Raw genomic sequence first — 115,343 nt, forward strand, 5'->3', positions numbered from 1 at the left:
GCAGGCCGGTTGCGACATCGTCGGCGTCTGCCGGGCTGATCCCGGCGAGACGCCCGCGCGCGTCGAGGCCGCCGGGCGCCGCTTCGTCGAGGTGCGTGCCGACCTCTCCTCGGTCGCGGCGGTGGACGACATCTTGGGCGCGGCCGTCGAGGCATGCGGGCGGCTCGACATCCTCGTGAACAACGCGGGCATCATCCGTCGCGACGACGCCCTCACGTTCGGCGAGGACGACTGGGACGCCGTCATGGACGTGAACCTCAAAAGCGTGTTCTTTCTCGCCCAGGCCGCCGCGCGCCGTTTCGTGGCGCAGGGCGGCGGCGGCAAGATCATCAACATCGCGTCGATGCTGTCGTTTCAGGGCGGGATTCGCGTGGCCTCGTACACGGCCTCGAAAAGCGGTGTGCTCGGCCTCACGCGCTTGCTCGCGAACGAATGGGCCGCACACGGCGTGAACGTCAACGCGATCGCGCCCGGTTACATGGCGACGGCGAACACGGCCGCATTGCGCGACGACGCACAGCGCAACGGCGAGATCCTCAGCCGCATTCCCGCGGGCCGCTGGGGCGCACCCGACGATCTCGCCGGTCCCGTAGTGTTTCTCGCGTCGGCGGCCTCGGACTACGTGCACGGCCACACGCTCGCCGTGGACGGCGGCTGGCTTGCGCGCTAGCGCACGCGGCGCGCGCCGGACGCGGTATGCTCCCGTTAGATATCGATACGGACCGGAAACAATGGCGGCAACGTTGGAAAAAGCGGCAGTGAAGGCAGGTAAAGCAGCAGGTAAAGCAGCAAATAAGGCGGCAGATAAAGCGACAGGCAAAGCGCGGCGTGCCGCGCAGGAGCACGCAATGAACGAAACGGACTGCGGCACGGAAAAAGGCGAATCGGCCTCGTCAATCGGCCGTGTGTTCGCGATCCTCGGCGCGCTCGGCGAAAAGGGGCCGGTCGGCATCAGCGAGCTGTCGCAGCGCCTCGCGCTCTCCAAGACCACCGTGCACCGCGTGCTGCAAACGCTCAAGGCGCTGGGCTATGTCGCGCAGGAAGTCGAGACCGACCGCTATCGTCTGACGATCCGGCTGTTCGAGCTTGGCGCAAAGGCGCTGGAGAACGTCGACCTCGTGCGCGAGGCCGACCTCGAAATGCGCCATATCGCGCAGGCCACGCGCGAAGCGGTCCACCTCGGCGCGTTCGACGAGGACGCGATCATCTACATCCACAAGATCGACTGCGACTACGGCTTGCGCATGCAGTCGCGTATCGGCCGGCGCAATCCGCTGCACAGCACCGCGATCGGCAAGGTGCTGCTCGCCTTCATGCCGCCCGCCGACGCCCAGGAAACGCTGTCCCATGTGGAATTCCGCAAATCGACGCAAAAAACGCTGTCCTCCGCGGATGCGGTGCTGAGCATTCTCCCGCACGTGCGCGAGCAGGGTTTCGGCGAGGATAACGAGGAGCAGGAAGAAGGTTTGCAGTGCCTGGCAGTGCCGGTGTTCGACCGCTTCGGACATGTGATCGCCGGGCTGTCGATTTCGTTTCCGACCATGCGCTGCGGCGCCGACACGAAGGCGCACTACGTCGCGCTGCTCAAGCGCGCGGGCGCGGCCATCTCGGCGCGGCTGGGTTATCGCGAGCCGGCCGCGCACGAACATGCGCCCGCGGAGCCAGGTTAGCCTGCCTGGCCTGGCGTGGCGGGCGTGGCAGTCTGCCAGCCCAGGCCCAGGCTTTTCTGCAACGACACGAAGTCCTTGAGCAAATCGGCCTGGCCCGACACCACGTTCTGCCGCGCGAGAAACTCCGTACGCTGCGTGTCGAGCAGATCGACGAGGCTCGACGCCCCCGCGCGATAGCGCTGGCGCATGAGCGTGGCCGAACGCTCGGCGGACGTCTGCACTTTCTGCAACGTGACCAGATGCTCGCGCTGGTAGCCATAGCGCGAGAGCGACGCGTTCGCGTCCTGTAGCGCGGCGAGCACGGCTTTTTCATAGCGTGCCTCGGCTTCGTCGCGCGAGGCTTGCGCCCCGTGCACCGCGCCCAGCGTGCGGCCAAAGTCGAACAGATTCCACTGAAGGTACGGGACGCCCACCCAGCTGAAATTGCTCTTGCGGAACAGGTGCCCCGGCTGCGCGGCGGAAAAGCCGAGATCGCCGAACAGCGTGAGCTTGGGCAGGAAATCCGCGACATGCTCGCCGATCTGCGCGTTGCTCGAAGCAAGACGCCGTTCCGCCGCGCGGATGTCGGGGCGTTGCGCGAGCATCGTGGTGGGGTCGGTCACGCTCACGCTCGCGGGCAGCGCGGGCAGCGGCTGCGCCGTGGCAAGCTGCGCGTCGAGCGCGCCCGGCGCCTGGCCGGTGAGCACCGCGAGCTGATCCAGCGAAATCTCCACTTGCGCCGCGAGCGGCGTGATCGTGGAGCGCGTGTTTTCCACCTGCGTGGTGAGACGCTCCACATCCACCTCGGCCGCGGTACCGCCCGCGCGGCGCTGCTCGGTGAGCGTGAGCATCTCCTGTTGCAGGTCGGCCGTGCGCTGCGCGATCGCGAGGCGCTGCTGTTCGTCGCGCAGGTCGATGTAGGCCTGCGCCACCTCGGCGGCGAGCGATACCTGGGTGTCCGCAAGATCGGCGTCGACGGCGTCGGCTTCGTCGCTGGCCGCCTCCACCGCGCGGCGCGTGCCGCCGAACAAATCGATCTCCCACGAAGCGTCGAAGCCCGCCGTGTAGAACGTAATCGGCCCGCGCCCCGACGACGTGCTCTGGCTCCCGCCGCTGCTCTGGTCCTGCCCCGAGCTGCCGCTCGACGACGAGAAGCTGCTCAGGTTGGGCTGGCGCATGCGGATCGCGGCGGCGCTCGCGCCGATCTTCGGCAATTCGGCTGCGCGCTGCTGTTGCAGTTGTGCGCGCGATGCGCGCAGCCGCGCCTGTGCGGCACGCAAGTCAGGATTGTGCGCGAGCGCCGCGTCGATCAGCGCATTGAGTTGCGGGTCGTCCAAGGCGAGCCACCACTGGCTCGGCGCATGCGTGGGCGTCACGCCCTGCGCGGGCGTGCGCACGAACGAGGCGGCGCTCGCCGCTTCGGGCGCAACAGCCGGGGCGCCGCGATAGTCGGGGCCCACGGTGCAGGCGGCCAGCGCGCAGGCGGCCGCCAGCACGCTCAGCGTGGCGGAAGGAAATAGGAGGTAACGGGTTGCCGTCATGTGTCAGGAATAATCTTTAGTGGCCGGCCGACGGCGCCTGCGCGCCGGGTTCCGGCTTCTTGAGCAGGAGCGCGAGCGGCACGCACGCTGCAAGAGCGATGCCGAGCACCCAGAATGTTTCGGAGAACGTGATAACCATCGCCTGTTGCTGGATCTGCGCGGCGATCTGGCCTAGCGAGCGCATCTGCGAGTACGCCATGTCGCCCGTTTGCGCAAACCAGTTCGCCGCCCCCGCCGCCACGCGCTCCTGGCCAATGAGCGAATTGCCGCTGATCGATTCGCGGAGCACCGCCGTATGGAAAGACTCGCGCCGGTCGATGAGCGTGCCGATGATCGCCAGCCCGACCGACCCGCCCAGATTGCGCGCCATGTTGTAGAGCCCGGCCGCGTCGCCGGAATCCTCGCGCGAGACGGCGGCCATGGAAGCCTGGTTGAGCGGCATCATCGCCAGCATTTGCGCCACGCCGCGCACGAGCTGCGACCAGACGAAATCGTGGCCTACGCTCTGCGCCGTGAGCGAGATGTCGAGCATGCAACTGAACGTGAAGAGCAACAAGCCGGACACCACCAGCACGCGAAAATCCACCTTGCCGAGCAGGCGCGGCAAGATCGGCATCATGAGAAACGCGGGCAGCCCGGAGAGCAGCATGATCGCGCCCGCCTGCTCGGCGTTGTAGCCGGCAATGAGGCTCAGGAACTGGGGCAGCAGGTAAGAGATGCCGTAAAGCCCCGCCCCCACCGCGAACACAATGACGATCACGCTCGCATAGCGCGGGTTGCGCATGAGCGAAAGACGCAGGATGGGCTTCTTCGCGGTGAACTGCGAAAGCGCAATGAGCGCCATGCCCGCGAGCGAGACCCATGTGAGCATGACGATGTAGTGCGACTCGAACCAGCGTTCGCGCTGCCCTTCTTCCAGCACGACGGTCAGCGAGCTCAGACCCACCGCCAGCCCGGTAATGCCGAGCCAGTCGGCCTTGAAGAAGGCCTCCCAGTGCGGGCGGTCGGGTTCGAGCCCGACGATCAGCAGCGTGATGAGCGCGAGACAAACGGGCAGGTTGATGAAGAAGCACCAGCTCCAGCTGATGTTTTCCGCGAGCCAGCCGCCGACCACGGGCCCGAGCAGCGGGCCGAGCAGCACGATCAGGCCGAACACGGTCATGCCCACGGGCAACTGCGAGAGCGGCAGGCGCGTGCGGATGATGGTCTGCCCCGTGGGGATCATCGCGCCGCCCGTGAAGCCCTGGCCGATACGTCCGGCGATCATCATGCCAAGCGAGCTGGACCAGCCGCACATCATCGAAAAGCCGATGAAAAGCGCCGAATTCACGAGCAGGAAATTTCGCAGTCCGAACACCCGGGTGAGCCAGGCGGCAAGCGGAATCATCACGATCTCGGACATCAGGTAGCCCGTGGAGATCCACGTGCCCTCGGTGCCCGTCGCGCCAATTTCGCCCTGGATCTGCGGCAGCGCCGAGTTCGTGATCGAGATGTCGAGCGTCGCCATCAGCGCGCCGAGCGCGCCCGCCGCGACGGCCACCCAGTCGGCCACGCTCGCGCGCTCACCATGAGGATGCGGCACGGCCGCCTCAGCCATGGTGGTTCTCTTGTTCGATGCGGCGGTCGTCCTCTCGCGCCGAACGCGTGTCGACATCGACCGTCACCGACATGCCCGGCAACAGCACGCTGCGCGTCTCGGGCCCGGTGTCGAGGCGAATGCGCACCGGCACGCGCTGCACGATCTTCGTGAAGTTGCCGGTGGCGTTCTCGGGCGGCAGCAGCGCGAACTGCGCGCCGGTGCCAGGCGAGAAGCTGTCCACCACGCCGTGCAGCGTATGGCCGGGCAGCGCGTCGACATGAAGTTCAACGGGCTGGCCCGCGCGCATGCGGCCGATCTGCGTTTCCTTGAAGTTCGCCGTGAGATAGGTGCTCTGCACCGGCACGACGGTCAGCATGCGCGTGCCCGGCTGCACGTACTGGCCCACGCGCACGGTGCGGTCGCCCACGCGGCCCGCGAGCGCGCTCTTCACCACGGTGTTGTCGAGGTCGAGCTGGGACTGCGCGGCGTTCGCCCGCGCGGCTTCGAGCTGCGCGCGCGCCTGGGAAAGCTGCGCATCGAGCGCGGCGATCTGCGAGCGCGAGGAAATCACGGCGGCCGCGTCGGCGGCGAGCGTGGCCTGGGCCTTGTCGCGATTGCTCTTGAGTTCGGCGAGACGCTCGGTCGTTTCCGCGCCGCTGGCCGCGAGCGGCGTATAGCGCGCCACCTCGTCGTTCGCGTGGCGCAGGCTCACTTGCGCCACTTGCTGCTGCGCCTCGGCCTGCGCGACGTTCGCGTGCTGCTGCTCGATTTGCGCCTGCGCGTGCTCGATGTCCGCCGTGCGCGCGTCCACCGTTGCGCGCGCCTGGTCGAGCGCCACCTGGTACTGGCGCGCGTCGAGCTTCACGAGCGGATCGCCCGCCTTCACGGCCTGGTTGTCGGCCACGTAGACGTCCGTCACATAGCCGCTCACCTTGGGCGCGATCGTCACGCTGTCGGCTTGCAGATAGGCGTCGTCGGTCGATTCGATGAAGCGGCCGACGAGCCACCAGCGCCCGAGCCAGAGCGAAGCGGCGACAAGCGCCACGAGGCCCAGCAGGATCAGGAGGGTTCGTTTCGCCCCGCGCCGCTCGGGCGCGGCGGCGGCGTCCGGCACTTCGCGCCCAGGCGCGCCAGCAGTCGTAGACATGTCGTCGTTATCTCAATTTATTCCAGTCGGCAAAATTATTCCATTTGGAAAAATTGTGTCAAGTGTTATATTTCGCGACAGCGAAGAAAGGAAACACATGAGCGAAGGAAAGAGACTGCGGCGGCCGTCCGAAGGCGGCTATGCACGCGGGGACGAGACACGCCGCAAGATCATCGAGGCGGCCATTGCCCTGTTCGGACAGCACGGCTTCGACGGCGCGTCCACGCGCGACATCGCCGCGCGCGCGGGCGTCAACGCGCCGGCGTTGCAGTACTACTTCGAGAACAAGGAAGGGCTTTATCGCGCGTGCGCCGAGTGGATCGCCGACGAGTCGTGGCAGGCGTTCGAGCCGGCGGTGCAACGCGCGCGCGCGGCACTCTCGGACAACAGGGACACCGAAGCGCTGATCGACGCGTTCATCGACATCCAGTCGGCCGTGGCCGATCGCAGCTTCGTCAAGCGCCACGAGCCGGACCAGCGGCTCTTTTTCGCGCGCGAACAGGGCGGCGGCGAGCCCGAAATCGGCTCGGAGGTTCTGCGCGAGCGCGTACGCACGCCGCTCAACGAGATCAACGTCCAGTTGCTCGAACGCATCACCGGCATGCCCGCGCACGACCAGCTCACCGTCGTGCGCATGTTCAGCCTGTACGGGCAGTTTCTGCTGTTCTTCATTGCGCGCGGCTCGACGCTTGCGATGCTCCAATGGGACGACATCGATGCGGAAAAGGCCGAGTTTCTGAAAGCCAGTGTCGCGGACCAGACGCGCGTGCTGCTGCGCCACTGGAACCGCGAGCGCGACGCGCACAATCAATCAAGATAACTAAGCATTGTTCGGGCGGCCGGCATGATCCGCGCGCCCGTCTTGCAGGTGCTGCGCTACCCGCCGCAGCGTGCTAATGTTCTGGGTTCCCGTCACTGCCGGAGCCCCCGTCATGTCGCCCCTCGCCGCTGTCGCCAGCATTCTCCTCGCCGTTCTGCTCGGGGCCATGAGCCCCGGCCCGAGTTTCGTGCTGGTCGCGCGCAACTCGATTGGCCTCTCGCGCCAGGACGGCGTGGCCACCGCGCTCGGCATGGGCACCGGCGCGATCTGCTTTGCCGGCATCGCGCTCGCCGGGCTCTATACCGTGCTCGCCACCGTGGCATGGCTGTACGCGGCGCTGAAGATCGCCGGCGGCGCCTATCTGCTCTATATCGCTGCGCGCATCTGGCGCGGCGCGGGCTCGCCCGTCACGGTGAGCCACACGGCAACGGCGGGCGAGCGCCCCGGCCGGTCGTACTGGAGCGGCCTCACCACCCAGTTGAGCAACCCGAAAACGGCCATCGCCTACGGCGGTATTTTCGTGGCGCTGCTGCCGCAGCACCCGCCCCTCTGGTGCTACTTCGCCCTGCCGCCGCTCGTGTTCGTGATCGAAACGGGCTGGTACACGGTGGTGGCGCTGTGCTTTTCGAGCCAGCGCCCGCGCGACCTCTACCTGCGCGCCAAGAGCGGGATCGACCGCATCGCGGCGGGCGCCATCGCGGCGCTCGGCTTGCGGCTCATCATCGGCGCGGGTCACCGCGGGATCTGAACCCAACCCGGTCAGACTGAGCTGACCGGCTCGCGGCGCGGCCCTGCCGCCGCGCCGCCCCGAAGTTTTTCGCATTTTTGTGGGCAGGCGCTTGACAATCTATCTTCCAGTAGATAAATTGGAGTCCATGGAAACGAAGTCGACAGTGCGGGAGCAGATTCTCGACCACGCCATCACACTCATGATGCTGCGCGGGTACAACGGTTTCAGCTATCGCGATCTGTCCGAGCTGGTGGGCGTGAAAACGTCGAGCATTCACTACTACTTCCCGTCGAAAGACGACCTCGTGCTGGAAGCGGTGAACCAGTACAGCAGCGAGGTCATGGCGGGATTGCAGTCGATCGACGCAGCGCTGCCCGCAGGCGAAAAGCTGGCGACGTACACGCGGCTGTTCGGCAAGACGCTGGGCGACGGCGATCAGATCTGTCTGTGCGGCATGCTGGCCGCCGACATCGAGTCGCTGCCCGAAAGCGTGCGAGAAGCGGTGCAGGCGTTCTTCCGCGCCAACGAAAGCTGGCTGGCCGCCGTGCTGGCCCAGGGCGCGAAGGAAGGCACGCTGGTGGTGAAGGGCAAGCCCGAGAGCGCGGGCCGCACGTTGTTCGCGGCGTTGCAGGGCAGCGTGCTCGCCAGCCGGTTGTTTCATACGAAGTCGCGCCTTGAAGACGTCGAAGCCATGTGGCGCGTGGCTCACTGAAGGATCGAAGCGATTCGAAGCCCGCAAGCCGGGGCGGCCCGCCGCCCCATTCATTGCGCAGTTTTATCTATCTTCTGATAGATAGTTGAAGAAAGGAGCATGATGAACGTGCTTCTCCGACCGGAAATCTATCTGACGCCAGGCAGGCTGCAAAAGTTGACGATCGTAAATTCGTAAGCCCTGATTTTTTGCTGGACCCTGGTGCACATGGTTGTCGCCATGCACCGCTAAATTGAAAGCCGTATTGAGCCGTACCTTCAACCCAACGTCTTTGCTCAACAAGGAACCCATCATGTCGATCGAAAAAGTCCTCTACCGCGCAGAAGCCAACGTCACCGGCGGCCGCGACGGCCGCGCCGTGATCCCCGCCAGCAACCTGGACCTCAAGCTGACCACGCCGCGCGAACTGGGCGGTGCAGGGGGCGACGGCACGAACCCCGAGCAGCTGTTCGCCGCGGGTTACAGCGCATGTTTTATCGGCGCGATGAAGTTCGTCTCGGCGCGCGACAAGATCGCCCTGCCCGCCGATCTCTCGATCACCGGCAACGTGGGCATCGGCCAGATTCCGAATGGCTTCGGCATTGAAGTCGAGCTGAAGATCTCGCTGCCCGGCATGGACCGCGCGGCCGCCCAGGCGCTCGTCGACAAGGCCCACATCGTGTGCCCGTACTCGAACGCCACGCGCGGCAACATCGACGTGACGCTCACGATCGTTTAAGGCGCAGGCTCCACGAGAGCGCGCTGCCGTAAAAACGAGGGGCCGCCATGAGCGGCCCTTCGCGCATTGCCGATGCGCGTTGCACATCGCGCGTCGCGCTCGCTCACGCGGCCCGTGCGTCGCGCGCGAGTCCAGCCATGAGCCCGCTTGCGCGCTGCACCTTCGAGAGCACCGCACGATCGAGCACGGAGCGCCCCTCGGGCAACGCCAGCGTGAGAAACGACCGCGCGCGCGTGATGCCCGTGTAGACGAGTTCGCGCGTGAGGATCGGGCTGTACGTGTCGGGCAGCACGAGCGCGGCGTGCGTGAATTCGGAGCCCTGAGATTTGTGCACGGTGAGCGCGAACACGGTCTCGACGCCCTGCAAGCGGCCAGGCGACACCCACTTCACGCCGCCCGAGCCGTCGCCGGCCGGGAACGCCACACGCAACACGGGCGGTGCGCCCGCAGCCACGGGCAACTCGAGCGCGATGCCGATATCGCCGTTCATGAGCCCGAGTTCGTAGTCGTTGTGGGTGACGAGCACGGGCCGCCCCGCATACCAGTCGCCGCGCGGCTCGATGAGCCCTTCCTCGTGCAGCAGGCGCGCGACGCGCCGGTTCAGCCCTTCGACGCCCCACGGCCCGCGCCGCAGCGCGCACAGCAGTTGAAACGCACCATGCGCCTTCAACACGCCTGCCGCCCAGACCTCCAGCGCTTCGGGCGTCGCGTCGCTCCCGGGGCGCGTGGCTCGCATCGTCTCCAGGTAGTGGCGGTAGCCCAGGCGCTGCGCGCGCGTCGCGTCGACAGCGGCCATCTCGCCCACGCGGCCATCGACGATGAGCGCCCGCAACGGGCCGTCGTCGTCCGCGGGACAGATCAGGCGCGCAAGGTCGTCGTAGCCGCGCGCCCAGATCTTCGCGACGCCCACCGCGTCGCCCGCATTGACGAGTTCCGCCAGCGCGCCGATGCCGCTTTCCGATGCGAAACGATGGCTCTCGCGCAACATCGCGACAGCCTGGTCGAGCGGCAGGCCGTGTGCGTCGAGCATCGCCGGGTCGATGTGCTCGCCGGTGGCCGCTTCGAGCCAGGCGCGCGAGGCCTCCGTGTAATGCCCCTCGCGCGCGCGGTCGCACAGTTCGCCCAGCACCGCGCCCGCCTCGACCGAGGCAAGCTGGTCCTTGTCGCCGAGCAGGATCAGGCGCGCGGTGGGCGGCAGCGCATCGAGCACGGCGGCCATCATTTCGAGGTCGACCATCGAGGCCTCGTCGATCACGAGCACGTCCACGGGCAGCGGATTCGCGGCGTCGTGGCGAAAGCGCCGGCTGCCTGGCCGCGTGCCCAGCACGCGATGCAACGTGGTCACGACAGTGGGAATCGCCGCGCGCAGCGCCGCGCCGTCCACCTGGCTTTGTAGCGCGTCGAACGGCAGCCGCTCAACGGCGCCCGCAATCGATTCGTTCAGGCGTGCCGCCGCCTTGCCGGTGGGCGCGGCCAGCCGGATGCGCAAGGGCCGCGCGGCAGGCGCTGCGCGCCCCGCGCGGCCTAGCGCCAAAGTTTGCAGGAGTGCCAACAATCTCACGACGGTGGTCGTCTTGCCCGTGCCCGGCCCGCCCGTGACGATGCTGAACGCGCTGCGCGCGGCGAGCGCGCAGGCAAGCTTTTGCCAGTCGGCGGAGCGTGCCCCTGGCTTCGCACGCGCGGCTTCGCTGCGCGGCGCGAACAATGCGTCGAGCGCGGCGCGCGCCACGTCCAGCGGCAGCCCGGCTTCGAGCTGCCCGGCGCGCGTGAGCCGCCGCTCGATGCCCTCGCGCACGTCCTGCTCGTACTGCCAGTAGCGCCGCAAATAAAGTCGCGTGCCCGCGAGCACGAGCGGCGTATTATCCTGCGCCCCCGTCGCCTCCTCGCTCACCAGATCCGGCTCGGCGAGCGCCGCGCGCCATTGCGCGAGCGTGACGCCCGCCAGCACCTCGGCGGGCGGCTGGGCCGGCGCGGCGGCCGGCAGTTGCGGGCCGTCCGGCGGCAAGGAAAGCGCAAACGCCGGATCGTCGAGCGTCGCCTTGAGGTCGAGACATACGTGGCCGCGCCCGAGTTGATGGCTCGCCAGCGCAGCCGCCAGCAGCAGGAGCGGCGGGCAATGCGGCGCTTCGGTCCACAGGAAGCGCGCGAACGCGGCGTCGAGCGTGCGCAGCCAGCCGCGCTCCACCCAGTTGTCGAGCACGTCCAGCATTGGCGCGGCCGAATCGCGCGCACCGTGCTGCTTGACAGGCAAAGGCGAAGGCGAAAGTAAAGGCAAAGTCGAAGGCGACGACGAAGCCGCCGCCTCGCCTTGCGACGGCATCTCCAGGTTTTCGAACAGATCGCCGGTGACGCCCATCGGATCTTTCGTGCGGCGTCTCGTCATGCCACATCCTCCAGCACATCGCGACGCGCGAAGAGCGCGTCGAGTCGTTCGATCAGCTCACGCGGCGGTCGTTCGCAATGCAACCCCTGCCCCGGCGCACGGCCGCCGCGCAGGAACAGGTACACGGCGCCGCCCACGTGGCGGTCGTAGTCGTAATCGGGAAGACGCGCCTTGAGCAGCCGGTGCAGCGCGAACAGATACAGCACGTATTGCAGTTCATAGCGCGAATGCAGGATCTGCGCCCGCATCTTTGCCGCCGTGTACGAGGCGTCGTCGGGGCCCAGCCAGTTCGATTTATAGTCGGCCACGTAATAGCGGCCCTCGTGTTCGAACACGAGGTCGATAAAGCCCTTGAGCATACCGTTGAGCGTGGTGGCGTCGAGCGCGGGGCGCGCCTCGCCGTCCAGCGTGAATGCCGTGACGAGCGCGTCGAGCGCGAGCGTATCGACGGAGTGCGCCGTGACCCAGAACTCCAGCTCCGCCATATACGACCCGAGCGCCGCGAACGCGACCGGCGCGACGGGCTCGCCGTCGATGTCCGGCAGGCGCAGCGGCGTGCGCACGAGTTCGAGCATCCACGCCGTGAGCAGGTCGATCCAGTGCGACCAGCCGCGCACGCTGCAACGGCGCGCGACCATGTCGCGCACGCGCGCCTCGTCTTCGGCAATCGCGGCAAAGCCTTCGTCGGCGGCCCATTCCATCAGCTCGTGCAGGAAGCTGCCCGCGTCCGCGCCGCGTTCGAAGCCGTGCATCGGCGCGAGCGCCGGGGCGAGCGGTTCGGCGCCGCGGTCGAAGGCTTCGTCTTCGTCGGGCGGCATGGTCGATTCGAGCAGTTCGAGGAAGACGTCCTCGCCGCGCGTGTCGGGCGCGCTGCGCGCCTCGTCGGCCTCGACGGGCACGCCGGAGCCAATCGAAGCCTCGACCGTCTTCAGGCTCGAATAGCTCGCGACCCACCAGCGCTCGCGTTCGCGCCTCGCGAGGGTGCGCGCCTGGCCGCGCACGGCGCCGGTATCGCGCAGCGCCAGCACTTCGCGAGCCGCTTGCGGCGCGGGCGCGACGGCAATGTCCGCGCACGGTCCACGCAATGCGCCGAGGAATGCTTCGGTTTCCTCAGCAGGCACGGCGCCGCCGCCATTGAGCAGATAACCAAAGGCGCTCGCTTCCACGCCTTGCACCGGCCCATAGCCGATCCACGTGGCGTAGCGCGCACGCGTCAACGCAACGTAAAGCTTGCGCAGATCTTCGCCCAGGCGTTCGCGATCGGCCTGGCGCAGCACGCTCGCGTCGGCTTCCAGCGTCACGCGCAGCACGCCTTCTTCGTCGTGCCATTTGAACGGCACGTCGTCCGGCTTGACGGCGCGATGCGCGCAGGCAAACGGCAAGAACACCAGCGGATATTCAAGGCCCTTGGACTTGTGGATCGTCACGACCTGCACGAGTCCCGCATCGCTTTCCAGGCGCAACTGGCGCGCGTCGCCCCCGCCGCCCGCGCTTTCGTCCTCGCGCTGTTCATCCAGGTAGCGGATCAGCGCGTGCTCGCCGTCGAGTTGCGTGCTCGCCTGTTGCAGCAGTTCGGCGAGATGCAGCAGGTTCGTGAGCGCGCGCTCGCCGTTCAGCCCCGCGCTCGCCGCTTCGCCAAGCAGGCGCTGCGGCACGTGGAAATCGTTGAAGAGGCGCCGCAACATGGGCAGCACGCCCTTCTTGCGCCAGCAGTCGCGATACTCGCGGAACTGAAGCACGCGCTTTTCCCACGCGAACTCGTCGCGGCCGAGCAGATCGAGTTCGGCCCAGTCGAGACCGAGCGTCGACGTGGCGAGCGCGGTGCGCACGAGGCGGCCGTCGTCGGGCTCGGCGCAGGCCGCGAGCCAGTAGCGCAGTTCCTCGGCCTGCGGCGTTTGATACACCGAGTCGCGATCCGAGAGATAGACGCTGCGCACGCCGCGCGCGGCGAGCGCTTCGCGTATCGCCTGCGCCTCGCTGCGGTTGTTGACGAGCACCGCCATATGAGCGGGCTGCAACGGCCGCATGCCGCCCTCGCCCTCCAGGGGCATGAAGCCCGCCGCGCCCTCCTGCCCGAGATTGAGCAGGCGCACCATCTCGCTCGCGCAGCTCGCGGCCATGCCCGCGAGGTACGCGCCTTTGCTCAACGGCTTGCCGTCGGCGACGGGCGGCATCCACCAGACGTTCAGCGCCGGCAGCGCCGCACCGGCCGCCACCAGCTTTTCCGGCCGGCCATGCGCGTCGGCGGCGACGAACGGCAGCGCGTTCTCGCGACCGTCAGGGCTGCGAAACAAAAACGCACCGCTGCCCTCCGGGCGCAACTCGGCGGCTTCGAAGCAGCGGTTCACCGCATCGACCATCGCGCGCGTGGAGCGGAAATTCTTCTTGAGCGTGTAGAGCCGCCCCTCGCATGCGCGCCGCGCTTCCAGGTACGTGTAGATATCCGCGCCGCGAAACGCATAGATGGCCTGCTTCGGATCGCCGATCAAGACGATGGCCGTCTCGGTGTCGTGCGCGGCGATACGGTAGACCGCATCGAAGATCGCGTACTGGACCGGGTCGGTGTCCTGGAACTCGTCGATCAGCGCGACCGGGTACTGCTTGCGGATAATCTCCGCGAGGCGCGCGCCGTTCTCACGCTGCAACGCCGCCCGCAGGCGGGTGAGCAGATCGTCGAAGCCCATTTGCGAGCGGCGCGCCTCTTCTTCCTCGAAACGCCGCGCGATCCAGCGCGCCGCGTGGCACAGCAGGTCCTGCTTCGCCTCGGGCGGCGCAGCAAGCGACTCGCGCAAGGTTTCCATCGCCACGAACGCGGCGTGCGCGGGCGGCTCGCCCTTCGTCCAGATCTCCGCGAGACCTGCTGGCGTGAGGCGCGTCCAGACCGCGGCCTTGTCGTCGAAGCCGGGATGCGCCGATTCGGGGTCGTTGGCCCAGTCGCGCAGCTTGCCGATCCATGTTTCGCAGTGCTTCGAATTGAGCTTCCTCGCGTCGAACTGCTTCGCCGCGCGCGCGTCGCCCAGGAGCGCCTCGACCTGGTCGATCCACACGCGCCACGGCGCTTTCAGCGTTTCGAGCTCGTCCTGCGCGCGCTTGCGCGCGTCGAGCAGCGCCGTCTCGGGCTCGGGCGTTTCCGGCAGCAAGTCGGCATGGGCAAGCAGCCCGCGAATCGCCTGGTGCAAGGCGTCGGGACTCGCGAACCACGCCCGCACCTCGGCCGCGCAACGCGCGTCGAGCGGCGCCATGAAGGTGCGCCAGTAGTCACGCACCACCTCGGCGCGCAGCTCTGTCTGATCGGTTTCCAGCGTCTGCGAAAAGAGGCTGTCGCTGTCGAATGCATGTTCGCTCAGCATGCGGTTGCACCAGCCGTGGATCGTCGAGACCGCGGCCTCGTCCATCCACTCGGCCGCGAGTTGCAGGCGGCGCGCGCAGCCGGGCCACTGCTCCGGCGCGTAGTCCTCGCGCAAATCGTGCAGCAGGTCTTCGCCAGGCGCGCGGTCGGGCACGTCTTCGGGCTCGACGCGAAAGCATTCGGCGGCTTCGATCAGACGCGCGCGTATGCGCTCGCGCAGCTCCTTCGTCGCGGCGTCCGTGAAGGTCACGACCAGGATTTCGGGCGGCGTGAGCGCGCGCCCGGCCGTGCGCGCCTCATCGCCAACATCGGCTTCGTCGCTCGCCGGGTTCAGCGCGCCGTGGCCGAGCACGAGGCGCACGTACAGCATCGCGATCGTAAAGGTCTTGCCGGTGCCCGCGCTCGCTTCGATCAGGCGGCTGCCATACAGCGGAAAGCGCAGCGGGTCCAGCACTTCGGCGTCGAGGTCCTCGCGCAGGTTCATGCAGTGTCTCCAGCCTCGCCCGAGGCGCGTTTGGCACGCGACGAGGCGAGCGGCGCGCGCGCGACCGGCAGCAGCAGTGTCGTGGCGAGCGTAATGAAGTCGTCGTGCGCGGCAAGCGCTTCGAAGTCGGGAAACGCGCGGCGCAAATAGGCGTTCGTGTCGCGCTCGCCGGGCGTGCGGCCGTTGCCCTCGTAGGCCACAAGACCCGCTTCCCACGCTTCGGCGGGCACCGTGGCGCGCGCGCCGTCAAAGGCGTCAGGCAGCTTGCGCAGCCACGCGAACGCGGTCTTGACCGCGAGCGGCAGCGGCCGGCGCGCGCCGTCGTCCCACGCGGCGAGCAATGCGAGCAGGTAAGCGCGCGCGAGCTGTGCGTCGAGCGGCGCGAACTCCGCCACGCCCACCTTGCTCACGATCACCGTGGTGACGGGGCCGGCGGCAAGTTGCGCGGCCACATGCGCGACCCAATACGGCACGAGACGGTCGCCCCGATAGCGGCTGTCCTTCACGAGCGTGCCCGGCTCCAGAATCACGCGGCCAAGCGCGCCGTCCGGGCCCGAGCGCAAGTCGTCGAGCCAGTCGTCGAGCGAAACCAGGCGGCCGTCGCGCGTCGCATCGAGACGAATTTCGTATTGATGTTCGAGCGGCTCGGGCCAGCGCGCGAGCGCCTTGCGATATTCGGCGAACAGCTCGGGCATGGGCGCAAGCAGTTCCTCGCCGATCACTTCGCCAAAGCCGCCCGTCGCGAGGTCGCCGCTGCGATGCATGCGTTCGAGGCGCGCGAGCGCCACCGGTTCGAGGTCGTCCTCGCCGCGCTCCATCGCCAGCACCTGCGCGCGAATCAGTTCGCCCTGCAACTGCCAGGCCTGCAACGCATCCACTTCGAACGGCTCGTGATTTTCGCTGGCCGCGTCCGCGCTTTCGAACGCCACACGCAGGCGCTGCCGGAAAAAGCCGCGCACGGGTTCGCGCAGGAACTCGCCCAGCTCGCGGATCGTCAGCGGCTCGTCGCGCTCGGCGGGCGCCAATGCCGCGGCGCGCGCGCCGTCCGTTGGCGGCGGCGCGGGCCGCCCCCACTCGTGCGCATAGGTGTACAGCAGCGCGTCATCGGGGCGCGCCGGGAAATAGTCCGGACTGAACGGCTGCAAGCGATGCTCGATGGTCAATGCATGAAGCAGCGCTTCGCCACCGCCTTCTTCCTCGCCTTCGAGCCGCCAGCCGGCCTTGAGGTGGTCGCGCAACTGCCCCACCAGCACCGAGGGCGGGCGCGGCGTGTTGTCGGTCACGCTGCGCCCGACCCACGAAACGTGCAAATGGTCGCGCGCCGAGAGCAGCGCTTCGAGAAACAGATAGCGGTCGTCTTCGCGGCGCGAGCGGTCGCCGGGGCGATAGTCGCGGCGCATGAGGTCGAAGTCGAGCGGCGTGCGGCTGCGCGGATAATCGCCGTCGTTCATGCCGAGCAGGCACACGCGCCGGAAGGGAATCGCGCGCATCGGCATGAGCGTGGCGAAGGTCACCGCGCCCGCGAAAAAGCGCTGCGAAAGACCGCCGCCTTCGAGCACCGCGAGCCAGTTCTCCGCGACGATGGCGAGCGGCAAGGACTGCGTGAGCGCGGCCTCGTCGCAGGCCTCGCGCCAGGTTTCGAGCGCGCCGTCGAGGCAGTCGAGCGTGTAGGCGTCCTCGCCGTCGTCGGCCGCAAAGAAAGTGGCCTTCAGCGCGCGCAGGCGCTCGCACCACACCTCGACCGTGGCCGGTTCGCGCAGCGTGCGCCAGGCGTGGTCGAGCGCATCCACGAGCCGCGTGAGCGGACCGAGCAGCGCCGCGTCGAGCCCGCCAATCTCGCTGTACGGCTCGATGCCGCGCCATGCGCCCGCGCGCTCGCCCGCCGCGTAGCCGAGCAACATGCGCCGCAAACCGAACGCCCAGCTATTGGGCGCGCTCAGTTCGTCGGCCTGGGGCAGGCCCAGGCTCGCGCGCTGGCCCGCGTGCAGGCCCCAGCGAATGTTCGCACCGTCGATCCAGTTGCGCAGCGTGGGCACGTCCTCCTCGTCGATGCCAAAGCGCGTGCGCACGGCGGGGACTTCGAGCAGGTCGAGCACGTCGCTCACGGTCACGCGCGAATACGGCAGCGCGAGCAGCATCTCCAGCGCGCCGATGAGCGGATCGAACGCGCGCTGCGCGCGGTCCGCGACGCTGAACGGAATGCTGCGCGGGTCGTCGCCGTCGAGCAGGCCGAACACGGCCTGGATATGCGGCGCGTAGACCTCGATGTCGGGCACCATCACGATCACGTCGCGCGGGCGCAAGGTGGGGTCCGCGGCGAACGCGGCAAGCAGACGGTCGTGCAGGATCTCCACTTCGCGCTGCGCGCTGTGCGCGATATGAAAGCGGATCGACTCGTCCTCGCGCGGGTCCACGGGCTCCCAGTGCTCGCGCGTCTCGCCAAGCGGGCGCAGGTCGCGAATATCGTCCTGCAACTGCTGGAGCAGCGTGAACGCCTCGTCGCCCTCGAACAGGTCGATGCGCTGGCCAATGCGCGTGAAATGCGGCGTATAGCTCTCGCGCGCCTCGTCGCTATCGTATTCGTCGAGCAGGCCGATGAAGTCGCGCCCCTGCTTGCCCCACGCCGCGAGCAACGGCTGCGCATGCAGATGCAACTGCGCCTCGTCGAGTTGCGCGGGCGATCCCGCGCGGCGGCGCTGGCGCGCATGGCGCGCGCGCAGCAGGTCCTGGTCGGCGACGATGTCGGCCCAGTAGTGCATGCAGGGGTTGTGCACGCACATGAGCACCTGGCTCCAGCGCGCGAGCGCGGCGAGCACTTCGACCGACTGGCGCGGCAGGCTCGAAATGCCGAATACCACGAGGCGGCGCGGCAACCCTTTGGGGCGAGGATCGCCCTCCTGCCACGCCTGGGCGCGCTGCATGAACGCCTCGTGCACGGCGGCGCGGCCCGTGTCGCGCAGGTCGATGCCGTCGCTCGCCTGCGCGCCCACGTCCGCGAGCAGCGCGCGCCAGAGCGCAGCCTGCCAGCGCGCCTCGTCGGGCAGCGGCACGCGGGCGTTGCGCGCATCGATCAGCACATCCTCATGCTCGGCCCAGGCGGCGAGCCAGTCGGCGCGATAGACCTGGTACTGGTCGAGCAGGTCGGCCACGCGCTGCGCGAGCTGGAAGCACTTGCGCTGGTCCTCGTCGTTGGCCATGAAGCGCCTGAGCGGCTCGTATTCGCTGCCCGGCTCGTCGAGCAGCGCGGGCAGCATGCGCATGAGACGCCAGACGAGGCGCGACTTGTCGAACGGCGACACCGCGGGCACCGCCTCGTTGCCGAGCACCGCGCGATACGCCTGCCACAGGAAGCGCGACGGCAGCGACATTTCGAACGCCGCTGCGATGCCGCAGCCGCCCTCCTCGGGATCGGCCGCGAACGCCAGCTTGAGCCATTGCGCGATGCCGTTGCTCTGCACGAGGAACATTTCCTTTTCGAGCGGCGCGATCGGATTCTGGCCGATCCACTGCACGATCAGGTCGCGCATGCGTTCGGGCTGATTGCCGTGAACGAGCATCAGCCCCGGGGGCAGTTCGCGCGCGCTCAAGCGAGGCTCCGGCGCGCGGCGCGCGGGCGGTGGGCGGATTGGGCGAGGAAGCGGAAGAGAAGGATTGCGGCCATGTCGCCAGTTCGAGTGTCGTGCCGATACGAAAGGTGCGGGCGGCATTGCGCCCGCACGAGGCGACAGTTTACGACAATCGGGGCGGCGGCGAGCGACGGATTCACGCGCGCACCGAGGCTCCGTCGCGCGCTCAAGGACGAGCGGTTTGCCTCAACCCAGGCGCGCCCCCGTTGCCGGGTCGAAGAAATGCAGTCGCGCGGGCGGCAACTGCACGGCAAGCCGTTCGCCGGGTGCGGGCCGCGTTTCGTGCGGCAGGCGCACCACCACGTCGGCGCTGCCCCAGCGGCCGTGCGCGAGGTTGTCGGCGCCCAGCAGTTCGCAGGTTTCGACTTCCAGCGTCGCCGCCGCGGCGTCGCCCGCCTGCGCCGCGCCGCGCGCGTACATGTGCTCGGGCCGCACGCCCAGCACACACTCCGCGCCCTTCGGCAGCCACGCCGGCGGCTCGGCCAGCGGCAGATGCGGGCCGTTGCCCGCCGTTTCGAAGCGCCGGCCGTCCTCGCTCACGCGCCCGCGCAGCAGGTTCATGGCGGGCGAGCCGATAAAACTCGCCACGAACATCGTGGCCGGCCGATCGTAGACTTCGCCGGGCGTGCCGATCTGCTCGGCGCGCCCGCCGTTGAGCACCATCACGCGCTGGGCAAGCGTCATCGCCTCGATCTGGTCGTGCGTGACGTACAGGCTCGTTGTGCGCAGGCGTGCATGCAGACGCTGGATTTCCAGGCGCATCTGCACGCGCAGCTTCGCGTCGAGATTCGAAAGCGGTTCGTCGAACAGGAACACCGAGGGCTCGCGCACGATCGCGCGCCCCATCGCCACGCGCTGCCGCTGGCCGCCCGACAGTTCGCGCGGCTTGCGCTCCAGCAGCTTGCCCAGTTCCAGAATATCGGCGGCGGCGCTCACGCGCGCGTCGATCGTCTTGCTGTCGAGACCTTGCAGCTTGAGGCTGTAGCCCATGTTGCGCGCCACCGTCATGTGCGGATACAGCGCGTAGTTCTGGAACACCATCGCGATGTCGCGATCCTTGGGCTCCACGCGGTTGACCACCTTGCCGCCGATGGCGATCTCGCCCGACGTGATGGTTTCGAGTCCCGCCACCATGCGCAGCAGCGTGGACTTCCCGCAGCCCGACGGGCCCACGAGCACCATGAACTCGCCGTCCTGCACCTGCACGTCGATGCCGTGCAACACCGGATGCGCGCCGTCGTACGACTTCGTCACACCGCTTATGCTCAATGCCGCCATGCCGTCTCCCGAAGCGCGCATCCGGCCTGGTTCGCCGCACGCGCCGCCTGTTTATCCGTATCGATCATCGTTGCGCGCGCATCCATCTTCACTTTTCCACGTCCACGAGCCCGCGCACGAACCAGCGCTGCATGGCCAGCACCACCACGAGCGGCGGCAGCATGGCGATCATCGTCGCGCACATCACGAGATGCCATTGCGTGGCGGCGTCGCCGCTCGAAATCATGCTCTTGATGCCGACCACGGCCGTGGTCATCGAGGCCGTGCTCGACATGAGAATCGGCCACAAATACTGGTTCCAGCCGTAGATGAACGTGATGACGAACAGCGAAGCGATGTTGGTCTTCGAAAGCGGCAGCACGACGTCCCAGAAGAACCGCAGCGGCCCCGCGCCGTCGATGCGCGCCGCCTCGATCAGCTCGTTGGGCAGCGTGAGGAAGAACTGGCGGAACAGGAACGTGGCCGTGGCCGAGGCGATGAGCGGCAGCGTGAGGCCCGCATACGTGTTGGTGAGGTGCAGCGTGGCCGCGACCTGCACGGTCGGGAAGATGCGCACTTCCACGGGCAGCATGAGCGTCACGAAGATCAGCCAGAACGCGAAGCGCCGGAACGGAAAGCGGAAGAACACGATCGCATAGGCCGAGATGATGGAGATGGCGATCTTGCCCACCGAAATCACCAGCGCCGTGATCACGCTGTTCATCAGCATCGTGCTGAACGGGCTCGCGGCGCTGCCCGTGCCCGCGTGCCACACGGTGGCCATGTTGGCGAAGAGGTGCGTGCCCGGCACGAGCGAGAGCGGCACCGTGAAGACCTCCTTCTCGTTCATCGTGGCCGCGCAAAACGCCACGTACACGGGAAAGGCCACCACCGCCACGCCGAGCAGCAGCATGACGTGGCAGAACAGGTTGAAGTATTTGCGGTTCTCGACCATCAGTACTGCACCCGTCGCTCGATGAAGCGGAACTGGAAGATCGTGAGCGCAGTGACGATCAGCATCAGCACGACCGACTGCGCGCCCGAGCTGCCGATGTCGAGGCCGCGAAAGCCTTCGTCGAAGATCTTGTAGACGAGCGTGCGCGTGGCCTGGCCGGGGCCGCCGCCGGTCGCGGCGTCGATCACCGGGAAGGTGTCGAACAGCGCATAGACCACGTTCACCACGAGCAGAAAGAAGCTCGTGGGCGACAGCAGCGGAAACGCGATGCCGAAAAAGCGCCGCACGGGCCCCGCGCCGTCAATGGCGGCGGCTTCGAACAGCGACTGCGGAATCGACTGAAGCCCGGCGTAAAAGAACAGAAAGTTGTAGCTGATCTGCTGCCATACCGAGGCGACCACGACGAGCGTCATGGCCTGGCCGGGATTGAGCGCGTGATTCCAGACCACGCCGAAGCGCGCGAGCGCGTAAGTCACGAGGCCTATGCTCGGGTTGAACAGAAAGCCCCACAGCACGGCAGCAATGACGGGCGCGACCGCATACGGCCAGATGAGAAACGTTTGATAGAAGCGCTTGCCGCGCGTCACGTGGTGCGCCATGGCCGCGAGCAGCAGCGAGATGGCGAGGCCGCCGAACGTCACGAGCGCGGTGAAGACGAGCGTGGTCTTGACCGAGTCCAGATAGAGCGGGTCGCGGGCGAGCCGCGTGAAGTTGGCGAGGCCGACGAACACGGACGACGTGCCGAAGGCATCTTCGGCCTGGGTGGACTGCAACAGCGCCACCCCGGCGGGCCATAGGAAGAAGATCACGGTCACCGCGAGCTGCGGGCCGACGAGCAGATAAGGCAGCAGGCTCGCCCCAAAGCGGGAGCGTTGTTCCATTGCGTCACTCTCCTCGAGTCACGGCGCTCGTCTTGATGCGAACGCCGGGTGGCGCGGCTGGCTCTATCGAATTGAGCCGTCTCGTGGACGGCGCCGCGTTCGCATTCTAGCCGAGACTGATGACGCTGCGGTTCGAAGCCGGGTTCGAGACCGGGTTCGAGAGGTTACTCGTCCCGATTCCCTGCGGCGTGCGCTTCGCCGCGGGCTTCAATGACGCTGGCCGTGCGCGGCGATGAGCCGGTCCACCACGCGGGTCACATGCTCGGCCGTGATCGCCTTCGTGCACTGGTAGCGGAAGGCGTCGCCCGCGTGGCGCGGGCACCAGCCGAAGTCGCTGTCGTCGAACTCGTGGCGCGTGTCGTTGTAGCAGCTATTGCAGGCGTGAAAATTGATCACGCGCCACGGCGTCTGGAACTCGGCCTTCGGATGCGAAAAACCGCTGATCAGCACGACCGGCACGCCCACGGCCCATGCGAGCCACGACAGGCCGCTGCCCAGCCCCACGAAAAAGTCGGCGTGGGCGAGCAGGCTCGCGCGCTCCTGCAACGGGCGCGCGCCCGTGAAGTCCTCGGCGCCCTCGGGCATGACGTTCGTCGCGCCGGGTGCGCCGTATTCGCGGTCGCGGTCGATGCACAGCACGCGGTAGCCGCGCGCCTTCAGATGCGCCACCAGGGCCGGCCAGCCTTGCGGGTTGTTCCAGTATTTGCACTGCGCCGAGGCTTGCGTTGCGATGCACACGTAGGGCTGCGCGATCGTGCGCGTCCGATCGGCCACCACGATGCGCGGGCGGCGCTCCAGCGCCGGCACGCCCAGCATGTACGAGGCGAAGTCCTGAAGGCTGCTCACGCGCAGGTCGGTGGGCTGATGGTCGCGATCGGAGAGCGGGCGGTACGCGCCCACGCGGTAGGTCGCGTAAAGCGGCTGCGGCACGTCAGCGTCAACGTCAGCGGCGGCTTCGGCGGGCGGCGCGAATGCGATGCGGGGATAACCCGCCTCGAAAAGCGCGTGCAGCGCGGCCGGCATCTGCACGGTCAAATCACAGCCGTGCTGCTCGCGAAAGGCTTCGAAGGCCGGCATCCAGGCCATCGCGTCGCCAATCGCGCCCGACCCCACCACCACGCGCACGCGACGCCCGGCCGCATCGAAAGAATGCGAAAAAACGCGGCGCGGTCCGTCGAATACTTCCAGCCGGAAGCGGACGTAGTATTTGCGGCGGCTCGTGGCGATCTCGCCCGCGCCCAGCACCTCGTCGAACAGCACGTTGGCCGTGTCGAGGTCGTGCATGCGCACGCGCCAGCCGTCTTGCGGCACCTGCACGCGGCAGCCGTAGTTGAAGTCGTAGCGGATGCCCTCCGGCCCCGCCAGCGCGGGCGCGCCGGGTTGCGCGAAAGCGCTGGCCTGGAGGCCGCGCTGCCTGCCCGGCGAGGCGGACGAAGCCGGCGAGCCGGGCAAGGAGGGCGTGACAGAGGGTTTCATCGGGCGATCGGGATGCGGGGATGGTTCATCCGGCGCAAACGTCGTGCGCCAGTCCGGCGCGCAGATTATCCCGATCGCAAAAATAGCGGGGGCGTCAGCGCCCCGCCTTCCCCGCTCAAGCGAGCGCCGCGGCGGCGAATTTGCCCATGTCGGTGGCCGGATCGCGCAGCGCGTCGAGGTCGAGCGGCACGCCCTTGCCCACGAGCTTCTTGCCGCACAGGAAATCGGGCATCGAATTGACCGCGTCCACCGCGAGCAGCACGCGGTCCTTGAGGTAATACACGGCGAAGCGGCGCGCGGCCGGGTCGCCGCGCACGATCGCCTCGTCGTAGCCTTCGAGCAGGCCCACGGTCTGAAGCTTGAGATCGTACTGATCGGACCAGAACCAGGGCGCATCGCACACGGGGCGCGGCTTGCCGACGATCGCGGCGGCCGCCAGCTTCGCCTGCTCCACTGCGTTGTGCACGCTCTCCAGCCGCCCCGAGCGGCCATAGTGCGACAGCGGCCGGTGCGCGCAGTCGCCAATGGCGAAGACATCCGGGTCGCTCGTGCGCGCGTCGTCGTCCACTTGAACGCCGTTGACGCACGTGATGCCCGCCGCCTTCGCGAGCGCCTCGTTCGGCAGGATGCCGATGCCGACCAGCGCGAGCGTGGCGGGCACGATCTCGCCGCCCGCGAGCTGCACGCCGGTGAGCTTGCCGCCCTCGCCCACGAGCGCCTCGATCTTCGCGTTCAGGCGCAGATCGACGCCCTGCGCGCGATGCTCGTTCGTATAGAACGTGGAAACCGTCTCGCCCGTCACGCGGCCGAGCACGCGCGGCGCGGCTTCCAGCACCGTGACGTCGTGGCCGAGCTGGCGCGCCGCCGCGGCCGCTTCGAGGCCGATATAGCCGGCGCCGATCACCACGAGCTTTTCGCCCGGCTGCACGCGCTCGCGCAAGACGTCCGCGTCGGCGAGCGAGCGCAGCGCGATCACGCCCGCGAGATCGTGACCCGGCACCGTCAACGCGCGCGGCGTGGAGCCCGTGGCGAGAATCAGCTTGTCGTATTGAAGCTGGCTGCCGTCGGCAAACGTGAGCGTGCGGCTTGCGCGGTCGAGCGACTGCGCGCTCGCGCCGAGCTTCAGTTCGATGCGTTGCTCGTCGTAGAACGCGCGCGGCTTCAACCACAGGCGCTCGACATCGGCCTCGCCCTTCAAATAGGCCTTGCTGAGCGGCGGCCGGTGATACGGGGGCACCGGCTCCTCGCCGACCAGCACGACGCGGCCACCGAACCCATACTGCCGCAACAGCGCCGCGGCGTTGCCGCCCGCGTGCCCTGCCCCGACGATCACCACCGTGCTGCCATCTTCTTGCATGTCCGCTCCCGCTTGTCTTGCGCTTTTACACGTCAATGGATTCATGGCGCGCACAGGCGGTCGCCGCCCATACGCGCGATTTCGACCGCCGCGCCCATGAGCCCGCCGCGCCGCCCGGCGCCTCAGGAACGAGATGATCTCACGGTTCGGGCACGCGGGCCACGCTCAGTCGAAGGCGCGGTCGTTCGGCGCGGCATAGAGCGCGCGCAGTGCTTCGCTCATCGGAAACTGGAAATTCACGCCCTTGGGCGGCACCGGCTTTTCGAACCACTTCGTGTAGAGCGCGCCGATTTCGCCGCTTTTCATGATGCCCGCCATCGTGTTGTTCACGAGTTGGCGGAATTCCGGGTCGTTATTGCGCATCATGAATCCATACGCCTCGGACGACTGCGGCGTGCCCACGATGGTCCATTCGGAAGGATTCGCCGTGAGCGAACGCGTGCCCGCGAGCAGCACGTCGTCCATCATGTAGGCCACCGCGCGACCCGATTCGAGTGTCGCGCGCCCTTCTCCATAGTCCCTTGCGCTGATGATGCGCATGTTCATCTGCTTGTCGATATTCATGCGCCGCAGGATGCGCTCGGAGGTCGTGCCCTGGTTGGTGAGCACGGTCTTGCCGGCCAGATCGGGGAAATCGTGAATGCCCGAGTCCTTGCGCGTGAGCAGGCGCGTGGTCGCGATGAAGAACGTATTGGAGAACGTCACCTGGGCCTGGCGCGCCTTCAGGTTGGTCGTCACGCCGCACTCCAGGTCCACCGTGCCGTTTTGCACGAGCGGAATGCGGTTTTGCGAAGTGACCGGAATGAAGCGCACTTGCAGGTTGGGACGATTCGTTTTCGCCTTCACGGCCTCGATCACCTTGTCGCAGATGTCCTGCGAAAAGCCGATCACCTTGTTGTCGCCCACCACGTACGAGAACGGCACCGAGGTCTCGCGATAGCCGATGGCGATAATATTCGCAGAGCGAATCTTTTCGAGCGTGGGCTGCGCGACCTGGGCCGCCGCGGGCTGCATCAGCGCAAGGCAGGGCGTGACGGCCAGGCAGGCCAGCGCCAGCAACTTCAGTCGGTTCATGGCTCGGTTCTCTTCGTCATCTCGTGGGTTTGGCGCGCCTGAAACGTCCGCTTGATGCGTTCGCATGAAACATCCATTTGCGGCCAGAATCGAACATCGCGCAACATGCGGGAAATACCAGGCGTTTGGCCGATATGTTAAGCCGACAATGAAAAAAGCAGCGGACGTGGCCGCTGCTTTTTGTTATTGCTGAAGCGCCGTCACATCAAGCGCGATCAGCCATTGACAAGCTTTTTCGGCTGCATCAGCGCAAGCACCGCGCCCAGCACCATCGCGGCCGACACGCAGTACATGCCCGCGTTCGTGCTTTGCGTCATGTCCTTCATCCAGCCGATGATCGAAGGGCTCACGAAGCCCGCGAGGTTGCCGACCGAGTTGATCATGCCGATGGCCGCGGCGGCCGAGCCGCCCGCAAGAATCGCGCTCGGCCAGGTCCAGAACACGGGCATCGTGGCGAGCATGCCCGCCGCGCCCACCGAAAGCGCGAGCATGGCGAGCGGCACGTTGTGAGCGAACACGGTGCTGAAATACAGGCCCACGGCCGAAGCGAGCGAGGCGATCGCGAAGTGCCAGCGGCGCTCGCCCGTGCGGTCGGCGCTCTTCGCCACGAACAACATGCTGAACACGGCGCACGCGTACGGAATGGCCGTGAGCAGGCCCACGTCGAGCGCGTTCTTCACGCCGCTCGCCTTGATGAGCGTGGGCAGATAGAAGCTGATGCCGTACAGGCCCATCATGCAGCAGAAGTAGATCACGGCCATGAGCCACACGCGGCCGTTGGTGAACACCGAGCCAATCGACGCATGGCCCTTGCCCGCCTGGTCCTGCGCGATGTTGTGTTCGAGCACAGCCTTCTCTTCGGCCGAGAGCCACTTCGCCGTGCGAATGCCGTTGGGCAGATAGAACAGCGTGACCACGCCCAGCACGAACGAAGGCACGGCTTCGATCAGAAAGAGCCACTGCCAGCCCGCCAGGCCGTGCGTGCCGTTGAAGGCCGCGAGAATCCAGCCCGAAAGCGGCCCGCCCAGCACGCCCGCGATCGGAATGCCGATCATGAAGAGCGCGTTCATGCGGCTGCGGCGCGCGGCCGGAAACCAGTACGTGAGGTAAAGCACGATGCCGGGGAAGAAGCCCGCCTCGGCCACGCCCAGCAGGAAACGCACGATGTAGAACTGCGTGGGCGTTTTCACGAACAGCGTGGCGGCGGAGAGCACGGCCCACGTGAGCATGATGCGCGCGATCCACCGGCGCGCGCCGACCCGGTGCATGAGAATATTGCTTGGGACTTCGAAGAAAAAGTACCCGATGAAGAAAATACCTGCGCCGAGACCATAGATGGTTTCGCTGAATTGCAGGTCGCTCAGCATTTGCAGCTTGGCGAAGCCGACGTTCACGCGGTCGAGGTACGCGGCGACGTAGCAGATAAAAAGAAACGGCAACAGACGCAACGTGGCCTTCGAATAGGCGCGCGTCTCGAGAGTATGCAATGCGGCCTTCGACTGGCCACCGGCGATCGTATTCATGGTCTCCAACATGGTGCAAAGCCGATGCCGCGCAGGCAAAGGCGGGAGAAAACAGACGCACGTAGCCGGGCTGCGCATAGGGTCCCGCCCCATTAGCTCCCACCACCCATTACGTTGCGCCCGCAACAAATTGCCCGCCCTGAGCTGCGCACAGCGCCGCACGAGGCATGCAAAGTGCGTGATCGTAGCCAGATACAACAATTGTTGTCAACTATTTGTAAGCCCGTTCGATCAACCTCTCTGGAAACCGGTCCGCGTGCACCCGGACGATGCACGAAAGCGCGCCGGCCTGAGGCGGGGCGCTAGAATCGTCGAACCGACCGGAAAACGACCCCGCATGGAGAACCGCGCGCCATGAATTCCACCCTGCTGCCCCGCCGTCCACGCGTGTATCTCGCCGGCTTCGACGTGTTCCGGCGCGACGCGCACGAATACGGTGCACGCCTTGTCGCCGCGTGCGCGGAATACGGCTTCGAGGGCGTGTACCCGCTCGACGCCGAAGTGCCCGCCAACCTCGACGGCCCGCGCGCGGCTGCATGGATCTATCGCGCCAATGTCGACGCGATCCGCGCCGCCGACATCGTGATGGCGAATGTGAACGACTTTCGCGGCCCCGGCGAACCCGACTCGGGCACCGCCTTCGAAATCGGCTACGCGGCCGCGCTCGGCAAGGAGATCTGGGCGTATACGTCCGACGCGGGCACGCTCATCGAGCGCGTGCCGTCCGTACCCGATCCGCAGGGGCCGCCGGGGCGCGTTTGCGAACGTGGCTATCTGGTGGAGGATTTCGGTCTCGGCAAGAACCTGATGATCGCGTGCGCGGCGCGGCTCGTGCAGGGCGACGCGCGCGCCTGCCTCGAAGCCATGGCGCAGGGGCGCACGCAGTAGCGCGTGCGCCGCCGTAGCCAGGAGAGCTCAGCGGGAGATCAATGATGCATGGTGCTCATCGTGCTCATGCGCTGTAGCGCGCGAATGCGCGCCACCGCGGGCCGGTCGGCCACCACGCCCTGGTAGAGCTTCGTGAGATCGGCCTTGAGCGCCGTGCGCGAACCCGCGTCGAGATACACCATGTGCCCCGAGGGATAGAAGCGTGCGCTCAGATTGTTGCGCACCTTCTGATTGTCGAGTGGCATTTTCTGCAAGTCGATCACGGTCTGATAGAACGGCGTGACGAAGTCGTAAAAGCCGTTCGCGGAAAGCACGCGCAAATCGGGATTGAGCGCCATCACCGCCGCGAGGTCGCCCGCCGTGTAGAGCACGATATTGCCGTGCGCGTCGACGCCCTTCTGCGCGCCGGTCGGATCGATATGGCTGAAGTTCCAGTTCTTGAACGCCTGGTCGTTGAGGTCCGTGAACGACGAATTCGTGCGGAACTTGAGCTGCTCGTTCAGATAGCTGTTCCACATGGCCGTATATACGCCGCTCACCGCCGTCATGGTGGGATCGTTGCCGCCCGAGTTCGGGTCGATGTTGCCGGCGATGCCCGTGTCGATGGCGGTCACGCGGCCGTCGTACGAACCGAGCGCCATGCCCTTGTCCTTCAGGAGCGTCGTGAGAAAAAGCGAATTGCCGCGGCTGTCGTACGCGGCGATGTCGAGGTTCCACGACTCCAGCGTTTGCGTGTCGATGCCCGTGTATTGCGAAAGCGTCTTGAGCGCGGCCGCAATCGCCTTGTCCTTCGGATTGGGGAATTTCGAGAGCGCCTGCAAATAGCCGGTGCGCGCGAACTGCGCGACCTGCGCGGCGAACGTCTGCAAGTCCTTCGGCGCGGGCTTCACGCCCAGGCGCTTGTGATACCACGCGTCGGCGGCGGCCGTGGGCAGCGCGCCCACCGGGTTGCCGCTTTGCGTGTAATCGAGTATCGACGACTGTAGCGTGACGCCGTTCAGGTCCACGCCGTCCTCGTGCAGACGGTACGCGAGCACGCAACTGCGCGCGGTGCCATACGACTCGCCGTAAAGAAACTTCGGCGAATTCCAGCGATCGTTCGCGGTGAGGTAGCGCTTGATGAACTGCTTGAGCGAATCGGCGTCCTGATCCACACCCCAGAAGTCGCGGTTGTGATGCGGCGCGATGGCCGCCGAATAGCCGGTGCCCACCGGATTGATGAACACGAGGTCGCTCTTGTCGAGCAGGCTGTCCGGGTTGTCTTCGAGCGCATACGGCGCGGGCGGCGTGAAGCCCGGCATCGACGTCTTGATGCGCTTGGGCGCGAACGAGCCGAGCAGCACGAACACCGAAGAAGAACCGGGGCCGCCGTTGTAGAAGAACGTGACGGGACGGTCCTGCGCCTGCACGCCGTCCTTGGTGAACGCGACGTAGAAAATCTTCGCGTCGGGCTGCGAACTGCTCGGATCGACGGTCACGAGATGGCCCGCCGTCGCGGTATAGGCGATCGCTTCCTTGCCGATCTGGATGGCGTGATGCGTGATGGCGGCGTTCTCCGTCATGTCGGTGACGAAGTCGTCGGGACCGTTGCCGTAAGCGGTGGGATCGAAGCACGGCTGGTCGGCCGGTGTGCGGTGTTTGCCGTTGCCGCTCGCGGGACCGGCCCCGTGAGCCTTGCCGTTGCCTTTGCCTTTGGACTGCGCCTCGTCGTTCATTTCGTCTCCTCCGTGGAGAGGCGGTTCGCGATGTAGACCGTGAGTGCGACTTCGCATGCAACCCGCATGGCGCCCGGCAATGCCAGGGCGCCGGCTCATCCTACGCCGAGCCGAGCACCGCCGCCACCTTGCTGCCTACCGGCGTGCCGAGGCCCGTGCACGCGTCCCAGCCGGGCCCGGCCGAGAAGTCGCCGTTGCTGCCGCTCGTCACGTCGTTGAAGGCACCGGGCTGCGCGTAGAGCTTCGCGTTCGCGAATCCCACGGGCTTGCCGCGCGCGGCGTTGATGCGCGCGATCAGCGCGGCCCACAACGGCGCGACGGCGCTGGTGCCGCCCACCACCGTGTCCGCGCCGCCCACGCGCACCACGTAGCCCGTGGCCGGATCGGCGTCGGCGGACACATCGGGCACGCCGCGCCGCACCAGCGCGCCTGCGCCGCCGCTGCCGCGCACGACGCGCAGCCCCTTTTGCCAGGCCGGCAACGCGAACGTCGCGCTCACGCCGCCGCCCGTCGCGCCGTCTTCGCCGTTGCCCCAAACCGTCTCGTGCGTGATGTGCCCATTCGACGCTGTGATATGCGTGCCGCCGCAGCCAAGCGCGTACGGACTCGACGCCGGAAAGTCGACATGATCGGCGCCGTCGCCCACGCCGTCCGACGAGCCGCTGTCGCCCGAAGCCGCGCACACCGTCACGCCGAGCGCAACGGCCGTTTGCATCGCGTCGTTAAGCGCGCCGAGCGTTTGCTGTGACCACGCGGATTCGGGCGCGCCCCAACTGATCGAAATGACCGACGGCTTGCGCTGGCTGTCGTGCAGCGCGGCGCTCACGGCGTCCACGAAGCCCGCTTCGCTGTTCGGCGCGAAATACACCGCAATCAGCGCGGCCGGCGCGAGCGCGCCCGCGATCTCCACGTCGAGTGTGACTTCGCCGTCCGGGCCGTTCGGGTCGCCGCTCGGCGCGTTCGTCGCCTGATCGACGGACACCGCCTCCACGCGCGGCGCGCCCACTCCCAGTTCGTTGAAATAGGCCGTGAGGTCCGCCGTGTCGTAGCCGCCGCCCATCTCCACGAGCGCGATGCACTGGCCGCTGCCGTCGCCCGCCGGAAAGTCGTAAAGCTGCGCAAGCTGCAAAGGCGTGAACGAATGACTCACGGCGCGCGCCGCGCGAATGGGCGGGTGGATCGGCGCGCCGCCCGCCGCCGGCGATGTTTCCGGCGTCAGGGCCGTGGTAGTGGGGTTGATGCGAAAGTGCGGCCGCGCCTTCGCGCGATTGTCGAGCCCCACCACGGCGGTGACGACCTCGTGCATGTCATCCGGCAGATGCACGGGCCCGCTGGGCTGGCGAAAGTGAAACGTGGATTTGCCGACCTGATGCTCGAAGCGTTGCAGGGCGACGCCGAATGCGGCGTTGTATTGCTGCACCGTGCCCGAGAGCACCACGCGGCGTGCGGCGGCATCGGCGTGAACCACCGTGAGCCCGTGCGCGTTCGCGAACTGCGCGACGCGCTTGATGTCCTCGGCGGAGGCGCCGAAGCGGCGCTCGTATTCCTCGCGCGAAAGCGGCTGCGCCGCAGGATCGTTCGCGGCGAGCTTGTCCACCAGGTCGTGAAATTCGGTCAATGCCTGGCGGCGCAGAATCAGCACGATGTCGAAATGCTCCGCCGGGTCGCACGCGCCGACGCATTGCGCGCCCGCGGGCGTCGGATGGTCACTGCCTGCCACGGGTTGTTGCCTGGTCATGGCCGGTTCTCCTCGATGTACCGCGTGCCAGCGTCTGGATTCTGGCATTCGGACACACGGCGAATTACCGGAGTTCCGCGTGCCAACCGGCACGGCATGCCATTCAGATCACTTCTGATTCACGACGCATCGTTATCCGGCAGGCTTGCCGTGCGGCGTGTACGCAAACGAGGCAGTGTGAGCATGCCGCGTGCCTGCCGCTTCCAGATCTCCAGATCGATGGCAATCGCGAAACCATAGCTTCGCATGGTTCCCTGCCTTTCGCCTTACATCGAAGATTGGCTATCCACCTCGCAATGTCTGCAAATATTTCCGCGCCTATTTGCTCGACGCAAACCATTTTCTATAGATCTGTTCGTAAGTGCCGTCGTCATACATGGCCAGCAGCGCCTCGTTAATCGACTTTCGCACCTGACTACCGCCCGGCAGGGCAATGCCGTACTTCTCCGGCCGGAAAATCGGCCCCACTACGCTCACGTTATCTTGACCGAGCCGTGGCGCCCAGTACTGAAGCGTTGGCGCGTCGTAGACGATCGCTTGCACGTTGCCCTGCATGAGCAGCCGGAATCCCTCGTTGGCATTGTTCAGGCTCACGAACGGCAGGCCGCGCCCGGCGAGGTAGTCGGCGGCCGTCGTTCCCGGCACGGTGCCGATCGTTTTACCCGGCAGGTCGTCCGGCCCGCGTATGTTCGACTGGAGCCGCGCCACGGTTTGCGAGGACGTCACCGTGGCCGTCAACTGCGCGATCAGCACGACGCCGATCAGCCACATCGTCGGCACGAGCACACGTTTCCATACACCCGGCGCGTCGCGTTCGCCGTGCTCGCCGGTTGCGATGATGAGCATGGTCACCCATAGGCCCTCCCCGATGGCTCGCCAATAGGGCTTCTGGAAACTGCGATCGCTCTTGCGTTCCATTAACCAGACCAGATTGGCGAGCAGAAAAACAATGGCGGCCGCCACGCCCACGAACTCCGCGATGGCGAGCCACGGAACGGCCCCGATGCTGCCCACGAACGAATTGTCGTTCTGCGTGTGCACCATGATCTGCAAGCCGGAATCGAAATAGGGAATCGAGAAGTCCACCACGCGCTCCCGCTCGGGCGTCATGGTGATCGCCGCTATCGCGACATCGGCATTGCCGTGTTGCACGGCGGGCAGCAATTCGGCCTGCGTCGCCACGGGATACCACGCGAAGTCGCGATGCATACGGCGCGCGATCTCGTTCCAGATATCGATGCTGAAACCCTCGGGCACGGTGGTTTGCGGCAGCACGAAAGGCGCGACGGAGGCAATCGCGACATGCAAGGGGGGATGCGGGGCGGACTGCGGGGCAAGCTGCGTCGAACCGCTTGTTGCAGACGACGAAACGGCCGGCTCGTCGGCGCGGGCGCTCACGCCTGTGATGACCAATGCAAAGACAACGACGGCGGACAACAGCCGCCACGGAACTGACTTGCTCATCGCATCACTCCCAGGAGCCGGGCTCGTCGGTTTTCAGCTATCTGATTCGTACCGGAAACGGATATCCGCGAAGGCCAGCCGTCAGCCGCCTCGCTGCATCGCCTCGTTGACCGCGCCGAGCAATGTCGCGCCCAGAAACGGCTTCGTCAGCAGCGCGTGTTGCCCGGTCATCGCGACGGCCTGCCGCGTGGCGGGCTCGTCATGAGCGGTGATGAACACGGCGGGGGGCCGTGGTTGCCGCAGCGCCTCATAAAACGCCGGGCCCGATGCACCTGGAAGCTGAACGTCGACGATCAGGCAACGCGCCGACGAGGCGCAACCGGAAATCGCCATTTCCTCAGCACTTCGAAATGATCGCGTAGCGAATCCCGACAGGCGGAACAGGCGCTCGATGGCGCTGCGCAAGCCACTGTCGTCCTCGATAATCACGATCAGGTGTGGTTCTCCCTCCATGCCCCGCCCAGGTAGTCATTGATTCAGCGTCGAGTGGCGTCACCGCCTCGGCAGGCGCGCGACACGCCGTTTGTCCATCGTTGTCCAGAACGCGCGGCGCAACTATAGGGACTTGGGGCAACGCCCTTTCCCTTTCGGGCAATTCGCGGAAATTGCGGGCGGAAGACTCTTCCGATGGCCAATCGCGCCCGCGCGCGGCAAGCTCAGGTAGCGGCGCTTTGAGTCGCACCGGCGTTCGCCGGCGCATTTTCCTCACTCCCCGCACGCGTGCAGGGCAGCCACACGGTGAACTCCGTTCCGCCACCGTCGCACGCCGCTACGTCGATGCGCCCGTGATGCGCTTCGACGATCGAGCGGACAATGGACAGACCCAGTCCCATGCCATGCGGCTTGGTTGTATAGAACGGCTCGAACAGGCGCCGCACGCCGACGCCACCCAAGCCGCAGCCACGGTCGGCCACGACGAACGCCACGCCGTGCGAGACGCGTTTCGTGGCGATCGTGAGCACGCGGCTCGCGGGGTCGGTTTCGTGCATGGCGTCCATCGCATTGATCGCGAGATTGAGCACGACCTGCTGAAGCTGGACCGCGTCGCCCATGATCTGCGCGTCACCGGCCTCGAATTGCGTCTCCACGCCGATGTTGCGCCGTTTCGCTTCCGGGGCGATCAGCTTGAGCGCGCATTGCAGCGCGCCGTCCAGCGGCTGCGGCTGAAATGCGATGCCCTGTTTTTGCAGCAGGCTGCGCAGGCGTTGCACCACGTCATTGGCCCGCAATGCGTCGCGCTTCACGTCCGAGAGAATTTCCTCCAGTTCCGTGCCATCGACATGCGAGGCCTTGATGAGCAATTCCGCGGCGTCCGCATTGCTCAGGATCGCGCCAAGCGGCTGGCCCACTTCATGCGCGATCGACGCGCTCAATTCACCCACCGTCGCAAAGCGCGCGGCGCGTGCGAGCTCGCCGCGCCGCTCGGTGGCGTCGGCTTCGGCGAGCCGCCGGTTGCGGCGCTGCGCCAGCAAGGCGACGATCGTGACGGTCTGGGCGAGCAGCACCGCCAGCGCGGCCAGCACCACGCCGCGATACTCGCGGAAAATCGACCGTGGAAAATCGATCAACCGGCAATCGGCCGGCAACGCCGACATCGAAAGGCCATAGCGCTCCAGTTGCGTCACGTTTGCCGTGCAGCGCGCGGGTAGCGCCGCGAACGTCAGCCCGTCCATGCGGCCGCGATTGCGCAGGATCGACAGCGCCGCCTCCCCGGTCAGGCGCCCATTCTCCTCGAAGTCATACATGGCGCCCGCGGTCACGCCGCCATCCAGATACGTCGAATACCACGCGTAAATCGGCGCGCGCGAAGCAGCCACCATGCCCGGCACGAGTTGATAGGGAAAAAACCGATGGCCCTCGCGGTCGCGATACATCGTCGTGTAGACCACGGCCGAGCGGTTGTCGAGCTGCGAGAGCCGCTGCTCGATCTCGTGGATGGACAGGCCGCGCCAGATATCGACCGACGACCACCGGCGGCCGCGCGTAGCCGCGGCCTCGACCACGCGGTCGATGAACGAATAGTCCGTGTCGCTCGTGCCCCCTACCACCACGAGCCGATTGGCGTCCGGTTGCAGCGCCTCGGCAATGGCCAGCGTCTTTGCAACGTCGATGGGAAACGGCACGCGCGCAAAGCCGGCGGGCAGCGGGTTCTGCTCGAACCATTTTTCCGGCACGCTGGTGAGCAGTACGGGCGCGCCGGGCCAGAGTTGCGCATGGTATTTCAACGCGAAATCGGCGGCGTGGTTGCCTATGCCCACCACCAGATCGACGCGCTGATCCGCATACTTCTTCTTCATCAACGCAAGGAATTCGGGCGTGAGATCCTCTGCGCCGAAACGAAAGCCGTCGAGCGCGTCGAGAAAGACCTCCGCGCCGTGCGGCATGGACGTTTCCAGCAGGCTTCTGATCGCTCTGATCTGCACCAGCGCAGCGGGCTGAATGGGGTCGGTGCCGGTGAGGATCACCACGCGCACCGGCTCCGCCGCTAGCGCGGCCGTCGAGGCAACGAGCAGGAACGCCGCCATGACGACGGCCATCCCGTAGCGGAGCACGGCGAGCACGCCATGCATCGGATCGCCGCAGACAGCAGTCGATCGGTCTCCAGGCTCGGCGCGCAGCAAAGCATGTATCTCCTCTTCAGACCAAACGCGGAATGCACGACTGAATCGCTCCAACGCTTTGTCTCTAATATTGGTTATTTGCGAAACACCGGCTGCGTGGATTTCACGCTTCGCCAATTCAATCCGGCTGCGGGAATCAGGTTAGCAGAAAGGTACGTGCGCCGGGTTGCCTTGCGCGCTTTAAACACCAGACATGAATGAGCGGAATATCGTGATTCTTTCGATGAATGCTGCGAACGCAAATCGGCGTATCGGATTCAAATGAATGCAAATCACCTGACATCGCCGTCACCAGGCAAAACCGGGCGGCGCATGGATTCGATTGCGAACAAGTCATAGCGGCCGCGCACGCGCGCTACGCCGCCAGTAACAGCCCTTGAGCGCAGCACAACAGTTCCGCGAGCGAATCCGCGCCGAACTTGCGCATGAGATCCGCGCGGCAGCTTTTGATCGTGCGCTCGGACAGCCCCAGTTCCGCAGCGATCTGCTTGTTGCGCAAGCCCGCCACGATGCCCCTCAACACGGTGCGCTCGCGATCGCCGAGCTTGACCCCGCGCGTGGGCGCGGGTTGCGCTTGCGGTTCTTCCACACCCTGATGGAGCGCGGCTTCCAGCGCATCCAGCAGGGTTTGCCGCTCGAACGGCTTGACGAGGAAATCCACGGCGCCGGCCTTCATGGCCTGCACGGTCCTGGGGACGTCGCTATACGCGCTCATGAACACGACCGGCAGCGTGCGCGGCTGGCGCCGCAGCGCCTGCTGAAGGTCCAGACCGCTCGGGCCGCCCAGTTCCAGATCGACCAGCAGGCAGCCGTCCCATTCTTCGGGTTCGCTCACGAGAAACTCCCCGGCCGAAGCGTAGTCCCGGACCGAATAACCCGCGCATTTAAGGAGCCGTTTTAGCGCCAACCGCATCGATTCATCGTCTTCGACAACATGAATCATTTTCGTCGAATCGCTATTCACAATTTCGCTCCAATTCCGGTAGTCAACCCGCATGCAATGGGTTATAGCAATTTCCCGGGCAGCCTGTTTTCTGACTGCGCCGAAACAAGGGAAAAAGCGGTTTTTCCTACGCAGCGCGCATAGCGCATAGCGAATAGCGCGGCAAATGAAATGGAGAATGCGCGAACGCGATTGCAAACATTGCGCGGCAGCGGCGCGGATTGCCCTTAAGGGCAACATCGTTGCCCCGTCTACCGATGGCGAATCCGGATCGCCGCTCCGATACTGAATGCCGGCAAGCGGCTGACGGGCGCGCCATGCCTGTGCGCCGCTCTCGCTCGACGTTTGCGCCCACACAGACCCACGCCCCGACTGATCATGGTCCATTCCGCACCGGCAGCGAGCAACGACGCGCGTGACACCGCTTTGCCCGCCATGCACCGCATTCCCGGCGGCCCCTTCCTCGTGGTCTCCAATCATCACGATCCGGAGGAAGCCCCTGCGCACACGGTGCGTTCGGGAATCGCCGCTCGCGGCGGCCTGGAGGGCGCGAAGTTCGTCCGGAGCGACTAACTTGCGCCGCACGGCACGCAGATGGCCAATACGCGGCCAGGCGAGTTTCCGTGGCAAAACCTGCGGGAATGGACAAGCGACCGGCACCAGAACCACGGACCGTATCCGCGGCCACGCAGGTCATTAGCAGTCCGAATAGAGAGGGGATCCTGCCGAAATGGCATCTCGCTGACTGGGTTGGGATTGCCGTGGCCGCGCTCGGCGCATTTGCGCTCGGGTCGCTCGTGCTAGACTGAGCGATTCCTTCGGGCGCCACATTGCATTGCGCCTCGAATCATCCGGACACGCCGCGTGACTGACATTTCGCTTGCAATCGTCTCGGCCACCCTGGCGGCCTTTGCGGCGACGAACATGGATTCCGCCGCGCTCATGCTGGCGTTCTCCGCAGACGCGCGTCCATTCAAGCTGTTTGTGGCTTTCGTCGCAACGGGCGCCGCCGTGGTGGCGGCAAGCCTGCTTATCGGCCTCGCGGCCAGTTCGGTGGCGATCCCTTCGAGATACTTCGGGGTCGTGCCGTTGTCGATCGGACTCGTTCAACTCGCACAGGGCACGAAGCGGCGCACCGCGCAAACACAGCCGCAGGCACAGCCACAAGCGCAGCCCGTCGTTCTCCCCACGCTCTCGATGGGTGTGATGATTTCGGCATTTCTTTCGGTCAGCACCGACAACCTGTTGATCTTCTCCGCGATGCTCGCGAGACATGGCGCGGGCGTCGCGCCCTGGACAAGCGCGCTGCTGGTCGTGCTCTATGTGCTGATGGGACTGCTGGGCGCCTGGGCCGGAAGCAAGCTTGTCAGCCTGAACGCGAGATTTCGCTCATTGGCGCCCGCCGTCACCGCCTGCGTTGGATTGACCACGCTTCTCGCGTAGCGTCACGCTCACACCGCAACCGTCGCCTCCGCCCTGTCCGTTCTGATAGGTGCGCATCGCAACGGTGCGCGTTACAGTGGGACTTGAGGGTGGTCTCCGGGCCCTCTGTGCATGTCTCCTCAGCTCTGAAACCCGCCTTGTGCGGGTTCTTTTTTTGTCCGCCCACACCGCCGGCCGGCGATGCATGGCGGCGATCATCCCCGGGATGGACTTTCGCAAGCCGCCTCGTTTGCCGAGTGATAACGCGGGGCGAGTTCCAGATGCTCCAGCAGTCGCCCAAATTCGCCGAGCCGACGCTTCACGTAGGCGGGCACCTCGACGTCCGCGTAATCGTAGAAGCCCTGGCCGTCGCGAAGGCCGTCGCGCCCTTCCTCCATATGGCGGGCGACGATGGCGGCCGGTTCGAAGCGCGCATCGATTTCCTTCGCAAGGTAGCGCGACGCGTAATAGAGAATGTCGCAACCGCCCCAGTCGATAAACTCAAGCAAGCCGAGAACCGAAAAGCGCAGGCCAAAGCCCGTGCGCACGGCTGTGTCGATGTCCTGCGCGCTCGCCACGCCCTCCTCCACCATGCGCGCCGCCTCGTTCATGACGAGCGCCTGGAGGCGCGGCACGATGTAGCCCGCCGACGGCGCGCACTCCACGGGCACCTTGCCGACGCGCCGCAGCAGGTCCTTGAGCCGCGCGACAACCGCTTCGTCGGTGGCGTCGCTGCGGCTGATCTCCACGAGCGGCATCAAATGCGCGGGGTTGAGCCAGTGCGCATTGACGAGGCGCGGCGCATGCGTGACCATCCTTTGCAGATCGGTGACAAGGAACGTCGATGTCGTGGACGCGATCGTCGCCCCGCTGCCCACGTGCGCGCATAGCCACGCAAACGCCGCCTCCTTGGCCGCCATCACTTCGGGCACGGCCTCAAACACGACCTCGCAGGCGGCCAGTGCCGCCGCCCCGCCCGCGCGATCGAGCACGTCGACGCGTGCAAGCGCTTCACCGGCCTGGCGCGCATCGATGCGCCCGAAGTCGACCTGGGTCTGCAAGTGCCGCCCGATTTCGCCCAGCGCCGCCGCCGCGAATTCCGCGCGCGCAAGTGCGTCGCGCTCCTTGAAGTCGATGAGCGTCACGCGCAGTCCCGCGAACGCGAACGCCAGGGCGATGCCTTGCCCCATGCGCCCCGCGCCGAGCACGTGGATATGCTTGATTGCGCCGGCGTCTTGCGTCATGCGAGCCCCCGCGTGAGCAGTTCGCGCATGGCCTCGCGCGAGAGCGAAGCCAGCCCGAGGTTTTCCAGCGTGCGCCCCTCGCCGTACAAGTCTCGCTCCGACACCGCGCTCGCAATGCTCAGGAGTCCTTGCGCCACCGGCGTCGGCACACCGGCCCAGCGCCCGGCCGATACGATGAAGGAAAGACCGAGGCGCGTGTCTTCGAGCATATAGCGATGCGTCTTCAAGTCGATCTTCTCGCGCCAGTCGCCGCTGTCCGTGAGCTTGCCGTGCGCGCCGCGTCCATACATCCACTCGTCGCCTTCGCTCGCGTAGTGATCGGCCAGCGGAAAATGCGGCGCGCCGTAGCCAAGCGCCTCGCGCACCGCCACGCGCTCCGCGTCCAGCGCATTGGTCACGCGCCGAATCGACGACTGCGTGCCTTCGTTGTGAATGTCCCACGCCTCGAAATGCTCCAGCGGCCCCGCGTTCATCATGATGAGCGGCGGATGGATCACCGGACCGGCATTCATGAGCGCGCCGCTCAGCGCGTCCTCCAGAGGCTCGACGCTCGGGTAGCCCTCCTTGAGCACGGAAAACGCCCACTCGGCCGATTCTGCCGGGAATACGCCCGTGGGCAGGCGCGTGGCATACGCGCTGATCACCACGTCGTTCTCGCCGTGGCGACGCACGAGATACGGCAGCGTGCCCGTTTCCGCGAACGCCACGCGCGCGTGGTTGCCGGCGTCGGCCATCGCCTTCGCAAACACGTAGCTGCCGAACGTGCCCGGCGGCAGATAGACCACCTGCCCGTTCGCGAGATGCGGCGCGAGTTGGGCCGCAAGCGATTCGTGCGTGGTAGAGGGCAGCGGAATCACGATCAGTTGCGCCTCTCGCACCGCGCCGGCGAGATCGTCGACCAGCCGGATCGCGCCGCGCGCGTCGCCCACCGGCACGCGGCGCTTGCCGCGCCAGTCCTTCACGTTCAGCTCGCCCAGTGCGCGCAAGCGCGCGCTTTGCGCCGCGTCGCGCCGCCACCATGTCACGTCGTGGCCCTTTTCGAGCATGTCGATCGCCGCCGCAAAGCATCCGTGCCCGCCACCCAGTACGCTGACCTTCATTGTTCGCCTCCATGTGCAATACCGTCGAGCGTAAAGGCGCGGGCCGTCCCTCGCGCTTCAACACGCGCAAGCGCTGTTCAACTCCGGCAACACAATTGCGGCAAGCATGCGGGCGGCGCGTCGCGTACGAGGGTGGTATGAGGGTGAATCCGTTCTTGCGCAGACTTATTGACCATCGGATCATAGGCGCCGAGGCTCTCTGCCGTCACTTCGAGGCCATTGAACGATGGACATTGCGATTCCCCGCAAACACAGCAACCGGCTCGGCGCAACGCGTGCGCGCGAGGACGTCGAACGCGAAGTGGCCAAGCTGCTTTGCGAGCACCGCATGGAAGTGTCAGGCCGCGAGCCGCTGAACGCCGAACTGTATGGCGTCGCGATGCATCGTGCGAGCCTGCTGGAACTCTGCTATGGGCGAGAAACACATATCGACGCGGGCGAACTCGACGGCCATTACCTCTTTCGCGCGACGCTCGCGGGGCGCTCCGAACTGCAATCGGGCAACGAGCGCGTGTCGCTCTCGGCAGGCAGCCTGAGCGTGTCGTCGCCATCGCGCAAGAGCCGCATCAGCACCGATACCGCGTGCCGCAGCCTGCTGCTGCGCGTGGATCGCGCCGCGCTCGAAATCAAGCTCGCCGACATGCTGCAAAGCTCGCTGCGCCGCCCGCTCGTGTTCGACCTCGAAATCGGCCGCACCCATAGCGGGGCCGCCGCATTCCATTCCACGCTGCGCTATTTGTGCAGCCTGTGCGAGCAGATCGAGGCGAGCGCGCGCGACAGCCTGCTCGGCCCCGAACTCACGCAGTGGCTCGCCACGCTGCTGCTCACGCAGTTGCCGCATTCGTACAGCGAAACGCTCGCGCGCGGCGCGAAGCCGCCGCTGCCCGCGCATGTGAAGCGCGCGCGCGAGTATATCGACGCGCATCTGGGCGAACCGCTCGCCGTCGCCACGCTCGCGCAAGCGGCGGGCGTTTCGCCGCGCACGCTGCAAAACGGCTTCAGCCAGTTTCTCGACCAGTCGCCCGCCGACTATATTCGCGAGCGGCGCATCGAAGCCGTGCATCGCGCGCTGAAAGCGGACCCCGAGCGCAGCGTGACCGACGTGCTGCTGGAACATGGCGTGCACAGCTTCGGCCACTTCGCGAAAGCGTATGCGCGCCGCTACGGCTATCCGCCTTCGGCCACCGCACGATGCGGCGCGCGACGAGCGCTTTCATGAGCCATTCCGGCGATTACGCAGCGCCGCCAGGCGACGAACCCGCCGACGCGCTGCGCGTGCAGGATCTCGACCTGAACCTGCTCAAGACGTTCAACGCGGTGTATGCCGAAAAGCACGTTGGCCGCGCGGCGCTGCGCCTTGGCATCACGCAGCCTTCGGTGAGCCATGCGCTGGGCCGCCTGCGCCTCCTGTTTCACGACGCCCTCTTCGTGCGCACGGGCGGCGGTGTCGAACCCACGCCGCGCGCGCAACGCCTCGCGGCCTCGATCGATCGCGCGCTCGCCATTCTGCAAGCCGTGCTCGACGAAGGCGCGCAGTTCTCGCCCGCCACGTCGCGCCGCACCTTCCGGCTGCACATGAGCGATTTCGCGGAAAGCGCGTTCCTGCCCACCTTGATGCGCGAACTCGACGAACGCGCGCCAGGCGTCGTGATCGAAACGCTGCATATCGAAGAGAACCAGTTCAACGTGGCCGTGGAATCGGGCCGCGTGGACTTCGCCATGGGCCATTTTCCCCACGCGTTCACGCATTTCCATCGCAGCGAGTTGCTCCAGGAGCGCTACGTCCTGATGATGGCGCGCCGCGTGGCCGAGCAGCACGGGCTGGACGATCACTTCGTGCTGGACGGCGCGGCGCCGGCGGCGTTGCAGTTCATCGCCGTGAGTTCTCACCCGCAAGCGGCGGCCCTGCTGGAGCAGCACGGCCTCGCTGCGCGCGTGCGCGTTGCCGTGCCGAACTTCATGGTCGTGCCCGCCATTCTGTATCGCTGCGACTATGCGCTGATCCTGCCGAGAACCGTTGCGCGCGCATTCGCTCCGCTCGGGGAGATGGCGGCCTTCGAAATCGCCGACGCGGCCACCTGGCCCGTCAACGCCTACTGGCATCGGCGCTTCGACGCCGACCCCGGCCACCGCTGGCTGCGCGCGCTCCTGATGGAGCTTTTCCGCATCGGCACACGCGAGCCTTATGAGAGCTGGCTCGCGATCCCGCCCAATCTGAAGCCGCCCGCGTTGATCGCTTGAATCAGCGCTTGAACCCACACTTGAACCCGCGCGTGAATTAGCGCTTGAATCAGCGGGCAAAAGCGATCTCACCGTTTTAGAACGACGTGAGCACGCCCGCCACGATCGAGCTTGCGGTGGCGCCCGGCTTGCCGACCGGCACGGCGCCGCCGCCCGCGCCATTGATCGAAAACGCGGCGTGCTCGCCGTTGTGAACCATGGCCGCGCCCGTGTAGAGCACCGTGCGCTTCGAGAGCGGATAGTCGAGGCGCAGCCCGTACGAGTCGGCGTTGCCCGCGCTGTCCGCGATCTTGTGATAGTGGCCGTAGCTCACGAGCAGCGACGCCTTGCCGATGGGCACGGTCGCGTTGAATTCGAAGAAGTCGTTGTGCGGGTTCGAATAGGCGCTCGCGACCGCGGTGCTCACGTCAGGCCCGCCGCGATGCCGCAAATAAATGAACGCGGGCTTGACGAAGCCAAAATCATAGGAGATCGCGCCGAGCGCGTAATTGCCGGTGCCGGTGGGGCTCGTCGCCGAGAGCGCGGCGGCCGTTGCCGTGCTGAACTTCTGCTGCATGTAATCGACGTCGATCGAGAGCGGCCCGTTCGCGTAGTTGATGCCCGCGCCGTAGGTGTCGCCGAGCGTGGAAGGCACATTGCCCGCGCCATTGGCCCCGCGCGAGGCGGTGGCGCGCAGCAAGAAGCCCGCGACACGCGGCGACGTGTAGCGCAGCGTGTTGCTCGTGCGCAGGAACCACGGCTGCACGAAATTGTTCGACGCATTGCCCCACGCGAGACCCGCGCCGTAGCCCGGCAAGCTGTAGGTCACGAACGAGGTGTGCAGGATCGTGTAGGTTTCACCGGCCTGCAACCCGCCGAACGGCCCCGTCAATCCGACCCAGGCCTCGCGGCCAAAAAGCGAGCCGTTGCCGCTGATCGCCCCCGTGGCGGAGTTGAAACCATTCTCGAGCTTGAAGATCGCGGCATAGCCGCCGCCGAGGTCCTCGACGCCTTTCAAGCCCCATTGCGTTGCGAACAGATTGCCCGTACCCATGCGCACCACGTGGTTAGGCCCGAAATTCGCGTATTCGATCGACGTGTCGATACGGCCGTAGAGCGTGAGGCTCGATTGCGCGAAAGCGGGCGCCGCCGCCATGCCCATGAGTGAAATACACCACTTCCAGTTGGTCATTCTTTTCGTCCCCGCGATAAAGATGAAGAATCGGGGCGAGTCTAGAAAGGCCAATATGGAACGTCGATCAAAGCGGCCATATATCACTTATAGATGCAATTCATGAGCACCGCGCCATGCGGCGCATGCGGGCCCAAGCCCCTGTAAATACACGATTTTCCAGGCGCCTCCTGGTAATTTCTTTAGCCCGGTCGGTAATTGCGAGCAGACGCATGGGAAATGTGCGCCTATGTCTGTGAAATTTGTTTGCGTACGCTGGTCCACCTGTGTCCATTCGCGAGAGACGGAATGGCGCACGCGGCCACGCGCTCACAACACGATCGACATATCGGAGAACCGGAATGAACCCCACCCCAGGCAGGACGGCTCGCGCCACGCCAGCGAGCGAGAAAAGCACCAGGCGTTACACGTATGAGTGGTACGTTGTGCTGATCTGCATGCTTGCCTATGTCTTTTCATTCGTCGATCGCCAGGTGCTGGCGCTCATGATCGAGCCGATCAAGCGCGACCTGCACCTCACCGACACGCAGTTCAGCCTCGTGCACGGCTTCGCGTTCTCGCTGTTCTACGCGGTGATGGGCATCCCGCTCGCGTATCTCGCCGACCGCTACGCGCGCCCGCGCATCATCGCCACGGGCATCGCACTCTGGAGCGTCGCCACGGCCGCCTGTGGCGTGAGCCAGAATTTCCTGCACATGTTCCTCGCCCGCATGAGCGTGGGCGTGGGCGAAGCCTCGCTCTCGCCGGGCACCTATTCGATGCTCGCCGACTTCTTTCCCAAGGAGAAGCTCGGCCGCGCCGCGGGCGTGTATTCGCTCGGCTCGTTCATTGGCGGCGGCATTGCGTTCCTGATCGGCGGCTATGTGATCGCGCTGCTCAAGCAGGCTTCGATGGTCACGCTGCCCATTGTCGGCTCGGTGCATGCCTGGCAGGTGACGTTCTTTATCGTCGGCCTGCCAGGCTTGCTCGTGGGTCTCCTCTTTATCCTCACGGTGCGCGATCCGCAGCGCAAAGGCCTCGTGCAGGACGCAAACGGCCAGGCGCGGCGCGTCTCGCTCGCCGACTCGGCGCGCTTCATTCGTTCGCATGGCAAAACGTTTTTCTGCCACTACGTGGGCTTCTCGTTCTACGCGATGACGCTGTTCTGCCTCATGAGCTGGACCCCGGCGTTCTATATCCGGCGCTTCGGCATGTCGCCGGTGGAAGCGGGCTACACGCTCGGCACGATCCTGCTCGTCGCGAACACGACCGGCGTTTTCTGCGGCGGCTGGCTCAACGACTGGCTGCTGCGCCGCGGCCGCACCGACGGCCCCATGCTCGCGGGCTGCATCGGCGCGGCGGCCATGCTGCTGCCCGCCGCGGCGTTCACCCAGGTGGACAGCCTCGCCGGCTCGCTCACGCTGCTCGTGATCGCGATGTTCTTCGCCTCGTTCCCGATGCCGACCTCCACCGCCGCGATGCAAACCCTCGCACCCAACCAGATGCGCGCGCAAATCTCCGCCGTGTTCCTGCTCATCTCGAACCTGATCGGCCTTGGCATCGGCACCACGCTCGTCGCGCTGCTGACCGACAAGGTGTTCGGCTCGCCACTCGCCGTCGGCCACTCCATGTCGATCGTGAGCCTCGTCGCGGCGCTGCTCGCGGCCGTGCTGCTCGGGTTCGGCTGCCGCCCGTTCCGCCTGAGCATCGAGCGCGAGCAGTCGCAGGGCGAAAGCGCCGCCGTGGACGCCCAAAGCGCCGTGGCAGCGCCGCTGAGCGCCACGCGCGCCTGATCGAGCCCGGGCCTCCCGTCGCCCGCATTATCAATGGCATTTATCCGGGAGGCCATTTTTTATCGATTTGCCGGATCGACCGGGCCGCCGTATGCTCGGTCCAACCGCTCGCGCCTCGCGCGCGATCGTTCCAGTTCCATCCAGTTCCTTATAGTGCGGCATCCCGCCGTTTCAGCGATCGGGCCTCATCATGCAAGCCAACACATTCAAGGTCCGCGTAGACGCCATGCGCGACGAAGCCAGCGGCATTCGCTCATTCAGCATTTCGCGGCTCGACGGCAAGCCGTTCGACGCCTACGAGCCGGGCGCGCATATCGACGTCACGGCGCCTTCCGGTGTCACGCGCCAGTATTCGCTGTGCGGCGACCCCGACGAGCGCGCCGCACAGATCTTCGCCGTGAAGCGTGAAAACGCGTCGCGCGGCGGCTCCCGTTCGCTGCACGACGACGTGTCGATCGGCACCGAGCTTTCGGTGGGTGCGCCGCGCAACCTGTTCCAGCTGGCGCCGATGGCGCAGCGCCATGTGCTCATTGGCGCGGGCATCGGCATTACCCCGCTGCTTTCGATGGCGTACCGCCTCATCAAGCTCGACGCTCCGTTCGAACTGCACTACTTCGCACGCGGCGAGGAACACGCGGCATTCCTGCCGCTGCTCGCGCGCGCGCCGTTTGCGGATTACGTGAAGCTGCATTTCGGCGTGGAGCCCGATGCGCTGGACGGCGCACTCGTGTCGTGCCTCGCCAGCGCCGAGCCGGGCACGCACGTTTATACCTGCGGGCCTTCGGCGTTCATGGAGCGCGTGGTCGGCACGGCCGCCACGCGTCTGCCTGAAGACGCGATCCACCTCGAACGTTTCGCGGCCGAACCCGCCGCGCCCGAAAGCGGCGCGGCGCTCGAAGCATTCGACGTGCAGGTGGCAAGCACGGGCCAGACGGTGCGCGTAGAAAAGAACACGTCGATAGTCGATGCGCTGGCAACGATCGGCATCGAAGTCGATACGTCGTGCGGCGAAGGCGTATGCGGCACCTGCATGGTCGACGTGGTGACGGGCGAGCCCGAGCATCGCGACCATTGTTTGAGCAAGGCCGAGCGCGCGAGCAACAAGGTGATCTGCTGCTGCATCTCGCGCTCGCGCTCGCCGGTGCTCGTGCTGGATATCTAGAAGGGCGCGCGCACGCCGCTACGATCAGGGGCGCGCCGCGTCGAAGCGCGCCATGATGCCTTGAATGAGTTCGCGCATCCACGCAATGCCTTCGTCCTCGTGGAAATGCTCGTGCCAGTGCATCGTCACGGCCGCCACGGGCACCTTCACCGGCAATGCGTAAATCTGGAAGCGTCCGTCCGGATTGAAGAGGTGCGCGAGTCTGCGCGGTAACGTCGCGTACAGATCCGTTACCGCCAGCACGCCCGGCAGCGCCACGAAGTGCGGCAATTCGAGCGCGATATTGCGGCCCACGCCCTGCGAGCGCAGCGCGTCGTCCAGCGCGTGGTGACTGTGCTCGACCGACCTCACCTGCACATGCGAAGCCTCGACGAACTGCGCGAGGCTGAGCGCATCGCCGCGCGGCAAACCACGCCGGCGCCGCGTCATGCACACATACGTTTCCTCGAAGAGCAACTGATGACGCGTACGCGAAGTCAGCTCAGGCAGGTTGCCGATCGCGAAGTCGAGCCGACTCGCGCGCAGCGCGTCCTCGATCTCCTCCACGGGCAGCGGCTCCACACATACCTTGATTTGCGGCGCTTCACGATGCAGCGCCTCGCAAATCGGCGGCAGATACGCCATTTCCCCCGCGTCCGAAAGCGAAAGTCTGAACGTGCGCGTGCTCACCGCCGGATCGAAGCGCTCGGCATAGCGCAGCGCTTCGCGCACGGTGTCGAGCGCGCGCCCGACGATCGTGGCCAGCTCCAGCGCGACCGGCGTGGGCTGCATGCCCGCGCGCGTACGGATGAATAGCGGGTCGTCGAACAGCGCGCGCAGGCGCGACAGCGAATAGCTGATGGCGGGCTGCGAAAGCGCGAGGCGCTCGCCCGCCTTCGTGAGGCTGCGCTCCTCGACGATCGCGTGAAAAACCCGCAGCAGATTGAGATCGACCTGATCGAGTGAAGGCATGGTTTTATCAGCCGTATTTATGTGAGGTTCAATTTTAGATCGATTTGACGTATGGAGCACCGCAGACGAGACTTCAATCAACGCGCGGGCGGCAAACGAGCCGCGCTTCAATAACCTCGCGAGACATCGCGACCACCCCGATACTCCGACACCATGAGCGATACCTGGCAGACCATCGACACGAGTACGCTGCGCGGCCGCGTAGAGACGGACCGCATCGCGCCTTCGCTGTACTACGATCCGGCGCTGTTCGAAGCGGAACTCGAACGCATTTTCTACAAGACGTGGATCTGGGTCGCGCACGAAAGCGAACTGCCCAACGCGGGCGACTTCCGCACCACCACCATCGGCCGCCAGCCCGTGATCGTCGTGCGCGACAAGACGGGCACGGTGAACGTGCTGCAAAACCGCTGCCGCCATCGCGGCGCGACCGTGTGCGAGGAGCACAAGGGCAACGCCAAGGGTTTCACGTGCCCCTACCATAGCTGGTCGTACGCGCTCGACGGCACGCTGCGCGCGCTGCCCTATGGCGACGGCTACGAAGGCGTGTGCGAAAAGGGCGACCTGCCGCTCGAAAAGCTGCGCGTGGGCATTTATCAAGGCCTGATTTTCGCGAGCTTCAACCCGGAAATCGAACCGCTCGAAGACTTCCTCGGCGGCGCGAAGCCGTGGATCGACCTCTTTATGAAGCAGGGCGCGGGCTACCCCGTGAAGGCCAACGGCGAGCACAAGTTCAAGTTCAAGGGCAACTGGAAAATCCAGCTCGAAAACACCACCGACCTCTATCACTTCCCCGTCGTGCACAAGTCGTGGATGAAGTCGATCGACGACGAAACGGCCGCCGCCATCACGAGCTTCATGACGAGCGATCAGGCCTTCTGCCGCTCGCTTGGCAACGGCCACAGTCTCGCCGTGCTCGTGCCCGAACTCGTGGACCTCGACGAGGACGACGGCGCGCCGCTGCCCGAGCGCTTCCAGGAACTGGCCTCACAACTCGCCGAACGCCATACGCCCGAAGAAGTGCGCCGCATCGTGCGCTCCCTCATGGGCGTGGGCTTCAACCTGAACCTGTTCCCGAACCTCGCGCTTTCGATGGCGTTCTTCCGCGTGCTGCGCCCGATTTCCGCCGAGGAAACCGAAATCCGCCACGTGGCGCTCGCCATGGACGGCGGCCCCGAGGAAGCCAACCGCGTGCGCCTGCGTATTCACGAGCATTTCCAGGGCCCGTTCGGCTTTGGCAGCCCTGACGACGCCGAAGCCTGGGAGCGCGTGCAACGCGGCTCGCACGCCGGACCCAACATTCCAATTCTCGTGAATCGCGGTCTGAACCGCGAAACGACGGCCGCGAACGGAGAAAAGACCGCGCACGCCACCGACGAAACCGGCATGCGCGAAGCGTATGCGCAGTGGCGCGCCATGATGGAGGCATGATGGACGATCGAAACGTACTCAACTCGCAAGAGACCTTTACGCGCGCCGTGCAGTTCATCTGGCGCGAAGCCGAGATGCTGGACCGCCGTGAATACAGCGCATGGCTCGACCTGTGGGACCCGCAGGGTTACTACGTCGTGCCAATCGATCCGCACACGACCGACTTCGCCGCCACGCTGAACTACGCGTACGACGACCAGCACATGCGCGAAATGCGCGTGCAGCGCATGACCTCGGGCTATTCGGCATCGGCAAGCGACGCGGCGCGCACGGTGCGCACGGTCTCGCGCTTCACGCTGTCGAGCGACGCGGCCGACACCGTGGAAGTGAAGTCGGCGCAGGTCATCGTCGCGTACAAGCGCGGCGCGAACACGATTTTCGCGGCCGACCTCACGCACCGCATCAGCTTCGCGAGCGGCGAGCCCAGGCTGCTGCAAAAGGTGATCCGCCTGATCGATTCGACCGAAGCGCTGAGCGCCATCGGCTTCCTGCTCTAACAAGACAGGGGCGCGCGGCCGGTCTTGCGCGCCCCGCTTCCATTCGAATTCATGCCTACACTCGAAGTCTATTTGCCCGCGGGCCACGAAGAAGCCCGCAAGGCCGCGCTGATCGGGCGGCTCACGGAGGCCACCGTCGAAGCGATCGGCGCGCCCGCCGAAGCCGTGCGCATTCTGCTGAGCGAGCTGGCCGACACGCATTACGGCATTGGCGGCAAGCGCGCCGCGGACGGCGCGCCGCCCGCGTTGCCGGTCATCGTCGCGATCTTGATCGCGGGACGCACGCTCGAACAGAAAGCCGCACTGATCGATGCGCTTGCAACCACCAGCGCCGACGTGCTCGACTCGCCGCTCGACGCCACGCGCGTCATCATCAAGGACATACCGAATACCGACTTCGGCCTTGGCGGCAAAACGGCGCGCTCGCTCGGGCGCTAACGTTACGAATTGAGACGTTAAAGCCGGGCCATCAGTTGAGCGGCAACGCAAACCGGCATTCGAGCCCGCCGCCGGGGCCGGGTTGCGCCCAGATCGTGCCGCCGTGCCGCGTGACGATGTTCTTGCACAGCGACAGGCCAATGCCGTTGCCGCCCGCCTTCGACGACGAAAAGCCGTCGAACAGCCGCCCGTGCGCGTCGGCGGGCACGCCGGGACCGTTGTCGATCACGCTCACGATTGCCTTGCCGTCTTGTTGCTCGCACGCAAGCGTCAGATCGCGCCGGTCCGCGTCCACGTCCGCCAATGCGTCGATCGCGTTGAACGCGAGATTCAGCACCACCTGGCCGATCAAAACACGTTCGCACAACACGGGCAGCACCGCCTTGGGTTGCACGATATGCACTCGTACCCCCGCATCGCGCGCGCGCAGTTCGATGAAGTACGCCACGTCCGCGAGAATGTCGCGCAAGTCCGAACGGACCTCGGTCGGCTCGCGCTTCACGATATATTCGCGCACGCTCTTGATGATGAGCGCCGCATGCTCCGCCTGGCGGTCGGCGCTGCGCAGGCCCCAGATCGCGTCCTCAACCGGCCCCGCCTGTTCGAGCCGCCGGATCGCACCTTCGATGAAGTTGCGCACGGCAGCGAGCGGCTGGCTCAACTCGTGCGCAATGGCCGTCGCCATCTCGCCCATGGCGTTGTAACGCCCCGCGTATTCGAGCATGCGCGCTTCGGTGCGGCGCGCTTCCTCGATGCTGACTTCGTCGGAGATGTCGCGAAAGTGAATCAGCAGACCATCGAAATCGTCCTCGATCACGAGCCGCCGGCACGTGAGGCGCAGCCAGCAGCCGCTGCCGTCGCGCCGGATCATGCGGTAGCGTTGCGGCTCGGAGGGGTGCTGGAGCGGGGCGTCGTCGAGTTGTTCGGCAAGGCGTTCGCGGTCATGCTCGCCGCAGTAGTCGAACACCGCGCCCGGCGCCTGGCCCTCGGCAAGCCCGAGCAAACGCCGCCCCGAATCGCTGATGAATTCCACCTCGCCGTGATGCGTGAGCACCGCAACGCCTTCGCTCAGGTCCTGCATGAATTCGCGCAATCGCGTTTCATAGCGCCGCAATTCCTGGCGCACGGCCTCTTCCGCACTGATGTCGCGAAACTGCACCATCACGACAGCGCGCTCCTTGAGCGGCACATAGGTCGCGATGGCCTCGGAGAGCATGTCCTGCCCCGTGCGCGATCGATAACACCATTCGTAGCCCTGCGGCCCTTCGGTGATCGAACGGTCCATCGCCGCCACGGCGATTTCGCGCGCGTACTTCGGCTCGGGGCGCGTCATGTGGCGCGCCTTCAGCGGCAGCAATTCCTCCACGGAAAAGCCGAGCGCGATGCATGCGGCGCGATTGGCCCAGACAATCGCTTTCGTGCTCGCGTCGTGCAGCAGCACGCACATCGTCAAGGCGTCGAGCAGGCGTCGGAAGTCGTCGTCGGTGGGGTACGTCATGATCGTGAGGTGAACGGCATGCCGCCTGGTGGTCCCCAGACGATACCATCCGGGCCGCGCGCGGGGAATCTGAAGATTTCTTTAGGCGCGCGGGGAACGCTACTTAAAAATGCGTGCGGCGTCCCAATTGATGACCCCTTTTTGCCTTTCTAGACTGAGTTCCAGGCTACACGCGCACCGAAACACGTACCGAACACCGGCCCCACAACCTGGCGGCCCAGGAACTCAGGAGGAACATCATGGCATCCGTTGCGACCGCCCTCGCATCCCACAGCGACAACCGTGCGCATGACCGCTTCGCGCAACCGGCCGACACCCTCTCGCTCGACGAAGTCATCGACGTGGTCGCCGCCCGCCGCGACGAATTCGACCGGCTTTCGCACGTACCGCGCGACGTCATCGACCTCTTCAAGCGCGCGGGCATCTATCGCGCGGGCACGCCGAAGCGCTTTGGCGGCGACGCGCGCGCGCCCGGCGAATTCCTCGAAATGATCGAGCGCATTGCCGTGGCCGACGGTTCCGCCGCGTGGGTCGCGAGCTTCGGCTCGGCCAACGTGTACCTGGCCGCGTTGCCGCTCGAAACGCAGGCGCACATCTACGCAAACGGCCCCGATCAAGTGTTCGCGGGCGGACTGTTCCCGGTGCAATCGGTGCAGGCCGTCGCCGGCGGCTGGCGTGTGAACGGCACGTGGAAGTTCGCGAGCGGCTGCAAGGGCGCCAACTGGCTCGGCGTGGGCATCAGCACCGGTAACGGCGGCAGCGGCGCAAACAAGCCGCGCACGGCCGTGTTCCGCCCCGAGCAGGTGGAGATCGTCGAGAACTGGAACGTGGTCGGCATGCAGGGCACGGGCAGTCACGACCTGCGCGTGACCGACCAGATCGTCACCGACGACTGGACCTTCGTGCGCGGCGGCGAACCCTGCGTGGACGAACCGCTCTATCGCTACCCGACCGTCGCCTACGCGGCCCAGGTGCTCGCCGTCGTGAACCTCGGCCTCGCACGCGCCGCGCTCGACGTCGCCAACCACATGTCGGGCGGCCGCCGCACGACGACCGGCGCGCCCCAACTCGCCGACCGCGCGTACTATCGCATCGAGCTAGCGAAGGCGGAAGCGCAGCTTCGTTCGGCGCGCGCCTTCTTCTACGAAACGACGGACAGCGTCTGGCAGTCGATCCTCGCGGGCCATCCCGTCACGCCCGACCAGGTCAGCCTGCTTCGGCTTGCCGCGACGCAGATCGCGCGCGAAGGCGCCGACGTCGTGAATCGCGCTTATCGCCTTGGCGGCACCATGGCGATCTACAAGACGCACCCCTTGCAGCGTTTGCTGCGCGACTCGATGGTGGTCACGCAGCACGCATTCCTCGGCGAAGGCAACTTCGACGGCGCGGGCGCCGTATTCGTCGGCGTACCGCCGATTCCGGGCTATCTGTAACCGCAAACCTCACATATCGAAAGGAATCATTCAAATGTCCGAAACAACCGCTCCCGTGCCCCTGCGCGTGCTCTTTTGCTGCGGCGTGACGCAAAACTTCTTCGACCTGCCGCGCGAGAAGATCGGCGAAGTCTGGCAGGCGTACGGCAAGATGCTCGCCGCCGTCGAAGCGATGGACGGCGTGAAGGTGCTCGGCGTCATGGACGACGACCGCCTCGTGGTGGGCCAGTCGGACGGCGCGCCGTGGACCTTCTACATCATGGCCGATGTGGCGAATTTCGACACCGCCGTGGCCGTGTGCAATCTCTATCGCACGACGCCGGTGGGCGAATACAACCTGTGGCGCTACGGCAAGATCGAGGCGCGCGTGGGTCGCGCGCTGACTGTGCCGCCTGCGGTGCCGCCCGCCGCCACCGCTTGAGCCCATGGCGATGACCTCAGACGCTGAACGCAGGATCGCCGCGCTCGAAGCGCGCCTCACCGCACTTGAAGGCGCCAGCGCCGCGCGCAAAACCATGGCGCGCTATATGGCGCTGTGCGACGTGCCGAGCGGCGCGCTCGACGGCGAATCGCTCGCGCGCCTCTTCACGGCCGACGCGGTGTGGGAAGGCATCGGCCCGCAATATACGAGCAAATTCGGCCGTATCGAGGGGCGCGAAGCGATGGTCGCGATGCTGGCGCGTTACTTGCCGCCCGAACCACATTTCGCGACCAACGTGCACTTCCTCACGTCCGAGAGCATCGACATGGTGTCGCCCGGCCGTGCAAAGGGACGCTGGATCATGTTGCAAGCCTCGGGCTACGAGGGGGATCGTGCGGAGTTGATCGGCGCGCGCCTCGAAGTGGACTTCGTGAGCGCGCCCGACGCCTCGACCTGGCTCATCGCGCACTTTCGCACCGAGCGTCTTTTCGATGCGCCGTGGCGTGTCTCGCCGCGCCCTGCATCCTGACCCATCGTCCCGATAATCAAATGGAATCCTAATCGATGAGCGCATTGATCAGTGCCTTCTCCCTTGGCGGTGACGGACCGACCGTCGCCATCAAGGACACCATCGACATCGCGGGCATGCCCACGACCGGCGCAAGCCGCGCGCTCGCCAACGCCGCGCCCGCGCGCCAGCACGCGAGCGTCGTGCAGTCGCTGCTCGACGCTCGCTGGCGAATCATCGGCAAGGCCAACATGCACGAGCTTGCGTTCGGCATGACTGGCATCAACGACCATACGGGCACACCCGTCAATCCGCAGGATGCCGCACGCATTCCCGGCGGCTCATCGAGCGGGTCAGCCAGCGCGGTCGGCCTGGGCCTGGCCGACGCGGCGCTCGGCACCGACACGGGCGGCTCGATTCGCGGCCCCGCCGCATGTTGCGGCGTGGTCGGCCTCAAGCCCACGTTCGGGCGCGTTTCGCGGCACGGCGTCGCGCCCGCCGAATCGACGCTCGATTGCGTCGGCCCGTTCGCGCGCGACGTGCGCATGATCGTCGAGACGATGGGCGCCATCACGCCCGCGTTCGACAAGCAGGCCGCGCTGCAACGCGTGACGGCGTGCCGGGTCGGCGTCGCGCGCGTCGATGCCCAAGCGGACCTGCTCGCGGCCGTCGAGCGCGCGCCGCAACGCGCGGGCTTCACTTCGCACGTCATTGAACTTGCGGGCCTCACGGAAGCCTTCCAGGCGGGCCTTGCGATCATCAACGTGGAAACGTGGACCGCGTTCGGTCATCTCGTCGGCAGCGGCCTGCTCGGCGCGGATCTCGAAGCGCGCCTGCGCGCCGCGTCGCAAACGACGCCGGACCAGGTGAGCGCGGCCGAGCGCGTGCGGCGCAGCTTTACCGATGCCGTGGACCATGCACTCGAGAACGTCGATGTCATCGTGATGCCAACGCTGCCCGCCCTGCCGATCACGATCGACGACGCGCGGCGCGGCGTGTCGGTCATCGCGATGTCGTCGCTCATTCGTCCGTTCAATCTCAGCGGCCACCCGGCGCTGAGCCTGCCCTTGCCGATCGACGGATCGCCGCTCAAGGCCGGACTGCAAATCATCGGCCGGCACGGCGCCGATGAACAGGTCTGCGCCGTGGCCGCCGCATTCGAAGCGGCGCTCGTCGACTAAGTCTTTAAAGGAATACCCAACCCATGTCCAGCAGAGTCGTTCTCGTTACCGGCGCGGCGCGCGGCCTCGGCGCCGTCATTGCCGCGCGTTTTCATGCGGCGGGTTACCGCGTCGCGCTTGGCGACGTCGCGGTCGAAGCCGCGGGTGAAACCGCGCGCGCGCTGAGCGCCGATGGATCGAGCGCGTTCGCCATCGCGCTCGACGTCACGCGCAAAGCGGATTTCGTGAGCGCGCGCGACGCGATCGTCGCGCGCTGGGGACGCATCGATGCGCTGGTGAACAACGCGGGTGCATCGAAAGTGGTACCCGTCATGGAAATCACGGCCGAGCAGTTCGATCAGGTCATCGACGTCAATTTGCGCAGCGTGCTGTTCGGCTGCCAGGTGTTCGGGCAGCATTTCGCGAATCAGGGCGAGGGACGCATCGTCAACATCGCCTCGCTCGCGGGCCAGAACGGCGGCTCGGCCACGGGCGCGCACTACGCGGCAGCCAAGGGCGGCGCGATCACGCTCACGAAGGTGTTCGCGCGCGACCTCGCCGCTTCGGGCGTGACCGTCAACGCGATTTCGCCGGGACCGCTCGATTTGCCGATCGTGCACGAGAGCGTGCCCGCGGACAAACTCGACAAGGTGATCGCCAGCATTCCCGTGGGCCGTCTGGGCGCCGCCGACTATATCGCCGACGCCGCCGTGCTGCTCGCTTCGGGCAACGCCTATTTCGCCAACGGCGCTTGCTGGGACATCAACGGCGGGCTCTACATGCGCTAACGCCCGCCGTGCCCGCGCCGCTTCACGGCGCGGGTGCTTGCGCGTCCTGATCCCACACCGCCATCACATCGCGCACGAGCGTCGCGATCGAGGCCACGCCGAGCTTCTCCTTGATGCTCGCGCGGTGCACGTCCACCGTCTTCACGCTGATATCGAGTTCCGCGGCAATGCGCTTGCTGCCCTTGCCGTCGATCACGCCGCGCAGCACCTCGCGCTCGCGCCCCGTGAGCGATTCGAGGCGCTTGCGCAAATCGCGACGTTTCTGGTCCGCGGCGTGACGCTGCGTGGCGAGCTTCATCGCGCGTTGCACACGATCGAGCATCTGCTGCGAGTTATACGGCTTTTCGACGAAATCGATCGCGCCGTTCTGCAAGGCGCGCACGGACATGGGAATGTCGCCGTGGCCGCTCACGAAAATCACCGGCAAGGTCGCGCTGCGCCGATTCAACTCCGTCTGCACGTCGAAACCGCTCGTTTCCGGCATGCGCACGTCGAGCACCAGACACGCCGGAACGTCGGGATCGAACGCACGCAGGAAATCGGTCGCGTTCGCGAATCCTTCCGACTTGACGCCAACCGACTCCAGCAGCCACGCCAACGAAGTGCGCATGCCGTTGTCGTCGTCGACGATATAGATGACCGGGGCAGGTAATGTCATCTCCTCTCTCCGCTATGGTGGGTTGCGAAGCGCGGCGAGACGTGCCCGTTGCTACCGGCCGCCTCCATTCATCTTCGCGCTCCCGCATTTGTGACGCCATCATAACCAGCCGAAAAAGCCCTGAACAGGCGCATTACCCCTTAATTTCCCCCGGCGACACCAAGGTGCGCGTAACGCTTGCGGCCCAACCTGGTGAAATCTTTAGGCGGCTCGGGAACGACGCCAGCACACGGGCGATTCGCGACAGTATTTTTCGCGCGAGGCTTGCCGTACGCTTGAATCCGAGGCCCAAAGCAACAGACGCCGATACGAATGAACGCAACACCCTTGCACGGAAGACCCGACATGTCCGACACATCCCGCATGACCCCGCTGCCCGCGAGCGACGCCCGCAAGGACTTTCGCCAGGCCATGGCGCACTTGTCCGCCGCCGTCAACGTGATCACGACCGACGGTGCGTTCGGCCGGTGCGGTATCACGGCGAGCGCCGTATGTTCCGTCACCGACTCGCCGCCCACGCTGCTGGTTTGCCTGAACCGTTCGAGCGCGATGCACGCCGCTTTCGCGGGCAACGGCCGTGTGTGCGTGAATGTGCTGCCGGGCGAGCACGAATTGCTCGCGAAGCATTTCGCGGGCCTCACGCAATTGCCCATGGACGAGCGTTTCGACCTGCCGCTCTGGGATGATGGCGAGCACGGCGTGCCGGTGCTGCGCGACGCGCTCGCGAGCCTGCAAGGCGAGATCGTCGAGTTGAAGGACGTTGGCTCGCACTCGGTCATGTTCGTGAAGGCGACCCATATTCGCGTGCGTAGCGACGGCGACGGGCTCGTTTATTTCGACCGCAATTTTCATCGCCTCTCGAGGCTGTGCGCGGCGGCGTGAGTCGGGGCTCAAGCGTTACTCTGGACACCTGACTGAATGAATGACAGTGTGCGCCGCGCGCCGCAAGTTGCGCGGCGCCCGGCGCACTCACCTACAGGGCTTTAGAAGCTGTCGGCGCGCCCCATGCCCGGATCGCTCACCGAGTGGCGGCCCGTTTCGACACGCCCCGCGAAGCGGCGCGCAAAGCTGCTGTCCGAATCGGACGTCACGAGGAAGTCGTACCAGTTGCCGGTCTGCTTCAGGTCCCAGCCCAGTTCCCGGTGCTCGCCCGGATGCAGCGTCACGACCCACGTCGTGCCGTTCTGGCGGCCAAACGGGTCGCCGCCCGCGTCGCGCAGCGCCCCGTAGATGGCGTTCGACTTGACCGTGAGCTGGACCTTGCCGCCGCCGTCGTTGCGCAGGCTCAGAAACAGCGCGTGTTGCCCGTCGCCATACTGCGCGACCACTTCGGGCGTCGCCGCGTTGCGCGCGCCAAGCGTCGACAGGTTGCCCGCGATATGGCGATGGAAGCCGTTCGGACCGAGCACCCACAGGTCATACTTGCCCGCGTTGTTCGCGACAGCGGCCCAGTTGTCCTCCAGCGACTTGCCGGGCTCGACCACATAGCGGCGCGGCACGTTGGCCAGATTCAGCTTGTCGTACACGTGAAAAACCGCACCTGCGCGGCCCGTGTTGACGAACTTCAGCGTGATCGCGCCCGCGGAGAGGTTCGCCTTCGCCTGCACATTCAACTCGTACGGCAGCGCCCGCGACGGACGCACGCCCGCGTCCTGCACCGGCAGCGTACCGTTGGGCGTGACCGGAATCGCCGGCAGCGCCGACTGGGCCGTGACCAGCGCGCTCGCGGCGCTCTGTGTCGTGCTGCCCTTGAGCGTGGGCAGCGCCTCGTTGTTCGGGGCCGCAAAGTTGAATGCGCTCGTCAGGTCGCCGCAAATCGCGCGGCGATAGGCCGTGATCTGCGGCTCCTTCACGCCAAAGCGCTTTTCGAGGAACATCAGCGTGGAGGTGTGATCGAACACCTGCGAATTCACCCAGCCGCCACGGCTCCACGGCGAAATCACCCACATAGGCACGCGCGGGCCGGGCCCGTAGGGGCGGCCGTCCTGGGCCGGTTGCGACGCCGTGGCGGGCGTGAAGTTGTGGTACTCGTACGCCATCTGCGCGTCGCTCAGCGTGGACGCGCCGGCGAGCGTGCCGTCCGTATTGCGCGCGGGCGCCGAAGGCGGCGGCAGGTGGTCGAAGAAGCCGTCGTTCTCGTCGTAATTCACGAGCAGCACCGTCTTGCTGAACACTTCCGGGTTCGCCGTGAGCGCATCGAGCACGGCCTGAATGTACCAGCCGCCGGTGGCGGGCGTCGAAACGCCGGGATGCTCGCTGTACGTCGAAGGCGGAATGATCCACGAGACTTCGGGCAGCGTGCCGTTCTGAATGTCGGCGATGAACGAGGCCAGCAAACCGTCCGGCATCGTGTTCGAGAAGCCCGGCGCGAGCGCATTGAGCGCCTTGTCCGACGGCTCGTACACCGGCAATTGCGGCACGTTCGCGTTGTTGTACTGCGAAAGGCTTTCGCTCGCGAGATACCACGGCCGGCGCGCCTGCGGCATGCTGGCGATCGCCTGACGCCAGTGCTGGAAGCTCATCATCTCGTTGCAGCCGTAGTTGTCGTACAGGCTCTGATAGACCTTCCAGTTCACCCCTGCCGCCGCGAGACGGTCCGCATAGGTCGTCCACGTCCAGCCCGTGGTGCCTTGCGCCGGCAAGCCGACGTCGTTGCCGTCGTTGTACTGGTTATTCAGGACTGCCACCTTGACGCCCGCGCCCGTGGCCGGGCTAACGCCGCTCGACCCGTTCGTGCCCGTCCAGTAGTACAGGCGGTTCGCGATCGTGCCCGTGTGCATCGAGCAGTGATAGTGGTCGCACAGCGTGAATGCGTCGGTGAGCGCGCGCTGGAACGGCACTTCGGCGCTTTCGTAGTAGCCCATCGAAAGCAGCGTCTTGGCGACCGGCCACTGGTTCATGCGGCCGAGCGACCAGGCCGCCTGCGCGTCGGACCACGTGTGCGGCGTGCCGCCCGCGTTGATCGCGTTGCCCTTCGTCGCGTCGAGGTGATACGGCGTGTAGACCTGGCCGTCCTTATAGGTCTGATAAAAGACGTTATTGACGTTTTGCGCGGGGATGGCGAAACGGTCGCCGTAGCCGCGCACGCCCTTCTGCGTGCCGAAATACGAGTCGAACGAGCGGTTTTCCATCATCAGCAGCACGACGTGCTTGACGTCCTTGATCGTGCCGGTTTCGTAGTGCGCGGGAATGGCGAGCGCACGACGGATGCTGGGCGGGAACGCGCTCAGCGCGGCGGCCGACAAACCGGCAGTGGCCGTATTTTGCAGAAACTTGCGACGGGAATTCACGGTGCAGGTGCTCCTTATTATCTGGCTTGATAATCGAGACCTTCGAGTACGTTCACCACAGCGATTCCGCAAGGCGAGCGGGTACGGTTTGTCACGATCGATGCGAAAGCAACGATCGCGCTCCGTGCTCAATGCCGCCTGGACGGAAGGCTGCCTGCCGAGACCCCGCTCGTGGAAGCCCAAAGGACATTTTGTTCTGCGCCTGTGACCTGGCGATAGCCACCCTGCTGGCCATGCCGCCACGCTCAGATTCAGGCGAGTGCCGAATATAAGGGTCGCAAATGACGGGCCGATGTCGGCGTCATTGCGAAGCCGCGTCGGTCATGTTTCTGTCATGTTGAACGTTGCGCGCTCAACGGCTCTGGCGCACCGCCACTCCATCCATTTCGGCATCACCCGCAAGTCGAGCGGAATGGGACTCGCCCCCAGGCCCAATAACGGTGCATGGCGGCGAAGGCGTGACCCTAGCCAGCGCGGTGCGACATTCCGGCGCCGCCATGACCATGTCCGGTTCGACGCCAGCCGCGCGCAGCGCATCCTCCAGGCAGTTCCGGGCAGCTATTCCACGCCCGCAGTAATACCTTCGTTGCGGGTGTGGCATTGCCTCTGTATGGTGGATGTGACGGCAATCGTGACGCAGCCGGATTTGCGTCCCTGATTAAAAGCCCCCGACTCACCTCCATGAGGAATACGTATGGTATCCAAACCAACCCCATCGAGCGCCCCCGACATCCGCACCGACGTGCTGATCGTCGGCGCGGGACCGGTGGGCCTGTTCGCTGCATTCGAGGCGGGCGTGATCGGCCTCTCGTGCCAGATCGTCGACGGCATCGAGCGCCCAGGCGGTCAATGCATCGAGTTGTACCCGGACAAACCGATCTACGATATTCCGGCCATTCCGTCCTGCACCGCGCGCGAGCTCGTCGACCGGCTCATGGAGCAGTGCCGCCCCTTCGACCCGCCGATCCATCTCGGCCAGCGCATCGAATCGCTCGAAGCGCTGGAGGACGGCCGCTGGCGCGCGTGCACCGACCAGGGCCTCGCGTTCAACGCCGCGGCGGTGCTCGTGGCCGCGGGCAATGGCGCATTCGTGCCGCAACGGCTCATGCTGGACGAAGCGCCCGCGCTCGAAGGCCGCAGCATCCATTACAGCGTCGCCGACGTGAACACGTTTGCGGGCAAGAACGTCGCGATCGCGGGCGGCGGCGACTCCGCGCTCGACTGGGCGCTGTCGCTGCTTCCCGTCGCGCAACGCGTTACGCTCGTGCATCGGCGCCCCGGCTTTAGCGCGGCCGATTCCAGCGTGGCCCGCATGCATGAGGCCGTCGCGGCAGGCAAGATGGATTTCGTGGTCGGCACGATTGGCCAGTTGCATGCGCCGCAAGGACGGCTCGAATCGATCGACGTGCGCCAGATCGAAGGTTCGGCGCGTATCGACACGGATCACCTGCTCGTGCTGTTTGGCCTGGTTGCAGCGCTCGGCCCGATCGCGGATTGGGGAATCGCGAACCCTGCGGGAAAGATTCCCGTCGATACGTCGTACTACGAAAGTTCTCGCCCCGGCATTTTCGCGGCGGGCGATATCGCCGCCTATCCCAACAAGCAGAAGCTGATCCTTTCGGGCTTCCATGAAGCGTCGCTGGCGTTGCGCAAGGCCTACACCTATGCGTTCCCGGACAAGAAACGCGTGCACGTGCACTCCAGCTACGACGCCAAACTCGCCGAGCGAATCGCCGCCGTTCATACCTGACGTGTTACCTTGCCTCGAAACACGGTTTCGAGGCTGCTGCGTCGCGAATATGAATGAAACGATTGCTTACCGGCGCAGCAGCAAACGCAGCGAAACCCGAAGCGGACGAGCGCGTCGCAGCGCATTTATTTGACGCTCTCTGTCCAACAGCATGCGGCCCGCGCGTCATTGTGCAGGCGGACCGAATTCGTTCCCCGCCTCAACCCCATGACGGAGGCTCACATGCAATATCTGTTGATGATCTATTCGGACGAAGGCCGTTGGAACCAGATGACGGACAGCGAGCGACAGCAAGGCGTCGCCGCCTATCACGCGTACACGGAGTCGTTGCAGAAAGCGGAAGCGCTGCTGGGCGCCAACCGGCTACAGCACACGAATTCGGCGACCACGGTGCGCCTCGTCGATGCCAAGCCGCAGGTGCTCGACGGTCCGTACTCCGACTCCAAGGAGCAGCTCGCGGGCTATTACCTGATCGACGTGCCCAATCTCGACGCGGCGATCGCGTGGGCGGCGCGCTGTCCGGGCGCGGCCCACGGCATCATGGAAGTGCGCCCCGTCTGGACCGCGCCCTATGACGCGCCCTCCGCTGCATGAGTCAGCCCGCAGGCGCCCCCGCTGACGCTGCCGCGCGCGCGACAGCCGAAGCGGTGGCGCGGCGCAGCTACGGCAAGCTCGTCGCGCTGCTGGCGATGCGCACCCGCGACGTGGCTGCCGCCGAGGACGCGCTGGCCGACGCGTTCGCGGCCGCGCTCGCCGGCTGGCCGGAGCACGGCTGCCCCGCGAACCCCGAAGCGTGGCTCATGACGGTGGCGCGCCGCCGCGCGATCGACGGCGTGCGCCATCGCCAGGTGGGCGACGACGTGGCGAACCAGCTCACGATCCTCGCGGACGAGATCGACGAGCGCGAAGCCGGCGCGTTGCCCGACCGGCGGCTGGCGTTGCTGTTCGCCTGCACGCACCCGGCGCTCGAAGCCGCGATCCGCACGCCGCTCATGCTGCAAGTGGTCCTTGGACTCGACGCGAAGACGATTGCGTCCGCGTTCCTCATGTCGCCCGCCGCGATGAGCAAGCGCCTCGTACGGGCGAAGACCAAGATCCGCGAAGCGGGCATTCCGTTCAGCGTGCCCGAGCGCGACGAATTGCCCGGCCGTCTCGCGGCGGTGCTCGAAGCGGTGTATGCGGCGTATGCGGAGGGGTGGACCGACCCGATGGGCGGCGACACCGTACGGCGCGATCTCGCGGATGAAGCGCTGTATCTCGCCCATTTGCTCGTCGAACTGCTGCCCGACGAACCGGAGACGCTGGGTCTGCTCGCACTGATGTTGTTCGCGCATGCGCGGCGCGATGCGCGACGCGACGCGGCCGGTGAATACGTGCCGCTTTCCGCACAAGATGCGGCCACCTGGAACGCGCCGATGATCGACGCGGCCAACGCCCTGCTGCGGCGCGCCAACGCGCTCAACGCAATCGGGCGCTTTCAGCTGGAGGCCGCGCTACAGTCGGCGCATGTGGATCGCTGCCGCACGGGGCGCGCCAACTGGAACGCCATTGTTCAGCTCTACGATGGATTGCTCGCGATTGCGCCCTCGCCCGTGGTTGCCGTGAATCGCACGCTCGCGTTGGCGGAGCGGGACGGCCCGCAGGCCGCGCTCGACGCGCTCGCGCCTTATGCCGACGATCCCCGGCTGGCCGACTATCAACCCTACTGGGCCGCGCGCGCCAATCTGCTGGCGCGCACCGGTGCGACGGCCGAAGCGCTCGGCGCATACGATCTCGCGATCGGCCTCGAACGCGACCCGGCCGTGCGCCGCTTTCTCCAGGCGCGGCGCATGGAAGCGGCTTCGGCACACGGTTAGCCATCGCTCGATCGTCTGGACTCTGCGCTCGGTGCGTGCGGGGCGCCACAATGCAAACGCGCGGGCGTGAAGCCCGCGCGCATCGAATCACCCCGTAGCGTGGTCGTTACGTCGCTTCCGGGTATCAGGCCGCCGCAGCCAGCGCCGCCGGCAAATGCGTTTGCAGATAAGCCTCGAACTCGTCCTTCACCTCGGGGTGGCGCAGCGCGAATTCGACCGTCGCCTTGAGGTAGCCCAGCTTGCTGCCGCAGTCGAAACGCGTGCCCATGTAGCGATAGGCGAGCACCTGCTCCTCGGTCAGGAGCGACTGCAATGCATCCGTGAGTTGCAACTCGCCGCCCGCACCCGGCTTCAGCGAGCGCAGATGATCGAAGATCGTGGGCATCAGCACGTAGCGGCCCACCACGCCGAGATTCGACGGCGCGACTTCGGGCGCCGGCTTTTCGACGATGCCCGACAGCTTGAACACATCCTCTTCCCACTCGCGGCCATCGACGATGCCGTACGACGCGCTGTGCTCACGCGCGATCGATTCCACACCGATCACCGAGCTGTGATAGTGATTGAATGTGTTCACGAGTTGCTTCATGACCGGCGTGGGGCTGTAAAGCAGGTCGTCCGCGAGAATCACGGCGAACGGCGCGCCGCCCACGAGCTTTTCCGCGCACAGCACGGCATGGCCAAGACCGAGCGCCTCGGCCTGGCGCACATAGAAACAGTCCACGTTGGCCGGCTTGATGCTGCGAACGAGGTCGAGCAGCTTTTGCTTGTTACGGGCTTCGAGTTCGCATTCGATCTCGTACGACTTGTCGAAATGGTCTTCGATCGCGCGCTTGCTGCGGCCGGTCACGAAGATCATTTCGGTAATCCCCGCAGCAATCGCCTCTTCCACCGCGTACTGGATGAGCGGCTTGTCGACGATCGGCAGCATTTCCTTGGGGCTCGCCTTGGTGGCGGGCAAGAAGCGCGTCCCGAGGCCTGCGACAGGAAAGACTGCTTTGGTTACTTTCAACATGATATTCATTCCCAGATCGTTCGTTTGAGTCTCGGTCTCGCAGCGAGGCAAGCCGACTTCCCCGAGGGTTCTGCGTTAGCAGTTCTTGTATTGAAAGGGATCGTATACCGCCTTGTCCGGAATAAAAAAGACCCGTAAATCCTCGTTACGAGCGCCGGTCGGCGCACCGGAAATTATTGCCATTCATTTCGAATAACCGGCATGAATTTCCTGATTCACCCCGTTCCTTTTTTCGAATTTATTCCGTATTGATTGGGTATTGCGTTATGTCTCGCGAGTCAGTCGCGCCGAACATCCGGGCGCGCCTTACTCGACCTCATCGGCGGGCGGCAACGCGCCAGAACGCCTGCGAGAGCGCCGGATAGGCTCATTGCGCAAGGCTTCTCGGTACGCGGACACCCCCACGAGGATCAACAGCACGGCCACACCGGCCAGCAAGTGCAGGTTCATCGTATTCTCCAGCGACCATAGTCGATCACACACAAACTAGCATCACAAATTCCACAAATAAACCGCTTTGCTTTTTAAGCCATTTATTTCTCCTTTTCTCTTTCCACTCCGAATACATTTTGAAAATCTTTTGCGCATTTTCCTCGCGCGCGCGGCCCTAAGATCGCGGTGTACCCTCCCCGAAGGACCGTCCGATACCTATGAGCGATCCCGTATTCCAGTCCGCCATGCCGCCCGCATCGGCGCTACCGGCGCCAGGCGCCGCGCCCGCGCGGGCGAAGGCTGCGACCCGCGAGCTTGCCGGCGACCATCTGATCGAAGGCCTGCGCGGCATTGCCGCCCTGCTGGTGGCCTATTTCCATTGCCGCCAGGTCACCTGGATCGGCATGGGCGCGTTCCACCAGTTGCATGCGAGTCTTGCGAGCCCCGGCACCATCGCCGCGTGGCTCACGCTGCCCATTGCATGGGGCTCGGCGGGCGTGCCGATTTTCTTCGTCATCAGCGGCTATTGCATTCACCGCAGCAGCGCCGCGCGCCTCATGTCGAACCCCGATTTCCGGCTCGATGCGCGGCAGTTCTGGCTGCGCCGCTTCGTGCGCATCTATCCGGTGCTGCTCGCCGCGCTGCTGCTCACGCTGGCTGCCGATACGATCAGCCTCACGCTGCTGCCGGTGAGCCACAAGATCAACGAGATCGGCGCGCACGCGTTTTTCGTCAATCTGTTCTCGCTGCAAGGCGTAGCCGGTAAAACCTATGGCTCCAACGGCGCGCTCTGGACCCTTTCGCTCGAAGTGCAGTTCTATCTGCTCTATCCCCTGCTGTTCGCCGCGCGCCGCCGTTTCGGCCTGAACGCCGTGCTCGCCGCCGTGGCCCTCATCAACGTCGTTTCCGCGCTCACGCTCGAACGGCACGACATCATCGTCTTCACGTCGTACTGGTTTTCGTGGATGCTCGGCGCGTGGATTGCCGAAGTACGCCTGCGCGGCGCGCCCGGCTTTCGTTTCGCCTATCCGGCGGCGGCGCTGTTCGCCGTGGCCGGTTGCGCGGCCTTCCACTTCGGCCAGTTCGGGGCATTCCAGCTGTGGGCCTGCGCGTTCGCCTGCTATCTCGTCAAGGCGCTCGATCGTCCCGCAAGCGAGTCACGCGGCGTGTTGCTGCCGCTGTTCTCGAAGCTCGGCGACTTCAGCTATTCGCTCTATCTGATCCATCTGCCGCTCTTCGTGCTGCTCGGCTCGCTGCTGTTCCGCTCCGCGCTGCAAACGTCCATCTGGCCGTCGTTCGGCTTCACGCTGGCCGTGCTGCCGGTGGCCTGGGTGTTCTATCGTCTTTTCGAGCGTCCCGCGCTCAACGCCGCCGCGCGCCTCAGAAAGCGGGTCGCGGCCTGATCAAAAAAAACGGCGGCGCATGGCGCCGCCGTTTTTCTTTGCGCGGTTACCTGGCGCGCGCCACGACGTCGTCGAGCACGCGCCCCACCGCCTCCACATACTGCTGCTTGCCAAAGCGCTCGCGCGCGGTTTCCAGGCCCTGCACCGCGAGCCGATCGCGCAATGCCGCGTCGTCGTGCAGCTTCGTGATCGTCGCGGCCAGTTCTTTCGCGTCGCCAGGCGTGCAGAGCAAGCCGCTCTTGCCGTGCTCCACGATCTCGGTCACGCCGCCGTCGCGCGATGCCACCACGGGGCGCTGCGCAAGCATGCCCTCCACCACCACGCGGCCAAACGGCTCGGGCGTAATCGACGTATGCGCGATCACGTCCATGGCCCGCATGCACGCGGCGATATCGTGACGGAAGCCCAGGAAATGCACGCGCGCCTCAAGCCCGTTGGCTTCCACGAAAGCACGCAGTTCCGCCGCGTAAGCGTCTTCGCCAAACAGCGGCGCGCCAACGAACACCGCATGCGCGCGCGGCTCGTCGAGCAACGCTTCGAGCAGCACATGCTGCCCCTTCCAGCGTGCAAGACGGCTGAACGCGCCAACGAGAAACGCGTCCTCCGGCAGGCCGATCTGCGCACGCAGTTGCGCCTGCGGCACACGCGCGAGCGCACGGAATGGGGAATCGTCCACGCCGTTGTGCACGACGTCGATACGCCGCGCATCGAACTTCGTGAGCTGGGCGAACACCTTCGCCGACGCATGCGAATTCGCGATCACATGCGCGAGGCCGAGCTTCGCGCAGCCCTTGATGACGGCGCGCTGCACGCGGCCGAAATGCTCGTCGCTCACGATGTCGCGCAAGTGCCAGACCACGGGCTTGCGCGCGAGCTTGCCGGCCAGCACGCCGATCACCATCGCGCGTTGCGTGTTGGCGTAAAGCACGTCGGCCCCGCGCGCACGGCGGCGCGTCTCGCGCACGAGCGCGGCAACGCCCGCGAGCACGCCAAGGCGCGGCGCAGTGCCGCCGTCGCGGCGCACGTTGCGCAGCGCGCCCGAATCGAGCACCTCCACGCTTGCGCCGGCCGCATCGAGCGCCTCCCTGAAGGGCCCGTCGTTGAACAGCAGGACGTCGATGCGCGAACGCAAGCCCTTCACCACTTCGAGCAGCGACAGCTCCGCGCCGCCCAGCACGCCGCTCTGGTCGATGGCGAGCACGCGCGGCGCCTCCGTTGCGTCCGCCTCGATCTCCACGGGCGGCGCGCCGCGCGCGGAGCCCGCACGCGAGATCGCGGGCACGGCTTGCGCCACGCGCGCGAAAAACTGCTCGCGGAAATGCGCCGCCGAAAAGCGCTCGGCGTTGGCCCGGCAATCCTCGGCCCGGAAGCGGCCCGGATCGCTTTCGAACGAATCGACGGCCGCGATGATCGCCTCCGCGCTTTGCTCCTCGAAGAACAGGCCCGTGGGGCGCGAGCCCGTGTCGCGCACCGTTTCGAGCGCGCCGCCCTTGCCGAACGCAATCACGGGCGTGCCACATGCCTGCGCCTCGACCACGGAAATGCCGAAGTCCTCTTCGGCCGCGAACACGAAGCCCTTTGCGCGCCGCATCCGGTCGTGCAGCACCGCGAACGGCTGATAGCCCAGCACTTCCACATTGGGCGTCGCCTTCGCGCGCACCTTGTGCATGTCGGGGCCGTCGCCGATCACGACGAGGCGTCGCTCGGGCATGCGCGCGAACGCCTCCACGATCAGATCGATTTTCTTGTACGGCACGAGACGCGAGGCCGTCACGTAGAAGTCCTCTTTCTGCGTTTCCAGCTCGAACGCCGCGACATCCACAGGCGGATAGACCACTTCGGCCTGACGCTGATAGACCTTCTGGATGCGCCGCGCGATGAACTCGGAGTTGGCCACGAACTGGTCCACCGAATTCGCCGTGCGCACGTCCCAGTTGCGGATGTAGTGCAGGATGACGCGCGCGAGCATCGACTTCGGACCGCGCGTGAGGCTCGATTCCTGAAGGTATTGATGCTGGAGGTCCCATGCGTAGCGAATGGGCGAATGCACGTAGCTGATGTGAAACTGGTCCGGTCCGGTCAGTACGCCCTTCGCCACCGCGTGGCTGCTTGAAATCACCACGTCGTAGGCCGACACGTCGAGCTGCTCGATGGCGAGCGGCATGAACGGCAGATACGCGCGATAGCGTTTGCGCGCGCCGGGCAGCTTTTGAACGAACGAAGTCGTGGCGCGCTTGTTGCGCAGGAACGCGCGGTCCTTCGACTCGACGAAGTCGACCACGGAGAAGAGATCCGCCTCCGGAAAGCAGGCGAGGATCTGTTCGAGCACGCGCTCCGCGCCCGCATACGTGACGAGCCAGTCGTGCACGATGGCCACGCGTGGCGCACGCCCTGCGGCGAGTGCCGGCCGTAGCGGCATGACGGCGCCCGCTTCGGGGCGGCGCGGTTTGTTGGCTTCGCGCCGATGTACGGGCGCGGTGGCGCTTTCGGACGGCGCCGCTTCGTCAATCAGTTCGTGACTCATGCGCTTTTCCGTGAATTCAGTCGAAAGAGAAGGGAACGTGCGTAGCCGCGCAGCATGGGCGTGGTCGCAACCGACCACACCACGTTGGCGAGCGCGAGCACGACACCGGCGCCGATCGCGTACAGCGCGTCCGGCAGCCACCACGCGAGAGCCAGCGCGGCGGCGAGGAAACTCAGGTGTGCGAACATGTCGACGAGAATCGTGCGACTGTGAATGCGCGAGAGCCAAAGCAGCACGACGTAGTCGAACAGCGCGCGAAACAGCACGGCGGCTGCCGCGCCCGGCAAGCCGAAGCGCGAGATGCCGAGCCACAGGAGGCCCGCGAACAGCGGCAGCTCCACGAGCCCCACGCGCGCAGCCGCGGCCGGGTTGTTCTGCGACTGGATGAGAATGCGCGTGACGCCCGCCTGGCCGATGAGCCACACGGCGATGATCAGCACGCGCCCGACCGGCGCGCCATGCTCGGCGATCACGGGCCCGACCCACGCATGCAGGAAGGGCTGGAGCACGACGATCGCGCCGATGGCGATGGGCGTGAATACGGCATTGAGAAATTGCAGCGACTGCGCGGCGATTTCATCGGCATGCTCGCGGCCCAGCGCCGAGAGCCGCGGAAACAGCGTGCGCACCAGTGCATTCGGCACCATGTTCAGGCGCGTGACCAGGTTTTGCGGCACCGTGTAGTAGGTCACGAAGCGCGCGCCGAGGCCCGCGCCGAGCATCATGCGGTCGAGCGAATCGGCGACCATCGTCGTGATGCTCGCAACCAGCATCCAGCCGCCGAAATTGAACAGCGCCTTCGAGGTGTCGAGGCGCGGGCCGCGCACATGGCGTATGCCGAGCACGCGCAAAGCGGAACGGCCCAGCAGAATGGCGGCCACCAGGCGCGCGAACACGGCGGCGGCCAGCACGGTTTGCAGGTTCGGCGCGTACCACCAGGCCGCGCCGAGCGGCAGCAACTGGAACAGGAAGGTGCCGAGCGTCTGGTTCGTGTTGTAGATGCCGAATCGTTCCGCGCCGTTGATTGCGCCCGCAAACACCCATGACACGTTCGCCACCGGAATCGCCACGGCAAGCCAGGGCAGCGCGAGATAGACCTCGTGACGCAGTTCCGGCGTCACGTGCGTGAAATAAGCGGTATAGAGCGCGCCGCCCGAATAGATCAGCAGGCCGCCTATCACGCCGGTCGTGAAGTTGAGCCAGAACGCGCTCCAGAACACGCGCTCGCAGGCGTCGGCGTCTTTCGAGGCATAGGCCTTCGAGATCTGGTTTTGCGCCGCCATGCTCATGCCGAGATCGAGCACGCTGAAGTAGCCGATCAAGGTCCACACGAGGGCGATCACGCCATAGCGCTCGACGCCGAGCAGACGGATATACGACGGCACCGTGACGAGCGACACGAAGGTCGGCAGCACGAGACCGAACAGATTGATCGCGACGTTGCGCAGTATTCCTTTATCCATTAGGTATCCAGTTGCGTGGCCCGTGAGGGTCAGGCCGGTTTCCAGCGATACATGAGCACCTTGCCGCGCGCGTCTTCCTCGACAAACACGAGATATTCGCCATTGGGCTGCCGGTGCGCGGAGATGCCGAACGGCACGTCGACCCAGCCCGAGGCGTGGCCTACTTCCGGCCCGGGGCCGAAGGTGCCGAGTTCCTTCGCGCTGTCCTTGTCGTAGACATGCACGTTGCCCGCGGGCTCGACGACGAACACGTACTGCCCTTCCACGGTGAGCCCCGCGGGCGTGACAGGCGGCTTCGCTTTCGGGTCCCACGGCAGTTGCAGCACGTAGCGCTGCTCGGGATGGCCGCTCGACCACTTGTCGTAACGCACCAGCACGCGCCCCGCCTCTTTCCAGAAGCCGGGATCGTGCGGCGAATCGGCCGTGTAGCCGGTCACGTAGAGCGAGTCGGTCTGCGGTTCGTAAATCGCGCGATGCACCTCGGTGAACGGCGCAGGCACCGGGTACTTGTCGAGCTTGTCGTACGAGTAGATCGGGTTGCCCTTCGCGTCGAGGCCGCCGAAGCGAAAGCGCCAGATGCCCTTGTTGTCGCGCGCGCGCCAGATGTCGCCGCGCGTGTCGACCCACCAGCCCCAGCCGCCTGCCAGATGGTCGCGGCCCGGATTGCGCGTGAATTCGTCGGCGTCGAGCGCGCCGTTGCCGTTCGCGTCGCGCCAGATCCAGTCGCCGCCGGGCGGCGCCTTCGGCACGTTCTGCACGCCGCGGCCGCGGCCCGCGATGAAGCCCGAGGGAATCGCGGTCTCGCCGTCGCGCTGCGCGTCGAAGCGATAGATCTTCAGGTGGTCCGCGTACATGTCGGTAAGGAACAGGAACGTGTGACCGTTCAACGCGCGCGCGGTGGGCAAACCCGGCCACTGGTCCGTATGAAAAACCGGGTCGTCGGGATAGCGGAATCGATTGGACAGGAATCCGACGTATCTCGAGTCCTGCCCCGGCGGCTTCGACAAATCGAGTTCGAAGCGCTTGTTACCCGTGTAGACGCTGTTGGGCCGTTGCGGGTCCACCCATGCACCATCGACGAATAACAGGCCCTCCAGGTTCCACAGGCGCTTGCCCGCAGGCGTATAGGCTTCCAGCGTCGCGCCGAGTCCCGCGCCGATGCTGTCGTCGTGCTGCGGCCCGATGCCGTTGGTCGAAACGTAGATGTTGCCGCGCGCATCGGTGGCGACGCCCGTCAAGCCATTGAATCGGCCAGGCCCGGGTCGTCCCGCGACGCCCGCGAAGATGCCCCCGCGCTCGCCGAGCGTGGCGCTCTGCGTCCACGTCTTGCCGTTGCGCGTGTAAATGAGGATCTGCTGACGCGGGCCGTTGTCGGCAATCAGCAGGCGCTGCTGCGGATCGAACGCGAGATCCACCGCCACTGTGTCGTCCGGCAGTGCCAGCGTGTCGCCAAGGCGTTTGCCGTCCGGCGAATAGTGTTCAATGCGCGGGGTGTGCGCGCCGCCCGTGAGCACCCACAGCGAACCATCGGCGGCGAGCGCGATGCGTCCCGGCGCCTGCACGTCCCACTGCGTCTTGCGTTGCATCGAGTTCGCGTCATACGCCTCGATGCGGTTCATCGGCGTGTTGCTCACGTAGAGCGTCGAATCCGTCGCCGCGAGGCCGTCAATGTCGGCATGCGTGCCCGCAGGCACGTCGTTGATCTTGAGGAACGCGCCCGCGAGCTGCGCATGCGGATTGAGCGGGTCGGGCGAGGCCTGGAACGCGGCGGCGCGCTTCGGCTCGTCCAGCGGCCTGCGCGTGATGCCGTACCACTGGCTGCCCTTCGCGGGCCAGATGCCCCCGCCGACCAGGTGCCCCTTCTCGTTGCCCACGCCAACGGCCGCATACAGATAGCGCCCGTTCACGGCGACGGCATTGCCGCCCGCGCCGCCCCAGCCATGCGTGCCGCCGGCAAAGCCGAGCGGCTTGCCGTCCTGGTACGCGCTGATCTCGGCGCCGCTTTCGTCCCACGGCGCGTTGGTGAACACCTTGCCTTCGGGCGTGACGGCAATGGCCGTGACGTTGATCTGCATCCACGTGCCCTCCCCGTAGCCGTAGCTGTTGCCGATCCACGAGGTCGTCACGTTGAGTTGCGGCGCGGCGATGGTCTGAACCGACGACGTGCAGATGAACGTGCACATCGCGGCCAGCGCCAGCGTCCTGCGCAAGCGGCGATCGGGATTCGATAACGGCAAGGCAATTCCTCCGGGTCTGATTACGGCAATCTGCCTGGATCATGCCGTACAAACCGCGTGAAAAATCGCCTCTAAAAAACGGAAAATAATTCAAAAAAATTCAGTATTTATGACTCATTTCCGCACATTGAGAAATAAATGCGCGAGCATCGAATGCATGCCTGAATGGCCCGTTTGGCGGGCTTCCGCCCCGTTTTTCAGAAAACTATCCGGATTTCATATCGCGCAAATTCATTCATTTCGATTTAAAAATACGCGCCAATATATTTCGGCTTTTTGAACATTTAATTCTTTCTAGAATGAATCGCGACCCAACTGCGCATGCACGCACCCACCGGAGAACCGATGACCGTTAGCCGTCCCGTCGATCACCCAGGCAGCCCCGCTGCCCACTCGCACCGCATCGTCCAGCTGGACGGACTGCGCGCGTTCGCCGTGCTCGCCGTGTTCGCGCAGCACGCCTTGCACGCGCCGCTGTGGATGGGCGTCGATTTGTTCTTCGTGCTGAGCGGCTTTCTCATCACCGGCATCCTGCTCGAGCGCAAGGCGCGCGGGCAATCGTATTTCAGCTACTTCTACGCGCGCCGGCTGCGCCGCATCCTGCCGCCTTACGTGCTGCTGCTCGTGGTGTCGTCGCTGCTGTTCGGCTTCGGCTGGGCCCACTACTGGCCCTGGTATGCGTTCTTCGCCACCAATATCGGCGACGCCCTGGGCCAGAGCGGCCACGACAGTCTCAACATTCTCTGGTCGCTCGCGGTGGAGGAACAGTTCTACATCGTGTGGCCCTTCGTCGTGCTGCTGCTGCCGCGCCGCGCGATGGCCGTGGTGGCGGCCGCGCTCATCGTGCTCGTGCCCGTGCTGCGCGCCGTAGCCACGCCGTGGTTCGACTCGTACTGGCCGATTTACTACCTCACGCCGTTCCGCATGGACCTGCTCGCCTCGGGCGCGCTGCTCGCCGTGCTGGTGCGCCGTGACCGCAATGCGCTGGAGCCGTTCAAATGGCCCGCCGCCGTGCTGTTTTTCGCGGCACTGGCCGTGCTGGCGTGGCTGCATCTGCACTACCCGCGCTTTCGCGCCATGAATACGCCGCTTTCGAATGCACTGCTCTATAGCGTTTCGCTCGTACTGTGCACCTCCATCGTCGTGTTCGCGCTGCAATCGAAGGGCATCGTGCGGCGCGTGCTGTCCAACCCGGTGCTCGTGTATATCGGCACGATCAGCTACACGATCTACCTCATTCACCTCACGATTCTGTATGCGGTGTGGCCCCTCCACTACAGCCGCATCACGAGCGCCGCGATTGCGCTCGCCCTCACGCTCGCTTATGCAAGCGCGAGCTGGTTTCTCTTCGAGCGTCGCCTCACGCGCGGCCCGCGCCGCAGCGCAAGCACGGCGCCTGCGCGCCTCGACGCACGCGTGAGCCAGTAAAGCGCTCGCAATCGCAATTCCTGAATCCCGTTCGCTACTTCAAAGGCACATCACATGAACGAACGTCGCAATGCGATCATCACCGGTGTTTCCGGCCAGGACGGCGCTTACCTCACGCGCCTTCTGCTCGACAAGGGCTACAAGGTCACCGGAACCTATCGCCGCACCAGCTCCGTCAACTTCTGGCGCATGAACGAGCTGGGGATCCTCGACCATCCGTCGCTCGATCTCGTGGAGCACGACCTCACGGATGCCGGTTCCACCCTGCGTCTCGTCGAGCGCGCGCAAGCGCAGGAGGTCTACAACCTCGCGGCCCAAAGCTTCGTGGGCGTCTCGTTCGACCAGCCGGTCACCACGGCCGAAGTCACCGGCATCGGCGCGCTGAATCTGCTCGAAGCGATTCGCGTGATCAATCCGAAAACGCGCTTCTATCAGGCTTCGACCTCCGAAATGTTCGGCAAGGTCCAGGCGATCCCGCAGTGCGAGGACACCGCGTTTTATCCGCGCAGCCCCTATGGCATCGCCAAGCTGTTCGCGCACTGGTCCACCGTCAACTATCGCGAGTCTTACGACATCTTCGCGACGAGCGGCATTCTCTTCAATCACGAGTCGCCGCTGCGCGGACGCGAGTTCGTCACGCGCAAGATCACCGACACGGTCGCGAAGATCAAGCTCGGCAAGCAGAACATGCTCGAACTCGGCAACCTCGACGCCAAGCGCGACTGGGGCTACGCCTCCGAGTACGTCGAAGGCATGTGGCGCATGCTGCAAGTCGACAGCCCCGACACCTACGTGCTCGCCACGGGCCGCACCGAAACCGTGCGCGACTTCGTGAAGATGGCCTTCACGGCGGCCGGCTTCCAGCTCGAATGGTCGGGCAAGGGCGAGCGCGAAACCGGCATCTGCGTTGCCACGGGCCGCACGCTCGTGCGTGTGAGCCCCCGTTACTACCGCCCCGCCGAAGTCGATCTGCTGATTGGCGACGCGACCAAGGCGCAGGAAAAACTCGGCTGGCAGCCGCAAACGTCGCTCGAACAGCTCTGCCAGATGATGGTGACGGCTGACCTCGCACGCAACGAACGCCATGACACATTCTGATCCCGCAAGCCGTCCGCGCGCGCTCATCACGGGCATTGGCGGCTTTACGGGCCGCTACATGGCCGCCCGCCTCGCGGCGGACGGCTACCGCGTGTGGGGCACCGTGCGCGAAGGCGAATCGCTGAGCGAGGAAGCCTTCCCGTTCGGCGCCACCGCGATCGAAGCCGACTTGCTCGATCGCAGCGCCATCGGGCATGCGGTGGAGAGCGTGCAGCCCGACGTGGTCGTGCATCTCGCAGCAGTGGCCCACGTGGCCGATAGCGACGTTGCGCGCACCTACGTCGTGAACGTGGTTGGCTCGCGCAACCTGCTCGAAGCGCTCGCGCATCAAAAGCACGTGCCGCGCGCGGTGCTGCTCGCGAGCAGCGCGAACGTCTACGGCAACGCCACCAACGGCGTGATCGACGAAAAGGTCGCGCCGCAACCCGCCAACGACTACGCGGTGAGCAAGCTCGCGATGGAATACGTCGCAAAGCGCTGGGAAGCGCAATTGCCGCTCATCATCGCGCGTCCGTTCAACTACACGGGCGTGGGCCAGTCGCCGGACTTCCTGATCCCGAAGATCGTCGAGCACTACGCGCGCGGCGACCGCTCCATTTCGCTCGGCAATATCCACGTGGCGCGCGACTTTTCCGATGTGCGCGACGTGGTGCATGCCTATGCACGGCTCGTCGAAGCCGCGCCGCGCGGCGCCACCGTCAACGTTTGCTCGGGCAGCGGCCAGACGCTGGGGGCGCTGCTCGGCATGCTCTCGAACATCGCCGGCTACGAGATCGAAGTGAACATCGATCCGCGCTTCGTGCGCGCCAACGAGGTGCGCCAGCTCATCGGGTCGAACGCGAAGCTGCGCTCGATCGTTGGCGACAGTTCGCGCAAGCATCTGGAAGACACGCTGCGCTGGATGTACGAAGAAGCCCGCGAACGCCTGTGTGAAACGCAATAAGGCGCTAACAGCTTTTGCTTAAGGAATAAACCGCCGCTCTCACGAGCGGCGGTTTTCTTTTGGTGCTTTGAAACCTCAGTGGGCGGCAATCGCTTCGGCGTAGACACCGGCCACGCGCCTGGCGATCACGGCATTGTCGAAGTGCTCACGCGCGTAAGCCTTGCACGCCTCTTCGTCCGGCAGCTTGATGCGCCCTGAAAGCGCGCCGTCGATACCGTCGGCAATCGCGTTCGCGCCGGTCGTCGGCAGCACGAGATCCTGCGAAAGACCGGCCACCGCCTCGGGCAGCCCTCCAACCGGCGTGACAAGCACGGGCGTGCCGGCCGAAAGCGACTCCACCGTGATCAGGCCGAAGCCCTCCAGCGCGACAGTCGGCACCACGCTCAGCGTAGCCGCGCGATAGAGCGACGGCAGATGCGCATCGGGCACGAAGCCGAGCAGCTTCACGTTGTCCGCGAGACCGGCTTCGTCGATGCGCTGCTGAAGTTCGGACTCCAGACGGCCGCGACCGGCGATCAGCAGGAGCACGTCCGGGTGACGCTGCTTCACCATCTTGATCGCATCGATCAGATCCTCCAGACCCATGCGGCGCACGAGACGGCGCACGGCCAGCACGATCGGGCGGCCTTGCGGCAACTGAAGCTTCAGGCGGGCTTCCGCCACCGTGCAGCCCGGGTCGAAATGCGCCGTGTCCACGCAGCCCGGCACGATGCGCACGCGCTCGGGCGAGATGCCGTAGCGGCGCGTGAGAATGTCGCCAAAGGCTTTCGAGAGCACGATGAGCCGCGAGGAACGCTCGTACACCGACTGCTCCAGCGAATGCTTGATGCGCTGGCTCAGCGTGGCCGCGCCTTCCACGAAGCTCTCGTCGGCCCACGGTCCCTGGAAATGCGAAACCTGCGGAATGCCGCGCGTCACGTCGAGACCCGGGAAGGTGTAGAGCGCGAAGTGCGAGGAAATCACGTCGGGCCGATGGCGGCGAATTTCGCTGCGCAGCGCGCGGCGCGCGTCCATCAGCCGAAACGGCAGCGAGCGCGAAGCGGAGCCGAAGCCCTGGATGGCGCCACCGCTGTCCTGGGCCACTTTGGGCGAGCCGGCCACGACGCCGCGCACGCGCACGCCCGCACCGGGCAGCGCGCCAACCAGCGAGTAATACATGCGATCGAGCCCGCCTGCGCGCTCGGGAAACCAGTGCATGCCGATCTGTAGCGATTGAATGGATTGTGTGGTCATCGCGTGTCCTTGTTCTGCACGAATGCGGTTATCGGGGGGGGTCTGCGCGCTGGAGCGTTTGACCGCCCGGCAGCGTCGCAGCGGCGAACGCAGGTTCTTCGCGGCGCACGGCCGCGCTCGCGTCGCCGGCCAGTTGGCGGTATAGCGCGATGTACTGCGCCGCCATGCGCGCCCAGCCGAACTGCGTGGCGAGTTCGGCTGCGGCCTCGCCCATGGCGAGACGGCGCGGCGTGTCGTTGGCGAGCGTTTTCACGGCGTTGGCGAGCGCCGGCACGTCGTCGGGATCTTCGAGCACGATGCCGCATTCGGGCGTGATGATTTCCGCCCCGCCCGCCGTGCGCGCCGTGACCACGGGCAGGCCCGCGGCCATTGCTTCGAGCAGCGAAAGACTCATCGCTTCGTAGCGCGAAGGAAAGACGTAAGTGTCGACCGAGCGCATGAGCGTGGGCATCTCGCGCACGAGGCCGAGAAAATGCACGCGCGACTCGATGCCAAGCTCGCGCGCCAGATCGGGGTACGGGCTGCCCGGCAGGTAGCCGGCCACGGCCAGATGCACGTTATCGGGCATCTGCTTCATGGCATGCAGCACCGTGCCGAGGTTCTTGCGCGGCGTGCGCAGGTCGCCCACGAACAACAGCAGGAAAGCATCGGCGGGCAGCGAGAACTTCGCGCGGTCGGCGCTTGCGGCCGAGAAGCCCCGCGTGTCCACGCCGTTGTAGATCACGTCGAGCCGCTCGACAGGGTTGCCGCCCGAGGCGCGGATTTCGTCGGCCACCTTGCGCGAAACGGCGGCGATCACGCGCGAACGGCGGTACGCCCAGCGCTCCAGCACCGCATTCGCGCGCGTGTAGACGAACTGGTAGGCCGACCACACGCCGCGCGTGAGGCCGAACGGGTAGTACTTGCTGCGCGCCCAGCCGCCATGCACGAAGTGCGCGGTGTTGACGTCGGCGTGCGCCCAGGTGATGAAGCCGTTCACATGGAGCACGTCGTACTCGCGCCGGTGGCGGCGCAGCCACAGTGCGCTTTTCAGCGCGAACACCTGCTGACGCAGCAGGTTGGTGGGCCACGCGCGCGAAGGTTGCACGCTCACCCATTTGACCTTGGGATGCGCCAGCAACTCGGGCGCGACATGCGAGGCGACCAGCGTCACCTCGAACCCTTCGTCGAGTGCGGCGCGCGCGATTTCATGATTGACGCGGCCCTGGCCGTCGTTATGGCGCACGACATGCGTGACGATTGCGACTCTCAATCGGAGACCTCCGTGGTAAGGGCCTGGCGCCGTTCCAGCTTGCGCCAGTGCCCCGCGCTGAGAATGGAAAACACGCTCGAAAAGAGCAGCAGGCCGCCCGTGCCCACGAGCGAGTTGGTAAAGACAAGCATGGCGAAGATCGAGATCGCGAGGCTCAGGCACGCGCAGACATAGCGATCGTCAGGCATGCGCAGCGACACGCGCACCGCCCGCAACAGCAGCCACAGCACGCCCGACATGTAGAGCAGCGTGCCGGGCCAGCCCAGCACGAACGGAATGTTCATCACGCCGCTGTCGAAGCTGCCGTACTGGCCGAGCTGGCCGTTGTTGCTGGACAGCTTGGTCGATGCGCCGGTCGCGCCCAGGCCCTCGCCCGTCACGTCGGTGAAGGCCTTTTTGGCGAAGTCGGCATAGAACTGATTGCGCGCCTCGTAGCTTTGGTCGTCTTTGAGGTTCACGAGCGTGTTCAGACGCTGCTGCATGCGGTCCGCCACGGGACCGAACGTGAGCAGCGGCACGCACACGCCCGCGAGCACCACGGCGCTCACGATGATGCGAATGCGCACCTTGTTGCTCGACTTCATCAGCTGGATCAGCATCGCGATCGCCCAGCCGCCCCAGGTGGAGCGCACGAGCGAGAGCGCGAACGAGAAGAAGCCGAACGCCGCCGCGATCCAGCGCACGCGGTGCGTCGCGGCCATCACGAACACCATCGCGCCCATCATCGCGAACGCGAACGGGCCCGACGAATTCATCGTGCTGAACACGCGCACGCCGAGCGGCACGGGGTCGCCCTGCGAGTTCATGTCCGAGCCGATCATCCACATCGCGTCCCACGGCGGCATGATGAAGAACTGCACGAGACCGTACGCGCCCATCACGAGCATGCCGTAGATGAAGGTGTTGACGATGGTCTTGCTGCACTCGGGATACTGGCGCGTGAGCACCATGATGTGAAAGCCGATCAGGAACGGATAGATCCAGTTCGCGAGGTCATACACGGCGGCGGCCGGACCGCTGCCCACCACGCCCACCGCGAACCCATAGCCGATGCCGAGCAGCGCGAGCAGCAGCGGCAGGCCGCGCCGCTGGCCGAGGATCGTGTAGTAGCGCAGCAGCGAGATACCGCTGATCATCGTGACGGCGAGCGGCGCGACCTGAATCAGGCTCGTGGGCGTGAAGCCGCCTTTGCCGTAGTCGGCCAGACGCCGGACTTCGGGGCTCAGGAACCACAGCCACCACATGTAGCCGATATAGCGCACCGGGTTCACGAAGTAGAGCCAGAAGCCCACCGCGATGGCCAGCACGGGGAACGCGAGCGTAAGCACGGTGCCCTGATGCGCGCCGATCAGGAGCGCCGTGAACAGCCACAAGGCGAGCGGCGGCAGCGTGTCGCGGCCGAACAGGCCGCGCATGCCCCCGCGGCGGGCCGCCTTCGGGCTCGCGGGCTGCGCTGCGGGAATTGCGGTCGAGACTTCCATGATTACATCCCGCGCGCGGCCACGCCCCGGCCTCGGGGTTCGCTCGCCAGCGCTTCGCCATTGAGCGCGTCGCGCTCGTGCAGCATCTCGCGCGTGAGTTGCGCATGCTGGCGCGCGAAGTGCTGCGTGGTGAGATCGCGCGTGCGCAACTGTTCGCAGGCTTCGCGGGCCTGGGCAAGCGCGCGCGCCGGGTCGGCGACGAGCGCGTTCGCGGCGTCGCGCAACTGCTGCGCGTTGAACGGTTCAACGTAGGAGGCGGCGCTTTCGTCGAAGTAGTCTTCGAGCGCGCCCACCTTCGTCGCGATCATCGGCTTGCCGAGGGCCGCGGCTTCCAGCATCACGGTGATGCCCGAAGCGTGCGTGTTGGGGCGCAGCGGCACCACGATGATGTCCGCCCAGTCATACAGCGCATGCTGTTGCTGGATGCCGGAAACACGCACGATTTCCACGTTGTCCGCGCGCGCCGAAGCCGGCATGCGCCGCCGCGTGGCGATGCGCACCTGGTAGCGCGAATCGTTGCCAAGCGCGCTTACGAGCGTGGTCCAGTCGCGGTCGCGGTCGTTGCCGATCGCGGCCACGCGCACCGGCGTATGCGGCTTCCACTCCGTGGGCGCACGCAATGGAAAATCGCTGGTGTTCAGCCCATAGAGCACGTGGCGCGCCGTACGGCCGAAATACTCGCCGCACAGCGCGGCATTCTCGCTTGCGAGCGTGGTGAGCAGATCGGCGCGTTTGAGCAGCCGCTTGTAGATCGCGCGGCGCAGCGCGCCATAGCCGGGCCAGCGGTCGAGCAGCCACACGCTCTGCGCGAGCAGCAGCGGGCGCGCGCCACCCTTCCTGGCATTCATCAGCAGCACGAGCGCGACGGCCAGGTGCTCCTGCTCGGTATGCGTCCAGATGACATCGGACTGCAAAATGGCGCGGCGATTGCGCCATGCGTGGATGAAATCGAAACCAAGCGCGGCTTTCAGCGCGCGGCGCGCGAAGCGCACCGGCGTGCTCTCGCTCGCATCGTGCGCGTAGTTGAGCGCGAATTCCGCGGATTCCGCGTGATGGTAGCCGTACAGGCTGCCGATATTCTCGCCTTTGCGATAGCGGCGCGGATCGGCGCCATAAAAAAGGTGGACGTGGACTTGCGTACCGCTCATTCAGGGTCCTCCGTGTAGTCGTTGGCCGCGCGGCTCAGGCGAGCGCGCGGCGCGCCTCTCGTGCACCGCCGCGCACCGCGCGCCAGCGGGCGAATGCCGCGGCCGCGGAGCCGCCGCGCAGGGCGCTCAGGCCCGTATGGACGATGCCCGGATACACTCGCGTACCGACGAGCGCGTACCACCACCAGGCGGTTTCGCGGCGCAGCGGCGTGAGATGGCCGAGCAGGATCAGATGCAGGTTGTAGGCGGCGTTGCGGATCGAGGCAAGCGTCTGCGCGTTGCGCGGATCTTCGCCGGGGCGCGGCGCGGGAAAGTGATCCACGGCCACCAGCGGGTCGTACATGAGCTTCCAGCCCGAGCGCTTCACGCTCATGCTGAACGCCATGTCGTTATGCGTTTGCGCGCCGCTGCCGCGCAGGCGGCGGTCAAAGCGCAGGTCACCGATCGCGGCGCGGCGGTAGCTCATGTTCGCGCCCTTGAGCAGATCGACTTCGCGTGCGCCGCCCGCGCCCAGATGATGATTGCCGATGATGCGGCCCGAGCGTTGCAGCTTGCCGACGAGCGTGCGCTCGCCGTCGATCATCCGGCCGCCTTCGTGCACCCAGTCGCGGCCGCCGAGCGCGCCGAGCTTCGGGTCGACCTCGAAGGCCGCGCCGATGCGCGCGACCCAGTCGGCGCGCGGCGCGGCGTCGTCGTCGGTGATGGCGATCACGTCGCCCGTCGCGGCCTCGATGCCGCGATTGAGCGCGGCCACCTGCCCCGGCTCCTCCACGATCGCGAGGTCCACGCTGAGCACGCGGGGCGTGACGTGGTCGGCAAGGCACGCGTGCGTGGCTTCGTCGTCGGCGCGCGCCACCACCACGATCTGGTCGGGCGCGCGCTGCTGACGCAGCAGCGCCGACAGGCAGCGCGAGAGATCTTCAGGACGCCGATAGGTCGGCACGAGCACGGTCACTTTCATCGCGTGTTCTCCTTGGCTGTGCGGGATGGATGCATGTGCGTCATATGCGTCAGGGGCCTCAGGTGCTCAGGTACTCGCGCACGTTCGCGTAGCCATAGCCGTAGCTGCCGCGCGTGCTCGGCGGCACGCCGTTGAACACGCCGCCCTGCACGCGCACGCCCGCGTTGCGCAACCGCTTGAGCGCGTCGGCAATCTCGCCTTCCGTGTGCAGACCCGAGCGCAGCACGAGGAAGGTCGAGCCCGCGTGACCGCCGATGATGGCGGCGTCGGTCACGGCCAGCACCGGCGGCGAGTCGATGAGCAGCACGTCGTAGCGGTTCGAAAGCCCTTCGAGGTACTGGCCGAGGCGCGGCGACATCAGCAGCTCGGACGGGTTGGGCGGACGGCGGCCGCACGAGATGAAGTGCAGGTTGTCCACTTCGGTCGCGCGAATGGCTTCGTCCAGCGAGATCTGCCCCGAGAGCAGCTCGGAGAAGCCGTTTTCCTGCGGGCCGCCCAGATGGCGTTCGAGCGCGCCGCGGCGCATGTCGCCGTCGATCATCAGCACGCGCTTGCCCGAATGCGCGAGCAGCACGGCGAGATTGGCGGTGAGAAAGCTCTTGCCGACACCGGGCACCGAACCCGTCAGCATGACTACGCGATTGCGCGCGTCCATCACGCTGAACTGAAGCGACGTGCGCAGGCTGCGCAGGCTTTCGACCGTGAGGTCCTTGGGACGCGCGTTGGCGAGCACTTCACGCAAACGCGTGCCGCCGCGCACCGGGCCGCGCTTTTCGAGCGCGGTCTGTTCCGCCGAAAGCGGCACGAGACCGTACACGGGAAGCTGGAACGAGCGCTCGATCTGGTCCGGATCGACGATGCCCTTGAACATGTTGCGGCGCATGAGCACGAAGCCCGTGCCGAGAATGATGCCGAGCAGCGAGGCGGCCGAGACGATCAGCAGCTTCTTCGGCTTCGAGGGCTTACCGGGGCGCAAGGCCGGGTCGACGATGTGCACGTTGCCGCCCGTGCCCACGCGCTGCACCGAAAGCTCCTGAATGCGGTTGAGCAGCAGCACGTAGATGTCTTCCGCCACCTTCGCGTCGCGCTGCAACTGCACGGCCTTCACTTCGGTGGCCGGCAGGTCGCGGAACTTCGTGTCGTACTTCGCGCGCTCGCCTTGCAACTGGGCCAACTGCTGGCGCGCCGCGATCAGCACCGGATGCTGGTCGCCAAAGCGCTGTTGCAGCGAGGCAATCTGCAACTGCAACGCCGAAATCTGCTGTTCGTACTGCACGCTGCCGTCGAGATAGATCTTCGCTTCGTCGCTTGCGTTGATCGAGCCCGACTTGCTCTGGTAAGCCGTGAGCGCCGCTTCGGCGTTCTCGAGGTCGGATTTCAGGCGCGGCTGTTCGCTGCGCAGGAAGTCGAGCATCTTGCTCGCATCGGCCTGCTTGGTCGCCACGTGTTCACGCAGGTACGACTGCGCCACCGCATTCGCGACCATGGCCGCGTGCTCGGCGTCGTTGTCTTCGAGCGAGATGTCGATCACGCCCGTTTGCTTGCCCTGCTCCTGCACCTGAATGGCGTTCTGGAATGCACTGATCGCGTCGAGGTCGTTCATGCGCACGACGGTGAAGCGCGTGCCGGGGCGCGCCGTGAGCTGGTTCACGAGCAGCTTCACGCCGCCGCCCTGCTCGACCTGGCCGACCGAGCCTTCGAGCACGCGCGCGCCGTCCGGCGTCGAGATCACGTAGCGGTTGTTATCGAGCGCGGTGAGCGTGAGCTTCTTGCCTTCCAGTTCGGGCGAGACTTCGATCGAGTCGAGTTTGATGACTTCGCCGCCCCACGCATAGTTGCTCAGCCAGTTGCTCAGGCCGAACCACGGGCGCGAGGGCGTGCCCGGCGTCGCAAGACGCGCGGAGAGGCTGCCGATCACGGGCAGCGTGACCGGCGAGACGACGGTGTTCAGCTTGAACTGCCGCACCACCGGCTCGACCACGCTGCGGCTCTTGATCATCTGGATCTCGGCGTCGGTGGGCAGGCTGCCCGTCGACGATCCGGAGCTGATGTTCGCGCCCGTTTGCGTTTGCGTGAGGGCCTGCGACGTGTAGTCGGAGGGCTCCACGCGCACCTGGGTGTCGGCCGTGTAAACCGGCTTGGCGATGAAGCAGTAAAACACGGCCATGGCGATCACCGCCGCCGCGATCGCGATGAGCCAGCCGATGTCGTCGATGATGACGCGCAGCAACTGGCCGAGGACAACGTCCTCTTCCTCGGTGCGGGCCGCCGGGGCCGCCTGGCTATTGGCTTGTATGGTCACGATTCAATCCCGTTGTTTAGGTGTTGCTCCTGCGTCTTCTCTTGAGGCTGGTTCATCACGCAATTACTTCGCGATCTGCTTCAGATAGAAGACGGTCTGGATGGTCGGCAGCACCTGCTGCAACACACGGTTGAAGGTCGTCGAAGCGGCCGTGCCCACGTACACCACATCCAGCGGCTTGAGCTGGAATTGCGACGAAAGCATGATCGCGTCGGGCTTGGTCATGTCGAGCCGGTAAATCTCGGGCTGCGTCGGGTTGTCCTTCATGCCGCGCATCACGAAGATCTGGCGCGGGTTCGCGTCGGTGTCGAGAATGCCACCCGCCTGGGTGAGCGCATCGGCGATCGTGAGGTTGCCGCGAATGAGGTTGGTCTGCAACGGCGTCTTCACTTCACCCATCACGAATATTCTGCTATCCGAACGATCCGGAATATTGATGACGTCGCCGTCCTGAAGCAGCACGTTCTGGGTCGAGTCGCCGCCGTCGAGCATGCGGTTCGCGTCGAGCACATAGAGCTTGCCGCCGCGCGTGAGGCGCACGCGGTTGATGTCGGCGCTGTCGGTCGTGCCGCCCGAGCGCGTGATGGCGTCCACCAGCGTGAGCGGCACGTCGCTCATGGAAAGCGGACCCGGCGTCTTCACGTCGCCTGTGATCTGCACCTTCTGGCTGCGATAGGCGAGCACGCGCACGTCCACCTGCGGGTTCTTCACGTACGGGCCGAGGCCGGCGGCGAGCTGGTCGCGGATCTGGCCGGGCGTCTTGCCCGCGGCCATGATGCGGCCCACGAACGGGAAGAAGATCGTGCCGTCCTTGGCCACGGTCTGCCCGTACGGGTCGGCTTGCCCTGGCAGCGCATTGGTATAGGGCTGCGTGAGCGCCTGGCCCACCGTCTGCGTGGTGTTGCCGCCCGTGGAGAACGTCGAGCCCTGCGGCGTGGAAAGTTCCGGGTGGTCGAACACGGTCACGCCGAGAATGTCCTGCGGCGCGATGTGATAGACGTAGTCGGCGCTGTTCGTGAACTTCGAGGGCGGCAGCGCCGCCTTCGGTGCGGCGGCTGCCGCCTGCGCCTGCTGCAACACGACTTGCTGGGTGATGAGCTCGACGTTGAATTGTTGCTGCGGCTGGTTGTTCGGCTGTTCTTTCAGGCTCGACGTGTCGAGATAGTTGCCGGGCGCCGTTGCGCACGCGGAAACGAAGGCGCTCAACGCGACCACCGCGGTCAGTTTCAGTTTATTCATTGGCATATTCGGCTCAGCCATCCCTTAACCATACGATCCATCAATTCGAGACTCTCGCGATACGCGGACTCATGGAGCCCATGCGGATCGGCGACATCAGAGTTCTCCCAGTTACCCAGCGCGTACACCTTGCCGCGCGCCGTCGGTTCAATGCGCTCGACGTCGGCGACCTGGCGGCGCTCGGTCACGAGCACGAGGTCGGCCGAGCGCACGAGGTGCTTCGTGAGGCGGCGCGACTGGTGCTTGCCCACCTCCAGGCCGCGCTCGGCCAACAGCCACTGCATCACGGGGTCCATGTCGTCGCCGTCACGCGCACGCAGGCCCGCCGATTGAAACGCGCCCGCCCGCAAGCCTTTCTGTTCGCGCAGGCGGGCGCGAAAAAGCTGCTCCGCCGCTGGCGAGCGGCAGACGTTGGCGTGGCAGACGATGAGCACGTCCTTGATCATGGTCGCGTGACTCCCTTCCTTTCCCTGAGCTGTACCTGGCGCGATGCGGGTGATCCCGGTGCGCTCAGGCCAGCGCCTGAGTCGTCGCGGCGCTTTCGGCGCGCGCGCGGCTTGCCTGCGTCGCGCTCGCCCGGCCCACGGCGTGGTATTCGATGCCGAGCTCCTGCAACGCGGGCGGGTCATAGAGGTTGCGGCCGTCGAACACGATAGGCATCTTCAGTTGCGCCTTGAGCGTTTCGAAGTCGGGTGCCTTGAACACCTTCCATTCGGTTGCGACCACAACGGCGTCGGCGCCGCTCGCTGCTTCCATTGCGTCGTTCACGTACGACAGCCGCGCTTGCTGTTGCGGCGCGTGCGCGAGGTCGAGCGCGAGAACACGTTGCGCCTCGGCGGTCGCAACCGGGTCGTAAGCCTTGACCGTGGCGCCGCGCGCGAGCAGTTCGGCGATGAGCGTGCGGCTCGGCGCCTCGCGCATGTCGTCGGTGTTCGGCTTGAACGCGAGACCCCAGACGCCGAACGTGCGGCCCGTGAGGTCGGAGCCGAAGCGCGTGACGATCTTCTGCGCGAGCACCTGCTTCTGCGCTTCATTGACGGACTCCACGGCGCGCAGGATTTGCAGCGGTTCGCCGAAGTCCTCGGCGGTGCGCATGAGCGCCTTCACGTCTTTCGGGAAGCACGAGCCGCCATAGCCGCAGCCCGCGTAGAGGAAGTCGTAGCCGATGCGCGGGTCGGAGCCCACGCCGCGGCGCACCGCCTCGATGTCGGCGCCCACGCGGTCGGCGAGATTCGCGAGTTCGTTCATGAACGAAATGCGCGTGGCGAGCATGGCGTTGGCCGCGTACTTGGTGAACTCGGCCGAATGCACGTCCATGTAGAGCGTGCGTTCGTGATTGCGGTTGAACGGCGCATAGAGCCGCTTCATCACCTCTTTCGCGCGCTCGCCCGGCACGTCGTCGTTGCAGCCGAGCACGATGCGGTCGGGCCGAGCGAAGTCGTCCACCGCCGCGCCTTCCTTCAGGAACTCGGGGTTCGACACCACCGAAAACATGTGGGTCTCGCCGCGCTTGCGCAGTTCGGAAGCCATCGCGTCGTGCACGAGCGCGGCCGTGCCCACGGGCACCGTGGACTTGTCCACCACCACCTTGAAGCCCTTCATGTGGCGGCCGATGTTGCGCGCCGCCGCCAGCACGTATTGCAGATCGGCGGATCCGTCTTCGTCGGGCGGCGTGCCCACGGCGATGAACTGCACGTCGCCGTGCGCGACCGCCGCTTCCACGTCGGTCGAGAACGTGAGCCGGCGCGCACGCACGTTGCGCTCGATGATTTCCTTCAGGCCCGGCTCGTGAATCGGCACGATGCCCTGATTGAGCAGGTCGATCTTGCGCGCATCGACGTCGAGGCAAAACACGTCGTTGCCAATGTCGGCAAGACACGCGCCCGTTACGAGACCCACATAACCGCTGCCAATGATCGTCAGATTCATGCCCACCTCAAAAGTGATTGGTTCTTCGTTCCATGCGAAGCGTGGCGCACGCAAGCCACATCGAAAGCGCGCGCGCTCGCTTCACCTCAATATGCGTTTTGTCCGGCGAAACCCTTCCACATGGTCATCGCCACGATGCGCAGGTCCAGCGCGAAGCTCCAGTGCTGCATGTAGTGCAGATCGAAACGCACGCGGTCGCGCATCTTTTCCACGCGATCGGTTTCGCCGCGAAAGCCGTTGACCTGGGCCCAGCCCGTGATGCCGGGCTTGATGCGATAGCGCGCCATGTAGCCGCGCACGAGATCCTTGTAGATGTCGTCGTGCGCGAGTGCGTGCGGACGCGGCCCCACCACCGACATCTCGCCCTTGAGCACGTTGATGAACTGCGGCAACTCGTCGAGGCTCGTGCGGCGCAGGAACGCGCCCACGCGCGTCACGCGCGGATCGTTGCGGCGCGCCTGCGTGATCTGCCCGGCCACTTCCGCGTGGACCTTCATCGAACGGAACTTGTAGATCTCGAACTCGTTGCCATCCAGTCCCTTGCGGCGCTGCTTGAAGAACACCGGACCCTTCGACGTGAGCTTCACGGCGAGCGAAATGGCCGCCAGCAACGGCGCGAGTGCGACCAGCACGCCGCCCGCGAACACGATGTCGAACACGCGCTTGGGCAGCACGCTCAGGTCCGTGACCGGCGAGGCCGCGAGGTTGATCGCCGGCACGCCGAGCAGGTCGACCACGGGCTGGCTGAAGAACGACAGGCTGCGCACGTCCGGGATGAAGCGGATATTCACGAAGTCGTTGCGCAAGGCCGTGACGATGCGATGGATCGTGCGTTCCTTGGTGATCGGCAGGGCGAGCCACAGTTCGCGCACCTCCTTCTCGCGCACGAATTCGAGCATGGCTTGCAGGTTGCGCTCCACGGGCACGCCGTCGATCGCGGCCGCGCCGTCGGCGTCGCTGTCCTCGTCGAACACGAGCGCCGGGTGAAAGCCCGCCTCCGGATGGAAGCGCATGTGCTCGATGAGGAAGCGCCCGTAACGCGGGCCGCCCACCACGGCCACGGCCTTCTGGTTGTAGCCCTCGCGACGGATGCCACGCAGCACCATGTGCACGAGCGCCTTCGAAACGATCAGCAGCGCGACCGAAGCGACGACCCAGTACGCGAGCCACAGGCGCGAGAGCGAATCGGCGCGGTGCACGCTGAAGCTGAGCAGGATGCCCGTGCCCTCCACCGCCAGCCAGGCGGCGCACACGCGCGCAAAGAGGCTGTAGAGCGACTTGCCGCGCCACGACTTGTAGATGCCGAACGCCGGGAACATCCAGATGGCGAGCACACAGTTGAACGCGAGCGCCACGCTTTCCGCGTCGGTGAGCGGCGAGAGCTGGCCGCGGTGCAAGGCGGCTGCGAGCAGCGCGCCGGCTGCGATGGCGGCAACGTCGAAGATTCTGGCTAGAACGCTGAGCATGTCCGGCACCTCGGGTTAAAAAAAGAAACACGGCCACGCACTGCAAGTCATGGCCGACTGCTTCGAAGTTTCTGGGAGAACGTCGCCGGGAATCGACTGCAATCGACTGGCGCCGCTAATTCTGATCCGAATAAACCCTAATAAAGCGCGATAAAAATTCCGGCCGCAAGACTCAAAAGTATCTCCAAATGTATCGCCCGTCCGAGGTCATTTTTGAGTGATTTTTTTCGGCAAAGATTGCCGGAATCGGCTCCTGCATTGGCTCACCGGCCCGCCAAATCCAGCAGATTTTTCCTGAACCGGCATCTCGATTCGGGTTCTGACTAGAATTTCAGCACCCTTCAGCCGGTATTTTTATTCGATTTTTTATCGAAATTCCTGCATGACGGAGCGATGATTTAAATTTAATCCGAATATTTTCCGTTTTCTTCTTTACGACTCTATTTATGACGATTTTAAGCATGCTACAAATCTCAGCACCGATACCTTTTACAGGAGAGCGAAATGACGGATACGGGTTCCGCAACGGCATCGGCGAAAGCGTCGAGCACGCGTGCCGAGACGCGTAACGCATTGCAGGTATGTCCTGTGGTGCTCGCCGGCGGCGCGGGCTCGCGGCTGTGGCCACTGTCGCGCGAGCAATATCCCAAGCAGATGATCAACCTCGTTGGCGAGCAGTCGCTGCTCGCCAACACGGCGGGGCGCCTCGATGCGCTCGCCGAACGCGTAACGCTCGCCGAGCAGTTGCTGATCGTCTGCAATGAAGAACATCGTTTCACCACCGCCGAACAGGTTCGCGCGGCGGGCAAACGCGCACGGCTGATTCTCGAGCCCGCGGGCCGCGATACGGCGCCCGCGCTGACGATCGCCGCCATGCAGGTGGTCGCGCAGCACGAGGACGGCATTCTCGTGGTGATGCCAGCCGACCATGCGCTCGCCGACCTCGATGCGTTCCAGAGCGCCGTGGCCGAAGGCGTGCGCCACGCGGCCAACGGTCAGATCGTGACGATGGGCATCGTGCCCACCCGCCCCGAAGTGGGCTATGGCTACATTCACGTGGGCGAGCCGCTCGCGAGCGCCGAGCCCAATGGCGCGCGACGCCTCAACGGCTTCGTTGAAAAGCCCTATTTCGAACTGGCCCAGCAGTACGTCGCTTCGCAGCGCTACTGGTGGAACAGCGGCATCTTCATCGTGCGCGCCTCGACGTGGCTCAAGGCGATTCGCCACTTCCAGCCCGCCATTTACGCGGCGTGCGCGGAGTCGATCGAGCACGGCAAGGCCGATGGTGACTTCTTCCGTGTCGATCGCGAAGCGTTCGAACGCTCGCCTTCGAACTCGATCGACTATGCCGTGATGGAGCCGCTCGCCGGCGACCCGTCGGTCGCGAGCGGCGTGGTCGTGCCGCTCACGGCCGGCTGGACCGACCTCGGTTCGTGGGACACCGTGTGGCAAGTGTCGCCGAAGGATGACGAAGGCAACGTCGCGCACGGCCGCGTGATGTTCGAAGGCGCGAGCGATACCTTCGCGCACTCGGACGGCCGCCTCGTGGCCTGCCTCGGCACGAAGGATCTCGTGATCGTGGAAACCGCCGACGCCCTGCTCGTGGCCGACCGCTCGCGCGCGCAGGACGTGAAGAAGGTCGTGCAGCGCCTGAAGCAGGAACGCGGCACGGAAGCCGTGGCGCACCGTCTCGTGCATCGTCCGTGGGGGCACTACGACAGCGTCGACAGCGGCGAGCGCTTCCAGGTGAAGCGCATCGTGGTCGAGCCGGGCGCGCGCCTCTCGCTACAGATGCATCACCACCGCGCCGAGCACTGGGTCGTCGTGCGCGGCACGGCGCTCGTCACGCGCGGAGAGGAACGCTTCATCGTTTCGGAAAACGAATCCGCGTACATCCCGCTTGGCGTGTCGCATCGGCTGGAAAACCCGGGCAAGATGCCGCTCGAAATCATCGAGGTGCAGTCGGGCTCGTATCTCGGCGAAGACGATATCGTGCGTCTCGACGATCAGTACGGCAGGCAGTGAGTGAAACGATGAAGAAAGGCTGCGCGCTCCGTGCGCGCGGCCGCGCCGCGTCAACGCACGAGCGTGCGATAGCGCGTTCCGAAGGGGCGGCGTTCGGCGGAGCCCGAAGCCGAGGTGGTGGCGTCACGACCTTCGCTGCCGGTGAGCAGCGTGCTCGTGGCGCTGTAACGCTGCACGGGCGCATGGCGCACGCTGCCGGGCACGGCGGCGGGCAACGCGCGCTTCACGACGGCATTCGACGGGTCGCCCCGCGTGACGTTCAGGCCTGACTGGCCCGTGTGCGGCAACGCGCTTTGTGAGCCGTCGAGATGAGAAGCGCCGTGCAGATCGCCGGGCGTCGCAGTGCCCGTGCCTGTAGGCGGGCACTCGCGCTCGACCCATTCGCGCCCCCAGTCGTAGGCGAAATTGCGCGCGGCTTCTCGGTCCTGGAACGGCGGCCCGATCAGGCCCGAGCGTTCGAGACGCTTGCCGTCCTTGAGGATTTCCACGGCCGCACGAAACATGCGGTTGCGCACGGGCTGCACGGTCAGGCTCATCGTGAAGCCACGCCATTCGGCGACCTGCACGGCTCCACCCGGCGCATGGGCGCGGCGCTCTTCACGCGAGATCGCACGGCCGGACGCGGGCTTGCCAATGCGCGCAGGCGCATGCGTCGCGTCGCCCTGGGGACGCGTTGCGGTCGTTGCGGGCGAAGCGAACGAAGCCGGCAATGCCGGTTCGCCGCCCGAGAGCTGCCGCATCATGCTTTCCATGGGATCGGCCAGCGGTGCGTCGGCGAGCGCGGCGGGCGCCTGCCAGGCTTCCGGGCTTTTCCAGTACACGGCCGGCTGGCCGTCGTCCTCGGCAACTTCCTCGGCGGCGACCACAACGGGTTGCGCGTCGGCCTGCGCCGGTTGGGGCACGTAAATAAACTTGCGCCCGCGCTGCGACAGCAGCTCGACCAGTTCGATCAGCGTGCCGCTCACGTGCCACTCCTCGAAACGACGGCGGCAGGTGGGCCCGGACGGATAACGCGCGGGCAGGCGCGACCACGACTCACCGGTCGTCAGGATCCACAGGACGGCATTGGCCACGACTCGCGGCTCGGCGCGGGGGCGGCCGCGGCGATTGAGTCTGATAGGGGGTTCATCGGATACGAGCGAAGACACCTGCATCCACTCGTCGTCGCTCAGTTCATCGAAATTCATGCTGTTCTCCACGCAGCCGGACCGGGGCTGCTGTGACGGAGCACTCGCTCGCGGATCTTGCTGTCCGCGTTGGCTAGCTCGGTTGCACCATATGCTTATATGACGTGTTCATTTGCGTCGCCGGACGCACTCTGGCAGTGCGTTTTTTCACGCTATTGACGCAAAAAACGTGGTCTCACTCGTGCAGGGGAGAATTTGTGCAGGAAGCATACCACCTGAAACCAGCCGATGAGGAGGGCCGTAATAAGTGTTACGGTTAGAAACAATCTACACCTTGAATCTGCGTGAATCTCGCCAGAAAAGCCCTGTAAACACGAAGCTTTACGCGATCAATACACTTGTAACAGCTTGCTCGTTGCGCAAATCCGGATTGCCCGCGCCGCCACGCGCTCGCGCGCGCATGCATACCACTTGCATCCGGAGCACCATCGGCGCCCCCCCCGTTCGCCGACCCGCGCCTATTGTTGTGCCCGCAACAAATGACATGGCGATGAAACGTTTATGCAGCCGGCATTGAAGCTGGCAAATCGCTTCTTTTTATCGTTATCTCCCGTGGTCCCTCGACTCGCATGCCGCTTTTCCGCCCGATTGGCGCGCGCGTATTGCGCCATGCAGCGAAAGCGCAAAAACGAATCCGTCTATAGTAAGAAGGCACTGACCACCACGGAGACTCGTGTATGCAAACGTCTGCACCGCGCATCGCCACTGCGTTGCTCGCCACCCTGACCCTCGCGCTGCTGACCCCGTGGGGCACCGCACAGGCCCAACTCGGCAACCTGCTCAACCAGGGCGGCGGCAACAGCGGTTCGGCACAGGGCGCGCTCGGCAATCTGGGCGGGCTTGGCAGCTCGCTTTCGGCGCCGTCGCTCACGTCGAACAGTCTCGGCAATGTCACGGGCCTGCTTCAGTACTGCATCAAGAACAATTACCTGAATGCCGACGCTGCAAGCAACGTGAAAGACTCGCTGCTCGGCAAGCTGCCCGGCGGCGCCAGTTCGACCGATAGCGGCTACACCCAGGGCACGAGCGGCATTCTCACCGCGGGCAACGGCCAGCAGCTCGACCTCTCGGGCGGCGGCCTCAAGGAGGCGGCCACCAAGCAGGTGTGCGACAAGATCCTGAGCCAGGCGAAGTCGATGCTGTAACCCCGCCGTTTTCGAAACGCGGATGTGCGTACGCGCACATCCGCCGCAATTTTTGTGCCGCGACGCTTGAACGTGAACGCACGCTGGGTGTCGAATAGAGTCAAGCGGTCTTCAGCGGCATTGCTGCTCCTAGCCATGACCAAGCGCCAAATATCCGTGGTTTTCACGTTTCCGGCCACCTCGCTGTGGGCCGCCATTGCCGCACTCGCCGCCCTGCTGGTCCCGCTGCTCGCGCACGCGCAAAGCAGCACCCGCGACGAACAGTTCGACTGCAAATCCAACCCTCACACCTTCATTTCGTCACTCATCGACGAAAAGTCAATCGACCCCCAGCCCAGCCGCGTCGAGGCCAATTCGGTCAACGCGTTTCGTCCCGTGCACGGCAACCGCCTGAGCGCGTTCGGCTTTCCCATTTACGTGGTGCTGGGTTACGAGCGCGACGACACGCTCTTCAGGCGCGGCGCGGGCAAGGAGATCGCCTCGCCGCTTTATGGCGTGGTGGTGTCCGCTCCGGCGGAAACGGTGCGCTCGCGCGTGCGCGAGGCCAATAGCGACGCGACGGTGCAGTCCGTCGTGCCCTTGCTGCTCACGGCGATCGTGTGCGGCGGGTGATGGGGCGGACTCGCCGCCCTTCTTCATGGCCACCGCGTGACGCCACCGCGGCATCGACGTGAATTCAACCGCCGAAAAACGCCCACGCGCCCATCGCGACGCCCACGACGCCCACGCCCACGGAAATATTCAGGAGCCAGCGGCGCCGCGTCAGCAGCGTAATCGCCGTGAGCGCGATGGAGATCTGAATGAGCGTGGTGGACTGCGCCCAGCGATGATGGCCGTGCAGCAGTTGCTCGCTTAGCGCGTCGTCCTGCTCGACGGTTTTTTCGAGCGCCTCGGCCTTCGCGCGGATCGGCTCCTTCTGCTGGCGATAGCGATCCGCGTCGCTTGCGAAACGGCGCTGCGCGTCGGCGGAGTTCGGCGCGAGCGCGGACAGTTGCGCGCCCAGTTCCGCGAGATTCTGCTTCTCGCCCTTGGCCTGATAGTAGGCCCATTGATTCGCGGCTTCGGTTTTATGAATTGCCGCTTCGTTCTTGTAATAGAGCGCCAGGTTCTCGCTATTGCCGCTCTGATACGCAAAAATCGCCCCGATCGACGCGAGAATCGCCGTCATCACGGCCATGCGGCCGGGGAACGGATCGCTCTCACCGTGCCCGCCATGGCCCGCCGCGGCGTGTTCGACCGCGTGGTCGTGCGGCCCATGCACTTCGTACTCTTCAGACATCCAAAGACTCTCCGGTTTCACTGATTCGCCGCCATGCCGCGCTTCGCTCTTGCGACGAAGTCCGCGACGCGCGCCGCCTGGCCCCGTGCGGCGCGTCTCAAATGGGACGCTCAATTATCGTGAGCGCGGCGCGCTTGTCCAGTATCCGAAATGCATCCGATGTAACGGAAAGTCGAAATGGCTTTCGTGAAAGCGATTCGTAGGTTTAATCGACTATTCATTGAAGTCAGACGGATCGGGATGTTGCAGCGCATCCCCTCTCGTCCGCCGTTTGCAAACGTGGTTTCGCGCATCGAGAGCGACCCGCTGCGTTGCAACGCCACATGGCCCTTTAGGCCAACGCCGTTACAGATTCCGCCTGGAGACCATCATGGGGCCCGATACGGGCGCACACGCCGCGACCGCCAAACAACCGTCGACGTATGGAAAGCGCAACGACCCGAACGAGACCGGCCGCCTGATCGATGCGATTTACGACGCCGGTTTCGACGCACGGCGCTGGCCCGGCGTATGCGAGCGCATCGCCCGGCACATTGGCGCGCAACACGTGAATCTCACCGTGCTGCCTCCCCAGAGCGCATTCACGCTGGAGCGCTGGCAGGGCATCGACGCCTCGTTCGCCCGCTCGTACGCGCAGCACTACGGCGCCGACGATCCGCTCGTGCCGCAGGCGCGCCGCTGGCCCGCGGGCACGCTCGTGACCGACACGATGATCCGCCCGCAGGACAGCCACGCGCGCAGCGCCTTCGTGCAGGAATGGGTGCGCCCGCAGCGCATCTATACGGTGGCCTTCGCCAACGTGCTGCGCGAAGACGGCATGGCGGGCGTGCTCGGCGCGCTGCGCCACGAGGCGCGTCTTTATGGCGAAGACGAACTCGAAGCGCTGCGCGTCCTGCTGCCGCATGTGCGCAACGCGTTGCGCGTGCAACAGCACACCGCCCCGCACGACGACGGCGCACACGCGAGCGCCGACGCGCTCGATGCCCTCGCCCACGGCATGCTGATCGTGGACGCCAACGCGCGCATCGTCGTCGCGAACCGCGCCGCCACAGCGCAGCTCGCGCGCGCGACCGGGCTGCGCAGCGAACACGGCACGCTCGCTGCGACGACGGCCGCGGCCACGCACCAGTTGCGCGGCCTGATCGCACGCGCGGCCGGCAACGACGTGCGCGAGCGCGCCGGCGGCGCGCTGCTCATCAGCCGGCCGCCACCCGACGAGCCGCTCCAGGTGCTGATCTCGCCGCTCGGCGCGCATCGGCACGCCGACCTCGCACCCGGTGCGCGCGCGGGCACGGCCATGCTCATCGTGATCGATCCGCAGGCGGCGCGGCGCGGCGTGGAGACGCGGCTCGTCGCGCTGTTCGGGCTCACGCCCGCGCAAGCGCGCGTGGCTTGCGAAGTCGGCAAGGGACTCAGCCCGAAGGACGTGGCCGAGACGCTACAGGTGCTGCCTTCGACCGTGCGCACGCATCTGCACCATGTGTTCGCGAAAACAGCCACGCGCCGCCAGGCCGAGTTGATGCGTTTGATCGCGCAGCTCGCAATTGCGCGCGGCGATTGAGGCGTGAATTCCGCTGAAAAGAAAACGGCCCGCGCGACCCGCGTTCCATGAACGCCGATTGCGCGGGCCGCTGTGCGGCTCACGTCAAACGATCAACCGCCCAGATACGCGCGCTTGATATTGTCGTTGGCCAGCAGGTTGTCGGCGCTGTCCGCCAGCACCACGCGCCCCGTTTCGAGCACATAGCCGCGATCGGCCACGTGCAGCGCCTTGTTCGCGTTCTGCTCGACGAGGAACACCGTCACGCCTTCCCCGCGGATCGTGCGGATGATGTCGAAGATCTGCGCGATCACGAGGGGCGCGAGGCCGAGCGTGGGCTCGTCGAGCAGCAGCAGGCGCGGCTTGCTCATGAGCGCGCGGCCGATGGCGAGCATCTGCTGCTCGCCGCCCGACATCGTGCCCGCACGCTGCTTCGCGCGCTGGTTCAACCGCGGAAACAGCTTGAACACGTGCTCGATGCCCGCATCGATTTCGTGCTGCGAGGCGAAGAAGCCGCCCATTTGCAGGTTTTCGAGCACCGTGAGGCTCGGAAACACGCGGCGCCCTTCCGGCGAGATCGCCATGCCCAGACGCATGATTTCGTGCGTGGGCATGCGCGTGATGTCCTGACCTTCGAACGTCACGCGCCCCGACGACGCGCGCGGCGTGCCGCACACGGTCATCATGAGCGTGGTCTTGCCGGCGCCGTTGCTGCCGATGAGCGTAACGATCTCGCCCTTGTTCACTTCGATCGACACGCCCGACAGCGCTTCCACCGCGCCGTAATGGGTATGGACCTTTTCCAGCTTCAGCATCAGTCCTCTCCGAGATACGCCTTGATCACGCGCGGGTCGTTGCGCACTTCATCGGGCTTGCCGATCATGATCGGCTTGCCGTGCTCCATCACCAGAATGCGGTCCGACACGCCCATCACGAGGCTCATGTCGTGTTCGATCAGGAGTACGGAGATTCCGAACTCGTTGCGCAAACCATCCACCATCTGCTGCAACTCGACCTTCTCCTGCGGATTCAAACCGGCGGCCGGTTCGTCGAGCATCAGAAGGCGCGGATCGGTAATCATGCAGCGCGCGATTTCGAGCCGGCGCTGATGGCCGTACGAAAGCGTGCCCGCCTCGCGGTTCGCCACCGGCTTCAGGCCCACGCGTTCGAGCCAGTACGCGGCGCGTTCGAGCGCGGCGCGCTCGGCGCGGCGGTACGCGGGCGTCGCGAAGAGACCGCTCAGCATGTTGCGGTTCACCTTCAGGTGCTGCGCGACCATCAGGTTTTCCAGCACCGTCAACTGCTTGAACAAGCGAATGTTCTGGAACGTGCGCACGAGGCCGCGGCGCGCGACCTGATGGCTCGGCTGGCCGGTAATGGCGTGGCCTTCCAGCACGATGTCGCCCGCGGTCGGCTTGTAGAACCCGCCCACGCAGTTGAACACCGTGGTCTTGCCCGCGCCGTTCGGCCCGATGATCGCGAACACCTCGTTCGGACGCACGTCGAAGTCGATGCCGTCCACGGCCAGCAAACCGCCGAAGCGCATTTGCAGGCCCGCTACTTTCAACAACGCTTGTGCGCTCATTGCGGCAACTCCACGTGCGGACGGCTTGCGGGCAAGAGGCCCTGAGGACGCCACATCATCATCAGCACCATCACCAGACCGAAGATCAGCATGCGGTATTCGGCAAAGCCGCGCGCCACTTCGGGCAGCACGGTGAGCAGGATTGCGGCGAGCACGACACCCAGTTGCGAGCCCATGCCACCCAGCACCACCACGGCGAGAATCAGCGCCGATTCGATGAAGGTGAACGACTCGGGCGTGACGAGCCCCTGGCGCGCCGCGAAGAACGCACCGGCCAGACCCGCGAACGACGCGCCCAGCGTGAACGCCGAGAGCTTGACGCGCGTGGGGTTCAGGCCCAGAGAGCGGCACGCGATCTCGTCTTCGCGCAGCGCTTCCCATGCGCGGCCCATCGGCATGCGCAGCAGGCGGCTCGTCACGAACAGCGTAAACGCCACCAGCACGAGCGCGAGCAGGTACAGGAAGATCACCATGTGCTCGCCGCTGTACTCGAGGCCGATCAGTTCGTTGAACGTTTTCGCGCCTTCCACGCTCGCGTGGCGGGCCATTTCGAAGCCGAACACGGTGGGCTTGGGAATGCTGGAAATGCCGTCCGGGCCGCCCGTGATGCTCGTGAGGTTATTGAGCAGCAGGCGAATGATTTCGCCGAAGCCGAGCGTGACGATGGCGAGATAATCGCCGCGCAGGCGCAGCACCGGGAAGCCCAGCAGGAAGCCGAACGTGGCCGCGGCAATCGCCGCGAGCGGCAGGCATTCCCAGAACGTGAAGCCGAAGTACTGGTTGAGCAGCGCATACGTATAGCCGCCCACCGCGTAAAAGCCCACGTAACCGAGATCGAGCAGGCCCGCGAAGCCCACCACGATATTCAGGCCAAGACCCAGAATCACGTAGATGAGCGCGAGCGTGGCCACGTCCACCGCGCCGCGCGAACCGAGGAACGGGAACACCGCGCCGAACGCGAGCAGCACCCAGATCGCCACGCGCTGCTGGCGCGCGCCGAGCGCGGGCGCCTTGGGCAGGCGAACGCCACTCGTTGCGCGCACAAACATCGGCTTGACGAGCTGGAACACGAACACCACGGCGGCCGCGATCCACACGGGGCGCCAGTGTTGCTGTAGCACGACCTGGTAGCCGTCGAGCGTAAGTTGCAGGCCGAGAATGGGCGCCGTGAGAATGATGGTCGCGACGGCGGCGGCAAACGCGCCCTTCACCGATTGCGACGACGTCGGACCCTGTGCGCTATTGCTGGCCGCGCGAACCGAAACAGTTTGGCTCATATCGACCTCACACCTTTTCGACGTCCGGCTTGCCGAGCAGGCCGGTGGGACGGAACAGCAGCACGAGCACGAGCAGGCCGAAGGCGACAACGTCCTTGTACTCGGCCGGCATGTAGCCCGAGGCGAGCGTTTCAGCGAGGCCCAGCAGCACGCCGCCGAGCATCGCGCCCGGAATGCTGCCGATGCCGCCCAGCACGGCGGCCGTGAACGCCTTGATGCCCGCGATGAAGCCGATATACGGATTGAGCTTGCCGATGGTCAGGCCGATCAGCACGCCGCCCACGGCCGCGAGCATCGCGCCGAGCACGAACGTGAAGGAGATCACGCGGTTCGTGTCGATGCCGAGCAGGTTGGCCATCTTCATGTCTTCCGCGCAGGCGCGGCACGCGCGACCCATGCGCGAACGCGAGATGAACAGCGTGAGCGCGATCATGAGCACGAGCGTCACGCCGACGATCAGCATGCGCGCGTACGGAATCGTCACTTCGAAGTTGCCGCCCATGTTGAAGTCGAGCGCGCCGGAAATGAGCTGCGGCACCGAAACGTCGCGCGCGCCCTGCCCGATCTGCACGTAGTTTTGCAGAAAGATGGACATGCCGATCGCGGAGATGAGCGGCACGAGGCGCGGCCCGCCGCGCAGCGGCCGATACGCCACGCGCTCGACCGCGAAACCGTAGAGCCCGGTGACGAGCACCGAGACGATGAGCGCCGCGCCCAGCACGAGCGGCAGCGGATAACCCGCCGAGGTGCCGATGGCCGTGAGCGTGACGAGGCCCACATAGGCGCCGATCATGTAGATCTCGCCGTGAGCGAAGTTGATCATGCCGATGATGCCGTAGACCATCGTGTAGCCGATGGCGATCAGCGCATAGATCGCACCCAGCGTGAGCCCGTTGACGAGCTGCTGGGTGAACTGAGGAAGAAAATCATTCATGCGTAAGCCCCGCGGCCGTGAAGCCGATGAGAGACCTTTGGAACCGGACTAACCCTTTTTATCGTTGCGCGCACAACCGCCTTGAAAAACGCCCCGCCGCGTCAGGCGGGGCGTTTGCGGCTTGCAGCGCGGGGATCAGTTCGCGGCGGTCTTGGTGGCGTCCTTGTGCCACGTGTAGACGACGAAGCGGAACGACTTCAGGTCGCCCTGTGCGTCATATTCCACCTTGCCGATCGGCGTGTTGAACGCGTTCTTGTGCAGGTAGGCGGCAACCTTGGTCGGGTCGGTGCTCTTCGCGCCCGCAATGCCGTCGGCGATCACTTCGACCGCGGCGTACGACGGCATCTGGAACGGGCCGTTCGCGTCGCGCTTCGCGTCGGCGAATGCCTTCACGAGCTTGGCGTTGGCGGGGTCCGCTGCGAAGTCGGCGGGCAGCGTGACGAGCATGCCTTCCGAGGCCGGGCCGGCGATCGCCGTCACGTCCTTGTTGCCCACGCCTTCCGGTCCCATGAACGTAGCCTTCACGCCCTGTTCACGCGACTGGCGCATGAGCAGGCCCATTTCCGGGTGATAGCCGCCGAAGTAGACGAAGTCCACGCCTTGCGCCTTGAGCTTCGTGACGACTGCCGAGTAGTCCGAATCGCCGGCGTTGATGCCTTCGAACACGACAACGGGAATGTGCGCCTTGTCGAGCGCGGCCTTGACCGACGTGGCGATGCCCTGGCCATACGACTGCTTGTCGTGCAGGATCGCAACCTTCTTCGGCTTGACCTTGTTGATGATGTAGGCGGCGGCTGCCGGACCTTGCTGGTCGTCGCGGCCGATGGTGCGGAAGATGAACTGACGCTTCTTGCCTTCGGTGAGCTGCGGGGCGGTAGCCGACGGCGTGACCATCACGACGCCTTCGTTTTCGTAGATGTCCGAAGCGGGAATCGTCGAGCCCGAGCAAACGTGGCCGACCACGTACTGGATGTGCTGCGAAACGATCTTGTTGGCAACGGCGACGGCTTGCTTCGGCTCGCACGCGTCGTCCATGAGGACGGCTTCGAGCTTGTTGCCGTTCACGCCGCCAGCGGCGTTGATCTGCTCGATCGCGGTCAGGGCGCCCGCCTTGACCATGTCGCCGTACTGGGCGACCGGGCCGCTGAACGGGCCGGCGATGGCGATCTTCACGGTGTCGGCGTGAGCGCTTGCACCAAAGGCGAGCAGCGCGGCGGCCACGGAAACGGAGGTAAGGCGGTTAAGGCGGGACAACGTCATCAGGAGCTCCTCGATTGTTTTCGGGTCAACCGGACAAACGGCATGACCTGCGCAAACGAACAGCACCCCAATGACACTCAATGGGGAACAACCACGACGAGCACCATAGAAAAGACGTGACGGGGCCCGGCGTGTATCAGCGCCCTGGTAGGCGGCTGAGTTCGGAGAGACTGCTGAGTTACAGACTCTGTTGCGCAAGCTATCCGCCTGCCCCGTTCGCTGCAATTCGTACCGGAAAGGTGGTCCGGGCTGAATCAGCGACCCGCGGATGCTATCAATAATCCAATTGCGCCGCAACCAAGGGTTTTTTCCGATATCGCTGGGAGTATTGACATTGATCAATTGAGGGTAATGTGTCAAAGCGCTTGAAAATATTCAGGAAAATGGGGTTTCAGATGGGTGCAAGGCCAGCCGCGACGGGCTGAGGCCCGGCTGGCGCGGATGTACGGAATGGTGTTATTTTTGATTTTAAGATGTACTGGAGCGCGATTTTTATATCGAAGACCATCCAATTAATAAATTGACACCGTACAATAAATATCAAACACATCCACTCCCCCGAAAAATCCAATACACACCACAAAATAAAATCGGGGAAACCCTAAATGCAAAATGCGCCAAGTCATTGATCCACAAGAACAAATATTACAATCATATTAAAATAGAATTCCTGGATTAATCGCCAACAATCCATAACTACAGATCTCGCTCACATCGCCACTTTCCCATCCGAAATCGAGAAAACTTCCGTCTCAGCGCCGATTTTTCTCATAATCGGATCGGGTAATCTCGAATTAATCCTCCCGCGACCGTCGCGCGCCCGCCTCACCAGCCCGGCACGGCGTTCCAGACGCGCAAAGGTCGGTGGTATCCTCGCTCCCTCGCTGTCACGCGCATGCACCACTACGGCGCACGCCGCAGCGCGGCCACACCGTCAAGAACCGAACATTCGGGGGAGATCAAACAGAATGAAGACCTTCAAGCAGGCAGCCATTGCCGCCACCGTTTCCCTGATCGCCGGCACCGCCGCGCTCGCGCTGACCTCGGGCGCCGCGCGCGCCGCCGAAACCGCCACCGTCGAAGTGATCTCGATCGTCGAGCACCCGGCGCTCGACGCGATCCGCGACGGCGTGCGCGACGAACTCAAGGCCGCCGGCTACGACGCGGGCAAGAACCTCAAGTGGGAATACCAGAGCGCGCAAGGCAACACGGGCACCGCCGCGCAGATCGCGCGCAAGTTCGTGGGCGATAACCCGAGCGCGATCGTCGCGATCGCCACGCCCTCGGCGCAAGCCGTTGTTGCCGCAACGAAAAGCGTGCCCGTGGTGTACTCGGGCGTGACCGACCCGGTAGCCGCGCAGCTCGTGAAAACGTGGTCGCCTAGCGGCACGAACGTCACCGGCGTGTCCGACAAGCTGCCGCTCGACAAGCAGGTCGCGCTCATCAAGCGCGTCGTGCCCAACGCGAAGACGGTCGGCATGGTCTACAACCCCGGCGAGGCAAATTCGGTCGTGGTCGTGAAGGCGCTCAAGGAACTGCTCGCACAACAGGGCATGACGCTCAAGGAAGCCGCCGCGCCGCGCACCGTGGACATCGGCCCGGCCGCCAAGAGCCTGATCGGCAAGGTCGACGTGATCTACACGAACACCGACAACAACGTGGTTTCGGCCTACGAAGCGCTCGTGAAGGTCGCCAACGACGCGAAGATCCCGCTCGTCGCCTCCGACACGGACAGCGTGAAGCGCGGCGCCATCGCGGCGCTCGGCATCGACTACGGCGATCTCGGCCATCAAACGGGCAAGGTCGTCGTGCGCATTCTCAAGGGCGAGAAGCCCGGCGCGATCGCCTCCGAAACCAGCAGCAAGCTGCAACTGTTCGTGAACCCCGCCGCCGCGCAGAAGCAAGGCGTGACGCTCTCGGCCGACCTGCTCAAGGAAGCGACCACGGTCGTGAAGTAAGCCGCGCTCGCGCTCTCGCCCGCTTTTCTCCTGCTTCGCAGGTTGTGTGCGCGGGCGCGCCGGCAATCCACGCAGTACACGCAGTAACAAGCAAGGCCCGATAAAGGCCACCCCGAGCGCAACGGCGCGCCGCCTTCATCGAGGCGCGCGCCGTGCGCCGACTCCGGCATACGTCGGCCGGAGACCGCAACAGGATTCTTCCCCATGTCCCTCTACTCGCTTCTGGGCGCGCTCGAGATCGGCTTGATCTTCAGCCTTGTGGCCCTCGGGGTGCTGATTTCGTTTCGCATCCTCAACTTTCCCGATCTCACCGTCGACGGCAGCTTTCCGCTGGGCGGCGCCGTGGCGGCCACGCTGATCGCGGCCGGTCATGATCCGTTCGTCGCCACGGCCTGCGCGATCGTTGCGGGCGCAATCGCCGGCTTCATCACGGGCTGGCTCAACGTGCGCCTGAAAATCATGGATCTGCTCGCGAGCATCCTGATGATGATCGCGCTCTATTCGATCAACCTGCGCGTGATGGGCGCACCGAACATCCCGCTCATTTCCGAAGCCACGGTCTTCACGATGATCCAGCCCGCGTGGCTGCCCGACTACGTGCTGCGCCCGCTCGCGCTTTTGGTCGTCGTGCTGGCCGCGAAGTTCGGCCTGGACTGGTTCTTCTCCTCGCAGTACGGGCTCGCGCTGCGCGCGACCGGTGCGAATCCGCGCATGGCGCGCGCCCAGGGCATCGCCACGGGCCGCGCGACGCTCGCGGGCATGGCGCTTTCGAACGCGCTCGTCGCGCTGGCCGGCGCCCTCTTCGCGCAAACCCAGGGCGGCTCGGATATTTCCATGGGCATCGGCACCATCGTGATCGGGCTTGCCGCCGTGATCATTGGCGAAAGCATTCTGCCTGCGCGCCGGCTCGTGCTCACGACGCTCGCCGCCGTGCTCGGCGCGATTCTCTATCGCTTCTTCATTGCGCTCGCGCTCAATAGCGACTTCATCGGCCTGAAAGCGCAGGACCTGAATCTCGTCACCGCCGTGCTCGTGACCGTGGCGCTCGTGCTGCCCGCCACGCGCAAGAAGCTGTTCGGCCGCAAGAACGGGAGGGCATGAAATGCTCAGCGCCAAAGACCTCAAACTGACTTTCAACCCCGGCACGCCGATCGAAACGCGCGCGCTGCGCGGCCTGAACCTCGAGATCCCCACCGGCCAGTTCGTGGCCGTGATCGGCTCGAACGGCGCAGGCAAGTCCACCTTCCTCAACGCGATCAGCGGCGATCAGATGGTGGATAGCGGCACGATCACGATCGACGGTCAGGACGTCACGAAAAAACAGGCCTGGGACCGCGCGCCGCTCGTTGCACGCGTGTTCCAGGACCCGATGGCCGGCACCTGCGAGGCGCTCACCATCGAAGAAAACATGGCGCTCGCCATGGCGCGCGGCAAGCGGCGCGGCTTCGGCCCCGCGCTGAAAAAGCAGGACCGCGAACTGTTTCGCGCGAAGCTGAGCCTGCTGAATCTGGGTCTGGAGAATCGTCTGGCCGACCGCATCGGCCTGCTGTCGGGCGGGCAGCGCCAGGCAGTGAGTCTCCTGATGGCGTCGCTTCAGCCTTCGCGCATTCTGTTGCTCGACGAGCACACGGCGGCGCTCGACCCGAAAACGGCCGCGTTCGTGCTGGAACTCACCGCGCGCATCGTGGAGGAGTCGAAGCTCACAACCATGATGGTCACGCACAGCATGCGCCAGGCGCTCGATTACGGCCAGCGCACGGTCATGCTGCACCAGGGACAGGTGGTGCTCGACGTGTCGGGCGAAGCGCGCCGCGGCCTCGACGTGCCGGACCTGCTGCGCATGTTCGAGCAGAACCGCCACGAGAAGCTCGACGACGACGCGCTGCTGCTCGGCTAAACGCCTGCCGGCGACGCACAAAACGCCCGCCGCCTCGAACGAGGCAGCGGGCGTTCGCCGATTTACGCGATTATTTCGGACTCCGCTTCAATGCATCGAATGCGGCACCAAAAGTCATCAGGAGGCGTCAGGAGGTTTTCGCGTACTTGAACGTCCCCTGCGCGCTTGCGATGAGCAGGAGGTCGTCCACCCATGCCTCCGAACGCGCAAAGAAGATCGAACGGCCGCCGCGCTCCAGAAAGCCTTTCGCGCGCACGAACTGCCCGAGCCCCTTGTCGAGGTAGTTGGTGGTGAGCGAGAGCGTGAAGCCGTGGCGCTTGGGCTGCCCCGCCTCCGCGAATAGCCCGGCGTAGCCGGCCGCCGCGTCGAGCAGCGTGGCGATCGCGCCGCCTTGCAGCACGCCCTGGCGGTTGAGCTTCGAGGCGTCGATGGGCATCACGAGTTCGGCATAGCCCTCGCGCCATTCGGCGACGCTCACACCGAGCGTTTCGAGAAACGGATTGTCCACGGCGAATTGCGACATGCGCTGTCTTCCTTGCATTATCTGGCGATGCGTTCGATTATAGGGCGGTGGCCCGAACGCCGCAGCGCCGCCCTAACCACTGTTCAGCGGATTTCCGCCCAACTGTACATGGCCAGCGCCGCCGCGCCGCACAACACTGGTCGATAGCGCCGCAATCGCGCGCCAACGCAGACCGCTTTCACACCCTTCCACGCCGAACCAGGTACCCAAGATGAACGACAACGCGCTCCACCCCGATCCGCTGGCCACTACGCGCACAGCGGCGGCAGCGGCCGAGGCCGCGCCCGTCCCTTGCCCCCTCGTCGACACGCTCGACCGCATCCTGCCCGAGGAACCGCTGCTCATGATGGGCGCGGGCCCCGTGCCGATTCCCGATGCCGTGGCCAAGGCCAACACCGTCGTCATCAATCACCTCGGCGACACCATGGCGCGCGTCATTACTCAGGTGAAGACGATGGCGCGCTACGTGTTCCAGACCCGCTCGAACTGGGTGCTCGGCGTGGCGGGCCCAGGCTCGGCCGCCATGGAAATGGCCGTGTCGAACCTCGCGTGGTCCGGCACGCCCGTGCTCTCCATCGTCAACGGCTTCTTCAGCCAGCGCATGGCCGAAATGGCGCGCCGCGTGGGCGCCGAGGTCACGACGCTCGACGTGGCCGACCGCGAAATCGCCTCGCTCGAAGCCGTGGCGCAAGCCATCGAGCGCACACGCCCCGCTGTGGTCACGATCGTGCACGGCGAAACGTCGAACACGGTGTGGAACCGCGACCTCAAGGAAATCGTCAAGCTCGCCAAGGCGGCCGGCGCGCTCGTGGTGGTGGACGCCGTGTGCACGCTGAGCACCATGCCGCTCGAAATGGACGCCTGGGGCATCGACGTCGTCATCACGGGCGGCCAAAAGGGTCTCTCGTCGATTCCGGGCGTTTCGCTGATCGCCTTTTCGGACGCCGCCTGGGAGCGCGTGCGCACGCGCACCGCGCCGAACACGCACTGGTGCCTCGACGCAATGCTCGCCGAGAACTTCTGGCACAACGCCGGTTACCACTACACCGCGCCGGTTTCGGGCGTGCTTGCCTTGCATGAAGCGCTGCGCCTCGTTTGCACGGAAACGCTGGAAAAGCGCTTTGCGCGCCATCTGCGTTGTTCGCTTGCGCTGCAAAGCGGCGTGAGCGCGCTGGGGCTTGCGCTGTATACGCCGCAAGCCTGCCGCCTGAATTCCGTGGTCGGCATCGCGCTGCCCGAGGGCGCCACGGCGCGCGAGGTCTGCAATCACATCTCCCAGCAATATCAGGTCGAGATTGCGGGGTCATTCGGACTCCCGATCGTACGCATCGGCCAGATGGGCGAGCAGTGCCGCGAGCACAACCTCTTTCGCACCGTGCACGCCCTGGGCCGCACGATGTGCGACCTGGGCATCAAGGTCGATCTGCCGGCCGGCGTCGCCGCGCTCGAGGAATCGCTCTCGTCGAGCTCGCGCGAAGCGCGACGCTAAACAACATCAAGCGACGCGAGGCGAAGCGCGGCCGTCCACCCCGGCCGTCTATCCTGTCAAATGCGCCGCGCCCGCACGCAGATGAACGCCGGCGCCTGCGCGAGTTCCGCGTGCAGCGCCGGCGACACCGCCTTCATTTCCGGCTGCGGCACGGGTTCGAGCACGCGGTCGATGGCCCAGCCCGCCTCCGTAAGCGCATTGAAGATGTCGGCGAGCGGACGCCGGAACGCTTCCACCCACGGCTTCGGCTCGCCGAAGCCGCCCCAATGCAGGCCGATACGCGTGGTCTCGAAGTAGGTTCGCGAGCCGCGCGTGCGCGTGTCGATCCAGTCGCGCATGGGGTGAGCCATCGAAAACACCAGCAGCGCGCCGGGGCGCGCCACGCGGTGAAACTCGCGGAAGGTTGGCGTGAGCTGCTCCACATAGTCGAGCGCGAGCGAGCACACGATACGGTCGAACGCACCGCCCGCAAGCCAGTCGAGCGGACGCCCGAGGTCGCCCAGCGCGAGATCGACGGCGAGACCCGCGCAACGCGTTTTCGCGAGTTCCACCATCGCGGGCGTCACGTCGAACGCTTGCACGCGCGCGCCCTCGCCCGCCAGCTCCGCGCTGACGATGCCGGGCCCGCAGCCCGCGTCGAGCACGTCGAGCCCTGTGACCTCGCCCAGCAGCGAGCGCGTAGCGGGCCGCTCGTAGTGCGCGTTGTGCGGCTTGACGGGCGCTTGCTCGGCATAGCGGTCGGCGAACTGCGTGTAGTTCGCGCGACCGGGAAGTTCGCTGGCCGAAGCGGCGGGATTGTTTTCGTCGGTGGACATGAGAGCGGCTGGATGGAGAATCGCGCAAACGCGCGGGAACGCTATTGTCCACCGTTTTGCCCGCGGCGTTCCAGCCCCGCCGCAGCCCGGCGCGGTTAGAACAGGAACGAAATGCCCGCCATGCCGACGAACTGCGACCCTGTGGACGAAGGCGACGCATCGTTATCGAACCCGCCTGACGCGCCGGGCGGCCCGGTAAATAACCAGAATGGACACTTCCGTGTAAGCGCGCGGCCACCGCTACGCCCTACGATACCGATACGCCCGCAGCGCTGGACCGGGCGTCAACGAGATCCATGGAGACGAGCATGAGACGAGTGGCCCAAGGCATGGCAAAACGAGCGGCGCGCGTGGCCGCCGCCGTAGCAATCGCGGCAATGAGCGCGACAGGAGCGAGTGCGCTCGCGGCGGACGTGCGCTTCGCGGTGATATCGCACGCGCCGGACGCTGACCCGTTCTGGAACGTCGTGAAGAACGGCATTGCCGACGCGCAAAAGGACTTCGGCGTCACGGTCGATTACCGCAATCCGCCCAATGGCGATCTCTCCGACATGGTCCGTCTGCTCGAACAGGCTGCCGCGCGCAACTACGACGGCGTGGCGACGACGATCGCCGACTTCGATGTCATCCAGAGCCGCGTCAAGACCATCGTGAGCAAAGGCATTCCGGTGATCACGTTCAACTCGGGGACCGCGCAACAAAACGCCGCGCTCGGCGGCCTGCTCCATGTGGGCCAGCCGGAATACGAAGCGGGCAAGGAGGCCGGCATGCGCGCCCGCGCCGCCGGTATCAAGACCTTTCTGTGCGTGAACAACAATATGACCAACCCCGAGTCCTTCGAGCGATGCCGTGGGTTCGCCGAAGCGATCGGCGCGAACGCGAAGCAGTCGATGCTCGACTCGGGCAACGACCCCACCGAAGTCGAGAACAAGGTCTTTGCCGCGCTACGCCAGCGGCCGGGAACCCAGGCCGTGCTCGCGCTCGGGCCCACGTCGGCGGTGCCCGCCATGCGCGCCATCGGCAAGCTCGGGCTCAGCAACAAGGTCTATTTCGCCACGTTCGACCTCACGCCCGAGGTCGACAAGGGCATCGAGGCGGGCACGGTCGCCTTCGCGATCGATCAGCAGCCCTACCTCCAGGGCTACATTCCGGTCGCGCTGCTCGCGATCCTGAAGCAGGACAAGACACGGGACATCCGCAAGGCCGTCGCGGCGTTGCGGGCCAACGTGCAGTTCCAGCGGCGCATCGAAGTCTATGGCCTCACGCCGCGCTTCACACCCGACGGCGTCGACACGGGACCGGGCTTCGTCACGCGCGGCAACGTCGCGCTCGTCGAGAAGTTCGCCGGGCAGTACCGCTGATTCCGCACGCTTCAGGCCGCCCCCCCCGGCCCGCCAGGCCCCTCCACCGCGCCGATTTGCGCACGAAGTCCCCGCCCGATCGTAAGCCCGGTTATCATCGCGCTCTTGCGTGCGCAACGAGCGCGGCGGCGGGCTGCTTCCCGTCTCCCGTTTCCTCCATACGAATGCGGCCCGATGCACGCCGCATAGCGCCGGCGCGCGATCCCCGGCAACCCAGGCGACCCCAGACACCCGATGTCCCGTATTCCTTTCGACGCCGTCCTCTTCGACTGTGACGGCGTGCTGGTCGATTCCGAACGCATCACCCACGTGGTGCTCACCCAGATGCTGGGCGAGCTCGGCTGGCAGCTCTCAGTCGATGAAGCCATGGGCATCTTCGTCGGCAAGGCCGTGAAAGACGAAGCCGCGCGCATCCAGTCGCATACGGGCTTCGCGCTCACCGAAAGCTGGCTCGAAGGCTTTCGCGCGCGCCGCAACGAGGCGCTGGAGCGCGATCTCGTCGAGATTCCAGGCGCGCCCGCGGCCGTGCGCGCCGTGCATGCGGCGCTCGACGGGCGGATTGCCGTGGCTTCGGGCGCGGACCGGCGCAAGGTCGAGTTGCAGTTGCGCAAGGTGGGCCTGCTCGAATGCTTCGACGGGCGCATCTTCAGCGGCCACGAAACGCCGCGCAGCAAGCCTCACCCCGACGTCTATCTGGCGGCGGCCGCCGGTATCGGCGTCGAGCCCGGCCGTTGCGCCGTGATCGAGGACACGGTCACGGGCGCGCGCGCGGGCCTCGCCGCGGGCGCCACCGTGTTCGGCTACAGCCCGACCGAGCCCGGCCACAGCAGCGCCGCGGCGCTGCGCGAAGCGGGCGTCGCGCATGTGTTCACCGACATGGTGCAACTGCCCGCGCTGCTGGCCGGCTGGTCAAATACCTAAACAGGTAAGCGCGTATAAAAAACGCGCTGTGCTCACGCCTTTGCCGCGTGGTTGACCACACTGCTGACGGCACTGTTGGCCGCACGCATCACCGCGCACCAAACACGAAGCACAGCGCCCGCGACTCGCATACCATCCGAACGTGGCGCCGCCAACCCTAAAAGATAGTTTGCTATCGAATCGCTTTGGGCTATTATCCGCCGATGTCGAATCTTCACACTTTACGGCTGGCCGTCAGCAGCTCGCTCGTCCTCGCGGCGCGCAAATGGCGGCGCACCACGAACGGCGCCCTCACCGCGTACAACGTGTCCGAAGCCTGCGCCGCGCCGCTGCTCACGGCCGGGCGGCTTGGCGAGGCGGTGCGCCAGGTGACGCTCGCGGAACACGTGGGCATTGAAGGCCCCTCGCTCGTGCGCCTGCTCGACCAGCTCTGCGCCGCGGGCCTCGCGCGCCGCGACGAGGACCCCGACGACCGCCGCGCGAAAACGATTTCACTGACCGACGAAGGCCGCGCCGTGACCGCCCGCATGGAGGACGAACTGCGCGGGTTGCGCGCGCGCGTGCTCAAGGGCGTGAGCCGGGCCGACCTCGAAGCGACGCTGCGCGTGCTCAACGCCTTCAATGCGGCCGACCTGGCCGATCAGGGCGACCGGCCCTTACACGACTGAAAGCACCAAGCGGACTCATGACCTACCCCTCCATCCGCGACTGGCTCTTTTCGGTCAAGACCTTCGCCGCGTCGATGCTCGCGCTCTATATCGCGCTCGTATTCCAGTTGCCGCGCCCTTACTGGGCGATGGCGAGCGTGTATATCGTCTCGAACCCGTTCGTGGGCGCGACGCGCTCGAAGGCGCTCTATCGCGCGCTCGGCACCGCGCTCGGCGCGGCGGCCGCCATCACGCTCGTGCCGCCCTTCGTCGAAACGCCGCTGCTCTTTTCAGTGATCGTCGCCACCTGGACCGGCACGCTGCTCTATCTGGCGATCTCCGACCGTACCGCGCGCAGTTATGTGTTCATGCTCGCGGGCTACACCATGCCGCTCATCGCGCTGCCCACCGTGACCGACCCGACCACGGTATTCGACGTGGCCATCGCGCGCACGGAGGAAATCACGCTCGGCATCATTTGCGCGAGCGTGGTGGGCAGCAACATCCTGCCAAGCCGCCTCGCGCCCACGCTGATCGAGCGCGCCGACGCGTGGTTCCGCGACGCCGCCTGGTACGGCAGCGAAACGCTCTCGGGCCATCTTGCGGGCAAGGCGCTTTCGGCCTGCCGCCAGCGGCTCGCCGCCACGGTGAACCAGCTCGAATTCCTGCTCAGCCAGTTGAGCTACGACCACACGCACCCGGAAATCCTCGAACGCGCGGAGTCGCTGCGCGGGCGCATGCAGCTCTTTCTGCCGATGATTTCCGCGCTCGCCGACCCGCTGATCGCGCTGCGCCGCGACTTGCACGTGTGGCCCGAAGGGCTCGACGACCTGCTCGCGGACGCGGCCCGCTGGTTCGACGAGCCGCTGCCCACGCGCGCGGCCGACATGCACGACGACGCGGGCGACCCGAGCGCGGACAATCTGCGCGCGCGCATCGCGACGTTACAGCCCGCGCGCGACGCGCTTTCGAGCTGGCAAGGCGCGCTGCTCTCCAATGCGCTGTGGCGTCTGGGCCAGGTGATCGACGTGTGGCAGGACTGCCGCGCGCTGCGCGCGCTCATCGCGCATGAATCGGGCTCATCATGGCGGCCGCGCTATCGCCACTGGCGGCTCGGCGGCACTGAGCGCTTCTACGACCGGGGCCTCATGCTGATCTCGTGCCTCGTGCCCGTGAGCGCGATTCTCGTGGCCTGCTGGCTGTGGGTCAGCTCGGGCTGGCACGACGGCGCGGGCGCCGTGACGCTCGCCGCCGTGGCCTGCTGCTTCTTCGCCGCACTCGATGAGCCCGCGCCGCTCGTGTTCCGCTTCTTCCTCGCCACCGCCGCGAGCGTGGTGTTCGCGGGCCTCTACCTGTTCGTCGCGCTGCCCAAGGTGCACGACTTCGCCATGCTCGTGCTGCTGTTCTCGGGGCCGTTCATCCTGATCGGCACGCTCATTCCGCGCCCGGCGTTCAATATGGTGACGATGCTGGTGGCCGTGAACACGGCGACCTTCATCAGCGTGCAAAGCGCGTACGAGGCTGACTTCCTCGTGTTCCTCAACAGCAATATCGCGGGCGTCGCGGGCCTGCTGTTCGCCTACCTGTGGACGCGCGTCACGCGCCCGTTCGGCGCGGAACTCGCGGCGCGGCGCCTGTTGCGCTCAAGCTGGAGCGACGTGGCGCTCTCGGCTTCCGCCACGCCGATCGCGGACCAGCGCAACCTCGCCTCGCGCATGGTCGACCGGCTCATGCAGCTCATTCCGCGCCTGGCCGCGTCCGACGATCATCGCCATCCGTCGATCGAGAGCTTTCGCGACCTGCGCATCGCGCTCAATGCACTCGACTTGCGCCGCTCGCTGCGCAAGCTCGACGGCGACGTGCCCGACGCGATCGACCGCGTGCTCGAAGGCGTGAGCGACCATTACGCACGCTGCGCGCGAGCGAGCGAGCGCCAGAGCGCGCCGCCCGCGCTGCTCGCCACCATCGACGACGCGCTGCGCCGCGTCGCGGCCCGCGCACGCGCGCAAACGCCGCCCGCCACCGCCTCCGACGCCGATGTCCAGCCCGCCTCGCGCGCGCTCGTCTCGCAGCGCTGGCTGCGCGACACGCTGCACGCGCTCGTGGGCCTGCGCATCGCGCTCTACCCGGCTTCGTCGGCGCAGTCGCCGTCCAACCCGGAGGCCACGGCATGAACATGCGCCTCTTTCACCCCTTTTTGAAACCCGCACCATGATCGGCGAAATCGATATCTTCGGCGTGTTCGTGCCCGCCGTGCTCGTGCTGATGCTGATCGCGTACCTCATCAATGTCGTGATCGGCAAGGTGCTTACCCGTGTCGGCTTTTACCGGCTCGTGTGGCATCGTTCCATTTTCGATCTCGGCATTTATGTCTTCGTGCTGGCCGCAGTCATCATCGTGTCGCATCGCTTCGTGAAATAACGTGAACGTGAAAAAAACCTGGTTCTCCGCAGGACAGATCCTGCTGACGCTCATCGTCGTCGTGGTCGCCGCGCTCGTGCTGTGGCGCATCGTCAACTACTACATGTTCTCGCCCTGGACGCGCGACGGCCACGTGCGCGCCGACGTGATCCAGGTCGCGCCCGACGTGGGCGGCCTCATCACCTCCGTGCAGGTCGTGGACAACCAGCAGGTCCAGCAGGGGCAGGTGCTGTTCGTGATCGACCGGGCGCGCTACGCGCTCGCGCTGCGTCTCGCCCAGGCCACGCTCGAACAACGCAAGGCGACGCTCGCGCAGGCCAAGCGCGAACTGGCTCGCAATATCGGGCTCGGCAATCTCGTGGCGGCCGAAACGCTCGAAGAAAGCCGCACGCGCGTCGATCAGGGGGAAGCGGCCGCCGCCGACGCCCAGGTCCAGGTCGACACCGCGAAGCTGAACCTGGAGCGCACGACCATCGTGAGCCCCGTGGACGGCTATCTGAACGACCGCGCGCCGCGCGTGGGCGAATATGTTTCGGCGGGCCGCGCCGTGCTCTCGGTGGTGGACATGCATTCGTTCCGCGTGGACGGCTACTTCGAGGAAACGCGCCTGCACGGCATTCATATCGGCCAGCCCGTGGAAATCACGGTGATGGGCGAATCGCGCCCGCTGCGCGGCCACGTGCAGAGCATCGTCGCCGCCATCGAGGACCGCGACCGCCAGGCCAGCCCGAACCTGCTGCCCAACGTGAATCCGGCGTTTAGCTGGGTGCGGCTCGCGCAGCGTATTCCGGTGCGCGTGGCGCTCGACGAAGTGCCCGACGACTTCCGCATGATCGCGGGCCGCACGGCCACCGTGGCCGTACGCGCCGACGCGCGCGACGACCGGCAGGCCGGACGCGCGCAGGGCGCGAGCGGCGCCAGCGCGGCGAACGTGGCGAACGCGGCAAGCGGCGCACAAGCCGCACCGGGCGCGAGCGTGCCCGCCACATCGAACGCCCTCGCCGCCTCGGCCGCCGCCGGAGCTTCGCAATGACACGTCGCAGTCTCTGGCGCAGCTTCGCCCTCACGCCGCTCGCCCTGGCGCTGGGCGCGTGCATGACGCTCGGGCCGAACTACCGGCTGCCGCAGGAAGCCGTAGTGAATGCGCCGCTTGCGCAAGGGCCGATCGATGGCGCGGACCATGCGCCCGTCTCGCAGCAAGGCGTGCCCGCCAACTGGTGGCAGCTTTACGACGACCCCGCGCTCAATGAGCTCGTGCAGGACGCGCTGGCGTCGAACACGAATCTGCGCGTGGCCGCCGCGAATCTCGAACGCTCGCGCGCCGTCGTGGCCGTCGCCAGCGCGCAGGGCGGCTTCTCGGGCGGCGCGACCGCCACCGTGGAGCGCGCGCAGGTGTCGGGCGAGCAGTACCTGCTGTTCGAAAAGGTGCCGGTGGCGAACCTGGGCGACCTCGGCATCAATGTGTCGTACGAATTCGATCTGTTCGGCAAGCTCAAGCGCGGCGTGGAAGCCGCGCGCGCCGACGACGAGGCCGTCGAAGCCGCCGCCGACCTCGCGCGCATCAGCGTGGTCGCCGACGTGGTGCAGGCCTATGTCGAGTCGTGCTCGGCCGCCGAGGAACTCGCCATCGCGCAGGAATCGCTGAAGCTGCAACAGCAGCGCGTGGCGCTCACGAAGCGTCTGCGCGACGCGGGCCGAGGCAATCAGCCCGACGTGACGCGCGGACAGACCCAGGCCAACACGATCGCCGCCGATATCCCGCGCTTCGAAGGCCGCCGCCGCGTGGCCCAGTATCAGCTCGCCATGCTGCTCGCGCGCTCGCCCAAGGACCTGCCGCCCGCCGCGCTCGCCTGCAATCGTCTGCCCAAGCTCAAGCAGCCGATTCCCGTGGGCGACGGCGCCGCCCTCCTCAAGCGCCGCCCCGACGTGCGCGAGGCCGAGCGCCAGCTCGCGGCGTCGACGGCGCGCATCGGCGTGGCGATTGCCGAGATGTACCCCGACGTCAGCTTCGGCGCGGGCGTGGGCACGGTCGGCCTGACCGGCGACCTGTTCTCGCCCAAGACCAATGCATGGTCATTCGGACCCCTGATCAGCTGGACCTTCC

Annotated in this window: 93 protein-coding genes (2 of these 93 running past the window's edge); 43 read left to right on the top strand and 50 right to left on the bottom strand. The window is 65.9% G+C overall.

Annotated elements, in window-relative coordinates; all coding sequences use genetic code 11:
- Positions 1 to 670 carry the 3' portion of a 2-dehydro-3-deoxy-D-gluconate 5-dehydrogenase KduD gene (kduD, locus tag C7401_RS00955; RefSeq protein ID WP_112169365.1) on the top strand. 101 nt of this gene lie to the left of the window's left edge, so the window shows 670 of its 771 coding nt (coding positions 102-771); its start codon lies off the left edge, out of view; it ends in the stop codon at positions 668 to 670.
- A gap of 178 nt (positions 671 to 848) precedes the next feature.
- The gene (kdgR, locus tag C7401_RS00960; protein WP_112169367.1) at positions 849 to 1,670 is read left to right on the top strand and encodes a DNA-binding transcriptional regulator KdgR; all 822 of its coding nucleotides are present in this window, start codon (positions 849 to 851) and stop codon (positions 1,668 to 1,670) included.
- Here the strand turns inward: kdgR and C7401_RS00965 are convergent.
- From C7401_RS00965 to C7401_RS00975, 3 genes are read right to left on the bottom strand one after another with little or no spacing between them, the layout of a single operon-like run.
- Positions 1,667 to 3,190 (bottom strand): efflux transporter outer membrane subunit, encoded by a 1,524-nt coding sequence (locus tag C7401_RS00965; protein ID WP_112169369.1) that lies wholly within the window; start codon positions 3,188 to 3,190, stop codon positions 1,667 to 1,669. The genes kdgR and C7401_RS00965 overlap by 4 nt on opposite strands.
- A 16-nt stretch (positions 3,191 to 3,206) precedes the next feature.
- Complete coding sequence (locus C7401_RS00970) at positions 3,207 to 4,787, bottom strand: MDR family MFS transporter (RefSeq protein WP_112169371.1); 1,581 nt, start codon at positions 4,785 to 4,787, stop codon at positions 3,207 to 3,209.
- Entirely contained in the window at positions 4,780 to 5,916 is a 1,137-nt protein-coding gene (locus C7401_RS00975) for an HlyD family secretion protein (protein WP_112169373.1), read from the bottom strand. Before C7401_RS00975 ends, C7401_RS00970 begins: the two co-directional genes overlap by 8 nt.
- Before the next feature lie 97 nt (positions 5,917 to 6,013).
- Here C7401_RS00975 and C7401_RS00980 point away from each other — a divergent pair, with 97 nt between their 5' ends.
- The 4 genes from C7401_RS00980 to C7401_RS00995 all read left to right on the top strand — a co-directional run bounded on the left by C7401_RS00980 (position 6,014) and on the right by C7401_RS00995 (position 8,896).
- Positions 6,014 to 6,736, top strand: coding sequence for a CerR family C-terminal domain-containing protein (locus tag C7401_RS00980; protein WP_112169375.1), 723 nt, complete (start codon positions 6,014 to 6,016; stop codon positions 6,734 to 6,736).
- 112 nt (positions 6,737 to 6,848) lie between these two features.
- Positions 6,849 to 7,484, top strand: coding sequence for a LysE family translocator (locus C7401_RS00985; RefSeq protein ID WP_112169377.1), 636 nt, complete (start codon positions 6,849 to 6,851; stop codon positions 7,482 to 7,484).
- A 127-nt stretch (positions 7,485 to 7,611) separates the two neighbouring features.
- Positions 7,612 to 8,178 carry a TetR/AcrR family transcriptional regulator gene (locus C7401_RS00990; protein ID WP_112169379.1) on the top strand — a complete coding sequence of 189 codons (567 nt, stop codon included), beginning with the start codon at positions 7,612 to 7,614 and terminating at the stop codon, positions 8,176 to 8,178.
- Between the two features lie 292 nt (positions 8,179 to 8,470).
- Complete coding sequence (locus C7401_RS00995) at positions 8,471 to 8,896, top strand: organic hydroperoxide resistance protein (RefSeq protein WP_112169381.1); 426 nt, start codon at positions 8,471 to 8,473, stop codon at positions 8,894 to 8,896.
- Between the two features lie 103 nt (positions 8,897 to 8,999).
- On the opposite strand, the gene recD is transcribed toward C7401_RS00995, so the two are convergent.
- From recD to C7401_RS01045, 10 genes are all read right to left on the bottom strand, one after another.
- Positions 9,000 to 11,279: an exodeoxyribonuclease V subunit alpha gene (gene recD / locus C7401_RS01000; RefSeq protein ID WP_258396785.1), complete on the bottom strand. Its 2,280-nt coding sequence runs from the start codon at positions 11,277 to 11,279 to the stop codon at positions 9,000 to 9,002.
- Positions 11,276 to 15,112: an exodeoxyribonuclease V subunit beta gene (recB, locus tag C7401_RS01005; protein WP_112169383.1), complete on the bottom strand. Its 3,837-nt coding sequence runs from the start codon at positions 15,110 to 15,112 to the stop codon at positions 11,276 to 11,278. The genes recD and recB overlap by 4 nt, the downstream gene beginning before the upstream one ends.
- A complete protein-coding gene (gene recC, locus C7401_RS01010; RefSeq protein ID WP_258396786.1) occupies positions 15,109 to 18,699 on the bottom strand; it encodes an exodeoxyribonuclease V subunit gamma in 3,591 nt (1,196 codons plus the stop codon). Before recC ends, recB begins: the two co-directional genes overlap by 4 nt.
- A gap of 225 nt (positions 18,700 to 18,924) precedes the next feature.
- A complete protein-coding gene (locus tag C7401_RS01015) occupies positions 18,925 to 20,016 on the bottom strand; it encodes a sn-glycerol-3-phosphate import ATP-binding protein UgpC (protein WP_112169385.1) in 1,092 nt (363 codons plus the stop codon).
- An 88-nt stretch (positions 20,017 to 20,104) separates the two neighbouring features.
- A complete protein-coding gene (ugpE, locus tag C7401_RS01020) occupies positions 20,105 to 20,950 on the bottom strand; it encodes a sn-glycerol-3-phosphate ABC transporter permease UgpE (protein WP_112169387.1) in 846 nt (281 codons plus the stop codon).
- A complete protein-coding gene (gene ugpA, locus C7401_RS01025; protein WP_112169389.1) occupies positions 20,950 to 21,831 on the bottom strand; it encodes a sn-glycerol-3-phosphate ABC transporter permease UgpA in 882 nt (293 codons plus the stop codon). The genes ugpE and ugpA overlap by 1 nt, the downstream gene beginning before the upstream one ends.
- Positions 21,832 to 22,038: 207 nt before the next feature.
- Positions 22,039 to 23,307 carry an autotransporter strand-loop-strand O-heptosyltransferase gene (locus tag C7401_RS01030; RefSeq protein ID WP_112169391.1) on the bottom strand — a complete coding sequence of 423 codons (1,269 nt, stop codon included), beginning with the start codon at positions 23,305 to 23,307 and terminating at the stop codon, positions 22,039 to 22,041.
- Positions 23,308 to 23,422: 115 nt separating this feature from the next.
- Complete coding sequence (locus C7401_RS01035; RefSeq protein WP_220092796.1) at positions 23,423 to 24,664, bottom strand: NAD(P)/FAD-dependent oxidoreductase; 1,242 nt, start codon at positions 24,662 to 24,664, stop codon at positions 23,423 to 23,425.
- Between the two features lie 165 nt (positions 24,665 to 24,829).
- Positions 24,830 to 25,738, bottom strand: coding sequence for a glutamate/aspartate ABC transporter substrate-binding protein (locus C7401_RS01040; protein ID WP_112169395.1), 909 nt, complete (start codon positions 25,736 to 25,738; stop codon positions 24,830 to 24,832).
- 215 nt (positions 25,739 to 25,953) lie between these two features.
- On the bottom strand, positions 25,954 to 27,261 hold the full coding sequence (locus C7401_RS01045; protein WP_112169397.1) for an MFS transporter: 1,308 nt from the start codon (positions 27,259 to 27,261) through the stop codon (positions 25,954 to 25,956).
- A gap of 354 nt (positions 27,262 to 27,615) precedes the next feature.
- Between C7401_RS01045 and C7401_RS01050 the strand changes: the two genes are divergently transcribed.
- Positions 27,616 to 28,149 (top strand): nucleoside 2-deoxyribosyltransferase, encoded by a 534-nt coding sequence (locus C7401_RS01050; protein WP_112169399.1) that lies wholly within the window; start codon positions 27,616 to 27,618, stop codon positions 28,147 to 28,149.
- 38 nt (positions 28,150 to 28,187) lie between these two features.
- Here the strand turns inward: C7401_RS01050 and C7401_RS01055 are convergent, their stop codons facing one another.
- The 6 genes from C7401_RS01055 to C7401_RS45440 all read right to left on the bottom strand — a co-directional run bounded on the left by C7401_RS01055 (position 28,188) and on the right by C7401_RS45440 (position 37,299).
- Positions 28,188 to 29,864 carry a S10 family peptidase gene (locus C7401_RS01055; RefSeq protein ID WP_112169401.1) on the bottom strand — a complete coding sequence of 559 codons (1,677 nt, stop codon included), beginning with the start codon at positions 29,862 to 29,864 and terminating at the stop codon, positions 28,188 to 28,190.
- Between the two features lie 100 nt (positions 29,865 to 29,964).
- Entirely contained in the window at positions 29,965 to 31,602 is a 1,638-nt protein-coding gene (locus C7401_RS01060; RefSeq protein ID WP_112169403.1) for a S53 family peptidase, read from the bottom strand.
- Positions 31,603 to 31,920: 318 nt separating this feature from the next.
- Positions 31,921 to 33,066: a transporter substrate-binding domain-containing protein gene (locus C7401_RS01065; protein ID WP_112169405.1), complete on the bottom strand. Its 1,146-nt coding sequence runs from the start codon at positions 33,064 to 33,066 to the stop codon at positions 31,921 to 31,923.
- An 81-nt stretch (positions 33,067 to 33,147) separates the two neighbouring features.
- Positions 33,148 to 33,519: a response regulator transcription factor gene (locus C7401_RS01070; protein ID WP_112169407.1), complete on the bottom strand. Its 372-nt coding sequence runs from the start codon at positions 33,517 to 33,519 to the stop codon at positions 33,148 to 33,150.
- A gap of 203 nt (positions 33,520 to 33,722) precedes the next feature.
- Positions 33,723 to 35,636 carry a sensor histidine kinase gene (locus C7401_RS01075; RefSeq protein WP_112169409.1) on the bottom strand — a complete coding sequence of 638 codons (1,914 nt, stop codon included), beginning with the start codon at positions 35,634 to 35,636 and terminating at the stop codon, positions 33,723 to 33,725.
- 406 nt (positions 35,637 to 36,042) lie between these two features.
- Positions 36,043 to 37,299, bottom strand: a complete 1,257-nt coding sequence (locus tag C7401_RS45440; protein WP_258396787.1) for a response regulator transcription factor — start codon at positions 37,297 to 37,299, stop codon at positions 36,043 to 36,045.
- Between the two features lie 195 nt (positions 37,300 to 37,494).
- Between C7401_RS45440 and C7401_RS01090 the strand changes: the two genes are divergently transcribed.
- The gene (locus C7401_RS01090; protein ID WP_112169415.1) at positions 37,495 to 38,073 is read left to right on the top strand and encodes a hypothetical protein; all 579 of its coding nucleotides are present in this window, start codon (positions 37,495 to 37,497) and stop codon (positions 38,071 to 38,073) included.
- Between the two features lie 194 nt (positions 38,074 to 38,267).
- Here the strand turns inward: C7401_RS01090 and C7401_RS01095 are convergent, their stop codons facing one another.
- Together C7401_RS01095 and C7401_RS01100 are read right to left on the bottom strand one after the other, a co-directional pair.
- Positions 38,268 to 39,296 (bottom strand): 3-hydroxybutyryl-CoA dehydrogenase, encoded by a 1,029-nt coding sequence (locus C7401_RS01095; RefSeq protein WP_112169418.1) that lies wholly within the window; start codon positions 39,294 to 39,296, stop codon positions 38,268 to 38,270.
- Entirely contained in the window at positions 39,293 to 40,396 is a 1,104-nt protein-coding gene (locus C7401_RS01100) for an NAD/NADP-dependent octopine/nopaline dehydrogenase family protein (RefSeq protein ID WP_112169420.1), read from the bottom strand. Before C7401_RS01100 ends, C7401_RS01095 begins: the two co-directional genes overlap by 4 nt.
- 226 nt (positions 40,397 to 40,622) lie before the next feature.
- Between C7401_RS01100 and C7401_RS01105 the strand changes: the two genes are divergently transcribed.
- The gene (locus C7401_RS01105; protein ID WP_112169422.1) at positions 40,623 to 41,615 is read left to right on the top strand and encodes an AraC-like ligand-binding domain-containing protein; all 993 of its coding nucleotides are present in this window, start codon (positions 40,623 to 40,625) and stop codon (positions 41,613 to 41,615) included.
- Complete coding sequence (locus C7401_RS01110) at positions 41,612 to 42,637, top strand: LysR family transcriptional regulator (protein ID WP_112169779.1); 1,026 nt, start codon at positions 41,612 to 41,614, stop codon at positions 42,635 to 42,637. Before C7401_RS01105 ends, C7401_RS01110 begins: the two co-directional genes overlap by 4 nt.
- A gap of 76 nt (positions 42,638 to 42,713) precedes the next feature.
- Here C7401_RS01110 and C7401_RS01115 read toward each other — a convergent pair whose 3' ends face one another.
- A complete protein-coding gene (locus C7401_RS01115) occupies positions 42,714 to 43,808 on the bottom strand; it encodes a porin (RefSeq protein ID WP_112169425.1) in 1,095 nt (364 codons plus the stop codon).
- A 341-nt stretch (positions 43,809 to 44,149) separates the two neighbouring features.
- Here C7401_RS01115 and C7401_RS01120 point away from each other — a divergent pair, with 341 nt between their 5' ends.
- On the top strand, positions 44,150 to 45,580 hold the full coding sequence (locus C7401_RS01120; protein ID WP_112169427.1) for a spinster family MFS transporter: 1,431 nt from the start codon (positions 44,150 to 44,152) through the stop codon (positions 45,578 to 45,580).
- A gap of 190 nt (positions 45,581 to 45,770) precedes the next feature.
- A complete protein-coding gene (locus tag C7401_RS01125; RefSeq protein WP_112169429.1) occupies positions 45,771 to 46,742 on the top strand; it encodes a PDR/VanB family oxidoreductase in 972 nt (323 codons plus the stop codon).
- A 24-nt stretch (positions 46,743 to 46,766) separates the two neighbouring features.
- Here the strand turns inward: C7401_RS01125 and C7401_RS01130 are convergent, their stop codons facing one another.
- The gene (locus tag C7401_RS01130) at positions 46,767 to 47,693 is read right to left on the bottom strand and encodes a LysR family transcriptional regulator (RefSeq protein WP_112169431.1); all 927 of its coding nucleotides are present in this window, start codon (positions 47,691 to 47,693) and stop codon (positions 46,767 to 46,769) included.
- 153 nt (positions 47,694 to 47,846) lie between these two features.
- On the opposite strand from C7401_RS01130, the gene C7401_RS01135 reads away from it, so the two are divergent.
- The 3 genes from C7401_RS01135 to C7401_RS01145 are packed head-to-tail and all read left to right on the top strand — an operon-like array spanning position 47,847 to position 50,059.
- Positions 47,847 to 49,124, top strand: coding sequence for an aromatic ring-hydroxylating oxygenase subunit alpha (locus C7401_RS01135; protein ID WP_112169433.1), 1,278 nt, complete (start codon positions 47,847 to 47,849; stop codon positions 49,122 to 49,124).
- Complete coding sequence (locus C7401_RS01140) at positions 49,121 to 49,621, top strand: aromatic-ring-hydroxylating dioxygenase subunit beta (protein WP_112169435.1); 501 nt, start codon at positions 49,121 to 49,123, stop codon at positions 49,619 to 49,621. Before C7401_RS01135 ends, C7401_RS01140 begins: the two co-directional genes overlap by 4 nt.
- A 51-nt stretch (positions 49,622 to 49,672) precedes the next feature.
- Complete coding sequence (locus C7401_RS01145; RefSeq protein WP_112169437.1) at positions 49,673 to 50,059, top strand: tautomerase family protein; 387 nt, start codon at positions 49,673 to 49,675, stop codon at positions 50,057 to 50,059.
- Positions 50,060 to 50,090: 31 nt separating this feature from the next.
- Here the strand turns inward: C7401_RS01145 and C7401_RS01150 are convergent, their stop codons facing one another.
- Entirely contained in the window at positions 50,091 to 51,557 is a 1,467-nt protein-coding gene (locus tag C7401_RS01150; RefSeq protein WP_112169440.1) for an ATP-binding protein, read from the bottom strand.
- Between the two features lie 239 nt (positions 51,558 to 51,796).
- On the opposite strand from C7401_RS01150, the gene C7401_RS01155 reads away from it, so the two are divergent.
- Genes C7401_RS01155 through C7401_RS01175 form a run of 5 tightly spaced genes read left to right on the top strand, consistent with a single transcriptional unit; the run spans position 51,797 to position 55,867 of the window.
- The gene (locus C7401_RS01155; RefSeq protein ID WP_112169442.1) at positions 51,797 to 52,990 is read left to right on the top strand and encodes an acyl-CoA dehydrogenase family protein; all 1,194 of its coding nucleotides are present in this window, start codon (positions 51,797 to 51,799) and stop codon (positions 52,988 to 52,990) included.
- 34 nt (positions 52,991 to 53,024) lie between these two features.
- On the top strand, positions 53,025 to 53,411 hold the full coding sequence (locus C7401_RS01160) for a hypothetical protein (RefSeq protein ID WP_112169444.1): 387 nt from the start codon (positions 53,025 to 53,027) through the stop codon (positions 53,409 to 53,411).
- A gap of 10 nt (positions 53,412 to 53,421) precedes the next feature.
- Positions 53,422 to 53,940 carry a nuclear transport factor 2 family protein gene (locus tag C7401_RS01165; RefSeq protein ID WP_112169780.1) on the top strand — a complete coding sequence of 173 codons (519 nt, stop codon included), beginning with the start codon at positions 53,422 to 53,424 and terminating at the stop codon, positions 53,938 to 53,940.
- A gap of 35 nt (positions 53,941 to 53,975) precedes the next feature.
- A complete protein-coding gene (locus C7401_RS01170) occupies positions 53,976 to 55,100 on the top strand; it encodes an amidase (protein WP_112169446.1) in 1,125 nt (374 codons plus the stop codon).
- 23 nt (positions 55,101 to 55,123) lie between these two features.
- Complete coding sequence (locus C7401_RS01175) at positions 55,124 to 55,867, top strand: SDR family NAD(P)-dependent oxidoreductase (RefSeq protein WP_112169448.1); 744 nt, start codon at positions 55,124 to 55,126, stop codon at positions 55,865 to 55,867.
- 22 nt (positions 55,868 to 55,889) lie between these two features.
- Here the strand turns inward: C7401_RS01175 and C7401_RS01180 are convergent, their stop codons facing one another.
- Complete coding sequence (locus C7401_RS01180) at positions 55,890 to 56,525, bottom strand: response regulator transcription factor (RefSeq protein ID WP_112169451.1); 636 nt, start codon at positions 56,523 to 56,525, stop codon at positions 55,890 to 55,892.
- A 345-nt stretch (positions 56,526 to 56,870) separates the two neighbouring features.
- Between C7401_RS01180 and hpaC the strand changes: the two genes are divergently transcribed.
- A complete protein-coding gene (gene hpaC / locus C7401_RS01185; RefSeq protein ID WP_112169453.1) occupies positions 56,871 to 57,407 on the top strand; it encodes a 4-hydroxyphenylacetate 3-monooxygenase, reductase component in 537 nt (178 codons plus the stop codon).
- Positions 57,408 to 57,508: 101 nt separating this feature from the next.
- On the opposite strand, the gene C7401_RS01190 is transcribed toward hpaC, so the two are convergent.
- Positions 57,509 to 59,815 (bottom strand): phosphocholine-specific phospholipase C, encoded by a 2,307-nt coding sequence (locus C7401_RS01190; protein ID WP_112169455.1) that lies wholly within the window; start codon positions 59,813 to 59,815, stop codon positions 57,509 to 57,511.
- A gap of 694 nt (positions 59,816 to 60,509) precedes the next feature.
- Between C7401_RS01190 and C7401_RS01195 the strand changes: the two genes are divergently transcribed.
- From C7401_RS01195 to C7401_RS01205, 3 genes are all read left to right on the top strand, one after another.
- Positions 60,510 to 61,565 carry an NAD(P)/FAD-dependent oxidoreductase gene (locus C7401_RS01195; RefSeq protein ID WP_112169457.1) on the top strand — a complete coding sequence of 352 codons (1,056 nt, stop codon included), beginning with the start codon at positions 60,510 to 60,512 and terminating at the stop codon, positions 61,563 to 61,565.
- Between the two features lie 222 nt (positions 61,566 to 61,787).
- The gene (locus C7401_RS01200; RefSeq protein WP_112169458.1) at positions 61,788 to 62,159 is read left to right on the top strand and encodes a YciI family protein; all 372 of its coding nucleotides are present in this window, start codon (positions 61,788 to 61,790) and stop codon (positions 62,157 to 62,159) included.
- The gene (locus C7401_RS01205) at positions 62,156 to 63,421 is read left to right on the top strand and encodes an RNA polymerase sigma factor (protein WP_112169459.1); all 1,266 of its coding nucleotides are present in this window, start codon (positions 62,156 to 62,158) and stop codon (positions 63,419 to 63,421) included. The genes C7401_RS01200 and C7401_RS01205 overlap by 4 nt, the downstream gene beginning before the upstream one ends.
- Before the next feature lie 124 nt (positions 63,422 to 63,545).
- Here C7401_RS01205 and galU read toward each other — a convergent pair whose 3' ends face one another.
- Positions 63,546 to 64,436 (bottom strand): UTP--glucose-1-phosphate uridylyltransferase GalU, encoded by an 891-nt coding sequence (gene galU, locus C7401_RS01210; RefSeq protein ID WP_112169781.1) that lies wholly within the window; start codon positions 64,434 to 64,436, stop codon positions 63,546 to 63,548.
- Positions 64,437 to 64,742: 306 nt separating this feature from the next.
- Entirely contained in the window at positions 64,743 to 64,886 is a 144-nt protein-coding gene (locus C7401_RS44800; protein ID WP_165841788.1) for a hypothetical protein, read from the bottom strand.
- Between the two features lie 200 nt (positions 64,887 to 65,086).
- On the opposite strand from C7401_RS44800, the gene C7401_RS01215 reads away from it, so the two are divergent.
- A complete protein-coding gene (locus C7401_RS01215; RefSeq protein WP_258396789.1) occupies positions 65,087 to 66,271 on the top strand; it encodes an acyltransferase family protein in 1,185 nt (394 codons plus the stop codon).
- Positions 66,272 to 66,317: 46 nt separating this feature from the next.
- Here the strand turns inward: C7401_RS01215 and C7401_RS01220 are convergent, their stop codons facing one another.
- From C7401_RS01220 to C7401_RS01230, 3 genes are read right to left on the bottom strand one after another with little or no spacing between them, the layout of a single operon-like run.
- Positions 66,318 to 68,795, bottom strand: coding sequence for a glycosyltransferase family 4 protein (locus C7401_RS01220; RefSeq protein WP_112169460.1), 2,478 nt, complete (start codon positions 68,793 to 68,795; stop codon positions 66,318 to 66,320).
- Complete coding sequence (locus C7401_RS01225; protein WP_112169461.1) at positions 68,792 to 70,258, bottom strand: flippase; 1,467 nt, start codon at positions 70,256 to 70,258, stop codon at positions 68,792 to 68,794. The genes C7401_RS01220 and C7401_RS01225 overlap by 4 nt, the downstream gene beginning before the upstream one ends.
- 29 nt (positions 70,259 to 70,287) lie before the next feature.
- Positions 70,288 to 72,441 carry an NHL repeat-containing protein gene (locus C7401_RS01230; RefSeq protein WP_258396810.1) on the bottom strand — a complete coding sequence of 718 codons (2,154 nt, stop codon included), beginning with the start codon at positions 72,439 to 72,441 and terminating at the stop codon, positions 70,288 to 70,290.
- A gap of 399 nt (positions 72,442 to 72,840) precedes the next feature.
- Between C7401_RS01230 and C7401_RS01235 the strand changes: the two genes are divergently transcribed.
- The 3 genes from C7401_RS01235 to C7401_RS01245 are packed head-to-tail and all read left to right on the top strand — an operon-like array spanning position 72,841 to position 75,964.
- On the top strand, positions 72,841 to 73,923 hold the full coding sequence (locus tag C7401_RS01235) for an acyltransferase family protein (RefSeq protein ID WP_112169462.1): 1,083 nt from the start codon (positions 72,841 to 72,843) through the stop codon (positions 73,921 to 73,923).
- Between the two features lie 54 nt (positions 73,924 to 73,977).
- On the top strand, positions 73,978 to 75,021 hold the full coding sequence (gene gmd / locus C7401_RS01240; RefSeq protein WP_112169463.1) for a GDP-mannose 4,6-dehydratase: 1,044 nt from the start codon (positions 73,978 to 73,980) through the stop codon (positions 75,019 to 75,021).
- The gene (locus tag C7401_RS01245) at positions 75,008 to 75,964 is read left to right on the top strand and encodes a GDP-mannose 4,6-dehydratase (RefSeq protein WP_112169464.1); all 957 of its coding nucleotides are present in this window, start codon (positions 75,008 to 75,010) and stop codon (positions 75,962 to 75,964) included. Before gmd ends, C7401_RS01245 begins: the two co-directional genes overlap by 14 nt.
- A 75-nt stretch (positions 75,965 to 76,039) precedes the next feature.
- Here the strand turns inward: C7401_RS01245 and C7401_RS01250 are convergent, their stop codons facing one another.
- The 10 genes from C7401_RS01250 to C7401_RS01295 all read right to left on the bottom strand — a co-directional run bounded on the left by C7401_RS01250 (position 76,040) and on the right by C7401_RS01295 (position 88,975).
- Positions 76,040 to 77,197: a glycosyltransferase family 4 protein gene (locus C7401_RS01250; protein ID WP_112169465.1), complete on the bottom strand. Its 1,158-nt coding sequence runs from the start codon at positions 77,195 to 77,197 to the stop codon at positions 76,040 to 76,042.
- Between the two features lie 28 nt (positions 77,198 to 77,225).
- A complete protein-coding gene (locus tag C7401_RS01255; protein WP_112169466.1) occupies positions 77,226 to 78,449 on the bottom strand; it encodes a glycosyltransferase family 4 protein in 1,224 nt (407 codons plus the stop codon).
- A complete protein-coding gene (locus tag C7401_RS01260; protein ID WP_258396811.1) occupies positions 78,446 to 79,864 on the bottom strand; it encodes an O-antigen ligase family protein in 1,419 nt (472 codons plus the stop codon). Before C7401_RS01260 ends, C7401_RS01255 begins: the two co-directional genes overlap by 4 nt.
- Positions 79,865 to 79,932: 68 nt before the next feature.
- Positions 79,933 to 81,078, bottom strand: coding sequence for a glycosyltransferase (locus tag C7401_RS01265; RefSeq protein WP_112169469.1), 1,146 nt, complete (start codon positions 81,076 to 81,078; stop codon positions 79,933 to 79,935).
- Between the two features lie 34 nt (positions 81,079 to 81,112).
- Entirely contained in the window at positions 81,113 to 82,039 is a 927-nt protein-coding gene (locus C7401_RS01270; protein WP_112169471.1) for a glycosyltransferase family 2 protein, read from the bottom strand.
- 58 nt (positions 82,040 to 82,097) lie between these two features.
- Positions 82,098 to 84,344 carry a polysaccharide biosynthesis tyrosine autokinase gene (locus tag C7401_RS01275; RefSeq protein WP_372460344.1) on the bottom strand — a complete coding sequence of 749 codons (2,247 nt, stop codon included), beginning with the start codon at positions 84,342 to 84,344 and terminating at the stop codon, positions 82,098 to 82,100.
- A gap of 60 nt (positions 84,345 to 84,404) precedes the next feature.
- Positions 84,405 to 85,580: a polysaccharide biosynthesis/export family protein gene (locus C7401_RS01280; RefSeq protein WP_112169475.1), complete on the bottom strand. Its 1,176-nt coding sequence runs from the start codon at positions 85,578 to 85,580 to the stop codon at positions 84,405 to 84,407.
- Entirely contained in the window at positions 85,577 to 86,026 is a 450-nt protein-coding gene (locus tag C7401_RS01285; RefSeq protein WP_112169477.1) for an arsenate reductase/protein-tyrosine-phosphatase family protein, read from the bottom strand. Before C7401_RS01285 ends, C7401_RS01280 begins: the two co-directional genes overlap by 4 nt.
- Positions 86,027 to 86,090: 64 nt before the next feature.
- On the bottom strand, positions 86,091 to 87,509 hold the full coding sequence (locus tag C7401_RS01290) for a UDP-glucose dehydrogenase family protein (RefSeq protein ID WP_112169480.1): 1,419 nt from the start codon (positions 87,507 to 87,509) through the stop codon (positions 86,091 to 86,093).
- Positions 87,510 to 87,595: 86 nt separating this feature from the next.
- On the bottom strand, positions 87,596 to 88,975 hold the full coding sequence (locus C7401_RS01295; protein WP_112169482.1) for an undecaprenyl-phosphate glucose phosphotransferase: 1,380 nt from the start codon (positions 88,973 to 88,975) through the stop codon (positions 87,596 to 87,598).
- A 504-nt stretch (positions 88,976 to 89,479) separates the two neighbouring features.
- Between C7401_RS01295 and C7401_RS01300 the strand changes: the two genes are divergently transcribed.
- Complete coding sequence (locus C7401_RS01300) at positions 89,480 to 91,000, top strand: mannose-1-phosphate guanylyltransferase/mannose-6-phosphate isomerase (RefSeq protein WP_112169484.1); 1,521 nt, start codon at positions 89,480 to 89,482, stop codon at positions 90,998 to 91,000.
- Between the two features lie 50 nt (positions 91,001 to 91,050).
- Here the strand turns inward: C7401_RS01300 and C7401_RS01305 are convergent, their stop codons facing one another.
- Positions 91,051 to 92,187 carry a DUF6566 family protein gene (locus C7401_RS01305; RefSeq protein WP_112169486.1) on the bottom strand — a complete coding sequence of 379 codons (1,137 nt, stop codon included), beginning with the start codon at positions 92,185 to 92,187 and terminating at the stop codon, positions 91,051 to 91,053.
- Positions 92,188 to 92,864: 677 nt separating this feature from the next.
- Between C7401_RS01305 and C7401_RS01310 the strand changes: the two genes are divergently transcribed.
- The gene (locus C7401_RS01310; RefSeq protein WP_112169488.1) at positions 92,865 to 93,332 is read left to right on the top strand and encodes a DUF2501 domain-containing protein; all 468 of its coding nucleotides are present in this window, start codon (positions 92,865 to 92,867) and stop codon (positions 93,330 to 93,332) included.
- Positions 93,333 to 93,467: 135 nt separating this feature from the next.
- Positions 93,468 to 93,944, top strand: coding sequence for a hypothetical protein (locus tag C7401_RS01315; protein WP_112169490.1), 477 nt, complete (start codon positions 93,468 to 93,470; stop codon positions 93,942 to 93,944).
- Positions 93,945 to 94,008: 64 nt separating this feature from the next.
- Here C7401_RS01315 and C7401_RS01320 read toward each other — a convergent pair whose 3' ends face one another.
- A complete protein-coding gene (locus C7401_RS01320) occupies positions 94,009 to 94,611 on the bottom strand; it encodes a DUF4337 domain-containing protein (protein WP_112169492.1) in 603 nt (200 codons plus the stop codon).
- A 370-nt stretch (positions 94,612 to 94,981) separates the two neighbouring features.
- On the opposite strand from C7401_RS01320, the gene C7401_RS01325 reads away from it, so the two are divergent.
- Positions 94,982 to 96,172: a helix-turn-helix transcriptional regulator gene (locus C7401_RS01325; RefSeq protein ID WP_112169494.1), complete on the top strand. Its 1,191-nt coding sequence runs from the start codon at positions 94,982 to 94,984 to the stop codon at positions 96,170 to 96,172.
- A gap of 92 nt (positions 96,173 to 96,264) precedes the next feature.
- Here C7401_RS01325 and C7401_RS01330 read toward each other — a convergent pair whose 3' ends face one another.
- From C7401_RS01330 to C7401_RS01350, 5 genes are all read right to left on the bottom strand, one after another.
- Positions 96,265 to 96,966 carry an ABC transporter ATP-binding protein gene (locus C7401_RS01330; RefSeq protein WP_112169496.1) on the bottom strand — a complete coding sequence of 234 codons (702 nt, stop codon included), beginning with the start codon at positions 96,964 to 96,966 and terminating at the stop codon, positions 96,265 to 96,267.
- Positions 96,966 to 97,736: a high-affinity branched-chain amino acid ABC transporter ATP-binding protein LivG gene (gene livG / locus C7401_RS01335; protein WP_028203113.1), complete on the bottom strand. Its 771-nt coding sequence runs from the start codon at positions 97,734 to 97,736 to the stop codon at positions 96,966 to 96,968. Before livG ends, C7401_RS01330 begins: the two co-directional genes overlap by 1 nt.
- Entirely contained in the window at positions 97,733 to 99,013 is a 1,281-nt protein-coding gene (locus tag C7401_RS01340; protein WP_112169498.1) for a high-affinity branched-chain amino acid ABC transporter permease LivM, read from the bottom strand. Before C7401_RS01340 ends, livG begins: the two co-directional genes overlap by 4 nt.
- A 7-nt stretch (positions 99,014 to 99,020) precedes the next feature.
- Positions 99,021 to 99,947 (bottom strand): high-affinity branched-chain amino acid ABC transporter permease LivH, encoded by a 927-nt coding sequence (gene livH / locus C7401_RS01345; protein WP_112169500.1) that lies wholly within the window; start codon positions 99,945 to 99,947, stop codon positions 99,021 to 99,023.
- A 135-nt stretch (positions 99,948 to 100,082) separates the two neighbouring features.
- Positions 100,083 to 101,207 (bottom strand): branched-chain amino acid ABC transporter substrate-binding protein, encoded by a 1,125-nt coding sequence (locus tag C7401_RS01350; RefSeq protein ID WP_112169502.1) that lies wholly within the window; start codon positions 101,205 to 101,207, stop codon positions 100,083 to 100,085.
- Between the two features lie 968 nt (positions 101,208 to 102,175).
- On the opposite strand from C7401_RS01350, the gene C7401_RS01355 reads away from it, so the two are divergent.
- The 3 genes from C7401_RS01355 to C7401_RS01365 all read left to right on the top strand — a co-directional run bounded on the left by C7401_RS01355 (position 102,176) and on the right by C7401_RS01365 (position 105,062).
- On the top strand, positions 102,176 to 103,165 hold the full coding sequence (locus tag C7401_RS01355) for an ABC transporter substrate-binding protein (RefSeq protein ID WP_112169504.1): 990 nt from the start codon (positions 102,176 to 102,178) through the stop codon (positions 103,163 to 103,165).
- 204 nt (positions 103,166 to 103,369) lie between these two features.
- Positions 103,370 to 104,266, top strand: coding sequence for an ABC transporter permease (locus C7401_RS01360; protein ID WP_112169506.1), 897 nt, complete (start codon positions 103,370 to 103,372; stop codon positions 104,264 to 104,266).
- 1 nt (position 104,267) lies between these two features.
- Positions 104,268 to 105,062, top strand: coding sequence for an ABC transporter ATP-binding protein (locus C7401_RS01365; protein WP_112169508.1), 795 nt, complete (start codon positions 104,268 to 104,270; stop codon positions 105,060 to 105,062).
- Positions 105,063 to 105,189: 127 nt separating this feature from the next.
- On the opposite strand, the gene C7401_RS01370 is transcribed toward C7401_RS01365, so the two are convergent.
- Complete coding sequence (locus tag C7401_RS01370; RefSeq protein WP_112169510.1) at positions 105,190 to 105,585, bottom strand: PaaI family thioesterase; 396 nt, start codon at positions 105,583 to 105,585, stop codon at positions 105,190 to 105,192.
- A gap of 211 nt (positions 105,586 to 105,796) precedes the next feature.
- Here C7401_RS01370 and C7401_RS01375 point away from each other — a divergent pair, with 211 nt between their 5' ends.
- The gene (locus C7401_RS01375; protein ID WP_112169512.1) at positions 105,797 to 107,074 is read left to right on the top strand and encodes a pyridoxal-phosphate-dependent aminotransferase family protein; all 1,278 of its coding nucleotides are present in this window, start codon (positions 105,797 to 105,799) and stop codon (positions 107,072 to 107,074) included.
- Between the two features lie 56 nt (positions 107,075 to 107,130).
- On the opposite strand, the gene C7401_RS01380 is transcribed toward C7401_RS01375, so the two are convergent.
- Positions 107,131 to 107,889, bottom strand: a complete 759-nt coding sequence (locus C7401_RS01380; RefSeq protein WP_112169514.1) for a class I SAM-dependent DNA methyltransferase — start codon at positions 107,887 to 107,889, stop codon at positions 107,131 to 107,133.
- Between the two features lie 308 nt (positions 107,890 to 108,197).
- Between C7401_RS01380 and C7401_RS01385 the strand changes: the two genes are divergently transcribed.
- The 7 genes from C7401_RS01385 to C7401_RS01415 form a co-directional block, all read left to right on the top strand.
- On the top strand, positions 108,198 to 109,250 hold the full coding sequence (locus C7401_RS01385; protein WP_244314746.1) for a sugar ABC transporter substrate-binding protein: 1,053 nt from the start codon (positions 108,198 to 108,200) through the stop codon (positions 109,248 to 109,250).
- Between the two features lie 234 nt (positions 109,251 to 109,484).
- Positions 109,485 to 110,171, top strand: coding sequence for an HAD family hydrolase (locus C7401_RS01390; protein WP_112169518.1), 687 nt, complete (start codon positions 109,485 to 109,487; stop codon positions 110,169 to 110,171).
- Positions 110,172 to 110,374: 203 nt separating this feature from the next.
- Positions 110,375 to 110,839 (top strand): MarR family winged helix-turn-helix transcriptional regulator, encoded by a 465-nt coding sequence (locus tag C7401_RS01395; RefSeq protein ID WP_112169783.1) that lies wholly within the window; start codon positions 110,375 to 110,377, stop codon positions 110,837 to 110,839.
- 17 nt (positions 110,840 to 110,856) lie between these two features.
- The gene (locus tag C7401_RS01400; RefSeq protein WP_112169520.1) at positions 110,857 to 112,992 is read left to right on the top strand and encodes an FUSC family protein; all 2,136 of its coding nucleotides are present in this window, start codon (positions 110,857 to 110,859) and stop codon (positions 112,990 to 112,992) included.
- Between the two features lie 37 nt (positions 112,993 to 113,029).
- Positions 113,030 to 113,239, top strand: coding sequence for a DUF1656 domain-containing protein (locus C7401_RS01405; protein ID WP_112169522.1), 210 nt, complete (start codon positions 113,030 to 113,032; stop codon positions 113,237 to 113,239).
- Between the two features lie 7 nt (positions 113,240 to 113,246).
- The gene (locus C7401_RS01410) at positions 113,247 to 114,272 is read left to right on the top strand and encodes an efflux RND transporter periplasmic adaptor subunit (RefSeq protein WP_112169784.1); all 1,026 of its coding nucleotides are present in this window, start codon (positions 113,247 to 113,249) and stop codon (positions 114,270 to 114,272) included.
- Positions 114,269 to 115,343 carry the 5' portion of an efflux transporter outer membrane subunit gene (locus tag C7401_RS01415; protein ID WP_112169524.1) on the top strand. The gene runs 452 nt beyond the window's last position, so the window shows 1,075 of its 1,527 coding nt (coding positions 1-1,075); the start codon lies at positions 114,269 to 114,271; its stop codon lies off the right edge, out of view. The genes C7401_RS01410 and C7401_RS01415 overlap by 4 nt, the downstream gene beginning before the upstream one ends.

This window comes from Paraburkholderia unamae (genome assembly GCF_003268775.1).
Lineage (GTDB): Bacteria > Pseudomonadota > Gammaproteobacteria > Burkholderiales > Burkholderiaceae > Paraburkholderia > Paraburkholderia unamae.

Bases quoted from the DNA above. Each gene is read 5' to 3' on its own strand.
- kdgR (WP_112169367.1), top strand. From the start codon at position 849: ATGAACGAAACGGACTGCGGCACGGAAAAAGGCGAATCGGCCTCGTCA.
- C7401_RS00965 (WP_112169369.1), bottom strand. From the start codon at position 3,190: ATGACGGCAACCCGTTACCTCCTATTTCCTTCCGCCACGCTGAGCGTG.
- C7401_RS00970 (WP_112169371.1), bottom strand. From the start codon at position 4,787: ATGGCTGAGGCGGCCGTGCCGCATCCTCATGGTGAGCGCGCGAGCGTG.
- C7401_RS00975 (WP_112169373.1), bottom strand. From the start codon at position 5,916: ATGTCTACGACTGCTGGCGCGCCTGGGCGCGAAGTGCCGGACGCCGCC.
- C7401_RS00980 (WP_112169375.1), top strand. From the start codon at position 6,014: ATGAGCGAAGGAAAGAGACTGCGGCGGCCGTCCGAAGGCGGCTATGCA.
- C7401_RS00985 (WP_112169377.1), top strand. From the start codon at position 6,849: ATGTCGCCCCTCGCCGCTGTCGCCAGCATTCTCCTCGCCGTTCTGCTC.
- C7401_RS00990 (WP_112169379.1), top strand. From the start codon at position 7,612: ATGGAAACGAAGTCGACAGTGCGGGAGCAGATTCTCGACCACGCCATC.
- C7401_RS00995 (WP_112169381.1), top strand. From the start codon at position 8,471: ATGTCGATCGAAAAAGTCCTCTACCGCGCAGAAGCCAACGTCACCGGC.
- recD (WP_258396785.1), bottom strand. From the start codon at position 11,279: ATGACGAGACGCCGCACGAAAGATCCGATGGGCGTCACCGGCGATCTG.
- recB (WP_112169383.1), bottom strand. From the start codon at position 15,112: ATGAACCTGCGCGAGGACCTCGACGCCGAAGTGCTGGACCCGCTGCGC.
- C7401_RS01015 (WP_112169385.1), bottom strand. From the start codon at position 20,016: ATGGCGGCATTGAGCATAAGCGGTGTGACGAAGTCGTACGACGGCGCG.
- ugpE (WP_112169387.1), bottom strand. From the start codon at position 20,950: ATGGTCGAGAACCGCAAATACTTCAACCTGTTCTGCCACGTCATGCTG.
- ugpA (WP_112169389.1), bottom strand. From the start codon at position 21,831: ATGGAACAACGCTCCCGCTTTGGGGCGAGCCTGCTGCCTTATCTGCTC.
- C7401_RS01030 (WP_112169391.1), bottom strand. From the start codon at position 23,307: ATGAAACCCTCTGTCACGCCCTCCTTGCCCGGCTCGCCGGCTTCGTCC.
- C7401_RS01035 (WP_220092796.1), bottom strand. From the start codon at position 24,664: ATGCAAGAAGATGGCAGCACGGTGGTGATCGTCGGGGCAGGGCACGCG.
- C7401_RS01040 (WP_112169395.1), bottom strand. From the start codon at position 25,738: ATGAACCGACTGAAGTTGCTGGCGCTGGCCTGCCTGGCCGTCACGCCC.
- C7401_RS01045 (WP_112169397.1), bottom strand. From the start codon at position 27,261: ATGAATACGATCGCCGGTGGCCAGTCGAAGGCCGCATTGCATACTCTC.
- C7401_RS01050 (WP_112169399.1), top strand. From the start codon at position 27,616: ATGAATTCCACCCTGCTGCCCCGCCGTCCACGCGTGTATCTCGCCGGC.
- C7401_RS01055 (WP_112169401.1), bottom strand. From the start codon at position 29,864: ATGAACGACGAGGCGCAGTCCAAAGGCAAAGGCAACGGCAAGGCTCAC.
- C7401_RS01060 (WP_112169403.1), bottom strand. From the start codon at position 31,602: ATGACCAGGCAACAACCCGTGGCAGGCAGTGACCATCCGACGCCCGCG.
- C7401_RS01065 (WP_112169405.1), bottom strand. From the start codon at position 33,066: ATGAGCAAGTCAGTTCCGTGGCGGCTGTTGTCCGCCGTCGTTGTCTTT.
- C7401_RS01070 (WP_112169407.1), bottom strand. From the start codon at position 33,519: ATGGAGGGAGAACCACACCTGATCGTGATTATCGAGGACGACAGTGGC.
- C7401_RS01075 (WP_112169409.1), bottom strand. From the start codon at position 35,636: ATGCATGGCGTGCTCGCCGTGCTCCGCTACGGGATGGCCGTCGTCATG.
- C7401_RS01095 (WP_112169418.1), bottom strand. From the start codon at position 39,296: ATGACGCAAGACGCCGGCGCAATCAAGCATATCCACGTGCTCGGCGCG.
- C7401_RS01100 (WP_112169420.1), bottom strand. From the start codon at position 40,396: ATGAAGGTCAGCGTACTGGGTGGCGGGCACGGATGCTTTGCGGCGGCG.
- C7401_RS01105 (WP_112169422.1), top strand. From the start codon at position 40,623: ATGGACATTGCGATTCCCCGCAAACACAGCAACCGGCTCGGCGCAACG.
- C7401_RS01110 (WP_112169779.1), top strand. From the start codon at position 41,612: ATGAGCCATTCCGGCGATTACGCAGCGCCGCCAGGCGACGAACCCGCC.
- C7401_RS01115 (WP_112169425.1), bottom strand. From the start codon at position 43,808: ATGACCAACTGGAAGTGGTGTATTTCACTCATGGGCATGGCGGCGGCG.
- C7401_RS01120 (WP_112169427.1), top strand. From the start codon at position 44,150: ATGAACCCCACCCCAGGCAGGACGGCTCGCGCCACGCCAGCGAGCGAG.
- C7401_RS01125 (WP_112169429.1), top strand. From the start codon at position 45,771: ATGCAAGCCAACACATTCAAGGTCCGCGTAGACGCCATGCGCGACGAA.
- C7401_RS01130 (WP_112169431.1), bottom strand. From the start codon at position 47,693: ATGCCTTCACTCGATCAGGTCGATCTCAATCTGCTGCGGGTTTTTCAC.
- C7401_RS01135 (WP_112169433.1), top strand. From the start codon at position 47,847: ATGAGCGATACCTGGCAGACCATCGACACGAGTACGCTGCGCGGCCGC.
- C7401_RS01140 (WP_112169435.1), top strand. From the start codon at position 49,121: ATGATGGACGATCGAAACGTACTCAACTCGCAAGAGACCTTTACGCGC.
- C7401_RS01145 (WP_112169437.1), top strand. From the start codon at position 49,673: ATGCCTACACTCGAAGTCTATTTGCCCGCGGGCCACGAAGAAGCCCGC.
- C7401_RS01150 (WP_112169440.1), bottom strand. From the start codon at position 51,557: ATGACGTACCCCACCGACGACGACTTCCGACGCCTGCTCGACGCCTTG.
- C7401_RS01155 (WP_112169442.1), top strand. From the start codon at position 51,797: ATGGCATCCGTTGCGACCGCCCTCGCATCCCACAGCGACAACCGTGCG.
- C7401_RS01160 (WP_112169444.1), top strand. From the start codon at position 53,025: ATGTCCGAAACAACCGCTCCCGTGCCCCTGCGCGTGCTCTTTTGCTGC.
- C7401_RS01165 (WP_112169780.1), top strand. From the start codon at position 53,422: ATGACCTCAGACGCTGAACGCAGGATCGCCGCGCTCGAAGCGCGCCTC.
- C7401_RS01170 (WP_112169446.1), top strand. From the start codon at position 53,976: ATGAGCGCATTGATCAGTGCCTTCTCCCTTGGCGGTGACGGACCGACC.
- C7401_RS01175 (WP_112169448.1), top strand. From the start codon at position 55,124: ATGTCCAGCAGAGTCGTTCTCGTTACCGGCGCGGCGCGCGGCCTCGGC.
- C7401_RS01180 (WP_112169451.1), bottom strand. From the start codon at position 56,525: ATGACATTACCTGCCCCGGTCATCTATATCGTCGACGACGACAACGGC.
- hpaC (WP_112169453.1), top strand. From the start codon at position 56,871: ATGTCCGACACATCCCGCATGACCCCGCTGCCCGCGAGCGACGCCCGC.
- C7401_RS01195 (WP_112169457.1), top strand. From the start codon at position 60,510: ATGGTATCCAAACCAACCCCATCGAGCGCCCCCGACATCCGCACCGAC.
- C7401_RS01200 (WP_112169458.1), top strand. From the start codon at position 61,788: ATGCAATATCTGTTGATGATCTATTCGGACGAAGGCCGTTGGAACCAG.
- C7401_RS01205 (WP_112169459.1), top strand. From the start codon at position 62,156: ATGAGTCAGCCCGCAGGCGCCCCCGCTGACGCTGCCGCGCGCGCGACA.
- galU (WP_112169781.1), bottom strand. From the start codon at position 64,436: ATGTTGAAAGTAACCAAAGCAGTCTTTCCTGTCGCAGGCCTCGGGACG.
- C7401_RS44800 (WP_165841788.1), bottom strand. From the start codon at position 64,886: ATGAACCTGCACTTGCTGGCCGGTGTGGCCGTGCTGTTGATCCTCGTG.
- C7401_RS01215 (WP_258396789.1), top strand. From the start codon at position 65,087: ATGAGCGATCCCGTATTCCAGTCCGCCATGCCGCCCGCATCGGCGCTA.
- C7401_RS01220 (WP_112169460.1), bottom strand. From the start codon at position 68,795: ATGAGTCACGAACTGATTGACGAAGCGGCGCCGTCCGAAAGCGCCACC.
- C7401_RS01225 (WP_112169461.1), bottom strand. From the start codon at position 70,258: ATGGATAAAGGAATACTGCGCAACGTCGCGATCAATCTGTTCGGTCTC.
- C7401_RS01230 (WP_258396810.1), bottom strand. From the start codon at position 72,441: ATGTGCACGTTCATCTGCACGTCGTCGGTTCAGACCATCGCCGCGCCG.
- C7401_RS01235 (WP_112169462.1), top strand. From the start codon at position 72,841: ATGACCGTTAGCCGTCCCGTCGATCACCCAGGCAGCCCCGCTGCCCAC.
- gmd (WP_112169463.1), top strand. From the start codon at position 73,978: ATGAACGAACGTCGCAATGCGATCATCACCGGTGTTTCCGGCCAGGAC.
- C7401_RS01245 (WP_112169464.1), top strand. From the start codon at position 75,008: ATGACACATTCTGATCCCGCAAGCCGTCCGCGCGCGCTCATCACGGGC.
- C7401_RS01250 (WP_112169465.1), bottom strand. From the start codon at position 77,197: ATGACCACACAATCCATTCAATCGCTACAGATCGGCATGCACTGGTTT.
- C7401_RS01260 (WP_258396811.1), bottom strand. From the start codon at position 79,864: ATGCGCGGCCTGTTCGGCCGCGACACGCTGCCGCCGCTCGCCTTGTGG.
- C7401_RS01265 (WP_112169469.1), bottom strand. From the start codon at position 81,078: ATGAGCGGTACGCAAGTCCACGTCCACCTTTTTTATGGCGCCGATCCG.
- C7401_RS01270 (WP_112169471.1), bottom strand. From the start codon at position 82,039: ATGAAAGTGACCGTGCTCGTGCCGACCTATCGGCGTCCTGAAGATCTC.
- C7401_RS01280 (WP_112169475.1), bottom strand. From the start codon at position 85,580: ATGAATAAACTGAAACTGACCGCGGTGGTCGCGTTGAGCGCCTTCGTT.
- C7401_RS01285 (WP_112169477.1), bottom strand. From the start codon at position 86,026: ATGATCAAGGACGTGCTCATCGTCTGCCACGCCAACGTCTGCCGCTCG.
- C7401_RS01290 (WP_112169480.1), bottom strand. From the start codon at position 87,509: ATGAATCTGACGATCATTGGCAGCGGTTATGTGGGTCTCGTAACGGGC.
- C7401_RS01295 (WP_112169482.1), bottom strand. From the start codon at position 88,975: ATGCTCAGCGTTCTAGCCAGAATCTTCGACGTTGCCGCCATCGCAGCC.
- C7401_RS01300 (WP_112169484.1), top strand. From the start codon at position 89,480: ATGACGGATACGGGTTCCGCAACGGCATCGGCGAAAGCGTCGAGCACG.
- C7401_RS01305 (WP_112169486.1), bottom strand. From the start codon at position 92,187: ATGAATTTCGATGAACTGAGCGACGACGAGTGGATGCAGGTGTCTTCG.
- C7401_RS01310 (WP_112169488.1), top strand. From the start codon at position 92,865: ATGCAAACGTCTGCACCGCGCATCGCCACTGCGTTGCTCGCCACCCTG.
- C7401_RS01315 (WP_112169490.1), top strand. From the start codon at position 93,468: ATGACCAAGCGCCAAATATCCGTGGTTTTCACGTTTCCGGCCACCTCG.
- C7401_RS01320 (WP_112169492.1), bottom strand. From the start codon at position 94,611: ATGTCTGAAGAGTACGAAGTGCATGGGCCGCACGACCACGCGGTCGAA.
- C7401_RS01325 (WP_112169494.1), top strand. From the start codon at position 94,982: ATGGGGCCCGATACGGGCGCACACGCCGCGACCGCCAAACAACCGTCG.
- C7401_RS01330 (WP_112169496.1), bottom strand. From the start codon at position 96,966: ATGCTGAAGCTGGAAAAGGTCCATACCCATTACGGCGCGGTGGAAGCG.
- livG (WP_028203113.1), bottom strand. From the start codon at position 97,736: ATGAGCGCACAAGCGTTGTTGAAAGTAGCGGGCCTGCAAATGCGCTTC.
- C7401_RS01340 (WP_112169498.1), bottom strand. From the start codon at position 99,013: ATGAGCCAAACTGTTTCGGTTCGCGCGGCCAGCAATAGCGCACAGGGT.
- livH (WP_112169500.1), bottom strand. From the start codon at position 99,947: ATGAATGATTTTCTTCCTCAGTTCACCCAGCAGCTCGTCAACGGGCTC.
- C7401_RS01350 (WP_112169502.1), bottom strand. From the start codon at position 101,207: ATGACGTTGTCCCGCCTTAACCGCCTTACCTCCGTTTCCGTGGCCGCC.
- C7401_RS01355 (WP_112169504.1), top strand. From the start codon at position 102,176: ATGAAGACCTTCAAGCAGGCAGCCATTGCCGCCACCGTTTCCCTGATC.
- C7401_RS01360 (WP_112169506.1), top strand. From the start codon at position 103,370: ATGTCCCTCTACTCGCTTCTGGGCGCGCTCGAGATCGGCTTGATCTTC.
- C7401_RS01365 (WP_112169508.1), top strand. From the start codon at position 104,268: ATGCTCAGCGCCAAAGACCTCAAACTGACTTTCAACCCCGGCACGCCG.
- C7401_RS01370 (WP_112169510.1), bottom strand. From the start codon at position 105,585: ATGTCGCAATTCGCCGTGGACAATCCGTTTCTCGAAACGCTCGGTGTG.
- C7401_RS01375 (WP_112169512.1), top strand. From the start codon at position 105,797: ATGAACGACAACGCGCTCCACCCCGATCCGCTGGCCACTACGCGCACA.
- C7401_RS01380 (WP_112169514.1), bottom strand. From the start codon at position 107,889: ATGTCCACCGACGAAAACAATCCCGCCGCTTCGGCCAGCGAACTTCCC.
- C7401_RS01385 (WP_244314746.1), top strand. From the start codon at position 108,198: ATGAGACGAGTGGCCCAAGGCATGGCAAAACGAGCGGCGCGCGTGGCC.
- C7401_RS01390 (WP_112169518.1), top strand. From the start codon at position 109,485: ATGTCCCGTATTCCTTTCGACGCCGTCCTCTTCGACTGTGACGGCGTG.
- C7401_RS01395 (WP_112169783.1), top strand. From the start codon at position 110,375: ATGTCGAATCTTCACACTTTACGGCTGGCCGTCAGCAGCTCGCTCGTC.
- C7401_RS01400 (WP_112169520.1), top strand. From the start codon at position 110,857: ATGACCTACCCCTCCATCCGCGACTGGCTCTTTTCGGTCAAGACCTTC.
- C7401_RS01405 (WP_112169522.1), top strand. From the start codon at position 113,030: ATGATCGGCGAAATCGATATCTTCGGCGTGTTCGTGCCCGCCGTGCTC.